At 74.8% G+C, this 114,349-nt stretch carries 105 protein-coding genes and 2 tRNA genes (2 of these 107 cut by a window edge); 80 read left to right on the top strand and 27 right to left on the bottom strand.

Going from position 1 to position 114,349, the window contains the following annotated elements; genetic code table 11:
- From ACFTZA_RS02245 to ptsP, 4 genes are all read right to left on the bottom strand, one after another.
- Positions 1 to 446, bottom strand: partial view of a DNA topoisomerase IB gene (locus ACFTZA_RS02245; RefSeq protein WP_378190308.1) — the 5' portion only. The gene continues 547 nt to the left of window position 1, outside the view; only the first 446 of its 993 coding nucleotides appear in the window; the start codon lies at positions 444 to 446; the stop codon falls past the left edge of the window.
- A 65-nt stretch (positions 447 to 511) separates the two neighbouring features.
- On the bottom strand, positions 512 to 1,360 hold the full coding sequence (locus ACFTZA_RS02250) for an acyl-CoA thioesterase (RefSeq protein ID WP_378190756.1): 849 nt from the start codon (positions 1,358 to 1,360) through the stop codon (positions 512 to 514).
- A 203-nt stretch (positions 1,361 to 1,563) separates the two neighbouring features.
- Positions 1,564 to 2,007, bottom strand: a complete 444-nt coding sequence (locus ACFTZA_RS02255; protein WP_378190758.1) for a globin — start codon at positions 2,005 to 2,007, stop codon at positions 1,564 to 1,566.
- A gap of 106 nt (positions 2,008 to 2,113) precedes the next feature.
- Positions 2,114 to 3,811, bottom strand: a complete 1,698-nt coding sequence (gene ptsP, locus ACFTZA_RS02260) for a phosphoenolpyruvate--protein phosphotransferase (RefSeq protein ID WP_378190309.1) — start codon at positions 3,809 to 3,811, stop codon at positions 2,114 to 2,116.
- A 192-nt stretch (positions 3,812 to 4,003) separates the two neighbouring features.
- Between ptsP and ACFTZA_RS02265 the strand changes: the two genes are divergently transcribed.
- Both ACFTZA_RS02265 and ACFTZA_RS02270 read left to right on the top strand, forming a co-directional pair.
- Positions 4,004 to 4,249: a glucose PTS transporter subunit EIIB gene (locus ACFTZA_RS02265; protein ID WP_378190311.1), complete on the top strand. Its 246-nt coding sequence runs from the start codon at positions 4,004 to 4,006 to the stop codon at positions 4,247 to 4,249.
- 32 nt (positions 4,250 to 4,281) lie between these two features.
- Entirely contained in the window at positions 4,282 to 4,746 is a 465-nt protein-coding gene (locus tag ACFTZA_RS02270; RefSeq protein WP_378190760.1) for a PTS glucose transporter subunit IIA, read from the top strand.
- Here the strand turns inward: ACFTZA_RS02270 and ACFTZA_RS02275 are convergent.
- Complete coding sequence (locus tag ACFTZA_RS02275) at positions 4,713 to 5,798, bottom strand: mechanosensitive ion channel family protein (RefSeq protein WP_378190313.1); 1,086 nt, start codon at positions 5,796 to 5,798, stop codon at positions 4,713 to 4,715. The genes ACFTZA_RS02270 and ACFTZA_RS02275 overlap by 34 nt on opposite strands.
- Positions 5,799 to 5,870: 72 nt before the next feature.
- Here ACFTZA_RS02275 and malQ point away from each other — a divergent pair, with 72 nt between their 5' ends.
- Positions 5,871 to 8,051: a 4-alpha-glucanotransferase gene (gene malQ, locus ACFTZA_RS02280; protein ID WP_378190315.1), complete on the top strand. Its 2,181-nt coding sequence runs from the start codon at positions 5,871 to 5,873 to the stop codon at positions 8,049 to 8,051.
- 114 nt (positions 8,052 to 8,165) lie between these two features.
- Here the strand turns inward: malQ and pepN are convergent, their stop codons facing one another.
- Positions 8,166 to 10,751, bottom strand: a complete 2,586-nt coding sequence (pepN, locus tag ACFTZA_RS02285) for an aminopeptidase N (RefSeq protein ID WP_378190317.1) — start codon at positions 10,749 to 10,751, stop codon at positions 8,166 to 8,168.
- Between the two features lie 138 nt (positions 10,752 to 10,889).
- Here pepN and ACFTZA_RS02290 point away from each other — a divergent pair, with 138 nt between their 5' ends.
- On the top strand, positions 10,890 to 11,549 hold the full coding sequence (locus ACFTZA_RS02290; protein WP_378190320.1) for a DsbA family protein: 660 nt from the start codon (positions 10,890 to 10,892) through the stop codon (positions 11,547 to 11,549).
- A gap of 167 nt (positions 11,550 to 11,716) precedes the next feature.
- A complete protein-coding gene (locus ACFTZA_RS02295; protein ID WP_378190322.1) occupies positions 11,717 to 12,778 on the top strand; it encodes a hypothetical protein in 1,062 nt (353 codons plus the stop codon).
- Between the two features lie 67 nt (positions 12,779 to 12,845).
- Here ACFTZA_RS02295 and ACFTZA_RS02300 read toward each other — a convergent pair whose 3' ends face one another.
- Positions 12,846 to 14,882, bottom strand: a complete 2,037-nt coding sequence (locus tag ACFTZA_RS02300) for a M13 family metallopeptidase (RefSeq protein WP_378190324.1) — start codon at positions 14,880 to 14,882, stop codon at positions 12,846 to 12,848.
- Between the two features lie 60 nt (positions 14,883 to 14,942).
- Here ACFTZA_RS02300 and ACFTZA_RS02305 point away from each other — a divergent pair, with 60 nt between their 5' ends.
- Positions 14,943 to 15,404, top strand: coding sequence for a ribose-5-phosphate isomerase (locus ACFTZA_RS02305; RefSeq protein WP_378190326.1), 462 nt, complete (start codon positions 14,943 to 14,945; stop codon positions 15,402 to 15,404).
- Between the two features lies 1 nt (position 15,405).
- Complete coding sequence (locus ACFTZA_RS02310) at positions 15,406 to 16,452, top strand: Fpg/Nei family DNA glycosylase (RefSeq protein ID WP_378190328.1); 1,047 nt, start codon at positions 15,406 to 15,408, stop codon at positions 16,450 to 16,452.
- Positions 16,453 to 16,480: 28 nt separating this feature from the next.
- On the opposite strand, the gene eis is transcribed toward ACFTZA_RS02310, so the two are convergent.
- A complete protein-coding gene (gene eis / locus ACFTZA_RS02315; RefSeq protein WP_378190330.1) occupies positions 16,481 to 17,830 on the bottom strand; it encodes an enhanced intracellular survival protein Eis in 1,350 nt (449 codons plus the stop codon).
- Between the two features lie 66 nt (positions 17,831 to 17,896).
- On the opposite strand from eis, the gene ACFTZA_RS02320 reads away from it, so the two are divergent.
- Positions 17,897 to 18,292: an MGMT family protein gene (locus ACFTZA_RS02320; protein WP_378190332.1), complete on the top strand. Its 396-nt coding sequence runs from the start codon at positions 17,897 to 17,899 to the stop codon at positions 18,290 to 18,292.
- Positions 18,293 to 18,346: 54 nt separating this feature from the next.
- On the opposite strand, the gene ACFTZA_RS02325 is transcribed toward ACFTZA_RS02320, so the two are convergent.
- The 4 genes from ACFTZA_RS02325 to ACFTZA_RS02340 all read right to left on the bottom strand — a co-directional run bounded on the left by ACFTZA_RS02325 (position 18,347) and on the right by ACFTZA_RS02340 (position 21,637).
- Positions 18,347 to 19,405, bottom strand: coding sequence for an LLM class F420-dependent oxidoreductase (locus ACFTZA_RS02325; protein ID WP_378190335.1), 1,059 nt, complete (start codon positions 19,403 to 19,405; stop codon positions 18,347 to 18,349).
- 159 nt (positions 19,406 to 19,564) lie between these two features.
- Positions 19,565 to 20,161, bottom strand: a complete 597-nt coding sequence (gene epsC, locus ACFTZA_RS02330) for a serine O-acetyltransferase EpsC (protein ID WP_378190762.1) — start codon at positions 20,159 to 20,161, stop codon at positions 19,565 to 19,567.
- A 41-nt stretch (positions 20,162 to 20,202) separates the two neighbouring features.
- The gene (gene cysK, locus ACFTZA_RS02335; RefSeq protein ID WP_378190337.1) at positions 20,203 to 21,138 is read right to left on the bottom strand and encodes a cysteine synthase A; all 936 of its coding nucleotides are present in this window, start codon (positions 21,136 to 21,138) and stop codon (positions 20,203 to 20,205) included.
- A 425-nt stretch (positions 21,139 to 21,563) separates the two neighbouring features.
- Positions 21,564 to 21,637, bottom strand: a tRNA-Gly gene (locus ACFTZA_RS02340).
- 164 nt (positions 21,638 to 21,801) lie between these two features.
- Between ACFTZA_RS02340 and ACFTZA_RS02345 the strand changes: the two genes are divergently transcribed.
- The 5 genes from ACFTZA_RS02345 to clpX all read left to right on the top strand — a co-directional run bounded on the left by ACFTZA_RS02345 (position 21,802) and on the right by clpX (position 26,589).
- Positions 21,802 to 21,875: transfer RNA gene (locus tag ACFTZA_RS02345), tRNA-Pro, on the top strand.
- Between the two features lie 152 nt (positions 21,876 to 22,027).
- On the top strand, positions 22,028 to 23,434 hold the full coding sequence (gene tig, locus ACFTZA_RS02350; protein WP_378190339.1) for a trigger factor: 1,407 nt from the start codon (positions 22,028 to 22,030) through the stop codon (positions 23,432 to 23,434).
- A 238-nt stretch (positions 23,435 to 23,672) separates the two neighbouring features.
- The gene (locus ACFTZA_RS02355) at positions 23,673 to 24,320 is read left to right on the top strand and encodes an ATP-dependent Clp protease proteolytic subunit (RefSeq protein WP_378190341.1); all 648 of its coding nucleotides are present in this window, start codon (positions 23,673 to 23,675) and stop codon (positions 24,318 to 24,320) included.
- A 37-nt stretch (positions 24,321 to 24,357) separates the two neighbouring features.
- On the top strand, positions 24,358 to 25,074 hold the full coding sequence (locus ACFTZA_RS02360; protein ID WP_378190343.1) for an ATP-dependent Clp protease proteolytic subunit: 717 nt from the start codon (positions 24,358 to 24,360) through the stop codon (positions 25,072 to 25,074).
- Positions 25,075 to 25,296: 222 nt separating this feature from the next.
- Positions 25,297 to 26,589 (top strand): ATP-dependent Clp protease ATP-binding subunit ClpX, encoded by a 1,293-nt coding sequence (gene clpX, locus ACFTZA_RS02365; RefSeq protein WP_378190344.1) that lies wholly within the window; start codon positions 25,297 to 25,299, stop codon positions 26,587 to 26,589.
- Positions 26,590 to 26,704: 115 nt separating this feature from the next.
- Here clpX and ACFTZA_RS02370 read toward each other — a convergent pair whose 3' ends face one another.
- Positions 26,705 to 28,522: an AMP-dependent synthetase/ligase gene (locus ACFTZA_RS02370; protein WP_378190346.1), complete on the bottom strand. Its 1,818-nt coding sequence runs from the start codon at positions 28,520 to 28,522 to the stop codon at positions 26,705 to 26,707.
- 144 nt (positions 28,523 to 28,666) lie between these two features.
- On the opposite strand from ACFTZA_RS02370, the gene ACFTZA_RS02375 reads away from it, so the two are divergent.
- Positions 28,667 to 29,038 carry a chorismate mutase gene (locus ACFTZA_RS02375; protein ID WP_378190348.1) on the top strand — a complete coding sequence of 124 codons (372 nt, stop codon included), beginning with the start codon at positions 28,667 to 28,669 and terminating at the stop codon, positions 29,036 to 29,038.
- 147 nt (positions 29,039 to 29,185) lie between these two features.
- Positions 29,186 to 30,385, top strand: coding sequence for a Vms1/Ankzf1 family peptidyl-tRNA hydrolase (locus ACFTZA_RS02380; protein WP_378190351.1), 1,200 nt, complete (start codon positions 29,186 to 29,188; stop codon positions 30,383 to 30,385).
- Positions 30,386 to 30,452: 67 nt separating this feature from the next.
- On the opposite strand, the gene valS is transcribed toward ACFTZA_RS02380, so the two are convergent.
- Positions 30,453 to 33,302, bottom strand: a complete 2,850-nt coding sequence (gene valS, locus ACFTZA_RS02385) for a valine--tRNA ligase (protein WP_378190352.1) — start codon at positions 33,300 to 33,302, stop codon at positions 30,453 to 30,455.
- Positions 33,303 to 33,498: 196 nt separating this feature from the next.
- Between valS and ACFTZA_RS02390 the strand changes: the two genes are divergently transcribed.
- Genes ACFTZA_RS02390 through ACFTZA_RS02400 form a run of 3 tightly spaced genes read left to right on the top strand, consistent with a single transcriptional unit; the run spans position 33,499 to position 35,829 of the window.
- Positions 33,499 to 34,512: a TIGR03557 family F420-dependent LLM class oxidoreductase gene (locus tag ACFTZA_RS02390; RefSeq protein ID WP_378190354.1), complete on the top strand. Its 1,014-nt coding sequence runs from the start codon at positions 33,499 to 33,501 to the stop codon at positions 34,510 to 34,512.
- Positions 34,509 to 35,387, top strand: a complete 879-nt coding sequence (cofE, locus tag ACFTZA_RS02395) for a coenzyme F420-0:L-glutamate ligase (protein WP_378190357.1) — start codon at positions 34,509 to 34,511, stop codon at positions 35,385 to 35,387. Before ACFTZA_RS02390 ends, cofE begins: the two co-directional genes overlap by 4 nt.
- A 55-nt stretch (positions 35,388 to 35,442) precedes the next feature.
- Positions 35,443 to 35,829 carry a hypothetical protein gene (locus tag ACFTZA_RS02400; protein WP_378190359.1) on the top strand — a complete coding sequence of 129 codons (387 nt, stop codon included), beginning with the start codon at positions 35,443 to 35,445 and terminating at the stop codon, positions 35,827 to 35,829.
- A gap of 12 nt (positions 35,830 to 35,841) precedes the next feature.
- Here ACFTZA_RS02400 and ACFTZA_RS02405 read toward each other — a convergent pair whose 3' ends face one another.
- The 5 genes from ACFTZA_RS02405 to ACFTZA_RS02425 all read right to left on the bottom strand — a co-directional run bounded on the left by ACFTZA_RS02405 (position 35,842) and on the right by ACFTZA_RS02425 (position 39,001).
- Entirely contained in the window at positions 35,842 to 36,207 is a 366-nt protein-coding gene (locus ACFTZA_RS02405; RefSeq protein ID WP_378190361.1) for a VOC family protein, read from the bottom strand.
- 98 nt (positions 36,208 to 36,305) lie between these two features.
- A complete protein-coding gene (locus ACFTZA_RS02410) occupies positions 36,306 to 37,391 on the bottom strand; it encodes a glutathione S-transferase family protein (protein WP_378190363.1) in 1,086 nt (361 codons plus the stop codon).
- Positions 37,392 to 37,393: 2 nt separating this feature from the next.
- Positions 37,394 to 37,990 carry an HhH-GPD-type base excision DNA repair protein gene (locus ACFTZA_RS02415; protein WP_378190365.1) on the bottom strand — a complete coding sequence of 199 codons (597 nt, stop codon included), beginning with the start codon at positions 37,988 to 37,990 and terminating at the stop codon, positions 37,394 to 37,396.
- 59 nt (positions 37,991 to 38,049) lie between these two features.
- Entirely contained in the window at positions 38,050 to 38,601 is a 552-nt protein-coding gene (locus tag ACFTZA_RS02420; RefSeq protein ID WP_378190367.1) for a GNAT family N-acetyltransferase, read from the bottom strand.
- A 1-nt stretch (position 38,602) separates the two neighbouring features.
- Positions 38,603 to 39,001, bottom strand: a complete 399-nt coding sequence (locus tag ACFTZA_RS02425; RefSeq protein ID WP_378190369.1) for a nitroreductase family deazaflavin-dependent oxidoreductase — start codon at positions 38,999 to 39,001, stop codon at positions 38,603 to 38,605.
- A 93-nt stretch (positions 39,002 to 39,094) separates the two neighbouring features.
- On the opposite strand from ACFTZA_RS02425, the gene ACFTZA_RS02430 reads away from it, so the two are divergent.
- On the top strand, positions 39,095 to 39,598 hold the full coding sequence (locus tag ACFTZA_RS02430; protein WP_378190371.1) for a metallophosphoesterase family protein: 504 nt from the start codon (positions 39,095 to 39,097) through the stop codon (positions 39,596 to 39,598).
- 39 nt (positions 39,599 to 39,637) lie between these two features.
- On the opposite strand, the gene ACFTZA_RS02435 is transcribed toward ACFTZA_RS02430, so the two are convergent.
- Positions 39,638 to 40,576 (bottom strand): AraC family transcriptional regulator, encoded by a 939-nt coding sequence (locus ACFTZA_RS02435; protein ID WP_378190373.1) that lies wholly within the window; start codon positions 40,574 to 40,576, stop codon positions 39,638 to 39,640.
- A gap of 137 nt (positions 40,577 to 40,713) precedes the next feature.
- On the opposite strand from ACFTZA_RS02435, the gene ACFTZA_RS02440 reads away from it, so the two are divergent.
- From ACFTZA_RS02440 to ACFTZA_RS02455, 4 genes are all read left to right on the top strand, one after another.
- Positions 40,714 to 41,658, top strand: coding sequence for an NAD(P)H-binding protein (locus ACFTZA_RS02440; protein ID WP_378190374.1), 945 nt, complete (start codon positions 40,714 to 40,716; stop codon positions 41,656 to 41,658).
- Positions 41,655 to 42,113 (top strand): anthrone oxygenase family protein, encoded by a 459-nt coding sequence (locus ACFTZA_RS02445; protein ID WP_378190375.1) that lies wholly within the window; start codon positions 41,655 to 41,657, stop codon positions 42,111 to 42,113. The genes ACFTZA_RS02440 and ACFTZA_RS02445 overlap by 4 nt, the downstream gene beginning before the upstream one ends.
- Before the next feature lie 71 nt (positions 42,114 to 42,184).
- The gene (locus tag ACFTZA_RS02450) at positions 42,185 to 42,625 is read left to right on the top strand and encodes a CoA-binding protein (RefSeq protein ID WP_378190377.1); all 441 of its coding nucleotides are present in this window, start codon (positions 42,185 to 42,187) and stop codon (positions 42,623 to 42,625) included.
- On the top strand, positions 42,622 to 43,050 hold the full coding sequence (locus tag ACFTZA_RS02455) for a TIGR03667 family PPOX class F420-dependent oxidoreductase (RefSeq protein WP_378190379.1): 429 nt from the start codon (positions 42,622 to 42,624) through the stop codon (positions 43,048 to 43,050). The genes ACFTZA_RS02450 and ACFTZA_RS02455 overlap by 4 nt, the downstream gene beginning before the upstream one ends.
- A 69-nt stretch (positions 43,051 to 43,119) precedes the next feature.
- Here ACFTZA_RS02455 and ACFTZA_RS02460 read toward each other — a convergent pair whose 3' ends face one another.
- From ACFTZA_RS02460 to ACFTZA_RS02470, 3 genes are all read right to left on the bottom strand, one after another.
- A complete protein-coding gene (locus ACFTZA_RS02460) occupies positions 43,120 to 43,974 on the bottom strand; it encodes a putative F420-0 ABC transporter ATP-binding protein (RefSeq protein WP_378190381.1) in 855 nt (284 codons plus the stop codon).
- Positions 43,971 to 44,966 (bottom strand): putative F420-0 ABC transporter permease subunit, encoded by a 996-nt coding sequence (locus tag ACFTZA_RS02465; RefSeq protein WP_378190764.1) that lies wholly within the window; start codon positions 44,964 to 44,966, stop codon positions 43,971 to 43,973. Before ACFTZA_RS02465 ends, ACFTZA_RS02460 begins: the two co-directional genes overlap by 4 nt.
- Before the next feature lie 77 nt (positions 44,967 to 45,043).
- Entirely contained in the window at positions 45,044 to 46,111 is a 1,068-nt protein-coding gene (locus ACFTZA_RS02470) for a putative F420-0 ABC transporter substrate-binding protein (protein WP_378190383.1), read from the bottom strand.
- Positions 46,112 to 46,350: 239 nt separating this feature from the next.
- On the opposite strand from ACFTZA_RS02470, the gene ACFTZA_RS02475 reads away from it, so the two are divergent.
- On the top strand, positions 46,351 to 47,217 hold the full coding sequence (locus ACFTZA_RS02475) for an SDR family oxidoreductase (protein ID WP_378190386.1): 867 nt from the start codon (positions 46,351 to 46,353) through the stop codon (positions 47,215 to 47,217).
- Positions 47,218 to 47,220: 3 nt separating this feature from the next.
- Here ACFTZA_RS02475 and ACFTZA_RS02480 read toward each other — a convergent pair whose 3' ends face one another.
- Complete coding sequence (locus ACFTZA_RS02480; RefSeq protein WP_378190389.1) at positions 47,221 to 48,036, bottom strand: class I SAM-dependent methyltransferase; 816 nt, start codon at positions 48,034 to 48,036, stop codon at positions 47,221 to 47,223.
- A 182-nt stretch (positions 48,037 to 48,218) separates the two neighbouring features.
- Here ACFTZA_RS02480 and ACFTZA_RS02485 point away from each other — a divergent pair, with 182 nt between their 5' ends.
- From ACFTZA_RS02485 to ACFTZA_RS02655, 35 genes are all read left to right on the top strand, one after another.
- Positions 48,219 to 48,896, top strand: a complete 678-nt coding sequence (locus ACFTZA_RS02485; protein WP_378190391.1) for a winged helix-turn-helix transcriptional regulator — start codon at positions 48,219 to 48,221, stop codon at positions 48,894 to 48,896.
- 17 nt (positions 48,897 to 48,913) lie between these two features.
- Positions 48,914 to 50,545 (top strand): molybdopterin-dependent oxidoreductase, encoded by a 1,632-nt coding sequence (locus tag ACFTZA_RS02490; RefSeq protein WP_378190393.1) that lies wholly within the window; start codon positions 48,914 to 48,916, stop codon positions 50,543 to 50,545.
- A gap of 830 nt (positions 50,546 to 51,375) precedes the next feature.
- Positions 51,376 to 54,864 (top strand): isoleucine--tRNA ligase, encoded by a 3,489-nt coding sequence (gene ileS, locus ACFTZA_RS02495; RefSeq protein ID WP_378190394.1) that lies wholly within the window; start codon positions 51,376 to 51,378, stop codon positions 54,862 to 54,864.
- A complete protein-coding gene (locus ACFTZA_RS02500; RefSeq protein ID WP_378190396.1) occupies positions 54,861 to 56,267 on the top strand; it encodes a bifunctional folylpolyglutamate synthase/dihydrofolate synthase in 1,407 nt (468 codons plus the stop codon). Before ileS ends, ACFTZA_RS02500 begins: the two co-directional genes overlap by 4 nt.
- Before the next feature lie 162 nt (positions 56,268 to 56,429).
- Positions 56,430 to 57,431, top strand: a complete 1,002-nt coding sequence (locus tag ACFTZA_RS02505; protein WP_378190398.1) for a siderophore ABC transporter substrate-binding protein — start codon at positions 56,430 to 56,432, stop codon at positions 57,429 to 57,431.
- 43 nt (positions 57,432 to 57,474) lie between these two features.
- On the top strand, positions 57,475 to 58,527 hold the full coding sequence (locus ACFTZA_RS02510) for an ABC transporter permease (RefSeq protein ID WP_378190400.1): 1,053 nt from the start codon (positions 57,475 to 57,477) through the stop codon (positions 58,525 to 58,527).
- On the top strand, positions 58,517 to 59,518 hold the full coding sequence (locus ACFTZA_RS02515) for an iron chelate uptake ABC transporter family permease subunit (protein ID WP_378190402.1): 1,002 nt from the start codon (positions 58,517 to 58,519) through the stop codon (positions 59,516 to 59,518). Before ACFTZA_RS02510 ends, ACFTZA_RS02515 begins: the two co-directional genes overlap by 11 nt.
- Positions 59,515 to 60,273 (top strand): ABC transporter ATP-binding protein, encoded by a 759-nt coding sequence (locus ACFTZA_RS02520; RefSeq protein ID WP_378190404.1) that lies wholly within the window; start codon positions 59,515 to 59,517, stop codon positions 60,271 to 60,273. The genes ACFTZA_RS02515 and ACFTZA_RS02520 overlap by 4 nt, the downstream gene beginning before the upstream one ends.
- A 144-nt stretch (positions 60,274 to 60,417) precedes the next feature.
- Positions 60,418 to 61,413: a dihydroxyacetone kinase subunit DhaK gene (dhaK, locus tag ACFTZA_RS02525; RefSeq protein ID WP_378190406.1), complete on the top strand. Its 996-nt coding sequence runs from the start codon at positions 60,418 to 60,420 to the stop codon at positions 61,411 to 61,413.
- Between the two features lie 79 nt (positions 61,414 to 61,492).
- A complete protein-coding gene (dhaL, locus tag ACFTZA_RS02530; protein WP_378190409.1) occupies positions 61,493 to 62,134 on the top strand; it encodes a dihydroxyacetone kinase subunit DhaL in 642 nt (213 codons plus the stop codon).
- The gene (dhaM, locus tag ACFTZA_RS02535) at positions 62,131 to 62,880 is read left to right on the top strand and encodes a dihydroxyacetone kinase phosphoryl donor subunit DhaM (RefSeq protein ID WP_378190411.1); all 750 of its coding nucleotides are present in this window, start codon (positions 62,131 to 62,133) and stop codon (positions 62,878 to 62,880) included. Before dhaL ends, dhaM begins: the two co-directional genes overlap by 4 nt.
- 73 nt (positions 62,881 to 62,953) lie before the next feature.
- Positions 62,954 to 63,631 (top strand): TetR/AcrR family transcriptional regulator, encoded by a 678-nt coding sequence (locus ACFTZA_RS02540; protein ID WP_378190413.1) that lies wholly within the window; start codon positions 62,954 to 62,956, stop codon positions 63,629 to 63,631.
- 121 nt (positions 63,632 to 63,752) lie between these two features.
- On the top strand, positions 63,753 to 65,498 hold the full coding sequence (locus ACFTZA_RS02545; RefSeq protein WP_378190415.1) for an MDR family MFS transporter: 1,746 nt from the start codon (positions 63,753 to 63,755) through the stop codon (positions 65,496 to 65,498).
- 4 nt (positions 65,499 to 65,502) lie between these two features.
- Positions 65,503 to 66,003: a DUF4233 domain-containing protein gene (locus ACFTZA_RS02550; RefSeq protein ID WP_378190417.1), complete on the top strand. Its 501-nt coding sequence runs from the start codon at positions 65,503 to 65,505 to the stop codon at positions 66,001 to 66,003.
- Positions 66,004 to 66,057: 54 nt separating this feature from the next.
- Entirely contained in the window at positions 66,058 to 66,510 is a 453-nt protein-coding gene (gene ndk / locus ACFTZA_RS02555) for a nucleoside-diphosphate kinase (RefSeq protein ID WP_378190419.1), read from the top strand.
- Positions 66,511 to 66,578: 68 nt separating this feature from the next.
- Positions 66,579 to 70,235 (top strand): chromosome segregation protein SMC, encoded by a 3,657-nt coding sequence (gene smc, locus ACFTZA_RS02560; protein WP_378190421.1) that lies wholly within the window; start codon positions 66,579 to 66,581, stop codon positions 70,233 to 70,235.
- A gap of 82 nt (positions 70,236 to 70,317) precedes the next feature.
- The gene (locus tag ACFTZA_RS02565) at positions 70,318 to 70,884 is read left to right on the top strand and encodes a hypothetical protein (RefSeq protein WP_378190423.1); all 567 of its coding nucleotides are present in this window, start codon (positions 70,318 to 70,320) and stop codon (positions 70,882 to 70,884) included.
- Between the two features lie 89 nt (positions 70,885 to 70,973).
- Positions 70,974 to 72,149 (top strand): signal recognition particle-docking protein FtsY, encoded by a 1,176-nt coding sequence (gene ftsY, locus ACFTZA_RS02570; RefSeq protein ID WP_378190425.1) that lies wholly within the window; start codon positions 70,974 to 70,976, stop codon positions 72,147 to 72,149.
- Positions 72,150 to 72,275: 126 nt separating this feature from the next.
- Positions 72,276 to 73,550 carry an ammonium transporter gene (locus tag ACFTZA_RS02575; protein WP_378190427.1) on the top strand — a complete coding sequence of 425 codons (1,275 nt, stop codon included), beginning with the start codon at positions 72,276 to 72,278 and terminating at the stop codon, positions 73,548 to 73,550.
- Positions 73,547 to 73,885: a P-II family nitrogen regulator gene (locus ACFTZA_RS02580; RefSeq protein WP_378190429.1), complete on the top strand. Its 339-nt coding sequence runs from the start codon at positions 73,547 to 73,549 to the stop codon at positions 73,883 to 73,885. Before ACFTZA_RS02575 ends, ACFTZA_RS02580 begins: the two co-directional genes overlap by 4 nt.
- 16 nt (positions 73,886 to 73,901) lie before the next feature.
- Complete coding sequence (locus ACFTZA_RS02585) at positions 73,902 to 75,719, top strand: [protein-PII] uridylyltransferase (RefSeq protein ID WP_378190431.1); 1,818 nt, start codon at positions 73,902 to 73,904, stop codon at positions 75,717 to 75,719.
- 113 nt (positions 75,720 to 75,832) lie between these two features.
- Positions 75,833 to 77,440, top strand: coding sequence for a signal recognition particle protein (gene ffh / locus ACFTZA_RS02590; protein WP_378190433.1), 1,608 nt, complete (start codon positions 75,833 to 75,835; stop codon positions 77,438 to 77,440).
- Positions 77,441 to 77,485: 45 nt separating this feature from the next.
- Positions 77,486 to 78,610, top strand: a complete 1,125-nt coding sequence (locus ACFTZA_RS02595; RefSeq protein WP_378190435.1) for an amidohydrolase family protein — start codon at positions 77,486 to 77,488, stop codon at positions 78,608 to 78,610.
- 162 nt (positions 78,611 to 78,772) lie between these two features.
- Entirely contained in the window at positions 78,773 to 79,207 is a 435-nt protein-coding gene (gene rpsP / locus ACFTZA_RS02600; protein WP_378190765.1) for a 30S ribosomal protein S16, read from the top strand.
- Positions 79,207 to 79,446, top strand: coding sequence for an RNA-binding protein (locus ACFTZA_RS02605; RefSeq protein ID WP_378190437.1), 240 nt, complete (start codon positions 79,207 to 79,209; stop codon positions 79,444 to 79,446). Before rpsP ends, ACFTZA_RS02605 begins: the two co-directional genes overlap by 1 nt.
- 149 nt (positions 79,447 to 79,595) lie before the next feature.
- Positions 79,596 to 80,135 carry a ribosome maturation factor RimM gene (gene rimM / locus ACFTZA_RS02610; protein ID WP_378190439.1) on the top strand — a complete coding sequence of 180 codons (540 nt, stop codon included), beginning with the start codon at positions 79,596 to 79,598 and terminating at the stop codon, positions 80,133 to 80,135.
- Between the two features lies 1 nt (position 80,136).
- A complete protein-coding gene (gene trmD / locus ACFTZA_RS02615) occupies positions 80,137 to 80,949 on the top strand; it encodes a tRNA (guanosine(37)-N1)-methyltransferase TrmD (RefSeq protein WP_378190441.1) in 813 nt (270 codons plus the stop codon).
- A gap of 228 nt (positions 80,950 to 81,177) precedes the next feature.
- Positions 81,178 to 81,537 (top strand): 50S ribosomal protein L19, encoded by a 360-nt coding sequence (rplS, locus tag ACFTZA_RS02620; protein ID WP_378190443.1) that lies wholly within the window; start codon positions 81,178 to 81,180, stop codon positions 81,535 to 81,537.
- A 133-nt stretch (positions 81,538 to 81,670) separates the two neighbouring features.
- Positions 81,671 to 82,498, top strand: coding sequence for a signal peptidase I (gene lepB, locus ACFTZA_RS02625; protein WP_378190445.1), 828 nt, complete (start codon positions 81,671 to 81,673; stop codon positions 82,496 to 82,498).
- Positions 82,495 to 83,424, top strand: a complete 930-nt coding sequence (locus ACFTZA_RS02630) for a ribonuclease HII (RefSeq protein ID WP_378190447.1) — start codon at positions 82,495 to 82,497, stop codon at positions 83,422 to 83,424. Before lepB ends, ACFTZA_RS02630 begins: the two co-directional genes overlap by 4 nt.
- Before the next feature lie 37 nt (positions 83,425 to 83,461).
- The gene (locus tag ACFTZA_RS02635) at positions 83,462 to 83,761 is read left to right on the top strand and encodes a DUF2469 domain-containing protein (RefSeq protein WP_024840525.1); all 300 of its coding nucleotides are present in this window, start codon (positions 83,462 to 83,464) and stop codon (positions 83,759 to 83,761) included.
- A 125-nt stretch (positions 83,762 to 83,886) separates the two neighbouring features.
- Complete coding sequence (locus ACFTZA_RS02640; protein WP_378190449.1) at positions 83,887 to 84,246, top strand: YraN family protein; 360 nt, start codon at positions 83,887 to 83,889, stop codon at positions 84,244 to 84,246.
- Positions 84,246 to 85,772 carry a YifB family Mg chelatase-like AAA ATPase gene (locus tag ACFTZA_RS02645; RefSeq protein ID WP_378190451.1) on the top strand — a complete coding sequence of 509 codons (1,527 nt, stop codon included), beginning with the start codon at positions 84,246 to 84,248 and terminating at the stop codon, positions 85,770 to 85,772. The genes ACFTZA_RS02640 and ACFTZA_RS02645 overlap by 1 nt, the downstream gene beginning before the upstream one ends.
- Positions 85,765 to 87,060, top strand: coding sequence for a DNA-processing protein DprA (dprA, locus tag ACFTZA_RS02650; RefSeq protein WP_378190453.1), 1,296 nt, complete (start codon positions 85,765 to 85,767; stop codon positions 87,058 to 87,060). Before ACFTZA_RS02645 ends, dprA begins: the two co-directional genes overlap by 8 nt.
- 131 nt (positions 87,061 to 87,191) lie before the next feature.
- Positions 87,192 to 88,115 carry a tyrosine recombinase XerC gene (locus tag ACFTZA_RS02655; protein ID WP_378190767.1) on the top strand — a complete coding sequence of 308 codons (924 nt, stop codon included), beginning with the start codon at positions 87,192 to 87,194 and terminating at the stop codon, positions 88,113 to 88,115.
- A gap of 97 nt (positions 88,116 to 88,212) precedes the next feature.
- Here ACFTZA_RS02655 and ACFTZA_RS02660 read toward each other — a convergent pair whose 3' ends face one another.
- The gene (locus tag ACFTZA_RS02660) at positions 88,213 to 88,869 is read right to left on the bottom strand and encodes a murein hydrolase activator EnvC family protein (RefSeq protein ID WP_378190455.1); all 657 of its coding nucleotides are present in this window, start codon (positions 88,867 to 88,869) and stop codon (positions 88,213 to 88,215) included.
- A 543-nt stretch (positions 88,870 to 89,412) separates the two neighbouring features.
- Here ACFTZA_RS02660 and rpsB point away from each other — a divergent pair.
- From rpsB to ACFTZA_RS02715, 11 genes are all read left to right on the top strand, one after another.
- The gene (gene rpsB / locus ACFTZA_RS02665; protein ID WP_378190457.1) at positions 89,413 to 90,363 is read left to right on the top strand and encodes a 30S ribosomal protein S2; all 951 of its coding nucleotides are present in this window, start codon (positions 89,413 to 89,415) and stop codon (positions 90,361 to 90,363) included.
- A 118-nt stretch (positions 90,364 to 90,481) separates the two neighbouring features.
- Entirely contained in the window at positions 90,482 to 91,321 is an 840-nt protein-coding gene (gene tsf / locus ACFTZA_RS02670; protein WP_378190459.1) for a translation elongation factor Ts, read from the top strand.
- A 160-nt stretch (positions 91,322 to 91,481) separates the two neighbouring features.
- Complete coding sequence (gene pyrH, locus ACFTZA_RS02675; protein ID WP_378190461.1) at positions 91,482 to 92,234, top strand: UMP kinase; 753 nt, start codon at positions 91,482 to 91,484, stop codon at positions 92,232 to 92,234.
- 40 nt (positions 92,235 to 92,274) lie between these two features.
- On the top strand, positions 92,275 to 92,832 hold the full coding sequence (frr, locus tag ACFTZA_RS02680; protein WP_378190463.1) for a ribosome recycling factor: 558 nt from the start codon (positions 92,275 to 92,277) through the stop codon (positions 92,830 to 92,832).
- Positions 92,833 to 92,860: 28 nt separating this feature from the next.
- Positions 92,861 to 93,757 (top strand): phosphatidate cytidylyltransferase, encoded by an 897-nt coding sequence (locus ACFTZA_RS02685; RefSeq protein WP_378190465.1) that lies wholly within the window; start codon positions 92,861 to 92,863, stop codon positions 93,755 to 93,757.
- Between the two features lie 154 nt (positions 93,758 to 93,911).
- On the top strand, positions 93,912 to 95,003 hold the full coding sequence (gene rlmN / locus ACFTZA_RS02690; RefSeq protein WP_378190770.1) for a 23S rRNA (adenine(2503)-C(2))-methyltransferase RlmN: 1,092 nt from the start codon (positions 93,912 to 93,914) through the stop codon (positions 95,001 to 95,003).
- On the top strand, positions 95,000 to 95,551 hold the full coding sequence (locus ACFTZA_RS02695; protein ID WP_378190467.1) for a DivIVA domain-containing protein: 552 nt from the start codon (positions 95,000 to 95,002) through the stop codon (positions 95,549 to 95,551). The genes rlmN and ACFTZA_RS02695 overlap by 4 nt, the downstream gene beginning before the upstream one ends.
- A gap of 43 nt (positions 95,552 to 95,594) precedes the next feature.
- Positions 95,595 to 96,791: a 1-deoxy-D-xylulose-5-phosphate reductoisomerase gene (gene dxr / locus ACFTZA_RS02700; RefSeq protein ID WP_378190470.1), complete on the top strand. Its 1,197-nt coding sequence runs from the start codon at positions 95,595 to 95,597 to the stop codon at positions 96,789 to 96,791.
- A gap of 118 nt (positions 96,792 to 96,909) precedes the next feature.
- Positions 96,910 to 98,220 (top strand): M50 family metallopeptidase, encoded by a 1,311-nt coding sequence (locus ACFTZA_RS02705; protein ID WP_378190472.1) that lies wholly within the window; start codon positions 96,910 to 96,912, stop codon positions 98,218 to 98,220.
- Between the two features lie 152 nt (positions 98,221 to 98,372).
- Positions 98,373 to 99,512 (top strand): flavodoxin-dependent (E)-4-hydroxy-3-methylbut-2-enyl-diphosphate synthase, encoded by a 1,140-nt coding sequence (gene ispG, locus ACFTZA_RS02710; RefSeq protein ID WP_378190772.1) that lies wholly within the window; start codon positions 98,373 to 98,375, stop codon positions 99,510 to 99,512.
- A gap of 5 nt (positions 99,513 to 99,517) precedes the next feature.
- Entirely contained in the window at positions 99,518 to 100,444 is a 927-nt protein-coding gene (locus ACFTZA_RS02715; RefSeq protein ID WP_378190474.1) for a GNAT family N-acetyltransferase, read from the top strand.
- 8 nt (positions 100,445 to 100,452) lie between these two features.
- Here ACFTZA_RS02715 and ACFTZA_RS02720 read toward each other — a convergent pair whose 3' ends face one another.
- Positions 100,453 to 101,376 (bottom strand): Fpg/Nei family DNA glycosylase, encoded by a 924-nt coding sequence (locus tag ACFTZA_RS02720; RefSeq protein ID WP_378190476.1) that lies wholly within the window; start codon positions 101,374 to 101,376, stop codon positions 100,453 to 100,455.
- Positions 101,377 to 101,409: 33 nt separating this feature from the next.
- On the opposite strand from ACFTZA_RS02720, the gene ACFTZA_RS02725 reads away from it, so the two are divergent.
- Positions 101,410 to 103,287 carry a proline--tRNA ligase gene (locus tag ACFTZA_RS02725; protein ID WP_378190478.1) on the top strand — a complete coding sequence of 626 codons (1,878 nt, stop codon included), beginning with the start codon at positions 101,410 to 101,412 and terminating at the stop codon, positions 103,285 to 103,287.
- A 65-nt stretch (positions 103,288 to 103,352) separates the two neighbouring features.
- Here the strand turns inward: ACFTZA_RS02725 and ACFTZA_RS02730 are convergent, their stop codons facing one another.
- Positions 103,353 to 104,474, bottom strand: a complete 1,122-nt coding sequence (locus ACFTZA_RS02730; protein ID WP_378190480.1) for a DUF4439 domain-containing protein — start codon at positions 104,472 to 104,474, stop codon at positions 103,353 to 103,355.
- A gap of 121 nt (positions 104,475 to 104,595) precedes the next feature.
- On the opposite strand from ACFTZA_RS02730, the gene rimP reads away from it, so the two are divergent.
- The 9 genes from rimP to ACFTZA_RS02775 all read left to right on the top strand — a co-directional run.
- Positions 104,596 to 105,222 carry a ribosome maturation factor RimP gene (gene rimP, locus ACFTZA_RS02735; protein ID WP_378190482.1) on the top strand — a complete coding sequence of 209 codons (627 nt, stop codon included), beginning with the start codon at positions 104,596 to 104,598 and terminating at the stop codon, positions 105,220 to 105,222.
- Between the two features lie 3 nt (positions 105,223 to 105,225).
- Positions 105,226 to 106,305, top strand: coding sequence for a transcription termination factor NusA (nusA, locus tag ACFTZA_RS02740; protein ID WP_378190484.1), 1,080 nt, complete (start codon positions 105,226 to 105,228; stop codon positions 106,303 to 106,305).
- An 86-nt stretch (positions 106,306 to 106,391) separates the two neighbouring features.
- Positions 106,392 to 106,799 (top strand): YlxR family protein, encoded by a 408-nt coding sequence (locus ACFTZA_RS02745; RefSeq protein ID WP_378190485.1) that lies wholly within the window; start codon positions 106,392 to 106,394, stop codon positions 106,797 to 106,799.
- 70 nt (positions 106,800 to 106,869) lie between these two features.
- Positions 106,870 to 109,743: a translation initiation factor IF-2 gene (infB, locus tag ACFTZA_RS02750; RefSeq protein WP_378190487.1), complete on the top strand. Its 2,874-nt coding sequence runs from the start codon at positions 106,870 to 106,872 to the stop codon at positions 109,741 to 109,743.
- Between the two features lie 69 nt (positions 109,744 to 109,812).
- Positions 109,813 to 110,253, top strand: a complete 441-nt coding sequence (gene rbfA / locus ACFTZA_RS02755; RefSeq protein WP_378190489.1) for a 30S ribosome-binding factor RbfA — start codon at positions 109,813 to 109,815, stop codon at positions 110,251 to 110,253.
- Positions 110,237 to 111,214 carry a tRNA pseudouridine(55) synthase TruB gene (truB, locus tag ACFTZA_RS02760; RefSeq protein ID WP_378190491.1) on the top strand — a complete coding sequence of 326 codons (978 nt, stop codon included), beginning with the start codon at positions 110,237 to 110,239 and terminating at the stop codon, positions 111,212 to 111,214. The genes rbfA and truB overlap by 17 nt, the downstream gene beginning before the upstream one ends.
- An 83-nt stretch (positions 111,215 to 111,297) precedes the next feature.
- Positions 111,298 to 112,308 (top strand): bifunctional riboflavin kinase/FAD synthetase, encoded by a 1,011-nt coding sequence (locus ACFTZA_RS02765; protein ID WP_378190493.1) that lies wholly within the window; start codon positions 111,298 to 111,300, stop codon positions 112,306 to 112,308.
- Positions 112,309 to 112,355: 47 nt separating this feature from the next.
- Positions 112,356 to 113,051 (top strand): ATP-binding cassette domain-containing protein, encoded by a 696-nt coding sequence (locus ACFTZA_RS02770; RefSeq protein WP_378190495.1) that lies wholly within the window; start codon positions 112,356 to 112,358, stop codon positions 113,049 to 113,051.
- On the top strand, positions 113,048 to 114,349 hold the 5' portion of the coding sequence (locus ACFTZA_RS02775; protein ID WP_378190497.1) for a DUF6297 family protein. Its footprint extends 279 nt past the window's final position; 1,302 of the gene's 1,581 nt are visible here — the first part of the coding sequence; the start codon lies at positions 113,048 to 113,050; its stop codon lies off the right edge, out of view. Before ACFTZA_RS02770 ends, ACFTZA_RS02775 begins: the two co-directional genes overlap by 4 nt.

A 114,349-nucleotide genomic window follows, 5' to 3' on the forward strand; every position in this document is an offset into this window, starting at 1 on the left:
TAGCTGTTGTTCCGCTTCGCGTAGATCTCGCCGCCCGCGCGGAAGTACGCGAGGTCGAGCAGGCGGAAGGCGAGCGCGAGCACCTTCTCGCGCGGCATGCCGGGCAGCTCGAGGTCCCGGGCGACGCCGCGCCGCGCGGCGGGCAGCCGCCGCCCCACCTCGAGCACGTGGTCGTGCTTGCGCCGCGCCCGCCGGACCTGCCACTGCTCGTGGTAGAGGTACTGGCCACGCCCGGCGGCGTCGCGGCCGAACGCCTGGATGTGCCCGTTGGGGTACCGGCAGATCCACACGTCCTGCCACGCGGGCGGGATCGCGAGGTGCGTGCAGCGCTCGATCTCGTCCTCGTCGGCCAGGGGCAGCCCTTCGACGTCCAGGAAGACCCACCCGTCGCCCTTCGGGCGACGCGAGTAGCCCGGGGTGGTCACGGAGACGCGGCGCAGTCGCACGTGGTCAGTCTGGGGCGCGGCGGCCGACGCCGCAGCCCGGGGCGGTCGGCCCCGGGCCGCCGGCCTCACATCGCGGGGAGGCGGACCATGCCCTCCTGCGCGATCGACGCGACGAGCGTCCCGTCCTGCGCGTACACGCGGGCCGCGCCCAGGCCGCGACCGCCCTGCGCGCTCGAGGCGGACTGCACGTACAGCAGCCACTCGTCGACGCGCGCGTCGCGGTGCCACCACATCGCGTGGTCGAGGCTCGCGATCGAGATGTCGGGCGTGACCCAGCTCGCGCCGGCCTGGCGCAGCACGGGCTCGAGCATGACCTGGTCGCACGCGTACGCCATGAGCGCGCGGTGGAGCAGCTGGTCGTCGCCGACGTCGCCGCGGGCCCGCATCCACACCATCTGGCGGTCCGCCGGCTCGTGGTCCGGGCCGAGGTAGAGCGATCCGCCGACGTGGCGCAGCTCGAAGGCCGAGTGGTGGGACCAGAACCGCGCGATCGGGTGGTCGATCCCGCCGAGCACGTCGAGCGCCGACGGGACGGTCTCCGGGTCCGGCGCGTCGGGCATCGGCGACGCGTGCTCGATGCCGCCCTGGTCCTCCTGGAACGACGCGATCATCGACAGGATCGGCTTGCCGTGCTGGATCGCGTGCGCCCGGCGGGCGCTGAACGAGCGGCCGTCGCGCAGACGCTCGACGGCGAAGTCGATCGGCACGTCGAGGCCGCCGGGGCGCAGGAAGTAGCCGTGCAGGGAGTGGGGGAGACGCCCGTCCGGCACGGTGCGCCCGGCGGCGAGCAGCGCCTGCGCGAGGACCTGGCCGCCGTAGACGCGTCCCGTCGGCTGGTGGACGCTCACGGCGCGGAAGTGCTCGGGGTCGGCGGCCGACCCGTCGCCGTCGCCGACCTGCTCGAGCCGCAGCACGTCCAGCAGGTGCCCGAGGGGGTTGGGGACCTGCGTGGCGGGGGCGGCGTCCGACGTCGGGCCGGGCGACGGCGTGCCGTCGCGGGACGTGTCCGTGGTCGCGTCGGTGCCGGAGGTCACCGGCGGCTCGGAGGGCACGGGCTGCTCGGGGGTCACGGGTGCTCGTCCTTCGCTCGGGGGTGAGGGCGGTCTGCCGGCGGGGCTCAGTCCTCGAAGGTGTTGAGGAGCGAGTGCGCGGCGCGCTCCAGATAGTCCCACAGCGTCGCCTCGTGGATCGGGGCGAGGCCGAGCGTCCCGACGGCGGTGCGCATGTGGGCGAGCCAGCGGTCGCGCGCGTCGGGGTTGACCTTGAACCCGCCGTGCCGCATGCGCAGGCGCGGGTGGCCGCGCTGCTCGCTGTAGGAGGTGGGACCGCCCCAGTACTGCTCGAGGAACGCCGTGAGCCGCCAGCGGGCGGCCGCGAGGTCCTCCTCGGGGTACATGGGGCGCAGCACGGGGTCGGTCGCGACGCCCTCGTAGAACGCGTCGACGAGCCGCACGAACGTCTCGTGCCCGCCGACCTCGTCGTAGAACGAGCGGCTGGGGCGGGTCGGGGCCGGGCTCGCGGCCGGGCTCGGGCTCGCGGCCGGGGGAGCACCGTTCGTCATGCCGGCGACGGGCAGCGTCGGGCGCGGGGCGGGGTCGGTGGTCACGACCCCATCCTCGCACCGCGGGTCCGGCGGCCCGGGCCCGCCGGACGGCGTGCGGCGAGCGTCACAGCCCGAGCGCGGCGAGCTGCGGCAGGTTCTCCCGCACGACTGCCCGTGCGTCGGCGGCGCTCTCGGCGTCGAGCGCGAGCCGGGCGACGCGGCGGCAGTCGTCGAGGTCCACCTCGCGCAGGAGCGCGCCGACGTCGGCGATCGCGCGGGCGGTCATGGACAGCGACGAGGCGCCGAGCCCGACGAGCACGACGGCGAGCGCGGGGTGCGACGCGGCCTCCCCGCACACGCCGACGGGACGGCCCTGCTGCGCGCCGCCCTCGCACGTCGCCGCGACCAGGCGCAGCACGGCGGGCTGCCACGGGTCCGAGAGCTCGGCGAGGGAGCCGAGGAGGCGGTCGGCGGCCATCGTGTACTGCGTGAGGTCGTTCGTGCCGATCGACGCGAAGGCGGCGCGCGCGAGGATCGGCCCCGCGAGCAGCGCGGCGCTCGGCACCTCGACCATGACGCCCGCGACGTCGAGGCCGTGCGCGTGGCAGCGCTCGACGAACCACTCCGTCTCGCCGACGGTCGAGACCATGGGCGCCATGACCCACACCTCGGCCTCCTCCGCGGCGGCGGCCTGCGCGATCGCGGCGAGCTGGTCCTCCAGGAGCCCGGGCCACCGGGCCGCGGTGCGCAGGCCGCGCACCCCCAGCGCGGGGTTCTCCTCCTCGGGGGCCGACAGGAAGTGCAGCGGCTTGTCGGCGCCGGAGTCCAGCGTGCGCACGACGACCTTGCGGCCGGGGAACTCGCGCAGGACGGTGCGGTAGGCGCTCACCTGCTCCTCGACGCTCGGCGGGTCCTGGCGGTCGAGGAAGCAGAACTCGGAGCGGAACAGGCCCACGCCCTCGGCGCCCGCGGCCGCCGCCGGCGCCGCACCGGCGGGGTCGCCGACGTTCGCCAGCAGCTGCACGCGGTGGCCGTCGCGCGTGCGGCCCGTGCCGTCGAACGTCCGCACCTCGAGCGCGCGCTCCCGCGCGGCGCGGACCGCCTCGGGAGAGGGGTCGACGACGACCGTGCCGGCCGACCCGTCGACGAGCACGAGGTCCTCGGCCGCCAGGGCCGCGCTCGCGCCCGCCGCGGCGACGACCGCGGGGATGCCCATGGCGTTCGCCACGATCGCGGTGTGCGACGTCGGCCCGGCGCCGTCGGTGACGATCGCGAGGACCCGCGTCGGGTCGAGCGCCGCGGTGGCCGAGGGCGCGAGGTCGGGCGCCACGAGCACGAACGGCTCGGCGTGCTCCGGCACGCCCGGTGCGGGCCGGCCGGTGAGCGCGGCGACGAGGCGGTCGCGCACGTCGAGCACGTCGCGGGCCCGCTCGGCGAAGTGGCCGCCGAGCTCGGCGAACTGGCGGGCGACGTCGTCGGCCGCCTCCCACACGGCGCGCTCGGGCACCAGGTGCTCCTCGAGGACGCGCCGGCGTGCGTCGGCGGCGAGGGTCGGGTCCGCCGCCATGGCGGCGGTCGCGTCGAGCACGTCCCGGGCGTCCCCCTCGGCGGTGGCGGCGGCGCGCTCGAGGTCGGCCGCGACGTCGCGCGCCGCGTCGTCGACGCGGCGCGCCTCGGCCTCGTGGTCCGCGCGCGGGGGCAGGCGCAGCCCCGGGGCGGGCTCGGCGATCGGCTCCGGCATGAGCACCACGGGCCCGGCGACGGTGCCGGGACACACGCCGATGCCCGTGATCACGCGCCGGGACTCGTCCTGGGATCCCACGTGCCTCAGCTCCTGTCCGCGTCGAGCGACGCGCCCGTGGAGCACGCGCCTGTTGCGTTCCCGTGTCGCCCCGGCGTCGATCCGGTGACAACCGTGCCCAGGAGACTAGGCTGTTCCACGGGTGAACGGCACCCCGACACCCCGGGTCGACCCGCCCGGGGTCTCCCGCACTCGCCTCAGGAGACCAGTTCGATGAGCACCCCCGCAGACACCAAGGCCCAGCAGATCCTCTCCGCGCTCGGTGGGCAGGGCAACGTCGTCGACCTGGAGCCGTGCATCACGCGCCTGCGCGTGGAGGTCACGGACCCCGAGCTCGTCGACGAGGCGCAGCTCAAGGCCACCGGTGCGTTCGGCGTCGTCCGGTCGGGCCGCGTGGTGCAGGTGATCGTCGGTCCCGAGGCCGACAACCTCGCCGCCGAGCTCGACGGCCTGCGCTGACCGGGTCCCGCCGGCTCGTCGTCGGCAGCCCGCTGGCGGGCACCGTGGTCGCGCTCGAGGACGTGCCCGACCCGGTGTTCGCCCAGGCCATGGTCGGCCCGGGCGTCGCGGTCGAACCGTCCACCGACGAGCCGGGCGGCGACGACCCCGCCGGCGACGGGGCCGCCCGCGTCGTCGCCCCCGCGGACGGCCGGGTCGCCACGGCCTTCCCGCACGCGTTCGCCCTCGAGACGGCCACGGGCCGCACCGTGCTCGTGCACCTCGGGATCGACACCGTCCGGCTCGCCGGCGAGGGGTTCGCCGTGCACGTCGGCGCGGGCGAGGACGTGCGGGCCGGCGACGCGGTCGTCACGTGGGCGCCGCGCGACGTCGCCGCGGCCGGTCTCGCGACCGTATGCCCCGTCGTCGCCGTGCAGGCCGACCCCGGCACGGTCGAGGTGCTCGTCCGCCCGGGGGACGTGGTTCAGGCGGGGGAGCCCTTGCTCGCCTGGTCCTGAGCGACCGCCGCGCCCGCGGCCGCGCCGCGTGCGGCGTCCCTCATCGCGGCGCCCGCACCGTCGCCGGCCTGGCGGTGCCCGGCCTCCGCCGGCGAGTGGTCGAGGACGACCACCTGCTGCGCACCGGCGAGCGGGATCCGCGCGTCGGACAGCGCCTCGCGGACCGCGGCGCGCAGCGCGCGGCCCACCTCCCACTGCATCGCGGCGTGCGTCTTGACCTGGACCTTGAGCTGCAGCGCCTCGGCCGTGAGCTCCTCGATCCCGAGGACCTCGGGCGCCTCGAGGACGTGCTGGCCGAGGACCGGGTCGGCACGCACCGCCTCGCCCGCCTGGAGCAGCACGGAACGGACCTGCTCGACGTTCGCGTGGTACGCGACGCGCACCTCGACCGCCGCGCGGCTCCACTCCTGCGTGAGGTTGCCCGTGCGCAGGATCTCGCCGTTGCGCACGTACCAGAGCGTGCCGTCGATGGCGCGCACCTTCGTCACGCGCAGCGCGACCTCCTCGACGGTCCCGACGACCTCGCCGAAGTCGACGACGTCGCCGACCCCGTACTGGTCCTCGAGCAGCATGAAGGTCCCGGACAGGAAGTCCTTCACGAGGCTCTGCGCGCCGAAGCCCAGCGCGACGCCCGCGATGCCCGCGGACGCGAGGAACGGACCGATGTTCAGGCCCAGCTCGGCGAGCACCATGAGCACGACCGTGGTGCCGATGAGGATGTTCGCGGCGGAGCGCAGCACCGAGCCGATGGTCCGGGCGCGCGCGGCGCGCCGCGCGTTCGCGAGGGGGTTCGCCCGCAGGATCGCGCTGCCGACCTCGGATCGGCCCAGGCCCTTGAGCCGGCTGGTGCGCAGCGTGGGCGTGCCCTCCGCGATGTGCTCGGTGACCTTGCGGATCAGCCGCCGCACCAGGGCGAGCGCGACCGCGCCGACGACGACGACGAGGATCACGCGCAGCGGCACGCCGACGAACCACTCCAGCCACGCGTCGGGGTCGCTCGGGTCGAACGGTTCCGGGCCGGTCGGGGTCGTGTCGAAGGGAGTGGGGGTCATGCGGGCAGGCTACCCGCCGGGTCTGGGCGCGCCGTGTGCGCGGTCCTGCCCGGACGTGGACGTTCTGGCAGGATGCGGTGCGTGAGCGAACCTCCGCAGTCGGACCTGCCCGAGCCCTTGGTCCAGCTCGCGGACGCCCACGGCGTGGCGTCCGACTTCTCCGACTTCGACGGCACCAGGCGCCAGGTGCGGGCGTCCACGCTGGTCGCCGTCCTCGAGGCGCTCGGCGTGCCGGCCTCGTCCCCCGAGCGGGTGGGCGTGAGCCTGGAGCACGCGCGCGACGACGCGTGGCGCCAGATGCTCCCGCCGACGGTCGTCGTGCGCCAGGGCGAGGCGGTGCAGGTCCCGGTGCACGTCACCGACGGTGCCGACGTCGAGGTCTGGGTCGAGCTCGAGGCCGAGCCGTCCGTGCGCTCCGGCCGGCACGCACGCCGCGCCGCACGGCCCACGCGCTCGCTGGCGCAGCTCGACGTGCTCGTCGAGCCGCGCACGGTCGACGGCCGGCTGGTCGGCCGGGCGACGTTCGAGGTCCCGGCCGACCTCCCGCTCGGCTGGCACGACCTGCACGCGGCGAGCGAGGGCAGCCAGGCGCGCGCCGCCCTCGTGGTGACGCCCGGTCGGCTCGAGCTCCCCGAGGCCGTCGCCCAGCGGCCCGGCTGGGGCTTCATGGCCCAGCTGTACTCGGTGCGCTCGCGCGCGTCGTGGGGCGTGGGCGACCTCGCGGACCTCGCCGACCTCGCGTGGCTGGCCGCGCACGAGGCCGGCGCCGACTTCGTCCTCGTCAACCCGCTGCACGCGGCCGAGCCGCGCACGCCGATGACGCCGTCGCCGTACCTGCCGACGAGCCGGCGCTTCGTCAACCCGCTGTACGTGCGCGTGGAGGACATCCGCGAGACCGCCTACCTGTCGGCGGCCGACCGCTCCCTGGTCGAGTGGGCGTTCGACCCGGTCCGCTCGCTGAGCACCGACCCCGGGCCCGTGGACCGCGACGCCTCCTGGGAGGCGAAGAAGGCCGCGCTCGAGGTGGTGTTCACCGCGCCGCGCTCCACGGCGCGCCAGGCGTCCTTCGAGGCGTTCCGTGCGGAGCAGGGCCAGGGGCTCGAGGACTTCGCGACGTGGTGCGCGCTCGTCGACCACTACGGCGACCGGGACTGGCCGCCGGGCGCGCTGGACCCGTCGAGCCCCACGGTCACGGCGCTGCGCGAGGAGCTCTCGGACCGCGTCGACTTCTACTGCTGGCTCCAGTGGGTCGCCGACGAGCAGCTGCGCGTCGCCCAGCGCACCGCGCGCGAGGCGGGCATGTCGGTGGGGATCATGCACGACCTCGCCGTCGGCGTGCACCCCGAGGGGGCCGACGTCTGGGCGAACCGCGGGGTGCTCGCGACGGGCGTCTCCGTCGGCGCGCCCCCGGACATGTACAACCAGCAGGGCCAGAACTGGTCCCAGCCGCCGTGGCACCCGAAGGAGCTCGCGCGCGCGGGCTACGCGCCGTACCGCGACATGCTGCGCACCGTGCTGCGGCACGCCGGGGCGATCCGCATCGACCACATCATCGGCCTGTTCCGCCTGTGGTGGATCCCGGGCGGGGCCCGCGCGGACGCGGGGGCGTACGTCCGCTACGACCACGAGGCCCTCGTCGGCATCCTGTGCCTCGAGGCGCACCGTGCCGGCGCGGTCGTCATCGGCGAGGACCTCGGCGTCTTCGAGCCGTGGGTGCGGGACTACCTCGCCGAGCGGGGCGTGCTGGGCACGTCGGTGCTGTGGTTCGAGCGCACCGAGGACGGGGCCCCGCTGCCGCCCGAGGACTACCGCCCGCTCACGCTCGCGACGGTCACGACGCACGACCTGCCGCCCACCGCGGGCTACCTCGCGGGGGAGCACGTCGAGCTGCGCGACCGCCTCGGCGTCCTCAACGAGCCGGTCTCCGAGGTGCGGCGCAAGGCCCGCGAGGAGCGGGACGCGATGGTCGCGTTCCTCGCCGAGCGCGGACTGGTGGGCGACGACCCGTCCGAGCGCGAGCTCGTGGAGGCGCTGCACCGCGTGATCCGCCGGACGCCGGCGGCGCTGCTCGGCGTCTCGCTCGCGGACGCCGTGGGGGAGCGTCGCTCGCAGAACCAGCCCGGCACGGACACGGAGTACCCGAACTGGAAGGTGCCGCTGGGTGACGCGTCCGGCTCCGTCGTGCTGCTCGAGGACCTGTTCGACAGCGCGCGCCTGCGCTCGCTGGCGGCGGCGATGAACGAACCGCTCTGACGTCGCGCGCCGGGTTCCCCGAGGTCGGGGCCCGGTGCCCCGCGCGGGAGAGCCCCGGTCGCCGGGAGGGGGAGCCCTGGTCCTGCGGACCAGGGCTCCCGCTCGTGCGGGCGGTCAGGCCCGCGCGTCCGCCGCCTGGGCGACGAGCGCCCGCTCGACGCCCGCGAGGTTCTCGACGACGAGCCGGCGCAGCGCCGGTGCCGCGTCGGCGTTCGCGTCGAGCCAGTCGCGCGTCGCGTCGCGCAGCGCGCCGCTCGCCAGCGGCGCCGGGTACAGGCCCGTCACGAGCGCCTCGGCGATGTGGTACGACCGCTCGTCCCACAGCGGCAGCAGCGCGTCGAAGTAGGCCCCGACGACCGGCGCGAGCGTCGCCGGGTCGTTGACGTGCTGGAAGCCCTGCGTCGTGGCGCGCACGATCGCGTTCGGGGCCTCGTCGGACCCGACGAGACGGTCGAACGCCGCCCGCTTCGCCTCGGCCGACGGCACGGTCGCGCGGGCGCGCGCGGCGGACTGCTGGCCGGTCGCGGTCGAGTCGCCCGCGAGGGTCTCCTCGATCTCCGCGTCGTCCGCGAGGTCGAGCAGCACGAGGCCCTCGAGGATCTCCCAGCGCAGGTCCGTGTCGATCTCCAGCCCGTCGAACCCGGCCGAGCCGTCGACGAGCGAGCGCAGCGCGTCGCCGTGCGCCGGCGTGGACGCCAGGTGCGCGAAGAACTTGACGAGCTGGAACTGCAGGTCCGAGCCCGCCTCCGCCTCGCCTGCGAGCCGCCACAGGGCGTCGCCCACCTCGACCAGGGTCTCGGCGCGGCGCTCCGGCGCGACGTAGGTCTTCACGGCGAGCGCGAGCTGGTTGAGCGTGGTGCGGACCGTCGTCGACTCGGTCTCGCGCGCCACGTTCCCCAGCACCAGACGCACGTAGTCGCTGGCGGGGGTCTCGCCGTCGCGCGTGGCGTCCCACGCCGCTCCCCACACGAGCGAGCGTGCCAGCGGGTCGGCGATGTCGGCGAGGTGCGCGGTCGCGACCTCGAGCGACGCCGGGTCGAGCCGGATCTTCGCGTACGCGAGGTCGTCGTCGTTGAGCAGCACGAGCTGCGGGCGGTCGAGGCCGCGGAGCTCGGCCACGTCGGTGCGCTCGCCGTCGACGTCGACCTCGACCCGGTGCGTGCGCACGAGGGCGCCGTCGCGCAGGTCGTAGAACCCGATGCCGAGGCGGTGGGGGCGCAGCGTGGGGTGGTCGGCGGGTGCGGACTGCACGACCGTGAACGACACGACGCGGTCGTGCGCGTCGAGCTCGATCTCGGGGCGCAGCGTGTTGACGCCCGCCGTCTCCAGCCACTTCGCCGACCACTCGGTGAGGTCGCGACCGCTCGTGGCCTCGAGCTCCACGAGCAGGTCGCGCAGCTCCGTGTTGCCCCACGCGTGCTTGCGGAAGTACGCGGCGACGCCGGCGAGGAACTGCTCCTTGCCGACCCACGCGACGAGCTGCTTGAGCACCGACGCGCCCTTGGCGTACGTGATGCCGTCGAAGTTGACGAAGACGTCCTCGAGGTCGTTGATCGACGCGACGATGGGGTGCGTCGAGGGCAGCTGGTCCTGGCGGTACGCCCAGGACTTCTCCATCGCGGCGAACGTGGTCCAGGCCTGCGTCCACTCCGTCGCCTCCGCCGTCGCGAGCGTCGAGGCGTACTCGGCGAACGACTCGTTGAGCCACAGGTCGTTCCACCACTTCATGGTCACGAGGTCGCCGAACCACATGTGCGCGAGCTCGTGCAGGATCGTCACGACGCGGCGCTCCCGCACGGCGTCGGTGACCTTGGAGCGGAACACGTACGTCTCGGTGAACGTCACGCAGCCCGCGTTCTCCATCGCGCCCATGTTGTACTCGGGCACGAAGAGCTGGTCGTACTTGTCGAACGGGTACGGGTGCTCGAACGCCTTCTCGAAGAACGCGAAGCCCTCCCGGGTCTTGTCGAACACGTAGCCGGCGTCGAGGTGCTCGGCGAGCGACGCACGGGCGAACACGCCGAGTGGGATCGTGCGGCCGTCGGAGGACGTCAGCTCGCTGCGCTCCACGACGTACGGCCCGGCGACGAGCGCCGTGATGTACGACGACATGCGCGGGGTGGGCTCGAACGCCCAGCGGGCGACCTCGACGTCGCCCGCGCCGGTGCCGGTCGGGTCCGCGACGGTGCCGACGGCCTGCGGCTGCGGCGTCGGCTGGTTGCTGACGACCTGCCACGCGGCCGGCGCGGTGACCGTGAACGCGAACGTCGCCTTGAGGTCGGGCTGCTCGAACACCGCGAACACGCGGCGTGCGTCCGGGACCTCGAACTGCGTGTAGAGGTAGACCTCGCCGTCGACCGGGTCGACGAAGCGGTGGAGGCCCTCGCCGGTGTTCGTGTACGCGCAGTCCGCGACGACGCGCAGCTCGTTCTCGGCGGCCAGCCCCTCGAGCGCGACGCGCGAGTCGGCGAACACCTCGGCCGGGTCGAGGGAGCGCCCGTTGAGCACGACCTCGTGCACGGTCGGGGCGACGAGGTCGACGAACGTCGACGCGCCCTCGGTGGCGGTGAACCGCACCACGGTCGTCGAGGCGAACGTCGCCGCCCCCGTGGTCAGGTCGAGCGCGACGTCGTAGGACTGGACGTCGACGGTCCCCGCGCGCTCGATCGCCTCGGCGCGGGTGAGGTTCTCTCCGGGCACTGCATCTCCTCGGTCTCGGTGGGAGCCTGGTGGGCCTCGCCGATCATCCCACGCAGGGCCGGGGCCCCGGCGGGAATAACGGCCGGTGCGCGAGCGTCGGACCAGGGGACCGTCCACGACGACAAGGAGAACCGACCCGTGACTCTCGCCGCGACGCCGGACACCGCCACCGCCCCCGCCACCACCGCGACCGACGTCCCCGGCGTCGCCGACTTCTGGTTCGACCCGATGTGCCCGTGGGCGTGGATGACGAGCCGCTGGATGGGCGAGGTGGAGCAGGTCCGCGACGTCACGGTCCGCTGGCACGTGATGAGCCTCGCCGTGCTCAACGAGGACCGCGACCTGCCCGCCGACTACCGCGCGCTCATGGACCGGGCGTGGGGCCCGGTGCGCGTCGTGACCGCCGCGCGCGCCGAGCACGGCGACGACGTCGTCAAGCCGCTCTACGACGCGATCGGCACCCGGCTGCACCCCGGTGGCCGCGACGACGACGACGCCGTCCTCGCCGAGGCCCTGGCCGAGGTGGGGCTGCCCGCCGAGCTCGCCCGGTACGCGCACGAGGACACGTACGACGAGCAGCTGCGCGCGTCGCACGCCGAGGGCGTCGCGCGGGTCGGGGAGGACGTCGGGACGCCCGTCGTCGCGTTCGCCGGCACGGCGTTCTTCGGACCGGTCGTCACGCCGGCGCCGAGGGGCGAGGCCGCGGGGCGGCTGTGGGACGGCTGCGTCCTCGTCGCGTCCACGCCCGGCTTCTTCGAGCTCAAGCGCACGCGCACGCAGGGCCCCGTCTTCGACTGAGCGGCGCGCCCGCGACCGGCACGACAGCCCCCTCCCAGGCTTCGTCGAGGTTCGACCGGTGCGGGTGAGGCGTGCCATGCTTCATCGCTTGTGGGCCGCCTCGTCGACGGCCCGTGCCGCCCGGCGACGGCCGGACGCGCCCGACGAGTACGCCCCGAGGAGCGAGCATGTCCCCGAACGCACCCGTGCCACCTCCGCCGCCGCCCGGTGGCGGGCCGGTGCCCGCGGGCGCCCCGGACGGCGGCGCACCGGGCTCGGCGCCGGGGTGGGCGCCGCCCGCGCCGCCCGCGTTCGCGCCCTCGGGACGGCCGGCGGCCCAGCAGCGGCCCTCGGCCGCCAGCACGCCGGCCGACGGGCAGCCGACCGTCGTCCAGCCGGCGGTGCCGGACGGCGCGACGGTCGTGCAGCGCGTCACCCCGACGGCCGGCCTGCCGACCGCCGCGCAGCCCGTCGTGCAGCCCGCCGCGCAGCCGGCGGTGCCCGCGCCGACGCCGCCCCAGCGGGTGCGCTACGCGACCGAGCAGCCGCGACAGGCTGCGCCCTACACGGCCGCGCCCGCCCCGGCGCGGCCCGCGTACCACCCTCCCGCCGGGATGTCCGCCGGGATGCCCGCCGCGGGCGGTGCCGCCGGCGGCCCGACGGGTGCCGCGCCGCGCGCCGCCGGTCCGGCGGGTTCCGGGGGGGATCGCCGTTCGTCCGGACGGCGCCTCGGACCCGGCTGGATCGCGTTCATCGCCCTGGACGTGGTCCTCGTCGTCGCCGCGGTCGTCGTCGGGTTCTCCCTCCTCGGCGGGGGCGAGCCGCAGGGGTCCCCGGGTGCCACCGCGTCCCCGTCGGCCGGGGCGACGCAGGACGCCCCGGCCGAGGAGCCCGTACCCACCGTGACCGAGACGTTCGCGTCCGAGACCCGGAACATCACGTGCGAGATGACCGACCTCGGCGTGACGTGCTCCATCGCCGAGCTCGCGACGCAGCCCGCACCGGTCGCCGGGTGCGACGGCGCCGTCGGCTACCAGGTCGTGCTCGACGCCGACGGCGTGCGCCAGCCCTGCGTCGCGGCGGGCGACCTGCCCGGGCCGGCCCCGGACGACGTCGCCGTGCTGCCGTACGGGGAGTCGAGGACGGTCGGCGGGTTCACGTGCGACAGCGCGAACACCGGCATGACGTGCCGCGACGACGCCACCGGCAAGGGTTTCGCCGTGGCGAAGGCGGGCATCCGCTCGCTCTGACGCGGCCGGGTGGTGCGGGCGCGGCCGGGTGGTGCGGGCGCGGACGCCCGCACCACCCGTCGGTGCGTCACCAGATGCGCACGCGCTCCGCGGGCGCGAGGTACAGCGCGTCGCCCGGCTGCACGTCGTAGGCCTCGTAGAACTCGTCGACGTTGCGCACGACGCCGTTGCACCGGAACTCGTTCGGGGCGTGCGGGTCGGTCGCGATGCGCCGCACGACCTCCTCGTCGCGGCCCTTCGCCTGCCAGACCTGCGCCCAGCCGAGGAAGACGCGCTCGATGCCCGTCAGGCCGTCCACGACGGGCGCCTCGGCCAGCGGGCGGCCGAGCGCGATCCGGTAGGCCTTGAGCGCGATCGACAGACCGCCGAGGTCGCCGATGTTCTCGCCGATCGTCAGCGCGCCGTTGACGTGCGGGGCGTCCTCGGCCAGCTGCGCCGGGCGGTACGCGTCGTACTGCGCGACGAGCACCTTCGTGCGCTTCTCGAACTCCTGCCGGTCGGTGGCCGTCCACCAGTCCTCGAGCCGCCCGGAGCCGTCGTACTTCGAGCCCTGGTCGTCGAAGCCGTGACCGATCTCGTGACCGATGACGGCGCCGATGCCGCCGTAGTTCACGGCGTCGTCCGCGTCCGGGTCGAAGAAGGGCGGCTGGAGGATCGCCGCGGGGAAGACGATCTCGTTCATCCCCGGGTTGTAGTACGCGTTGACCGTCTGCGGCGTCATGAACCACTCGTCGCGGTCGAGCGGCCTGCCGATCTTCGCGAGCTCGCGGTCCTGCTCGAACGCGTGCGCGCGGCGCACGTTGCCCACGAGGTCGTCGGGCTCGACGACGAGGGCCGAGTAGTCGCGCCACCGCACGGGGTAGCCGATCTTCGGCGTGAACGCCTCGAGCTTGGCGAGCGCGCGCTGCTTCGTCTCCTCCGTCATCCAGTCGAGCGACCGGATCGACTCGTCGTACGCCGCGACGAGGTTGGCGACGAGCTGCTCCATGCGCTCCTTGTGCGCCGGCGGGAAGTGGCGCTCGACGTACACGCGCCCGACGGCCTCGCCGAGCGCACCCTCGACCACGGACACGGCGCGCTTCCACCGCTCGCGCACCTCCTGCGCCCCCGAGAGGGTGCGGCCGTAGAAGTCGAAGTTCGCCTCGACGAGCTCGTCCGTGAGGTAGGGCGCGCGGGCGGTCACCAGGTGGTAGACCATCCACAGCCTCCAGTCCTCGAGCGGCTCCGACTGCCAGAGCGCGGCGAAGCCGGTGGCGAAGCCCGGCTCGCGCACGACGACGTCGTCGAGCGAGCCCTCGGGCGCACCCAGCGCCACGGCCCACGCGCGCCAGTCGAAGCCCGGTGCCTTCTCCGCGAGACCGGCGAGCGACATCGGGTTGTACGTGAGGTCGGCGTCGCGGTCGCGCACGACGTCCCAGTGCTCGGCGGCGAGCTTCGTCTCGAGGGCGACGACGCGCTCGGCCGCCTCCTCGGGCGTGACGCCCCACGTCTCGGGCATCACGCCCGCGAGTCCCAGCATCCGGGCCACGTGCGGCGTGTACCGCTCGCGCACCGGCGCGTACTGGTCCTCGCGGTAGTACGCCTCGTCGGGCAGCCCGAGCCCGCCCTGGTGCAGGTAGGCGACGTAGCGCTCCGGGTCCTTGGCGTCGTTGTCCACCCAGAACCCGACGGCGCCCGCGCCGCCGGTGCGCTGCAGCGCACCGAGCGCACCGGTCAGCTCGGCCTGCGACGTGGCGTCGCGCACGAGGGCCAGGTCCTGCTGCAGGGGGGTCGTGCCGAGCGCCTCCACGCGGGCCGTGTCCATGAAGCTCGCGTACAGCGCGCCGACCTTGGCGGCGTCCGCACCGACGTCCGCGGCGCCGGACGCGACCGCGCGGCCGAGGTCCGTGATGATCTCGCGCACGTCGAGCTCGGCCTGGTCGTGCAGCGCGCGGAACGCCCCGTCCATCGCGCGGTCCGCGGGGATCTCGTGCGCCGCGAGCCAGCGGCCGTTCACGTGCCGGTAGAGGTCGTCCTGCGGACGCGTGGCCGGGTCGAGCGTGGACAGGTCGATGCCGGAGCGGCGGGCGCCCTCGGCCGTGGACGTCGGGGAGGTCTGAGTCATGCGTCTCAGGCTACGACCTCGCCCCCACCCCCGGCCGTCCGCCTGCGGCATGATGAGCCCATGCGCGTTCACATCGCCTCCGACCACGCCGGCTACGAGCTCAAGACCCACCTCGCCGAGCACCTGAGGGCCGCCGGCCACGACGTGGTGGACCACGGTGCCCACGAGTACGACGCGCAGGACGACTACCCCGCGTTCTGCTTCGCCGCGGGCGAAGCGGTCGTGGCCGAGCCCGGCTCGCTCGGGGTCGTCATCGGCGGTTCGGGCAACGGCGAGCAGATCGCCGCCAACAAGGTCGTCGGCGTCCGCTCCGCGCTCGCCTGGAACCTCGAGACGGCACGGCTGGGTCGTCAGCACAACGACGCGAACGTCGTCGCCGTCGGTGCGCGCCAGCACTCCGTGGACGAGGCGGTCGAGCTCGTGGACGCGTTCCTCGCCGAGCCGTTCAGCGGCGACGCGCGCCACCAGCGCCGCATCGACCAGCTCGCCGCGTACGAGCGCTCGCGCGGCACGTCCGACTGACGTGCCGGAGGGGCACACCGTCCACCGGCTCGCGCGCGCCCTCGGGGAGCTCTTCACCGGGGAGGCGCTCGCGGTGAGCAGCCCGCAGGGTCGGTTCGCCGCCGGCGCCGCGCTGCTCGACGGCCGTGTCGTCGTCGCGAGCGAGGCGTGGGGCAAGCAGCTGTTCCTCGGGTTCGCGGGGCACGGCGGGCACGGCGGGCAGCACGGGGACGGCACGGCGGGGGACGACGACGTGCGCTGGCTGCGCGTGCACCTCGGCCTCTACGGCGCCTGGACGTTCGCGGGCGACGGGAGCACCGCCGTCGTGCACGCGATCGGCGCGCCGCGCCGCCGCATCGGCGAGCGCGAGACCGTGCCTGCCGGGCCGGGGGAGCCACCGGTCGCCGCGCTGTCCGACGACGCGTGGACCCCGCCCGCCCCGCGCGGCGCCGTGCGCGTGCGGCTCCTCGGCGAGCACGCCGTCGCCGACCTCACGGGACCGACCGCGTGCGAGGTGGTCACCGGCGAGGAGAAGGCTGCGGTCGAGGCCCGGCTCGGGCCCGACCCGATCCGGGATCCCGCACCGGGCGACCCGGACCCGCGCGAGGTGTTCGTCGAGCGCGTGCGCCGGTCCCGCAGCCCGGTGGGGCTGCTGCTCATGAACCAGGACGTCGTCGCCGGCGTCGGCAACATCTACCGCGCCGAGTCGCTGTTCCGCGCGCGCCTCGACCCGCTGCGCCCGGGCCGCGACGTGCCGGCGGAGGTCCTGCGCGACCTGTGGGACGACCTGGTGGCCCTCATGCGCGACGGCACGCGCACGGGCGCGATCGTCACGACACGGCCCCAGGACCGCGGCGCGGGCGGCGCTCTCGACGTCCCGGCGGACCCGGGGCGCCGCCGGGCGCGCGTGCGGCAGAACGCCGACGGCGCGCCGGGCGGGGTCCCGGCCGACGAGGCGTTCTACGTCTACCACCGCGACGGGCTGCCGTGCCGCGTGTGCGGCACCCCCGTGCTCCACCAGGAGCTCGCGGGACGCAACCTCTACCGGTGCGGGGTGTGCCAGGTCTGACGGTGCCCCGCCGGGCCCGGCACGCGCGTCAGAAGACCCAGCTGCACACCGGCGCGACCGGCCACGCGAACGCCGCGCTCGCGGCCGCGAGCGTGCCCGGGGCGTGCTCGGCGACGAACCCGGCCGCGGCGAGCGACGCGAGCGTGACGCCGCCGAGGTACGCCGCGCCGAGCTCGCGCACGTCGAGCGTCAGGTCGGCCGGGTCGTCGGTGCGGCCGGCCCACGCCTCGCCGAACGCGGCGGCGCGCACGCGCCAGCGCCCCTCGTTGGCGGGCACGCGCGCGTCGTGCACGTGGAGGACGACGTCGACGTCCGCCGCGTACCGCCGGGCGGCGAGGGCCGCGGGGACGTCGACGACGCGCACCCACAGGTTGTCCGCGAGCCGCGGTGACGCGGAGCGCGGGTCCACGAGCAGATGGGTGAGCGCGTCGTCGGCGGGGATCATGAACGGCGTGACCTCGTGGGACAGGTCGAGGTCCGTGAGAACTCCCCAGAGCGCGCGCGCCGCGGCCGGGTCGAGCGCGACGACCTCGCCCGTCGACACCGTGCCGCGCGGACCCTGCGTCTCCCACGCGAGGCTGCGCCGGAAGCGTGCGTACCCGCGCGGCTCGCCGTCGAGCTCGACGATCGCGATGCGCAGCGCCTCGCGCCCCTTGCGGAACGCGGGGGCGTCCGCCCAGAAGGACGCGTCGAGCGCGTCCGTCTCGCGCGTGGCCCAGCCCGGCCGGTTGACGACCGTCCCGGGCCCGCGCCCGGTGGGGTCGGCGCCGGCACGCTCGTGGAGCGCCGCGACGAGGTCGCCGTGGCGCTCGCGGGACGCGCGCTCGACGCGGACGGTGTGCCGTTCGGCGCCCGGGACGTCGCGCAGCGCGGCGCCGCGGGGCACGGTCACGCGCAGGTCGTCCGCCGCGTGGCCGTACCCGAAGCGACCGTAGATCCCCGCCTCGGCGGCGAAGAGCGCCGAGACCGCCTCCCCGCGCTCGCGGCAGTCCGCGAGGTGGCGGTCGATCATCGCGCTGAGCAGCCTGCGGCGTCGGTGCGCCGGGTGCACGCCCACCCAGGTCAGTCCCGCCACGGGCGTCGTGGCGCCGGGGACGGGGAAGCGCGCGAACGGGTAGGACGCGTGCATCCCGACGAGCTCGCGCCGCACGGGGAGCGCGCCGTCGAGGGGCTCCGCGCTCTCGTCCGTGACCTCGCGCACGACGCCCCCGGTGCGCGACCAGGTCAGCGGCGACGGCAGCTCGACGAGGTCGTCGACGTCCGCGGGCATCGGGAACGCCCACGTGTCCAGCTCGAGGACGTCGCGCAGGTCGTCGGGACCGAGGTCGGTGAAGGCGTACCCCCGGGGGAGGGTCGCGGTCGTCCGGTCGTGGCTCATGCGCCGATCCTCACGGGCGGCGCCCGCCCGCGCCAGGGATTTCGCCACCTCCGTAGAGTGCTCGGCGTGGACCTGTCGCAGCCCGACGAAACCCCGGGGACGCGCGTGCAGCACCCCGGAGCGCTCTCGCCCGCCGCGGAGTACGCGGCTGCGGTGCTCGCGCTCGTGCGCCGCATCCCGGCCGCCCGCGCCATGACGTACGGCCTCGTCGCGGAGGTCGTGGCGGAGTCGCTGCACCGTGGCGGGCCGCGCCAGGTGGGCGCGGTGCTGGCCGGCTCGTCCGGGGTCGACGACGACGGCGCGCCCGTCCCGTGGTGGCGCGTCGTCAACGCGGCCGGCTCGCCGCCCGCGCACCACCTGGACGCCGCGCTCACCGAGCTGCGTGCGGAGGGCTGCCCGCTCACGCGCGACGGGCGCCGCGTCGACCTGCGCCGGGCGGTGTGGTTCCCGGAGGCCGACTGACCGCCTGCCGGGACCGCTCGGTCGCGACGGCCCGGGGGAACCGGTCGCGCGGGGTCAGGCCGGAGCGGTCGCGTCGCCGACGGGCAGGAGTGCCGCGAGCGTGCGGACGGCCGTGGCGTCGCCCTGCACGAGGATCGTCGTCACCGCGGTCGAGCGCCACGCCTCGAGGTCGCGCGCGATCTTCTCCGCCGGGCCGACGAGGGCGACGTCCTCGACCATCGCGGTCGGCACGGCCGCTGCGGCCAGGTCCTTGCGGCCGGCGAGGTAGTGCGCCTGGATCTCGTCGCACGCGTCGGCGTAGCCGAGCCGGTCCAGCGCGTCGCGGTGGAAGTTGGCGCCCTTGGCGCCCATGCCGCCGACGTAGAGCGCGAGGAACGGGCGCACGCGGTCCGCGGCGCGCTCGACGTGCTCGTCGACGACGACGGGGACGGTCGCGCTCACCTCGAACGCGGTCTCCGGGGACCGCTCGGGGGAGCGCCGCGCGAAGCCGTCCGCGAGGAGCTCGCGGAACGTGCCGTCCATGCGGGGGGAGTAGAAGAGGGGGAGCCAGCCGTCGGCGATCTCCGCGGCGAGCGCGATGTTCTTCGGCCCCTCCGCGGCGAGGTGGACGGGCAGGTCGGCGCGCAGGGGATGGACCGTCGAGCGGAGCGCCTTGCCGAGACCGGTGCCCTCGCCGTCCGGCAGGGGGAGGGGGTAGTGCGGTCCGCGGCTCGTGACCGGGGCCTCGCGCGCGAGGACCTGCCGCACGACGTCGACGTACTCGCGCGTGCGGGCCAGCGGGCGCGCGTACGGCTGGCCGTACCAGCCCTCGACGACCTGCGGACCGGACACGCCGAGGCCCAGCACGAAGCGACCCCCGGACAGGTGGTCCATCGTCAGCGCCGCCATCGCGGTGGCCGTGGGCGTGCGCGCGGACAGCTGGGCCACCGCGGTGCCGAGCCGGACGCGCGAGGTGCGCGACCCCCACCACGCGAGCGGGCTGAACGCGTCGGACCCGTAGGCCTCCGCCGTCCACACCGAGTCGACGCCCAACCGGTCGGCGGCGACCACCGCCTCCTGCACGCCCTCGGGCGGGCCCGCGGACCAGTAGCCGGTGTGGATGCCGAGACGCACGGTGACTCCTCGTCGTCGAGGGACGGGTGGACGCGGGGCACCGGGCGGACGCCGGCCCCGGAGATGTCCGAGACGCCGCGTCCTGGGTACCGCGCGGACCCACCCTAGCGGAAGCCCCTGCGCCTCGGACCACGTGCTCGACTCGGACCAGTACTCGACTCAGATCACGTACTCGATGAGGAGCGACGGGTCCTCCACCGTCGTGCGCCCCGCGGGTGCCGCGTCCGGGACCCGGACGCGTGCCGGGACGCCCACCGCGACGGCGCCCGCGGGGACGTCCTTGACGACCACCGCGTTGGCCCCGACCTGGACGTCGTCGCCGACCCACACCGGGCCGAGGATCTTCGCGCCGGCCCCGACCACCACGCGGTCGCCGAGGGTGGGGTGCCGCTTGCCCCGGCGCATCGAGCGTCCGCCGAGCGTCGAGGTGTGGAAGAGGACGACGTCGTCACCCACCTCCGCGGTCTCTCCGACGACGACGCCCATCCCGTGGTCGATGAACAGGCGCCGGCCGATGCGGGCACCCGGGTGGATCTCCACGCCCGTCAGCGCGCGCGCGAGCTGCGACACGAGCCGTGCGGGCAGGCGCAGCACCGGCTCGCGCCACATGCGGTGCGCGAGGCGGTAGGCCCAGACCGCGTGCACGCCCGGGTACGCGAGCGCGACCTCGAGGCGGCTGCGGGCGGCCGGGTCCCGCCGTCGGGCCGCCTCCAGGTCCTCCTCCAGCACGCGCAGGAAGCGGCGGACCCGGGACAGCTTCCCGGGCCCGCCGCCACGCGTCGACGGTGCGGACAACGTCAGTCCAGCAGGTCGGCGTAGAGCACCGACGACAGGTAGCGCTCGCCGAACGACGGGATGATCGTCACGATGAGCTTGCCCGCGTTCTCCGGCCGCTTCGCGAGCTCGAGCGCCGCCGCGATCGCCGCACCGGAGGAGATGCCGACGAGCAGGCCCTCCTCCTTCGCCGCGCGCCGCGCGTACTCGACCGCCGTCTCCGCGTTCACGTCGATGACCTCGTCGTAGACCGACGTGTCGAGGATCTCCGGGACGAAGTTCGCGCCGATGCCCTGGATCTTGTGCGGTCCCGGCGCGCCCCCGTTGAGGATGGCCGACTCCTCGGGCTCGACCGCGACGATCTGCACGCCGGGCTTGCGCTCCTTGAGGACCTGGCCCACGCCGGTGATGGTGCCGCCCGTGCCGATCCCGGCGACGACGATGTCGACCCCGCCGTCGGTGTCCGCCCAGATCTCCTCGGCCGTCGTGCGGCGGTGGATCTCCGGGTTGGCCTCGTTGGCGAACTGCCGGGCCAGGATCGCGCCCTCGCGCTCGGCGACGACCTCGTCGGCCTTGTTCACCGCGCCCTTCATGCCCTCCGACCCGGGGGTCAGGATCAGCTCGGCGCCGAAGGCGCGCAGCAGCGCGCGGCGCTCCTTCGACATGGTCTCCGGCATCGTCAGCACGACGTCGTAGCCGCGCGCCGCGCCGACCATCGCGAGGGCGATCCCCGTGTTGCCCGACGTCGCCTCGACGATCGTGCCGCCCGGCTTCAGCTCGCCGGACGCCTCGGCGGCGTCGACGATCGCGACGCCGATGCGGTCCTTGACCGAGTTGGCGGGGTTGTAGAACTCGAGCTTGCCGACGACGGTCGCGCCCGCGCCCTCGGTGAGCTTGTTCAGGCGGACGAGCGGGGTGCTGCCGACGAGCTTCGTGACGTCGTCGTAGATGCGTGCCATGGCTTCCTCTTCTGTCGAGGGCTCGGACGAGCCGGGAACAACGGGGTTCGGTGCGGGGGAGCGGGGGGCCGGACGAGGTCCGGGGCCAGCGTCCCGCAGCCCGGGTGCGCCCGCGCGCCCGGCGTGCCGGACGAGGGGGCGTGCGCCGGTGCGGGCGCGGCAGGGGCGGTCGTCAGCGACAGCCGGGACAGCGACGACAGGAGGTCCGCGCGAGGGCGCGGCCGAGCGGTGCGGGACGCGCGGCGCTCGCGGTCATTCCTCGCTCCTCCTGGTCGGCGGCGCCCGGTCGGCGGTCCGGTGAGGGCCGCGGCGGAGGGCGTCGTGCTGCCGAGCGTATCCGTCCCGGTCACGGGCCTGCAACGGCGTCCGTGCCGCGGACGGCGAGGGGCGCCGCGCCGACATCGGCGAGGCGCCCCTCGTGGAGGTGGAGCGGGCGACGGGAATCGAACCCGCGTAGCCAGTTTGGAAGACTGGGGCTCTACCATTGAGCTACGCCCGCGAGGGCCCGCGCCGACGCCCTCGCCCGTTCTGCCACGAGGTGTCGGCCACGTGAGGGCGATCGAGGCGCGCGCCGCGACCTGCGGCGCAACCTTAGCAAACGGCGCCGACCGCTCCCGCGCGCACCAGTACACTGACCGGTGCCCGCCCGACGTGACGGGTGGACGGGGTGTGGCGCAGGTTGGTAGCGCGTCCGCTTTGGGAGCGGAAGGTCGCAGGTTCAAATCCTGTCACCCCGACATCTCCGCCGTGAGCCGACCGGCGTTGTCCCGGTGGCGTAGGCTTGACGGGTTGCCCGTACGTCCCGCGGTGGTCCGTACCCTCGCGCGGCGCACGCAGCTCGTCCCCGTTGCCGCACCCGGCCCGCCCCGATCAGTTGGAGATCATCGAAGTGAAGAGCGCCGTCGAGACCCTGGACCCCACCAAGGTCAAGCTGACCGTCGAAGTGGGGTACGACGAGCTCCAGCCGAGCATCGACCACGCCTACAAGCACATCGCGGAGCAGGTGAACATCCCCGGCTTCCGCAAGGGCAAGGTCCCGCCCCGCATCATCGACCAGCGCGTCGGCTGGGGCGCCGTCGTCGAGCACGCCGTCAACGACGCGCTGTCCGGCTTCTACCGCCAGGCCGCCTCGGAGGAGAGCCTGCGCCCGCTCGGCCAGCCCGAGGTCGAGGTCACGGAGATCCCCGCGAAGGCCGGCGAGGGCCAGCTGGTGTTCACCGCCGAGGTCGAGGTCCGCCCGGAGATCGAGCTCCCCGAGATCGGGTCGCTGGACATCACCGTCGACGCCGCCGAGGTCAGCGACGAGGACGTCTCCGAGCGCCTCGACGCGCTCCGCGAGCGGTTCGGCACGCTGGTCGGCGTCGACCGCCCCGCCGCCGAGGGCGACTTCGTCGTCATCGACCTCAAGGCCGTCATCGACGGCGAGGAGGTCGACTCGGTCTCCGGCGTCAGCTACCAGATCGGCTCGGGCAACATGCTCGAGGGCCTCGACGAGGCGCTCACGGGCCTGTCCGCCGACGAGACGACGACGTTCTCCGCGCCGCTCGCGGGCGGCGAGCACGAGGGCAGGGCGGCGGAGGTCACCGTCACCGCGACGACCGTCAAGCAGCGCGACCTGCCCGAGGCGGACGACGAGTTCGCGCAGCTCGCGTCCGAGTTCGACACGCTGGACGAGCTGAAGGCGGACCTGCGCGAGCAGGTCGCGAGCACGAAGACGTCGAACCAGGCCGTCGCCGCGCGCGACGCCCTGCTGGAGGCGCTCTCGAGCGCCGTCGAGGTCCCGGTCCCCAGCGGTGTCGTCGAGGCCGAGGTGCACCGCCACCTGGAGTCGGAGGGGCGTCTCGAGGACGACGAGCACCGTGCCGAGGTGACCGAGGAGGCGACGACCGCCATCCGCAACCAGATCCTGCTCGACACGCTCGCGGAGCGCCTCGAGGTCAAGGTCGCGCAGGAGGAGCTGCTCGAGTACCTCGTGCAGGCCTCGCGCCAGTACGGGATGGACCCGAACCAGTTCATCCAGTCGCTCGACCAGGGCGGCCAGATCCCGGCGATGGTCGGCGAGGTCGCGCGCTCGAAGTCGCTCGCCGTCGCGCTGCGCCAGGTCGAGGTCAAGGACTCCGCCGGCAACGTCGTCGACCTCACCGAGTTCATCGGCTCGGACGAGGAGGACGCGGCCGGCGAGGAGCCCGCGGACGCACCGGCCGAGCCCGTCGAGGAGGCGCTCGTCGACGACTCCGGCGACGCCGCCGCCGACACCCCCGTCGAGGACCCGGCGGACGAGAGCACCAAGGCCTGACCGGCCCGTCACGACGGCCCGCACCCTCCGCGCGAGGGTGCGGGCCGTCGTCGTCCGCGAGGCCCGCGCGGACGTGCGTCGGCGCCGTATGCGCCGACAGCGAAAACGCGCCGCATCAGGACGAACGGCCGGGGTGGCCCGCGTTAGGGTCACTGCAGCACGGCTGGAACGCAGGTCCCCGGACCGGACCCGGCCAGAGCAGCGCAGGCGGGTGCGACCCGCGGGAGCGACGAAGGAGATGGAAGTGAACGAGCTGTACCTGCCGTCCGACGCGACCGGCCCGGTGGCACGCACCGAGGGCCCGGGCTTCGGCCTCAACGACTCCATCTACAACCGGCTCCTCAAGGAGCGCATCATCTGGCTCGGGTCGGAGGTGCGCGACGAGAACGCGAACGCCATCTGCGCGCAGATGATGCTGCTCGCCGCGGAGGACCCGGAGAAGGACATCTGGCTGTACATCAACTCGCCCGGCGGGTCGATCACGGCCGGCATGGCGATCTACGACACCATGCAGTACATCCAGCCGGACGTCGCGACCATCGCGATGGGCATGGCTGCCTCGATGGGGCAGTTCCTGCTCTCCTCGGGCACCAAGGGCAAGCGGTACGCCACGCCCCACGCCCGCGTGATGATGCACCAGCCGTCCGGCGGCATCGGCGGCACGGCGACGGACGTGCGGATCAACGCGCAGCTCATCATGCACATGAAGCGGGTGCTCTCGGAGCTGACCGCCGAGCAGACCGGCCAGTCGCTGGAGCAGATCATCAAGGACAACGACCGGGACAACTGGTTCACGGCCGAGGAGGCGAAGGAGTACGGCTTCGTCGACCACGTCGTCACGAACGCGTCGTCGGTGACCGGCGGCGGCGGCACCACGGCCTCCTGACCCGCACCCGGACCCAGACTTCACCCGAGGAGAACCCGTGAGCTTCAGCGCCGAGTCCCAGTACCTGTCCACCGCGCAGCGCCTCGCCGGCCCGGCGGCGCGCCCCGGCGGCGTCGCCCTGCCCGGCGGCGCGCCGTCGGCCCGCTACGTGCTCCCGCAGTTCGAGGAGCGCACGGCGTACGGCTTCAAGCGCCAGGACCCGTACACCAAGCTGTTCGAGGACCGCATCATCTTCCTGGGTGTCCAGGTCGACGACGCGTCCGCGGACGACGTCATGGCCCAGCTGCTCGTGCTCGAGAGCCAGGACCCGGACCGCGACGTCATCCTCTACATCAACTCGCCGGGCGGGTCGTTCACCGCGATGACCGCGCTCTACGACACGATGCAGTACATCAAGCCGCAGATCCAGACGGTCTGCCTCGGGCAGGCGGCGTCGGCGGCGGCGGTGCTGCTCGCCGCGGGGCAGCCGGGCAAGCGTCTCGCCCTGCCCAACGCGCGCGTGCTCATCCACCAGCCCGCGATGGAGGGCGGCGGCTACGCGCAGGCGTCCGACATCGAGATCCACGCGAACGAGCTGATCCGGATGCGCGAGTGGCTCGAGGACACGCTCGCGCTGCACTCGGGCAACCCGATCGAGCAGGTCCGTCAGGACATCGAGCGCGACAAGATCCTCACCGCCGAGCAGGCGAAGGAGTACGGCCTCGTCGACCAGGTCCTCGAGAGCCGCAAGGCCGTGGCGGTCAACACGCCCTGATCGCGCGTCCTCGTCGCGCCGCCGCATCCCTCGGGACGCGGCGGCGCGTCGTCCTCGGACACGGAACGGCATCGATCGCGGCGGATGTGCACCGACACCGGGGAGCCCACCTGACAACGGGGTCCCCGTGGTGTGGAATGGGACGAAGGACCTGCTGCGACGTGGACGGCGGGCCTGTGCCGGGCGGAGGGACGCCCGGTCACCCGGACAAGGAGACGCTACGTGGCTCGTATCTCGGACGGCGCTGACCTGCTGAAGTGCTCGTTCTGCGGGAAGTCGCAGAAGCAGGTCAAGAAGCTCATCGCGGGCCCCGGCGTGTACATCTGCGACGAGTGCATCGACCTCTGCAACGAGATCATCGAGGAGGAGCTCGCCGAGGCCACCGAGCTGGGGCTCGTCGAGCTGCCGAAGCCGCGGGAGATCTTCGAGTTCCTCGGGCAGTACGTCATCGGTCAGGACCCGGCGAAGCGCGCGCTCGCCGTCGCGGTCTACAACCACTACAAGCGCGTCCAGGCGGGCGAGTCGACGAAGCCGTCGAGCTCCGAGGACGGCGACCACGTCGAGCTGGCGAAGTCGAACATCTTGCTGATCGGTCCGACGGGGACGGGTAAGACGTATCTGGCGCAGACGTTGGCGCGGATGTTGAACGTGCCGTTCGCGATCGCGGACGCGACGGCGTTGACGGAGGCGGGGTACGTCGGTGAGGACGTGGAGAACATCCTGCTGAAGCTGGTGCAGGCGGCGGACTTCGACGTGAAGAAGGCCGAGCAGGGCATCATCTACATCGACGAGATCGACAAGGTGGCGCGCAAGGCGGAGAACCCCTCGATCACGCGGGACGTCTCGGGTGAGGGTGTGCAGCAGGCGTTGCTGAAGATCATCGAGGGCACCAGTGCGTCGGTGCCGCCGCAGGGTGGGCGCAAGCACCCGCACCAGGAGTTCATCCAGGTCGACACCTCGAACGTGCTGTTCATCGTGGCGGGGGCGTTCGCGGGGTTGGACGACATCGTGGCGGCGCGGGCGCGCAAGCGGGGTGTGGGGTTCGGGGCGCCGATCGACACGGGGGCGGGGGAGGACCTGTTCGCGCAGGTGCTGCCCGAGGACCTGCACCGGTACGGGTTGATCCCGGAGTTCATCGGGCGTCTGCCGGTGATCGCGTCGGTGGGGGCGTTGGACCGTGACGCGTTGGTGCGGATCCTGACGCAGCCGAAGAACGCGCTGGTGCGTCAGTACCAGCGGATGTTCGCGATCGACGGGGTGGAGCTGGAGTTCACCGAGACCGCGGTGGAGGCGGTGGCCGAGCAGGCGCTGCTGCGCGGGACCGGGGCCCGGGGGCTGCGCGCGATCATGGAGGAGGTGCTGCAGCAGGTCATGTTCGACGTGCCGTCCCGTGATGACGTGGAGAAGGTCGTGATCACCCGCGAGGTCGTGCTCGACAACGTCAACCCGACCCTGGTGCCGCGCACCACCACCACCGCCGCCCGCTCCCGCACGCCGCGCGAGAAGTCCGCCTGACCCGTCCGCGCCCAGCACGACGTCGGTGTCGTTCTGCTTGCGATCACGGCACCGAGGTCGTGGTTGACCCGAGGTCGTGGTCGACGGCGAGCAGGTGCATGGTCACCGGCGGCGGTCAGGCGTCGGTCGTGACCGGGCTGCCGTAGAGGTCGTCGATCGTGGAGGCGAAGTCCGCGACGACGGCTGCTCGCTTCACCTTGAGGGACGGCGTGAGGTAGCCGTTGTCCTCGGTGAGGTCGGTCGTCAGGACCGTGATCTTGCGGATCGACTCCGCGCGGGAGACCGCCTCGTTGGCGCGCTCGACGGCGCGGTCGAGCGCGGCGAGGACGTCGGGGTGGTCCGCGGCGGTCTCGACGTCCATCGCGGGCAGGCCGTGCGAGGACAGCCAGCCCGGGAGCATCTCGGCGTCGAGCGTGACGAGCGCGCCGATGAAGGGCCGGTGGTCGCCCACCACGACGACCTGGCTCACGAGCGGGTGCGCGCGCAGCCGGTCCTCGAGGACGGCCGGTGCGACGTTCTTGCCGCCGGCGGTCACGATGATCTCCTTTTTGCGCCCCGTGATCCGCAGGTACCCGTCCTCGTCGAACGAGCCCAGGTCGCCGGTGCGGAACCAGCCGTCCTCGAGCGCTTCGGCCGTGAGGTCGGGGCGGTTGCGGTAGCCGCGGAACACGTGGTCGCCCCGGACGAGGAGCTCGCCGTCGGCGTCGGTCCGCAGGGCGGTGCCCGGGAACGCCGGCCCTACCGTCCCGATCTTCGTCAGCCCGGGCAGGTTGACCGCGGTGGGCGCGGTCGTCTCCGTGAGCCCGTAGCCCTCGAGGATGCGCAGCCCCACGCCGCGGAAGAAGTGCCCCAGCCGCTCGCCGAGCGGGGCGCCGCCGGAGATCGAGTGCGTGAGGCGGCCGCCCATCGCGCCGCGCAGCGTGCGGTAGACGAGGCGGTCGGCGAGCGCGTGCTGGACGCGCAGGGCGAGCGACGGTCCGCGGGGCGTGTCGAGGGCACGGGAGTACGCGATGGCGACCTTCGCCGCCCAGTGGAACGGCTTGGCCTTGCCGCTCGCGCGCGCCTTCTGCTCCGCGCCGTTGTAGACCTTCTCGAACACGCGCGGCACGGCGAGCAGGAAGGTGGGCCGGAAGGAGCCGAGGTCGGCGACCAGGTTCTTCGTGTCGGCGCTGTGCGCGAGGACGGAGTCCGCCGCGACCACGACGACCTGGATGAGCCGGGCGAACACGTGCGCGAGCGGGAGGAACAGGAGGGTCCGCGCCCCGGGGGAGTCCAGGATCTCGGCGAGGCCGGCGCGCCCGTTGAGCGCGAGGTGGACGAAGTTGCGGTGCGTGAGCTCGACGCCCTTGGGGCGCCCTGTCGAGCCGGAGGTGTAGATGATCGTCGCGAGGTCGTCCGCCCGCTGCGCCGCCCGTCGCCGGTCGATCTCCTCGGCGGGGACGGCGGTGGCCGCGGCGCGCAGCGCGTCGACCGCGCCGTCGTCGATCACCAGCACGTCGGCGAGCGCGGGGAGGCGGTCCCGCACCTCGGCCAGCGTCGCGGCGTGGTCCGCGGTCTCGACGAGGGCGAGGCGCACGTCGGCGTCCGAGCAGATCCAGTGCACCTGGTCCGGCGAGGACGTCTCGTACACCGGGACGGGCACCGCGCCGACCGCCCAGAGGGCGAAGTCGAGCAGGGTCCACTCGTAGCGCGTGCGGGCCATGATCGCGACGTGGTCGCCGGCCGCGACGCCGCGGGCGACGAGCCCGCGTGCGACGGCCAGGACGTCGTCGGAGAAGTCCTGCGCCGTCATCGGGGTCCACCCGGTGCCGGAGGCGTCCCGGCGCTCGATCATCGTCGCGGAGGCGCCCCGCTCGACGCGGTCGGTGAGGAGGGTGCTGATCGTCGCCCGGGGAGAGACCTCGACGAGGCTCGGCGACGCGTGGTCCGTCATGAAGGGCTCTCCGGTGAGTGGACGGTCGGGACGGCGTGCACTTTACCCCGGACGAGCGGTACCGCGTTCCGCGCGCACCCCGGACGAGCGGTACCGCGTTCCGCGCGCACCCCGGCGGACGGTCGCGGCGCCTACGATCGGACGGTGACGACCACACCCCAGGGACCCGCGGCGACGGGCGTGCCCGGCGACCTGCCGCCCGAGATCCTCACCCTGCGCGAGAGCATCGACAACATCGACGCCGCTCTCGTGCACCTGCTCGCCGAGCGGTTCAAGTTCACGCGCCGCGTCGGGGAGCTCAAGGCGGCGGGCGGGCTGCCTCCCGCCGACCCGGCACGGGACCGGCAGCAGATCGAGCGGCTCACGGGCATCGCGTCGAGCGCCGGGCTCGACCCGGACTTCGCCGAGGCGTTCCGCGAGTTCATCGTCGGAGAGGTCATCCGGCACCATCGCTCCATCGCGGACGAGCTCCGCGCCCGCGGCGGCTCCGCGCCGGTGCTCGACACGTACGGCTGAGCGCCCGTCGTCGCCGGGACTCCCGCCGACGACCGGGCACGGTCCGCGGTGGCGAGACCGCGGGATCGGACACAGGCTAGGGGGACGTCGCGGTCGTCCGATCGACGCCGTGGCGGCACCCGCTCCCGATCCGACTGAGGTGTTCGCATGAAGATCGACTGGCTCAAGCCCCTGCTCGGCCACCCGGGCCCGTTCGCCACCGTCTACATCGACGCGACGAGGGCCAACGAGGTGGGGTACCGCGAGGTGGAGAACCGGTGGAAGGGCGTGCGCCGCGAGCTGCACCAGCAGGGCGCTCCCGACTCGGTGCTCGACGCGCTCGAGGAGGTGGCGCTGCGGCCGACGCGGGTGGCCGGACCCCACGGGCGGGTGCTGATCGCGGACGAGGACGGGGTCCTCGTCGACAGGGTCCTGCAGGAACCGCCGGCGATGACCCAGGGCCGCTGGGACCAGGTGCCCGCGCTGCTGCAGGCGGCTCGCGCGGGCGACGAGGCGGTGCGTCACGTGCGCGTCGCGGTCGACCGGACGGGCGCCGACATGGTGTGGTCCGACGCTGCCGGCTACGTGACCTCGGCGGAGACGGAGACGGTCCAGGGCGACCACGACGTCATCAACAAGGTGAGCGCCGGCGGCTGGGGGCAGCGCCGTGTCGAGACCCGCGCCGAGGACTCCTGGGAGCGCAACGCGGAGACCGTCGCGGCGGAGCTCGAGCGCCAGGTCGGCGAGCACCGTCCCGAGGTCGTGCTGCTCACGGGCGACGTGCGCTCCGTGCCGCTCGTGCGTCGCGCGCTGGGCCGGGCAGTCGAGGAGATCGTCGTCGAGGTGCCGGGTGGCGGCCGTGCCGCCGGCATCCAGGAGGCCGCGTTCGAGGAGCACGTCTCCGACGCGCTCGACAGCTTCCGGGAGCGGCGCCGTGAGAAGGTGCTCGCCGAGTTCCGGCAGGAGCAGGGACGCGAGTCCGGCGCCGTGACGTCGGTCGACGACGTCGTGACGGTCCTGTCGCGAGGCCAGGTGGAAGAGCTCATCCTCGCCGACGCGTACGCCCAGGACACGAGCCCCGACGGCCGCACGCTGTGGATCGGGCCGAGCCCCATGCACATCGCCGCCTCGCGGTCAGAGCTCGAGGCGCTCGGCGTGAGCGAGGGGCTCGAGGAGCTGCCGGCGCCCATCGCGCTCGTGCGCGCCGCGATCGGCCAGGACGCGGGCGTGACGTTCGCCCCCGACGGCAGCGTCGAGCTGATCGGAGGCGTCGGCGCGACCCTGCGCTGGTCGGACGAGGGCACGCCCAAGGAGGTGGCGGCGACCATGTCCGGCGACGACTCGCGCCTGCGCGGCGAGGTCATCTGACCCGGCACCCCCAGGTACGACGACGCCCTCCCCGCATCGCGGGGAGGGCGTCGTGCTGCACGAGGTCTCAGCCCTTGCGGCGCTGCTCCGGCTCGCCGAGCTCGGAGGAGACGACGACGATCCCGCCCTGGACCGCTGCGTCGCCCTGACCCTCGGTCGCCTCGACGAGGTCGAGCGACCCGGTGACGCGCCCGCCGTTGCGGACGTCGACGACGGCGGCCTCGACGCCGGCGAGCGACGCGGCGGGGACCGCGACGGTCGCCGCGAGGATCGGCGTGCGCATCGACACCTTCGCCTCCGACTTGATCTTGCGCAGTGCGGCGAGCGCGTGGCCGGCGGCGGCGAGCACGGCCGGGTCGGCCCCCTGGGCCGCCGAGCGCGCGACGTCGGGCGTCGGCCACGAGGCGCGGTGGATCGAGCCCTCGGACGCGCGCCACCAGGACCACACCTCCTCCGTCGCGAACGGCACGAAGGGCGCGAACAGGCGCAGGAGCGTGTCGAGCGCGATCGCGAGCGCGACGCGCGCCGAGGCTGTCTCCGCGGACACCTCGGCGGCCGCGGCGCCCGCACCGTAGGCACGGTCCTTGACGAGCTCGAGGTAGTCGTCGCAGAACGTCCAGAAGAACGTCTCGGTGAGCTCGAGCGCGCGCGTGTGGTCGTACGCCTCGAACGCGTCCGTCGCGCGGGCGACCACGTCGGCGAGGCCCGCGAGCATCGCGCGGTCCAGCGTCTCGGTGACGAGGGCCGGGTCGAGCACGATCGTGTGGCTCGCGCCCTCGCCCGCCTCGGGGTCGGCGCCGAACGACAGCGCGAACTTCGAGGCGTTGAGGATCTTGATCGCGAGACGGCGGCCGATCTTCATCTGGCCGACCTCGAACGCCGCGTCCGTGCCGAGGCGGGCGGACGCCGCCCAGTACCGCACCGCGTCCGAGCCGTGCTCCTCGAGCAGGCCCATGGGCGTGACGACGTTGCCCTTGGACTTCGACATCTTCTTGCGGTCGGGGTCGAGGATCCAGCCCGAGATCGCGGCGTTCTTCCACGGCAGCGAGCCGAACTCGAGGTGCGAGCGCACGACGGTCGAGAACAGCCACGTGCGGATGATGTCCTGGCCCTGGGGGCGCAGGTCCATGGGGAACACGCGCTCGAACAGGTCGGGGTCGACCTCCCAGCCGCCCGCGATCTGCGGCGTGAGCGACGACGTCGCCCACGTGTCCATGATGTCGGTCTCGCCGACGAACCCGCCGGGCTCGCCCCGCTGGTCCTCGGTGTAGCCGACCGGCACGTCGGAGGACGGGTCGACCGGGAGCACGTCCTCGGTCGGCACGATCGGGTGGTCGTGGTCCACCTCGCCGGTGGGCAGCACCGGGTACCAGAGCGGGATCGCCACGCCGAAGAAGCGCTGGCGCGAGACGAGCCAGTCGCCGTTGAGGCCCCCGACCCAGTTCTCGTAGCGCACGCGCATGAAGTCGGGGTGGAAGTCGAGCTCCTTGCCCCGCTCGAGCAGCTCACCGCGCAGGTCGCGGGCACCGCCGTCGGCCGTCGTCCAGTCGCGCCCGCCGTTGCGGATGTACCACTGCCGCGACGTGACGATCTCGAGCGGCTTGTCGCCCTTCTCGAAGAAGTTCGCCTTGCGCTGCGTCGCCACGGGCTCGCCCTCGAGGTCGCCGGACGCGCGCAGCGCGTCCACGACGGCGGTCCGCGCCGAGAACGTCGTCTTGCCGGCGAGCTCCTCGAACGCGGCACGACCGTGCGCGGAGACGATCCACTCCGGCGTCTCGCGGACGATGCGCCCGTCGCGCTGGATGATCGAGCGCGTCGGCAGCTGCAGCTCGCGCCACCACTGGACGTCCGTCAGGTCGCCGAACGTGCAGCACATCGCGATGCCCGCGCCCTTGTCGCGCTCGGCGGCCGGGTGGGCGAGGACGGGCAGCTCGACGTCGAACAGCGGCGAGCGCACGGTGGTGCCGAAGAGGTGCTGGTACCGCTCGTCGTCCGGGTGCGCGACGAGCGCGACGCACGCGGGGAGCAGCTCGGGCCGGGTGGTCTCGATGTGCACGACCTCGCCCGTGGCCTCCTGGCCGTCGGCGCCGACGCGGTGGAACGCGACCTTGTGGAAGTGGCCCGGGTAGTCGCGCGCCTCGAGCTCGGCCTGGGCCACCGCCGTCTGGAACGTCACGTCCCACAGTCCGGGAGCCTCGGCCTGGTAGGCCTCGCCGCGCCCGAGGTTGCGCAGGAACGCGCGCTGGGCGGCCGTGCGCGAGCGCGCGTCGATCGTCTGGTAGTGCTGCGCCCAGTCGACCGAGAGGCCGAGCCGGCGCCACAGCGCCTCGAACTGCTTCTCGTCCTCGGCCGTCAGGCGCTCGCACAGCTCGATGAAGTTGCGCCGGCTCACCGGCACCTGGTCCGAGAGCTTCGGCGCCTTGCCCGCTCCGTCCTCGATCCCCTCGTGCGGGGGCTCGAAGCCCTCCACGTAGGGCAGCGTCGGGTCGCACCGCACGCCGTAGTAGTTCTGCACGCGGCGCTCGGTGGGCAGGCCGTTGTCGTCCCAGCCCATGGGGTAGAACACCTCGAGCCCGCGCATGCGCTGGTAGCGCGCGACGACGTCGGTGTGCGTGTACGAGAAGACGTGGCCGACGTGCAGCGAGCCCGACACGGTGGGCGGCGGGGTGTCGATGGAGAACACCTGCTCGCGCGTCCGCGTGCGGTCGAACGCGTACGTGCCCTGCTCGGTCCAGCGCGCGTCGTACGTCGCCTCGAGCCCGTCCAGGCTCACGCGGTCGGGTACTCCCGCGACCACCGCGCGGACGACGTCGGCGGCCGGGGAGGGCGCGGTGGCGTTGTCGGGGGCAGCGGTCGGGGCGGCGAGGTCCGGGGTCCGGGTCGGCTCCGCGGGCCCGCCGTGCGGGAAGTCGCTCATGGTCCACCATCTTCCCAGATCGCCGGGCCGCCCGGCGACGCGGTCCCGCGGTCCGGGACGGCTCAGGCGCCGCCCCGGTGCACGGCCGGCAGAGCCGGCGTCGCGCGGCTCCTCGACGTGGACCCGGACCTGGCCGCGACGGCCGACGGCGTCGGGCACGCTGGCGCGGTGCGCGCGGAGAACTAGGCTCGACGGCATGACCTCACCCGCCTCGGACCTCACCGTCGGCTACGCCGCCATGCTCGAGCAGTTCCACCCCACGGAGGCGGTCGCGCTCTCCGCCTACGCCGAGGAGCACGGCTTCTCCGGCACCATGGCCGCGGACCACTTCCAGCCGTGGGTCCCGGCGCAGGGGCAGTCGGCGTTCGTCTGGAACGTCCTGGCCGCGCTCGGCGAGCGCACGCGCGGCGACCTCGGCCCGGGGGTCACGGCCCCGACCTTCCGCTGGCACCCGGCGATGGTCGCGCAGGCGTCGGCGACGCTCGCCGCCATGTACCCCGGCCGGCACTGGCTGGGGCTCGGCTCGGGGGAGGCGCTCAACGAGCACGTCGTGGCCGGGTACTGGCCCGAGGCCCCGGAGCGCATCAACCGCATGTTCGAGGCGATCGACGTCATCAAGAAGCTCTTCGCCGCGTCGCTGGCGGGCAAGGACGTCAAGCACTCCGGGACGTTCTACAAGATGGAGTCCACGCGGCTGTGGACCATGCCCGAGGTCCCGCCGGAGATCCTCGTGGCCACGGCGGGGCCCGTGACCGCGAAGCGCGCGGGCAAGCACGCCGACGGCCTCATCACGGTGGGCGCGCCCCTGGAGAAGATCTCCATGCTGTTCGGCAAGTTCGACGACGGCGTGCGCGAGTCCGGGCGCGACCCGCAGACGATGCCGAAGGTGCTCCAGCTGCACCTCTCCTGGGCCGGTACCGACGAGGAGGCGCTCGCGAACGCGATGACCGAGTGGCCCAACGGCGGGATGAAGTTCCCCAAGGCCGACATCCGCTCGCCGCACGACTTCGAGCAGATGGCCAAGCTCGTGCGTCCCGAGGACTTCGAGGGCCGCATGGTGATCTCGGCCGACCCCGACGAGCACCGCGCGTACATCCAGAAGTTCGTCGACCTCGGCTTCGACCGCATCTACCTCCACAACGTGGGGCGCAACCAGCGCGAGTGGATCGAGGTCTTCGGCCGCGACGTGCTGCCGAAGCTCAGCCGGTGAGCGTGCCCGGGCCCGGCTCCGCGCCGCGCACCGGAGCGGCGGCGCCCCGCCTGGCGGTGTGGGCGCCGTCGGGCCTGGGGGAGGTGCGGCCCGGCGACGACCTCGCCGCGCTCGTCGGCGACCTGCTCGCCCAGGACGCCAGCGCCTCCGGCGACCCGCTCGCCGAGGGAGACGTGGTCGTCGTGACGAGCAAGGTCGTGTCGAAGGCGGAGGGCCGCGTCGTCGCGGCGGACGACCGCGAGCAGGCGATCACCGACGAGACGGTGCGGGTCGTGGCGTCGCGACCCCGACCCGGCCTCCCGCCCCTGCGGATCGTCGAGAACCGGCTCGGGCTCGTCATGGCGGCGGCCGGCGTCGACGCGTCCAACACGCCCGAGGGCACCGTGCTGCTCCTGCCGGTCGACCCGGACGCCTCCGCGCGTGCGCTGCGCGCCGCCCTGCGCGACCGCTTCGGCCTCGACCGGCTCGGGGTCGTCGTGACCGACACGACGGGGCGGGCGTGGCGCGACGGCCTGGTGGACGTCGCGATCGGTGCCGCGGGGATCGCGACGGCCGACGACCTGCGGGGCGGCGTCGACGCGCACGGGCGGCCGTTGTCCGTCACCGTCACCGCGGTCGCGGACGAGGTCGCGTCGGCGAGCGAGCTCGTGCGGGGCAAGGCCGACGGTCGGCCCGTCGCGGTCGTGCGCGGGCTGGCCCGGCACGTGCGGTCCGACGACGGCCCCGGGGCGCGCGTCCTCGTGCGCCCGTCCGCGGACGACCTGTTCCGCGAGGGCAGCGCCGAGGCGTACGCCCGCGGCGTCGCCGACGGGTACCGGGAGGGCTTCGAGGAGGGCTTCCGCGAGGGCTCGGGCAACGAGCCCGTCACGCACTGAGGGGCGCCGGCAGAAAGGGGTCGCCCGTGCAGGCTCCGGCGGCTAGCGTGCCGGCATGCTGCCCGCCGACTGGATCGCCCACCGCCGCCCCGCCGACCGCGAGCCCGTGGGCTGGATCCGCCCCGAGGGCGAGAGCTGGGTGGCGGTGTCGCTCCTCGGCCGAGAGGTCACCGGACCGGTCGACTGGCTCGCCGCCGAGGAGGCGCTCGAGGACACGGGCCTGGCGTGGCTGGCCGACGTGTGGATGCTCGAGCGTCCCGGCGACGAGCCCGTCCGGGTGCGGATCGTCGAGGTCACGCCCGACGGCGTCGTCGTCCAGACCGACGACTTCGGGGCGGTCGACGCGCCCGTCGAGCGGTACGCGCTGCCGTGGCCGGCGCCGGACGCGCTGCGCCCGCGCCGCGCCGACGACCCCGACGGCCGGGTGTGGCACGGGCGGTGAACGCAGGGAGCGTCAGCCCCCGTCGGTCGTGCCCTCGTAGAGCCCGACGTGGTTGCCGTCCGGGTCCGTGAAGATGGCCCACCACGACGTGGGGCTGATCTCGGAGCGCTCCATGACGACGGTGCCGCCGGCCTCGCGCACCTTGTCGAGCGTCTCGTCGATGGAGTCGACCTCGACGTAGCTGCGGGGCTGCGTGAAGTCCTCGGAGCGCGGAGCCAGCCCTCCGCCGCTGATCTTGTTCGGGGCCTGCCACATCGGGTAGCCCTCGTAGCCGGGCACCTCGGCGATCTGCCAGCCGAAGAGCCCTTCGTAGAACGTCGCGGCCCGGCCGGTGTCGCTGACCGGGATGTCGATGTGCGTGATGTCGCCGTGCGCCACGGTTCCTCCAGGGACGAGCCGGTGGCGGGCGGGTCCGCCCGCCACTGGTCAGCGTAGAGCCGGCGCCCAGGGCGCACCAGGGCCCGGGGCGCGGGCGCTCAGGGCGCGAGCGGCGAGTGCCCGGCCTGTACGCGCTCCGCGTCGGGCACCGGGCCGGGCGGCGTGCCGTCACCGAAGGGGCGCCCACCGAGGGCCTCGCGTCCGTGGGGGCTCAGCCAGCCCTCGAGATCCGGCCCTGCGGGCACGATCCCGGACGGGTTGATGTCCGTGTGCACCCGGTAGTAGTGCTGCTTGATCTGCACGAAGTCGACGGTGTCGCCGAAGCCGGGCGTCTGGAACACGTCGCGCGCGTACGCCCACAGCGCCGGCATCTCGGTAAGCTTCTCCCGGTTGCACTTGAAGTGCCCGTGGTACACCGCGTCGAACCGCACGAGGGTCGTGAAGAGCCGCACGTCCGCCTCGGTGATCGTGTCGCCGACGAGGTACCGCCGGTCCGTGAGCCGCTCCTCGAGCCGGTCGAGCGCGCGCCACAGGCGGTCGTAGGCGCGCTCGTAGGCCTGCTGCGACCCGGCGAAGCCGCACCGGTAGACGCCGTTGTTCACCTCGGTGTAGACGTCCTGCATCACCGCGTCCAGCTCGTCACGGTGGGCGTCCGGCAGCAGGTCCGGGGCGCCGTCGCGGTGGAACGCGCCCCACTCGGTCGACAGGTCGAGCGTGATCTGCGCGAAGTCGTTCGTCACGACGGCGCCCGTCGTCACGTCGACGAGGGCCGGGACGGTGATGCCGCGCGGGTACTGCGGGTCGCGCGCGAAGTACGCCTCCTGCAGCCGCTCGATCCCCAGCACGGGGTCCCGGCCGTCAGGGTCGAGGTCGAAGGTCCACGAGCGCTCGTCGTGCACGGGCCCCGCGAGGCCCATCGACAGCACGTCCTCCAGGCCGAGCAGGCGGCGCACGATGATCGCCCGGTTCGCCCACGGGCACGCGCGCGCCGCGACGAGCCGGTACCGGTCCGGCTCGACGGGGAACCCGTCCCGCCCGTCGGCGGTGACCCGCGTCTCGATGTAGCGGGTGTCGCGCGTGTACTCCTTGCCCGGGACGGAGTACGTCCCTGCGCGGGAGTGCTCCTCGTGCTCGGCCGTCTGGTCGGTGGTCCGGTCGGTCGTGCCGGTCGTCGAGTCCTGCATCCTCAGCCCTTCGCCGCGCGTGCCGCGGCCTTCGCCGCCTTCTTCGTCGCCCGCACCTCGTCGAGCGAGCCCTGGTCGGTCACGTCCGCGATCGAGCGTCGCGACCCCTCCTCGCCGTACGCGCCGGCCGCCTCGCGCCAGCCGGTGGGCTGCATGCCGTACTGCTTGCCGAGCAGCGCGAGGAAGATGCGGGCCTTCTGCTCCCCGAAGCCGGGCAGCGCCTTGAGCCGGCGCAGCACGAGTGCGCCGTCGGGCGCGTCGCCCGACGGCGCGGGGTCGGTCCACAGGCGCGTCACGTCGCCGTCGTAGTCGTCGACGACGGCGCGCGCCACCGCCTGCACGCGGCCCGCCATCGAGCCGGGGTAGCGGTGGATCGACGGCGGCGTGGAGGCCATGGCCGAGAACTCCTCGGGGTCGGCCTCGGCGATCCGGCGCACGTCCAGCCCGCCCATGCGGCCGGCGATCTTCGCGGGACCCGCGAACGCCGTCTCCATCTGCACCTGCTGGTCGAGCAGCATCCCGACGAGCAGGGCGAACGGGTCGCTGGACAGCAGCTGGTCGGCCTCCGGGTCGCCGGTGAGCCACAGGTCGCGTGCCATGCCGCCATCATCGCAGGCACGTCCCCGGCGAGCCTCACGGAGGCCCGGGCGCGCCGGGCTCAGCGCACCATACGGATCTCGGCGAGGCCGCCGAACCGCGGGTCCGACGCCTCGCGCGTGCCGTCGGCCGCGAACCCGTGCCGGTGGTAGAAGGCCACGGCGCGGGCGTTGCGCTCCGCGACCCAGAGCTCCGCGGACGTCCCGGGCGGGACGGCGGCCTCGAGCAGCGCGGCTCCCGCGCCGGTCCCGTGCCAGGCCGCGAGCACGTAGAGCGAGTAGAGCTCGAGGTCGCGCACGGGCGGGTGCGCGACGTGCGCGCCGACGTGCGGGCGTCCCGACATCGCGAAGCCGACGACCGCGCCGTGCGCCTCGGCGACCACGATGCTCCCGCCCCGGGGCGGGCGGGTCAGCCGTCGGTGCCACCAGGCGGCGCCGGCCTCGGGCTCGGCGGCCTCCCACGACGCCGGTGGCAGGAGGTCGGTGTAGGTCTCGGTCCAGCAGCGGTGCTCCACCGCGCCCAGCGCCGTGGCGTCGTCGGGCCGTGCCGGGCGCAGCCGCAGCGGCGACGTCGTGCGCGCAGCCTCCGGCGCGCCCCCCTCGTGCAGCGTCACGTCAGCTCCTGCGCAGCCGGCCGGTGCGGAACTCGTCCACGCCGAGGAGCCGCAGCGCGACGCGCACGGGCGCGGGGACGAGGCGTGCGCCGTCCTCGCCCGTGACCCGCCGTACGTCGTCGACGACGTACTCCTCGCCGCGCCGCTCCAGGACGAACGAGCCCGCGGCGTCGACGTTGCGGACCCAGTCGACGTCCGGCCCGTACGTCAGGGCCAGGACGACGCGCACGCGGCCCCCGTCGCGGTACGCGAACGCGAAGACGGGCGTGCGGCGGTCCAGTCCGCTGCGCCGTCCGACGTGCCGCACGACGGCCATCGGTCCGACGCCGGTGGCGACGCGCAGCATGAGCGGGTTGAGCACGTGCTTGTTGGACCGGGCGACCCAGCGGGGGAGCGGCATCCGTCCATCGTCGCCCATGAACCCGTCGGCGCAAGGCGTCCGACCGCGCGTCGGCCAGGAGCATGTCCCGGGGCGGCGACCTAGGGTGGGCGCGTGGCCACCCGCCTGCTCCTGCTCGCCGACACCCACGTGCCCGCCCGGGCCCGTGCGCTGCCGGACCAGGTGTGGCGCGCGGTCGACGCCGCGGACGTCGTCGTCCACGCGGGCGACTGGGTGACCGTGGACCTGCTCGACGCGCTCGAGGCCCGCGCGGCGCGGCTCGTCGGCGTGGCGGGCAACAACGACGGGCCGGACCTGCACGCCCGGCTGCCGGAGGTGTCGCGCGCGACGATCGAGGGACTGCGCGTCGCCGTCGTGCACGAGACCGGGGGCAAGGACGGCCGTGAGCGGCGCGCGGACGCGGCCTACCCGGACACGGACCTGCTCGTCTTCGGGCACAGCCACATCCCGTGGGACACGCTCACCCCCGGCGGGCTGCGGCTGCTCAACCCCGGCTCGCCGACGGACCGCCGCCGCCAGCCGGTGTGCACGTACCTGACCGCGACGGTCGACGACGGCACGCTGCGGGACGTGGAGCTCGTGCCCGTCGACCGCTGATCCCGGGGGTCGCCCGCCGGCGGTGGCGGGAGGACGGCGTCAGGCGGCGCGGGCGCGCTCCCGGTGCTCCGCCGGGCTCATGCCCCGCACCCGCTTGAACGCGGCGCTCAGCGCGAACGGCGTGCCGTACCCGACGGCGCGTGCGACCGACGCGAGGGTCGCGCCGTCCTGGAGCAGCAGGTCCGCCGCGAGGTCGAGGCGCCACCCGGTGAGGTAGGTCATGGGAGGCTCTCCGACGAGCTCGGTGAACCGTCGCGAGAACGCCGCGCGCGAGAGACCGACCTCCCGGGCGAGCGCGTCGACCGTCCACGCGCGGGCCGGGTCGTGGTGGACGAGGCGCAGGGCCGCCCCCACGACGGGGTCGGCGTCGGCGCGGTACCAGCCCGGGGCGCCCGGCCGGGACAGCCACGTGCGCAGGCACGCGATGAGCAGCAGGTCGAGCAGCCGGTCGAGCACCGCCTCCTGCCCCGGGAGGTCGTGCACCACCTCGCGCGCGAGCATCGCGACGAGCGCGCCGTCGACGTCGCCGCGACGCAGCACGACGCGCTGGGGGAGCACCCGCAGGATGCGGCGCCCGACCTCGCCGTCGAGCGGGTACGTCCCGGTGACGATCACCGTCTCGCCGTCGGGGTCGTTGCCCCACGAGCGCACGCCGAGCACGGTCATGGGCGACGGTCCGCCGTCGACGGCCCGGCACATGTCCGACGCGGGGCCGACGACGACCTGCGGCGCGGTCGCCGGCGAGTCGGCGACCACGTAGTGCTCGGGACCGCGGAACAGCACGACGTCGCCCTCGCCGACGTGCACCCCCTGCTCGCCGCCGCCGGGGCCGACCCACGCCGACCCGCGCAGCACCGGCACGATCGTCAGCGGCGCCTCGTCCTCGATCCGCATGGCCCACGGCGCCCGAAGGTGGCTGCGCAGGAGGAACGCGCCCCGCGCGCGCGGGCCGTCGAGCAGTCCGGCGACGACGTCCATGACGCGAGCGTAGACCGCGCGTCGGCGACTCGGAAGACGATCGCGCATGCGCGCGAGCCGTTCGACGATGGAGCGTCTCGACGCGGGTCGCTTGACTGGAACCCGTCCGGATCCACCCCGCAGCCCAGGAGACGACCATGACGACGACACCGGCCCCCACCACGACGCCCGCGCAGGCCACCATCCCGAACCCCGCCACGACGTCCCGCTCGGTGCCCGCCGACGGCCCGGGCGCGTACGTGGTCCTCGGCGCCACGGGGAAGTCCGGCCGCCGCGTGGCCGACCGCCTCGACGCGCTCGGCCTGCCCGTGCGCCGCACCTCGCGCGGCGCCGGCCCAGGGACCACCCGGTTCGACTGGGAGGACCAGGCGACGTGGGCCCCCGCGCTCGCCGGCGCCGAGGCGGTCTACGTCGCGTACGCGCCCGACCTCGCCGTCCCCGGAGCGCCGGAGACCGTCACGCGTCTCGCCGAGGTCGCCCGCGCCGCCGGCGTCCGCCGCCTCGTCCTGCTCTCCGGCCGGGGAGAGACGGAGGCGCAGCGCGCCGAGGCGATGGTCGCGCGGGCGTTCCCCGCCCGCACCGTCGTACGGTGCGCGTTCTTCGCCCAGAACTTCAGCGAGAGCTTCCTGCTCAACGCCGTCCACGACGGCGTGGTCGCCCTCCCCGTGGACCAGGTCGCCGAGCCGTTCGTCGACCTGGAGGACGTCGCCGACGTCGCCGTCGCCGCCCTGACCGACGACGCGCACGCAGGCCAGGTGCACGAGCTCACCGGACCGCGCCTCATGACCTTCGCCGACGCCGTCGCGGAGATCGCCGCAGCGAGCGGGCGCCCGGTCGCGTACGTGCCGATCAGCAACGGCGAGTTCACCGCCGCCCTCCGGGCCGAGGGCGTGCCCGACGACGCCGTCGCGCTCCTCGACTACCTGTTCACCGAGGTGCTCGACGGGCGTGGTGCGCACGTCACGGACGACGTGCGACGCGTGCTCGGGCGGGCGCCGCGCGACGTCGGGGAGTTCGCGCGGCGCGAGGCCGCCGCCTGGTCGGTCACGACCGTCGCTCCCGGTACGGCAGGTCGGTCGTGAGCGGGTACGACGTCCTCGTCGTCGCGGCCGCGGTCGCGACCGGCCTCGCGGGCGGCGTGCTGTACGCGTTCTCGGCGTTCGTCATGGCCGGGCTGCGCCGGCTCGAGCCCGCCGCCGGCGCGACGGCGATGCGGTCGATCAACGTGACCGCCGTCCGGCCGCCGCTCATGCTGCTCCTCGCGGCGTCCGTGCTCCTGCCCGCGGGCGCGGCGGTCGTCGGCCTCGTCGGCGATGAGCCCGGTGCCGCGTGGGCCGTCGCGGGCGCGGTCGTCGCGCTCGTCGGGATCCTCGGGATCACCGGCGTGGGGAACGTGCCCCTGAACGACCGGCTCGAGGCCGCCGCCGACCCGGGGACCGAGTGGGCCACCTTCGTCCCGCGGTGGCTCGCGTGGAACCACGTGCGCACCGCCGCCGGTGCGCTCGCCGCGACGCTGCTCGTCGTCGCCGTGGCGTGACGCCGGGCCGGTCGTGCCGCGGTCCGGGCCGGGCGCGGAATGGGCGCGGCGGGCCGACCGTTGTGACGGGCATGACCAGTGACGAGCACGCGACGAGCCAGCCGACCGACGACGGCACGATCCGCCGGGTCCTCCAGGACACCGGGACGTGGGCCGTCGTGGGCCTGTCGAACAACACCGCGCGGGCCGCCTACGGCGTCGCACGCGTGCTGCAGCAGCACGGCAAGCGCGTCGTGCCCGTCCACCCGTCGGCCGAGACGGTGCACGGCGAGCAGGGCTACGCCTCGCTCGCGGACATCCCGTTCCCGGTCGACGTCGTCGACGTCTTCGTCCGCTCCGAGCTCGCGGGGGACGTCGCGGACCAGGCGGTCGCGATCGGCGCGAGGGCGGTGTGGTTCCAGCTCGACGTGATCGACGAGGACGCGGCGCGGCGCGTGCGCGACGCGGGGCTCGACATGGTCATGGACCGCTGCCCGGCGATCGAGCTGCCGCGGCTCGGGAGCGCGGCATGAGCGCCGTCCTCGACCCCGGTACCGAGCTCGGCCGCCGCGCCGCCGCCCGGCTCGCCGACGAGAAGGTCCTGTGGCTCGTCACCGTCGACCCGGAGGGCACGCCGCAGCCGACGCCGGTCTGGTTCCTGTGGGGCGCCGGCGGCGACGTCGTGCTCCAGAGCCAGCCGCGCACCGCCAAGCTGCGCAACGTGCGGGCCAACCCGCGCGCTGCGCTGCACCTCAACAGCACCCCCTCCGGCGGGGACGTCGTCGTGCTCACCGGCACGGCGGCCGTCGACGACGCCGGCCTCACGCCGGCCGAGCGCGCCGCGTACGACGAGAAGTACGCCGACGACATCCGCGACCTCGGGACGACGCCGGACGCGTTCCACGCCGACTACTCGGTGACCGTGCGGGTGCAGCTCGAGCGGCTGCGCGGCTTCTGAGCGGGACCGGTCCTGAGTGGTACCGACCAGGACAGGCCCGGACCGACCGGACTGCCGCGCGACGGCCGCTCAGCCGCGCGGCGTGAACGTGAGGACGGGGCGCCCGGTGCGCGGGTGCGCGAGCACGTCGGTGCGCACGCCGTAGACCGGGTCGAGCACGTCGGGGACGAGCACGTCGTGCACGTCGCCCGCGGCGACGACGCGCCCGCCGGACAGCAGCACCACGTGGTCGCACGTCTGTGCCGCGAGGGTGAGGTCGTGCAGGGCCGCGAGCACCGTCACGCCGGCGCCGGCGAGGCGGCGCAGCACCTGCATCGCGTCGAGCTGGGCGGCGATGTCGAGGTGGTTCGTGGGTTCGTCGAGCATCAGCAGCTCGGGCTCCTGGGCGAGCGCGCGGGCCATGTGCACGCGCTGGCGCTCGCCGCCCGACAGCGTCGCGACCTCGCGGTCAGCGAACGCCTCCATCCCGACGGTGCACAGCGCGTCGTGCGCGATCGCGCGGTCCGCGGCCGAGTCGCCCGCGAGCAGCGAGCGGTGCGGGATGCGGCCGAGGAGGACGGCGTCGAGCACCGTGAGCGGCAGGTCGGTCGTGACGTCCTGCTCGACGAGCGCGAGGACGCGTGCGCGGCGGCGGCGCGGCAGCCCGAGCAGGTCCTCTCCCGCGAACCGGACCCGAGCGGGCACCGGGCCCCCGTCCGGTGCCTGGACGCCGGCGAGGACGCGCAGGAGGGTCGACTTGCCGGACCCGTTCGGTCCGAGCAGCCCGCTCACCGCGCCACGAGGCGCCGTGACGTCGACGCCGTCGAGGACGAGCCGCCCCTCGACGGACCACGAGACGCGCGCGGCGTCGAGCCCGTCTCCGGGGCGCGTGTCGGGCGCGACCCCGACGCGCGCCGGGTCCCGGTCGGTGCGCAGGTCCGTCATGCCGTCCTCCTCCCGCGCCACAGCAGCAGCGCGAACACCGGGGCGCCCACGGCGGCGGTGACGATGCCGACGGGCAGCTCGCGTGGCGCGAACACCGTGCGGGCGAGCGTGTCGGCCCAGACCAGGAACGTCGCCCCGAACAGCGCCGAGAGAGGCAGCAGCAGCCGGTGCCGCGCGCCCGTGAGCAGCCGGACCGCGTGCGGGAGGATCAGGCCGACGAACCCGATCGACCCGGACTGGGACACGAGCGCACCGGTGAGCAGCGCGACGCCGACGAGCAGCAGCCAGCGCACGCGCGCGACCGGGATGCCGAGAGCGGCCGCGGCGGTGTCGCCGAACGTGAACGCGTCGAGGACGGACCCCGTCGAGGCGAGCAGGCTGCCCAGCACGAGGGTCGCGAGGCCCGCGACGGCGACGGACGTCCACGTCGCGCCGGCGACCGAGCCCATGAGCCACGAGAGGATCTCGCGGTAGGAGTCGCCGGTCGCGGACCAGAAGATGACGAAGCTCGTCGCGGCGGCGGCGAGCTGGCTCACCGCGAGGCCGGCGAGGACGGTGCGCGTGGGCGTGATGGTCCCGACCGCGCCCGCGAGGGCGAGGGCCGCCACGAGCGCCGCGACCGCGCCGCCGAACGCGGCGACGGGCAGCAGCACCGTCCACCCGACGACGAGCACGAGCACCGCGCCGAGCGACGCGCCCGACGACAGCCCGAGCAGGTACGGGTCGGCGAGCGGGTTGCGCGTGAGCGACTGCATGACGACGCCGCACACCGCGAGCCCCGCACCGACGGCCGCGGCGGTGAGCACGCGCGGCAGCCGCAGCTGCCACACCATGCCGTCCTGGAGCGCCCCGAGGGGCTCGAGCCCGAGCAGCCCGCCGAGCCCGAGGTGCGTCGCGACCGACCGCCCCACGTCGCCGACGGACAGGTCCGCGGGCCCGAGCGTCACGGCCACGAGGACCGTGACGAGCAGCGCGACGAGGCCCACCGGCAGCCACCAGGCCGCGCCGCGCCGCGGGCGCGCACTTGCCGCCGCGGTCGCGGTGGCGTCGTCACGCGTGGTCGGGGCGGTCACCGGTCGAGCGCCTCCAGCTGCGCCGCGAGGTCCACGACGGCGTCGACGGTGCGCACGCCCGCCTCGGTCGCCGGGAACGGGACGGTCAGGTACCGGCCCTCGCGCACCGCGGTCATCTCGGCCGTCGCCGGGTTCGACTCCAGGCGCTCGATCTTCGACGCGGCGGTGTTCCACGCGGCGTCGACGAGCACGAGGACGTCGGGGTCGGCCGCGATCGCCTCCTCCCACGCGTACGACGTCCACGTGTCCTCGACGTCGCCCGCGACGTTCTCCAGCCCGACGGCGTCCATGATCATCTGCGGCGCGCCGGCCCCGGCGCCGACGTACGGGATGTCGTCGCCCGAGGAGTACCACAGCGCCGTCAGGTCGCGGTCGTCGGGCGTGACGCCCTCGAGCGTCGCGCGCTGCTCGGCCACGAGGTCGGCGGCGGCCTGCTGCGCGTCGAAGATCTCGCCGACCTCGGTGATCTCGGCGAACAGGTCGTCGAACGTCAGCGGGTCCGGCATGTAGCCGGGTGCCTTGCACGCGGCGGGGGAGACGTACGTCGCGACGCCGAGCTGCGCCAGCGTCCCGCGGTCGCCCGCGCCCTCGGCGGTGAGGTTGGACTCCCAGCCCGCGTAGACGAGGTCGGGCTCGAGCGCGAGCACGGCCTCGGCGCCCGGCACCTGGTCCGAGATCGGGTCGGCCACCGCGGGGACCTGCGCCGCGGCGTCGGCGAGGGACTCGGGCACCGGCCCGTCGGGGAACGCGGTCGCGACGATCCGGTCGCCGAGCCCGAGGGCGAGCAGCATCTCCGTGGTGCTCGACTTGATCGTCACGACGCGCTCGGGCGCGGCGTCGAACGTCACCTCGAACCCGCAGTCGTCGAGCGTGAGCGGGTAGTCGGTCGACGTCACCGTGGTGGCACCGTCGGCCGGGGCCGACGGCGTCGGGTCGGCCGGGGTCCCCGGGCCGCCCACCACGTCGCCCGAGGAGCACGCGGCGAGCGCGAGGACGAGCACGGTCGCGGCGGCGCCGGCACGGGCGGCCGGCGACGGGCGGGCGGGACGGCGGTTCTGGGGCACGGGGTCTCTCTCCGGCGGGTCGGGGCGCGCGACGGCCGTGCCGTCCGGGGGAGCGTGCCCCGGGGCGGGCGTCGGCAACGGTGCTGTGCTGGACGCGTCATCTCGCGTCGGGCGGACCCGCGGCCCAGATCCGGGGCCGCCCCGCCGGGCCAATGCACGCGGCCCGCGGTCCGTCGTCCAGCCTAGTACGCCCACCTGCCGGGGTGCTCGGTGCCACGGGACCGTGGCACAGTGGCGCCGTGACCGACCACGCCGCGACGCCCCACGACCCGACCCGACCGGGAGCGGCGGGACCCGACCTCCCGGCCACGCTGCGCGCGGTGGTGACGGGGGCGTCGTCGGGCATCGGGGAGGCGTGCGTGCGCCGGCTGCGGGCGCTCGGGTGGGACGTCGTCGCGTTCGCTCGACGTGCGGACCGCCTCGCCGAGGTCGCCGAGCGCACGGGGGCGCACCCGGTCGTCGGCGACGTCACGTCGGACGACGACGTTGCACGCCTCGTCGCGGAGGCCGGTGCGCGCGGCCCCGTGCACGCGCTGCTCGACGTCGCCGGGCTCGCCCTCGGCGTCGACCACGTCGACGCGGCCGACCTCGACGCGTGGCGCACGATGTACGAGACGAACGTGCTCGGCACGGTGCGCGTGACGAAGGCGTTCCTTCCGCTGCTGCGCGCGTCGCGCCGCGGCGACGTCGTGCTCCTCACGTCGACCGCCGGGCACGACGGCTACCCGGGCGGCTCCGGCTACGTCGCGTCCAAGCACGCGATGGTCGGCGTGGCGCGCACGCTGCGGCTCGAGCTCGCCGGGGAGCCGGTCCGGGTCGTCGAGATCGCGCCCGGCATGGTGCGCACGCCCGAGTTCTCGCTCACGCGCTACGGCGGCGACCAGGCGAGCGCCGACGCCGTGTACGCGGGCGTGGAGCAGCCGCTCACGGCCGACGACGTGGCCGACGTCGTGACGTTCGCCGTCACGCGCCCGCACCACGTGAACATCGACTCGCTCGTCCTGCGACCGCTCGCCCAGTCGTCGACGACGTCGGTCTGGCGCGGCCCGCTCGTGCCGAAGGGCGAGGCCGTCCCGGCGCGCGACGAGCCGCGCCGGGACGGCTGACCCTCAGGCGCGCGTCGCGACGAGCAGCAGGTACTCCCACGCCATCGCCCCGTCGGCGTCGAGGGAGCGGTCGGCGAGGTCGCGCAGCGCGGCGTCGAGCGCGGCGAGGCGCTCCGGGTCGTCGGCCAGCGACCGACGGACGACGATCGTCGGCCCGTACCTGCTCGCGAAGTACGCCCGGAACGACTCGCCGTCGGCGAACCCCATGACGGGCAGCGTGCGCACCTGCGTGCGCACGTCGCGGACCCGGTCGCCGAGCAGGGCCCGCACATGCTCCTCGTCCCCCCAGAGCGGGGGCGGCTGCGCGCCGGGCGGCGGTGCCGGGGCGTAGGGCCTCATGGTGGCGAACATCTGCCCGATGAAGCCGCGGGGCGTCCAGCTCGCGAGGCCGATCGTCCCGCCCGGCCGCGTGACCCGGACCAGCTCGTCGGCGCAGTCCTGGTGGTGGGGCGCGAACATCGCGCCGATGCTCGACAGCACGACGTCGAACGACGCGTCGCCGTACGGCAGCGCCTCGGCGTCGGCCTGCTCCCACGCGAGGTCCGCGCCGCGGCCGGCGGCGACGCGCCGGCCGACGTCGAGGAGCTCGGGCGTGAGGTCGGACGCGACGACGTCCGCCCCGGCGAGCGCTGCCGCGATCGCCGCGTTGCCCGTGCCGGCGCCGACGTCGAGCACGCGCTGGCCCGCGCTGACGCCGCACGCCGCGACGAGGTCCTCGCCGAGCGGTCGCACCACCTCCGCCACGGCCGGGTAGTCGCCGGCCGCCCACATCGCGCGGTGCCTGGCCTTGAGGTCCGAGAGGGCCACGGTGTCCGTCATGGTGCTGCTCCTGGTCTCGTGCCCGCGGACGCGGGCCGTGGTGGGTCACGTGCGTCCAGGCTCGTCCGCGACGCGGACGGCATCCAGTTCCGGATCTGTACCGCGGCAGCACGCCGATCGGGCGGGCACTGGCCGCGGAGCCCCCGACGGCGGTTCACTGGAACCGAGGTGAGGAGGCCGCGATGTCGACCTACGGCCAGTTCTGCCCGGTCGCCAAGGCGATGGAGCTGCTCGACGAGCGGTGGACGCTCCTCGTGGTCCGCGAGCTCCTCTCCGGCAGCACGCACTTCAACGAGCTGCGGCGCGGCAACCCGCGCATGTCGCCCGCGCTGCTCGCCAAGCGGCTGCGCACGCTCGAGCGCGCAGGTGTCGTCCGACGCGGGGACGACGGGGGCCGACCCGCCTACCGGCTCACCGCGGCCGGCGAGGAGCTCGCGCCGGTCGTCGAGGCGCTCGGGGCGTGGGGCGTGCGCTGGGTCGGCGAGCTGGGGGAAGCGGACCTCGACCCGCACCTGCTGTTCTGGGACGTGCGCCGCACCGTCCCCGTCGACGCGTGGCCCCGTGGCCGCACGGTCGTGGAGTTCCGCCTCGACGACGTGGAACCCGCTGTCGCCCGGTGGTGGCTCGTCGTCCGTGACCGCGAGGTCGACCTGTGCGACGTCGACCCGGGCCTCGAGCCCGCCGTCGTGGTGCGATCGGGACTGCGCGACCTCACGCGGATCTGGCGCGGGGACGCGTCCTGGGCGCAGGCCCTGCGCAGCGGGGCCGTCCGGATCGACGGGCCGCCCACGGCCCGGCGCAGCGTGCCGCGCTGGATCGGTCAGGGCAGCTTCGCGACCGTGCCCCGCCCGGTCGGCTGACGTGCGAGGCTGAGATCGTGCCTGACCCCACCGACCGTCCCGCTCCCGACGGTGCCGCTCCCGACGACCCCGCTCCCGACCCCGCGCCCGCGCCGCGCCGCGCGAGGACGCTCGCGGCGCTCGCGGGCGTCGTCGCTGCCGCCGTCGGCTTCGCGGTCGCCGAGCTCGCCGCGGCCGTCGTGGCGCCCGGCGCGAGCCCGCTGTTCGCCGCGGGAGCCGGCGTCGTCGACGTCGTCCCGGCGCCGCTCAAGGACTGGGCGATCGACACCTTCGGCACGGCCGACAAGGCGGTGCTGCTCGCCTCGATGGGCGTCGTGCTCGCGGCCGGCGCCGCGCTGAGCGGCTGGCTCGAGCTGCGTCGTCCCCCGGCGGGCACCGTCCTGCTCGCCGCCGTCGGCGCGGTCGGTGCCGTCGTGGCCGCGGCACGCCCCGGGGCCGACGTCGCGTGGGCGCTGCCGAGCCTCGTGGGTGTCGCCGTGGCGGTGCTGCTGCTGCGGGCGCAGATCCGCACGCTGCGACCGACGGGCGGGCCCGGGCGCGTCGACGACCGGCCCGCGCCGGCCCGTGGGACGGGAGGCGTGGACCGTCGGCGCTTCCTGCTCGTCAGCGGTCTCGCGGTCGGCGGCGGCGTGGTGGCGCTCGCGGCCTCGCGCGCCGTGGTGGCGGGCACGCGCGTCGTCACCGCCGCGCGGGACGCGCTGCGGCTGCCGGCGCCGGCGGTCCCCGCGCCGCCCGTGCCGCCCGGTGCCGACCTCGAGATCCCGGGTCTCGTCCCGTACGTCACCCCGAACGACGACTTCTACCGCATCGACACGGCGCTGCGCGTGCCGCAGGTGGACCCGGACTCGTGGACGCTGCGCGTGACGGGGCTCGTCGAGGAGCCGTTCGAGATCACGTTCGACGAGCTGCTCGCCCTGCCGCTCGTGGAGCACCACGTGACGCTCACGTGCGTGTCGAACGAGGTGGGCGGGGACCTCGTCGGGAACGCGCGCTGGCTCGGGTACCCGGTGCGCGAGCTGCTCACCCGCGCGGGGGTGCGCGAGGGCGCGGACATGGTGCTGTCCACGAGCGCGGACGGCTGGACCGCCAGCACGCCGCTCGACGTCCTCACCGACCCCGACCGCGCGTGCCTGCTGGCCGTGGGGATGAACGGCGAGCCGCTCCCGCCCGCGCACGGGTTCCCGGCGCGCCTCGTCGTCCCCGGCCTCTACGGGTACGTGTCGGCGACCAAGTGGGTCACCGAGCTGAAGGTCACCACGTTCGCCGACGACGTCGCGTACTGGTCGACGCGCGGCTGGTCCGAGCGCGGGCCGATCAAGCTCGCGTCCCGCATCGACACGCCGCGCGCCGGCGCCGCGCTGGACGCCGGCCGCGTCACGGTCGCGGGCGTCGCGTGGGCGCAGCACACGGGCATCGCGGCGGTCGAGGTGCGCGTGGACGACGGACCGTGGGAGGCCGCGACGCTCGCCGAGACGGTGGGGCCGGACACGTGGCGGCAGTGGTCGTTCGCGTGGGACGCGACGGCAGGGGACCACCGGCTCACGGTCCGGGCGACCGACGCCGACGGCACGGTGCAGACCGCGGACGTCGCCCCGCCCGTCCCCGACGGCGCGAGCGGCCGGCACGACGTCGAGGTGTCCGTCCGCTGACCCGCCGTCCCGGTGCGCCCGCTGGGCCGACGTGCTGGCGGATCGGCGCGGAGCCTGGCACCATGTCGGCGTGACCTCGACCGCGCCCACGAGCAGCCCGCTCGTCCTCGCGCGCCCGCAGGTCCCCTCCTCGTCGTCCTGTTGTTGACGGCTCGCGGCGCCACGCGCAGCCGACCAGGCGTCCGCGAGCAGGACTCCGCCCCTCCCTCCTGAGGTACCGACCCATCGAGGGCACCGGGGCGTGACGGTCGCCGACCTCCCGCACCCCCCACCGGTCCGCCGACGGACCGATGACTCGGGCGCGCGACGCCGGTCTGCACCCCCGACGCCCGTCACCGGCAGGACGCGAGACAGCACCATGTACCTCCCCGGCACCACCGCCCAGCACCTCCGCACCACCCGGGCCCGCGCCGCCGCGGCGGCGCGCCCTCAGCCGGCGCCCGCACCGGCGAGCGCGACGCCGCCGCTCACCGTCGAGTGGCTCGTCGCCCGCGACATCGACGCGTTCAGCGCGCGGCGCCGGACGCGCCCGCGCACCCCGGCTACCATGGACGCACAGGCATCGACCCGGCCATCACCGGTGAGCCTCCGGAAGAACGGGACCAGCGCCGTCGCGCAGTCGTAGACGTCGGCACGGTCCTCAGTAGAACCGGACGGGGCAGGCCCGTCACAGCCTTCGACGAGCGGTCGGCGCGCACGCGCCGGCAAGCGAGGTGGTACCGCGGCGACCGCACCCGCACGGGTGGGGGAGTCGTCCTCGCAGGAGCACGACCGACCCGTACCACCGCGGCGGACCCCCGCCGTCCCGCACCCATCGGAGCCGTCGAACCATGGCCTACCCGCTGCACCGCGCCCCGAGCACCGACCCGACCGGCCACCAGCCGGGCGCGTCGTTCGGCATCCCCGCGTCGCCGGACCTGCCCGCGATCGAGCGGGACGTCCTCGCGTACTGGGACGCGGACGACACGTTCCGCGCGTCCGTCGAGCGCAACCCCGCCGGCGAGAACGGCAGCAACGAGTTCGTCTTCTACGACGGCCCGCCGTTCGCCAACGGCCTGCCGCACTACGGGCACCTGCTCACCGGGTACGCGAAGGACGTCGTCCCGCGCTACCAGACGATGCGCGGGCGCCACGTCGAGCGTCGCTTCGGCTGGGACACGCACGGCCTGCCGGCGGAGCTCGAGGCGATGGACCAGCTCGGGATCAAGACCAAGGAGGAGATCCTCGAGCTCGGCATCGAGCGGTTCAACGACGCGTGCCGCGCCTCGGTGCTCAGGTACACGAGCGAGTGGCGCGACTACGTGACGCGTCAGGCGCGCTGGGTCGACTTCGACGACGACTACAAGACCTTCGACCCCACGTTCATGGAGTCGGTGCTGTGGGCGTTCCGGTCGCTGCACGACAAGGGCCTCGTCTACGAGGGCTTCCGCGTGCTGCCGTACTGCTGGAACGACCAGACACCGCTGTCCAACCACGAGCTGCGCATGGACGACGACGTCTACCAGGTGCGCCAGGACCCGGCCGTCACCGTCGGCCTGCGCCTGGAGACGGGCGAGCTCGCGCTCGTGTGGACGACGACGCCGTGGACCCTGCCCTCGAACCTCGTCGTCATGGTCGGCCCGGACGTCGACTACGTCGTCGTCGAGTCGTCCGCGACCGGCGTCAAGGAGCGGTACGTCATCGCCGAGGCGCGCCTCGAGGCGTACGCGCGCGAGCTCACCGACGCCGTCGGCGACGACGACCCCGACGGCGCCGGCGCAGGACTGGCGGCCCAGGTGGTCGAGCGCCTCAAGGGCTCCGACCTCGTCGGCCGCTCCTACACCCCGCCGTTCTCCTACTACGCGGGGCACCCCAACGCGCACCGCGTCGTCGAGGCGGACTTCGTCACGACGACGGACGGCACCGGGCTCGTGCACGGCGCCGGCGCGTTCGGCGAGGACGACAAGGTGGTGTCCGACCGCGAGGGCATCGAGCCCGTCATGCCCGTCGGCCCCGACGGGAAGTTCACGTTCCCCGTCGTCGACTACGAGTCGCTGCAGGTGTTCGACGCGAACGCGCTGATCATCGACCATCTCAAGGGCCGCACGCGCCGCGACGCGGCGACCGCGAGCGGACAGGAGGTCCCGGACCTCGCCGTCGGTGCCGTGACCGAGGGCACGGTGATGCTGCGCCGCGAGTCGTACGCGCACTCCTACCCGCACTGCTGGCGGTGCCGGCAGCCGCTCATCTACATGGGCGTGTCCTCGTGGTTCGTCGCGGTGTCGCGCTTCAAGGACCGCATGGTCGAGCTCAACGGGCAGATCTCGTGGACGCCCGAGCACATCCAGCACGGCCAGTTCGGCAAGTGGCTGGAGAACGCGCGCGACTGGTCGATCACGCGCAACCGCTTCTGGGGCAGCCCCGTGCCCGTGTGGAAGTCGGACGACCCGCAGCACCCGCGCGTCGACGTCTACGGCTCGTTCGAGGAGATCGAGCGCGACTTCGGCACGCTGCCGCGCAACGAGAAGGGCGAGCCCGACCTGCACCGCCCGTACGTCGACCGCCTCACGCGCCCGAACCCGGACGACCCGACCGGCCGCTCGACGATGCGCCGCGTCGAGGACGTCCTCGACGTGTGGTTCGACTCCGGGTCGATGCCGTACGCGCAGGTGCACCACCCGTTCGAGAACGCCGACTGGTTCGCGCACCACAACCCGGGCGACTTCATCGTCGAGTACATCGGCCAGACGCGCGGCTGGTTCTACACGCTGCACGTCCTCGCCACGGCCCTGTTCGACCGCCCCGCGTTCCGCACGGCGGTCTCGCACGGCATCGTCCTCGGCTCGGACGGGCGCAAGATGAGCAAGTCGCTGCGCAACTACCCCGACGTCAACGAGGTGTTCGACCGCGACGGCTCGGACGCGATGCGCTGGTTCCTCATGAGCTCGCCCATCCTGCGCGGCGGCAACCTCGTCGTCACCGAGGACGGGATCCGCGACGCGGTGCGCCAGGTGCTGCTGCCGCTGTGGAGCACGTACTACTTCTTCACCCTGTACGCGAACAGCTCCAAGGCGCAGGCCCGCGGCGAGGGCGCGTCCGGCCAGGAGGGGGCGGGGTCCGACGGCGGCGGGTACGTGGCCCAGCGCGTCGCGCCCGAGCGCGTCCCGGGCCTGCCGGCGCTCGACCGCTACCTGCTCGCGCGCACGCACGACCTCGTCGTGCGCGTCACGGCGCAGCTCGACGCGTACGACATCGCCGGCGCGTGCGAGACCGTCCGGGAGCACCTCGACGTGCTCACCAACTGGTACGTGCGCACGCAGCGCGACCGCTTCTGGGCCGAGGACGCCGACGCGTTCGACACCCTGTACACCGCGCTCGAGACGCTCACGCGCGTCATGGCCCCGCTCGCGCCGCTGCTCGCGGAGGAGGTCTGGCGCGGCCTGACCGGTGGTCGCTCGGTGCACCTCGCCGACTGGCCGACGACGACGCAGGACGTCGGCGAGCGCTACGAGGGGACCGAGGGGCGCTACGCGGTCGCGGTACGGCACGTCCCCGAGGCCGGTCTGGTCGCGGACGACGCGCTCGTGGCCGCGATGGACGAGGTGCGCGCCGTCGCGTCGTCGGCGCTCGGCCTGCGCAAGGCCCACCAGCTGCGCGTGCGTCAGCCGCTCGCGCGCCTGACGGTCGTCGTCGACGACCCGCAGGCGCTCGCCCCGTACACCGACCTCCTCGCGCGCGAGCTCAACGTCAAGGCCGTCGAGCTCGAGTCGACCGCGTCCGACGCGGCCGAGCGGTTCGGCGTCACGCAGCGCCTCGCGGTCAACGCGCGCGCCGCCGGCCCGCGCCTGGGCCGCGGCGTCCAGGCGGTCATCAAGGCGTCGAAGACGGGCGCGTGGCGCGTCGACGAGGCGGGCGAGGTCGTCGTGACGACCGACGACGGCGACGTCGCGCTGCTTCCCGCCGAGTACGAGCTGACGACCGTCGTCGCGGCGCGCGAGGCCGGCGACGGCACCGACGGCCCGACGGTCGCGGCCGCGGTCCTCGCGGGTGGCGGGTTCGTCGTGGTCGATCTCTCGCTCGACGACGCCCTGCTCGCCGAGGGCTACGCGCGCGACGTCGTCCGCGACGTCCAGGACGCGCGCAAGGCCGCCGGGCTCGACGTCGCCGATCGCATCCGCCTCTCGCTCGACGTGCCCGAGCGGTGGCTCGCGGCGGTCGAGGAGCACCGCGATCTCGTCGCGCGCGAGACCCTCGCCGTCGACGTGCGGGTCAGCGGGGTGGACGGCGACGAGCGCGAGGTCCGCGTCGAGCGGGCGGGCGCGGGGGAGGTCGAGGCGTGAGCGCGAAGAACCGGAAGAAGCCTGCCGGCGCGGCGGCGCGCGAGGCCGCGCAGGACGCGGCGGCGACCGAGGAGCTGCGCGAGGTCTACGCGCACATCATGGCGCGCGCGCCCGAGCACGACATCGACCCGACGCTCGCGCGCGTGCAGCGCGTCCTCGAGCTGCTCGGCGACCCGCACCGCGCGTACCGGGTCGTGCACGTCACCGGGACGAACGGCAAGAGCTCCACGGCGCGCGTCGCCGAGCGGCTCGTGCGCGAGCACGGCCTGCGCACCGGGCTCTTCACGAGCCCGCACCTGACCAGCGTCACGGAGCGCATCCAGGTCGACGGCGAGCCCCTGAGCGCGCGGCGCTTCGTCGAGGTCTGGGAGGACGTCGCGCCCTACGTCGGCGTCGTGGACCGCGAGTCCCAGGAGGAGGGCGGGCCGCGCCTGAGCTTCTTCGAGGTGCTGACCGTCATGGCGTTCGCGGCGTTCGCCGACGCACCCGTCGACGTCGCCGTGGTCGAGGTCGGCCTCGGCGGCACGTGGGACTCGACCAACGTCGTGGACGGCGACGTCGCGGTCGTCACCCCCGTCGCGCACGACCACGAGCGCTGGCTCGGGAGCACGCTCGAGGAGATCGCGGAGAACAAGGCCGGCATCGTCAAGGAGGGCGCGACGGCGGTCCTCGCCGAGCAGGAGCCCGAGGTCCTCGAGGTCCTTATCGACCGGGCTCGCCAGGTCGGCGCGCGGGTGCTGCGCGAGGGCGTCGACCTCGACGTCGCGTCGCGCCAGGTCGCCGTGGGCGGGCAGATGCTGGACCTGCGGACCCCGGCCGCGCTGTACACCGAGGTGTTCCTGCCGCTGCACGGCGCGCACCAGGCGCACAACGCGCTGCTCGGCCTCGCGGCCGTCGAGACGCTGCTCGGCGGGCGCGCGCTCGACGGCGCGGTCGTCGAGGCGGCGTTCGCCGACGTGACCTCGCCGGGGCGCCTCGAGGTCGTGCGGTCGAGCCCGACCGTGCTCGTCGACGCCGCGCACAACGCGGCGGGCGCCGAGGCGCTCGTCGCCGCGCTCGACGAGGCGTTCGACGTCCGCCACCTGGTCGGGGTCGTCGCCATCATGGGCGACAAGGACGCCGAGGCGCTGCTCGCGGCGCTGGAGCCCGTCCTCGCGGAGGTCGTCGTCACGCGCAACAGCTCGGACCGCTCGGCCGACGTCACCGAGCTCGCCGAGCTCGCGGCCGAGGTGTTCGGCCAGGACCGCGTGCGCAGCGCCGAGTCGCTCGACGAGGCGCTGCAGGTGGCGGTGGACCTCGCCGAGGTGGCGGACCCCGTGGGCGTCGGCAGCGGCACGGGCGTGCTCGTCACGGGCTCGGTCGTGACCGTGGCGGACGTGCGCATCCTGCTCGGCCGCGGCTGAACGTCGCCCCCGGGCCGGACCCCGGGCCCCGGTCGGTGCGGGTGTGACGCATCGCACGACCGGATACCGGGACGGTGGTACCGGAGGCAGGTGAGGCTCACCTATGTTGGTTGCTGCTCGCTCAGGTGAGCCTCACCTTGCTTCCCGACCTCGGAGACCACCGTGAACCTTCCGCGCGCCCTCGGGGCGTCCCGAACCGTCCGTGCCACCGCCGCGCTCGCGGGTGTCCTCCTCGTCGCCTCCGCGTGCGCCTCCAGCGGTACGGCAGACGCCGCGGACGAGGCCACCTCGGAGGCGGCCGGCGACGACGCGCCCGCCACGGTCGTCGTCGAGCACGCGCAGGGCGAGACGGAGGTCGACGTCGACCCGCAGAAGATCTACACCTTCGACTTCGCCGCGCTGTCGGTGCTCGACGCGCTGGGCGTCGAGGTCGCGGGCGTGCCGAAGCAGAACGTGCCCGAGGCCTACGCGCAGTACGCGAGCGACGAGGACGTGCAGGACATCGGGACGCTCTTCGAGCCCGACTACGAGCTCGTCGCCGCCGAGCAGCCGGACCTCATCATCGTCGCGGGGCGTTCGTCCGAGGCGTACCCCCAGCTGAGCGAGATCGCGCCCACCATCGACCTGTCGAACGACTGGGAGACCTTCCACGACTCGGTCGTCGCCAACGCGCAGGCCCTCGCGCCGGTGTTCGACGCGCAGGACGAGGTCGACGCGCTCGTCGCCGACCTGGACGCCGCGGTGGCGGGCGTCCAGGAGCAGGCGGAGAGCGCCGGGACGGCCCTCGTCGTCCTGACCTCCGGCGGCGAGGTCACGGCCTACGGACCCGGGTCCCGCTTCGGCTTCCTGCACGACTCGCTGGGCCTCACGCCGGCCGTCGAGGACGTCGAGGCCGCGACCCACGGCGAGGCCGTCTCCTTCGAGTTCCTCCTGGAGACGGACCCCGACTGGCTGTTCGTGGTCGACCGCGACGCCGCGACGGGCGAGGGCACGCAGAACGCCGAGCAGGTCCTCGACAACGAGGTGGTGCACCGCACGAGCGCGTGGCAGGAGGACCAGGTCGTCTACCTCGACCCGACCACCTGGTACATCATCAACGGCGGCGTGCCCACGCTGACCGCGATGGCCGAGGAGGTCGGCGCGGCGCTCGAGGGCACCGCGTGACGACCGGGCGCCGCTCGTGACCGTCGAGCCCACGGTGCGCCCCGTGCGCACCCCCGACCCGGTCGCCGCCCCGACCGCCGGCACGGCCTCCGCCGCGTCGGCGGTCGGAGCCGGCGACCGGGCCGGTCGCGTGCGGCGCACGGCGGTCCTCGGTGCGTCCGTCGTCGCGCTGCTCGTCGCGGCGGTCGCGTCCTCCTTCGTCGGCGTCAGCGACGTGACGCCCGCGTCCCTGTGGGCGGACGACGGCCACGCGCGCGACCTGCTCCTGCTCTCGCGCCTGCCCCGCACGGCGTCCGTCCTCCTCGCGGGCGCCGCGATGGCGGTGACCGGCGTCGTCATGCAGATGCTCGTGCGCAACCGGTTCGTCGAGCCGTCCACCGTGGGCACGACCGAGTCCGCGGGGCTCGGCCTGCTCCTCGTGACCGTCGCGGCCCCCGGGCTGCCCGTCCCCGGCAAGCTCCTCGTCGCGACCGTCTGCGCGCTCGCCGGCACCGCGCTCTTCCTCCTCGTGCTGCGCGCCGTGCCCGTCCGCTCGATCGTCACGGTGCCGCTCGTGGGGATCATGCTCTCGGGCGTGATCGCCGCCGTGTCCACGTTCCTCGCGTACCGCTACGACCTGCTCCAGACGCTCTCGGCGTGGATGACCGGGGACTTCTCCGGCGTCGTCGCCGGGCGCTACGAGCTCCTGTGGGCCGTCGCCGCGCTCGTCGTCGTGGTGTACGTCGCCGCGGACCGGTTCACGGTCGCCGGCATGGGCCGCGACGTCGCTACGTCGCTGGGCCTGCGCTACGGCGTCGTCCTGTCCGTCGGTCTCGCCGTGGTCGCCACGTCGAGCGCCGTCGTCGTGGTCGTCGTCGGGGCGCTGCCTTTCCTCGGGCTCGTCGCGCCGAACGTCGTGAGCCTGCTCACCGGCGACAACCTGCGCCGCTCGCTGCCGTGGGTCGCGCTCCTCGGGGCGGGCCTCGTGCTGGTGTGCGACGTCCTGGGGCGCGTGCTGCGCTACCCGTACGAGATCCCCATCGGCGTCGTCATGGGCGTGCTGGGCGCGGCAGCGTTCCTGTGGCTCCTCCTGCGGAGGTCCGCACGTGTCGGCTGACCTGCTCGCCCTCGTGCGCACGCCCCGGCCCGCCGTCGGGCGCCGCGAGGCGGCCGTCCTCGTGACGCTCGCGGTCCTCGCGCTCGTCGCCGCCGGCACCTACCTCGTCGTCGGCGTGCAGGGCGGCTGGGAGTTCGTGCTGCCGTTCCGCGGCCGACGCCTCGCGGGCCTCGTCGTGGTCGGCGTGGCGATCGCCGCGTCCACCGTCGTGTTCCAGACGCTCACCGACAACCGCATCCTCACGCCGTCCATCATGGGGTTCGACTCGCTGTACCAGCTCGTGCAGACGGTCGCGGTGTTCGCACTGGGCAGCCTCGCGCTCGCTGCGGTCCCGCCGACGGCGCAGTTCGGCGTGGTGCTGGTCGTCATGGTCGTGCTCTCGACGGCGCTCTTCCGCTGGCTGTTCGGGGGAGCGCGGCACAGCCTGCACCTGCTCGTGCTCGTCGGCGTCGTCATCGGCACGATGTTCCGCAGCGTGTCGGCGCTGCTGCAGCGCATGCTCGACCCGAACGAGTTCACCGTCCTGCAGTCCCGCCTGTTCGCGAGCTTCAGCACGCTCGACGAACGCCTGCTCGCCGTCACGGCGGTGCTCGTCGCGGCGGGCGTCGCCGTGCTGCTGCGCGGCCACCGCGAGCTCGACGTGCTGGCGCTCGGGCGGCCGACCGCCGTCGCGCTCGGCGTCGACCACCGGCGGGTCGTGCTGCGCACGCTCGTCGTCGTGGCGGTGCTCGTGTCCGCGGCGACGGCGCTCGTCGGCCCGGTGACGTTCTTCGGTCTCCTCGTGGCGAACCTCGCCTACGTGCTGACCGGGTCGCACCGCCACGCCGTCAACCTGCCCGCGGCGGGCCTGCTCGCCGTGGTCGTCCTCGTCGGTGGGCAGACGGTGCTCGAGCACGTCCTCGGGCAGGCCGCCGTGCTCAGCGTCGTCGTCGAGTTCCTGGGAGGGATCGTGTTCATCGCCATGCTCGTCACCGCAGGGAGGCGCCGGTGATCCGGCTCGAAGTGCTCACCAAGCGGTACGGGACGGCCGTCGTCGTCGACGGCGTCGACCTGGAGCTGCCCGCCGGCGGCGTCGTGTCGGTCATCGGCCCCAACGGCGCGGGCAAGTCGACGCTCCTGTCGGTCGTCGCGCGGCTGCTCCCGGCGGAGCAGGGGCGCGTCACGGTCGACGGCGACGACGTGCGCACGACGCCCGGGCCGGTGCTCGCCCGGCGTCTGGGCATCCTCCGCCAGGACAACCACCTCACCGTCCGGCTCACCGTGCGCGACCTCGTGACGTTCGGCCGCTACCCGCACTCGCAGGGGCGCACCACGTCCGAGGACGAGCGGCACGTCGCCGCCGCCCTCGCGTACCTCGACCTCGACGGCCTCGCCGAGCGGTACCTCGACGAGCTCTCGGGCGGCCAGCGGCAGCGCGCCTTCGTCGCGATGGTGCTGGCCCAGGACACGCGGTACGTGCTCCTCGACGAACCGTTGAACAACCTCGACCTGCGCCACGCGCGCGGCATGATGCGCCTCGTGCGCGACGCCGCCGACGACCTCGGCAAGACCGTGGTCGCCGTGCTGCACGACGTGAACTTCGCGTCCTGCTGGTCCGACCGCATCGTCGCGATGCGGGACGGGCGCGTCGTCGCGCAGGGGACGCCCGAGGAGGTCGTGCGGCCCGAGGTGCTGCGCGACGTCTACGGCACGGACGTCGACGTGCGCGTCGTCGACGGCAACCGCGTGGTCCTCTACTACGTGTGAGCGCCGGGTACCAGGTGCGAGCGCCGGGCGCCGCCGTGCACCCGCGGCCCCGGCGGTGTTTCATGGTGCCTGCGGACCGCGTCTCCCGCCGTCTCGACCGTCCAGGAGAGGCGGGAGCCGCCGGACTCGACGGAGGGAACGACGGTGAAGAAGCTGCTCAACGACCCCCAGGACGCGGTGGCGGAGTCCCTCGAGGGCTTCGGACAGGCGCACGCGGACCTCGTCGAGGTCCATCTCGACCCGCCCTACGTCACGCGCGCCGGGGGCGCGGTGGAGGGCAAGGTCGGGCTCGTCTCCGGCGGAGGATCGGGGCACGAGCCCCTCCACGGCGGGTTCGTCGGCCTCGGCATGCTCGACGCGGCCGTGCCGGGCGCGGTGTTCACCTCGCCGACGCCCGACCAGATCGCCCCCGCGCTGCAGGCCGCCGACTCGGGCGCGGGCGTGCTCGCGATCGTCAAGAACTACACGGGCGACGTGCTGAACTTCGAGACCGCCGTCGAGCTGGTCGAGGCGGAGGGTGTGCGCGCCGCCAGCGTCCTGGTCAACGACGACGTCGCGGTCGAGGACTCGCTGTACACCGCAGGGCGGCGCGGCGTCGCCGGGACCGTCTGCGTCGAGAAGATCGCGGGCGCCGCCGCGGAGCGCGGGGACGACCTCGACGCCGTCGCGGAGGCCGCCCGGGGCGTCGTCGCGAACGTCCGCTCGATGGGCGTCGCGCTGAGCGCGTGCACGGTGCCGCACGTCGGCAGGCCGAGCTTCGACCTGGGCGACGACGAGCTCGAGATCGGCATCGGCATCCACGGCGAGCCGGGGCGCCACCGGGTCCCGGTCGCCCCGGCCGACGCCGTGACCCGGATGCTCCTCGACCCGGTGGCGGACGACCTCGGCCTCGACTCCGGCGAGGACGTGTTGCTGTTCGTTAACGGTATGGGGGGCACGCCGTTGTCGGAGCTGTACGTCGTCTATCGTCGAGCGCGGAGGCTGCTCGAGGAGCGGGGCGTGCGGGTCACGCGGTCGCTCGTCGGCAACTACGTCACGTCGCTCGAGATGCAGGGCGCGTCCGTCACGGTGCTGCGCCTGGACGACGAGCGGACCACGCTGTGGGACGCCCCGGTCCGTACGCCTGCGCTGCACTGGTGACGGTCGACGGGTCGTCCCGTGCACGGGCGGCCTCCGGGGCCGGCCGTTCCGCCGACCCGCGGGCAAGGAGAGGTGGGGCATGACGCTGGACGTGGCGTGGGCGGACCGCTGGGCGCGGCTGACCGCCGAGCGGATCGCCGAGGCGAAGGACGAGCTGACGGAGCTGGACCGGCAGATCGGGGACGGCGACCACGGCGCGAACCTCGACCGGGGGTTCCGGGCGGTGGTCGCGAAGCTCGACGCGACCGAGCCGCCGCCGCAGATCGGCGACGTCCTCAAGCTCGTGGCCACGACGCTCATGTCGTCGGTCGGGGGCGCGTCCGGGCCGCTCTACGGCACGGCCTACCTGCGGGCCGCGAAGGTCACCGGTCTCGCGGAGCTCGACGCGCAGGGCGTGGTCGCCCTCCTCGAGGGCGCCCTGGAGGGCATCACCGCGCGCGGCAAGGCCGCCGTGGGGGAGAAGACGATGGTGGACGCCTGGCAGCCCGCCGTCGAGGCGGCCGAGGCCGCGGCGCACGACGGCGCGTCCACCGAGCAGGTGCTGGCCGAGGCCGCCCGGGCGGCCCGCGCGGGCGCGGCGTCGACGGTCCCGCTCGTGGCGAGCAAGGGCCGCGCGAGCTATCTCGGCGAGCGCAGCGCCGGCCACCAGGACCCGGGGGCGACGTCCACCGCCATCCTCCTCGAGGCGGCGCGCGACGCGGCGGCGGGGGCCGCGGCGTGACGGGCGCGCCCCTCGCCGACGCGGAGACCGTGCCGGCGCGCACCCGCATCGCGCTCGTGCTCGTCTCGCACTCGCAGCGGCTCGCGCAGGGCACGGTGGAGCTCGCGGCGCAGATGGCCCCGGGGGTGCTGCTGCTGGCCGCGGGCGGCACGGACGACGGCGGCCTCGGGACGAGCTACGACCGGGTCTCCGGGGCGGTCTCCGAGGCGCTGCGCGCGGCCGGCGGCGTCGTCGTGCTCGCGGACCTGGGCTCGGCCCTGATGACGGTGGAGTCGGTCCTGGACGTCGAGGACGACCTCGACGGCCGGGTCGCGCTCGCCGACGCCCCGTTCGTCGAGGGCGCGGTCGCGGCCGCGGTCACGGCGCACGGCGGCGGCGACCTGGACGCGGTCCTCGCGTCGGCCGAGCACGCAGGCCGCACGTTCGCCTCGTCCTCCGCCGCCGCGGACGCGACGGCAGGGACGTCCCCGGCGGACGGCGCCCAGGAGGGCAGCGGCGGCGCGACCGTGGCGCTGCGCAACCCGCTGGGGCTGCACGCCCGGCCCGCAGCGGTGCTCGCGCGCATGATCGCCGGCTTCGACGCGAGCGTGCGGATCGACGGCGTCAACGGCGCGAGCGTCCTCGAGCTGATGAAGCTCGGTGCGACGCAGGGCCAGGAGCTCACCGTCACCGCGGAGGGACCGCAGGCGCGCGAGGCGCTCGACGCCGTCGTCGCGGCGGTCGAGGGTGGCTTCGGAGAGGTCTGACGCAGCGCGCGTGTGAGGCACGCCACGAGTATTTGCAGTTGATGCAAGTTTGCGGTGGGTGCAGAATTGAGCCATGAGTTCCCCGACCCCTGCCGCCCTGTCCCCGGAGCACGCGCCCGCCGGTGACCCTGCGGCCGCCGGGGCGGCCCGCCCCGAAGGGCTGCGCGAGCGCAAGAAGCGCCGGCGACGGGACGACATGGTGGACGCCGCCCAGCGGCTCGTCCTCGAGCGCGGGCTCGACGCGGTCACCGTCGAGGACGTGTGCGACGCGGTCGGCGTCTCGCCGCGCACGTTCTTCAACTACTTCCCGTCCAAGGACGACGCCGTGCTCGGCCTCGAGCCGTTCGCCGTCGGTCCGGAGGTGGCCGCCGAGTTCGTGCGCGGCGGTCCCACCGGCGTCCTGCTCGACGACCTCGCCCGGCTCGTGGGCGACCTGCTCGAGCGCCAGGCCGTCTCGCCCGAGCGCATGCACAGCGCGCTCGACCTCGTCCAGCGCGAGCCCCGGCTGCTCGTGCGCCACGCCGCGTGGATCGAGGAGCACCGTGCCGGCATGGTCGAGCTCTTCACCGCCCGCCGTGACGCCCGGTGGTTCGCGGCCGACCCGGACCTGCTCGCCCTCGTCGTCATGAGCCTCGTGCGGGCGAGCGCCCTCGCGTGGCAGCGCGACGACGGTCGGGGGAGCCCCGCCGACCACCTGCAGGGCGCGGTCGAGCAGCTGCGCTCGATCCTCGACCCTGCGCCCGGCGGCTGAGCCGGCCGCCCACCACCCCCGTACCTCACCCCACCTCACCTCACCTGACCTCACCCCCCGCCACGGCGCCGGGGCGCCCCGGCGCGCCCCCGGCCGCCCTCGACCGAAGTGGAACCCTCCCATGGCCAGTCCGCAGACCGCCCCGCCCGGGGCGCCGACCGACGGCGGCGCACCGCTCGTCGTGCTCACGCCCCGCACCGTGTGGGTCATCTTCGGCGCCCTCATGGCGTCGATGTTCCTGTCCTCGCTCGACCAGTCGATCGTCGGGACCGCGATGCCGACGATCGTCGGCGAGCTCCACGGCGTCGAGCACCAGGGCTGGGTGATCACCGCCTACATCCTGGCGATCGCGATCGTCATGCCTCTCTACGGCAAGTTCGGCGACCTGTGGGGGCGGCGCTGGCCGTTCCTCGTCGCGATCGGGCTGTTCACCGTCGCGTCCGCGGGTGCCGGGTTCGCCCAGTCGTTCGGCGAGCTCGTCGCGTGGCGCGGCGTCCAGGGCCTCGGTGGCGGTGGGCTCATCATCCTGTCCCAGGCGATCATCGCGGACATCGTGCCCGCGAAGGAGCGTGGCAGGTACATGGGTCCGATGGGCGCGCTGTTCGGCATCGCGGCGGTCGTCGGTCCGCTGCTGGGCGGCTGGTTCACCGAGGGTCCCGGCTGGCGCTGGGCCTTCTGGGTCAACGTCCCGATCGGCGTCGCGGCGTTCGTCGTCGCGTGGGTCGCGCTCAAGCTCCCGACGCGCCGCTCGGGCCGCAGGATCGACGTCGCGGGCATCTTCTTCATGGTCGTGGCGACGTCGGGCATCGTCCTCGTCACGAGCTGGGAGTCGCTCACGTCGTCGAACGGCTATGACTGGTCCGACCCGTGGCTCCTCGGTCTCGTGACCGCCGTCGTCGTCTCCGTGGCCGCTTTCGTCGTCGTCGAGAACCGCGCGGAGGAGCCCCTGCTCCCGCTGCACCTGTTCAAGAACCCGACGTTCACCATCGCGACGCTCATCGGGCTCGTCCTGGGCATGGGCATGTTCTCCGCCCTCGCGTTCCTCCCGACGTTCCTGCAGATGTCCACCGGCTCGGGCGTGACCGAGTCCGGGTTCCTCATGCTGCCGATGATGGTCGGCGTCATGCTCACGGCGATCGGCTCCGGCATCGCGATCACGAGGACCGGCCGCTACCGGGTGTTCCCGATCGCCGGTCTCGCGATCACCGCGCTCGGCATGATGTGGCTCACGCGGATCACGGGCGACATGTCGATGTGGCTGTTCGGCGCGATGATCCTCGTCATGGGGGCCGGCATGGGCCTCGTCATGCAGACGATCGTGCTCGCGGTCCAGAACTCCGTCGACCCGCACGAGATCGGCACCGCGACGAGCGCCAACAACTTCTTCCGCGAGATCGGCGCCGCCGTCGGCACGGCCCTCTTCTCGACGATCTTCACCTCGCGCCTCGCGGACAACCTCGAGGGCGTGCTCGCCGGGGTGCCGACGGGTGCCGCGCCGGAGGGAGCGGAGGGCTCGTCCCTCACGCCCGAGCTGGTCCGGTCGCTCCCCGAGCCGGTGCACACGGGTGTGGTGGACGCCTTCACCGACGCCCTCGCCCCCGCGTTCTGGTACCTCGTCCCGCTCGTGCTCGTCGGCTTCGTCCTCGCGCTGTTCCTCAAGGAGGTCCGCCTGTCCGACGTCGCGGGGATGGTCGCGCGCGGCGAGGCCGTGGCCGACCCGGGCCGGGCCGCTGCGGCCGCGGCGAGCGAGGAGGAGCCGGTCGTGGCGCTCGTCGGCAGCGAGCCCGCGGCCGGGGACGCCGGGCCGTCCGGGGGACCGGGACGGCCCTCGGCCGACCGTCCGGGCGACGGCACGCCGGTATCCTGACCGGGTGAGCTCCACCCCGTCGTCGCCGGCCCCCGCCCCGCAGCCGTCACGCCACGGCCGCGCGGCGGGGCCGGTGCGTCCGTCCCCGGGCGACCGCATCAGGCCCAAGAAGTCCGCGCGGGAGCAGTTCGCGTCGACGACGCTCCTGCTCGAGGCCTTCCTCGTCGTCTTCGCGACCCTGGTGGCCTACGGCCTGCGCGACGTCCCCTACTCTCGCGGCCCCCTCGAGCTCCCCACGCCCACGACCATCTGGGTCGTCGGCGGAGCGCTCTTCCTCGTGCTCGTCGTCCTGTCGCGCACGGTCGGCACGCCGGGCGGGTACGTCGGCGGGTCGGTCGTGCAGGTCCCCGTCCTCGGCTTCGGCCTCGTGGTGCCGATGATGTTCGTCGTCGGCGGCATCTTCGTGGCCCTGTGGGTCGTGTCGCTGCGGCTCGGCGGACGCATCGACCGCGAGCGTGCGGCGTACGACGCCGAGCACCCCGAGACCGCGCCCAACGCAGGCTGACGTGCGCCGACGCGCGTTCGGAGCACGGACGCGCCGCCCGGTAGGCTCGCGGCCATGACCGACGTCGCACCCGCAGTCACCGAAACGATCGAGCGCACCCTCGTCCTCGTCAAGCCCGACGGCGTCCGCCGCGGGCTGTCGGGAGAGATCCTGCGCCGCATCGAGACCAAGGGCTACACGCTCGCCGCCGTGCGCCTCGTGGACGCCACGCCGGAGCTCCTCGCCGCGCACTACGCGGAGCACGAGGGCAAGCCGTTCTACCAGCCGCTCGTCGACTTCATGCTCTCGGGCAAGATCCTCGCCGTCGTCGCGGAGGGCCAGGGCGTGATCCCCGGGTTCCGCTCGCTCGCGGGCGCGACGAACCCGACCGAGGCGGCTCCCGGGACCATCCGTGGGGACCTGGGGCGCGACTGGGGCCTGAAGGTCCAGCAGAACCTGGTGCACGGGTCGGACTCTCCCGAGTCCGCGGCGCGCGAGATCGCGCTCTGGTTCCCCGAGCTCGGCTGAGCGTCCCGCTCCCGGCTCCCGGCCCGCAGATGCGCGGCTCCGGGGGAGGGCAGCACTAGGCTCGGGGCGTGCACCTCAAGACGCTGACGCTCCGGGGCTTCAAGTCGTTCGCCTCGGCGACGACGCTGAGCTTCGAGCCCGGCGTCACGTGCGTCGTCGGGCCGAACGGCTCGGGCAAGTCCAACGTCGTCGACGCGCTCGCCTGGGTCATGGGGGAGCAGGGTGCCAAGACGCTGCGCGGCGGCAAGATGGAGGACGTCATCTTCGCCGGCACGTCCGGGCGCCCGCCGCTCGGCCGCGCCGAGGTGTCGCTGACGATCGACAACGCCGACGGCGCGCTGCCGATCGACTACTCCGAGGTGACGATCTCGCGCACGTTGTTCCGCAGCGGCGGGTCGGAGTACGCGATCAACGGGTCGCCGTGCCGCCTGCTCGACATCCAGGACCTGCTGTCCGACTCGGGGCTCGGCCGCGAGATGCACGTCATCGTCGGCCAGGGGCAGCTCGACGCGGTCCTGCGCGCGACGCCGGAGGACCGGCGCGGGTTCGTCGAGGAGGCCGCCGGCGTCCTCAAGCACCGCAAGCGCAAGGAGAAGGCGCTCCGCAAGCTCGACGCGATGCAGGCGAACCTCACGCGCCTGGCCGACCTCACCACGGAGGTGCGCCGCCAGCTCGGCCCCCTCGGTCGCCAGGCCGAGATCGCGCGCAAGGCGGCGACCATCCAGGCGGACCTGCGCGACGCGCGGGCGCGCCTGCTCGCCGACGACCTCGCCCAGCTCACCGCCGCCCTCGAGCAGGAGATCGCCGACGAGGCCGCGCTGCGCGCGCAGCAGGCGCAGGTCGAGCGGGACCTCGCCGTCGCGCGCGAGCGGCTGGGCGGGCACGAGCGCGAGGCCGCCTCGGCCGCTCCCGCCGTCGGGGCCGCGGCGGACGTCTGGTACCGGTTGTCGTCGCTGCGCGAACGGCTGCGCGGCGCGCAGACCCTCGCCGAGGAACGGCTGCGGCTGCTCGGTCGCCCGGAGCCCGCGCAGCGGGGCCAGGACCCCGACGAGCTCGAGCGGCAGGCGGAGCGCGTGCGCACGACCGAGGCCGAGCTCGAGGCCGAGGTGGCGCGTGCACGCGACGCCCTGGCGACGGCCGTCTCGGACCGCGAGGACGCCGAGACCGCCGCCGGCGAGGCGGAGCGCGCCGTCGCCACCCTGCTGCGCGGGGTCGCGGACCGCCGCGAAGGGCTCGCGCGCCTCGCGGGCCAGGTCGCCGCCCAGCGCACCCGGGTGGAGTCGGCCGAGGCCGAGATCGGGCGGCTGCGTGCGTCTCTCGCCGAGGCCGAGCGGCGCGGCACCGAGGCCACCACGGAGTTCGCGGTGCTCGAGACGCAGGTGGTCGGCGTCGAGGAGGGCGAGGAGGGCCTCGACGCCGAGCACGAGGAGGCCGCCGACGCCGTCGAGCGCACGTCGGCCGAGGTCGCCGCGCTCCAGGAGCAGGCGAGCACGGCCGACCAGGACCGCGCGTCGTGGGGCGCGCGCATCGAGGCGCTCGAGCTGAGCCTCGACCGCAAGGACGGTGCGGGCGCGCTCCTCGCGGCGGACCAGGTCGGCGTGGTGGGCTCCCTCGCGGCGCTGCTCGGCATCGAGCCCGGGTACGAGGACGCGATCGCCGCGGCGCTCGGGCCGGCGGCGGACGCGGTCGCCGTCGAGTCGGTCGACGCCGCGGTCGACGCGCTGCGCTACCTGCGCACCGAGGACGCGGGTCGGGCGGGCATGGTCGTCGCCGAGCGGCGTGCCGTTCCTCCGGGCGCGGGAGCGGCGAGGGTCGGGGTCGCGACGACGGACGCGGGCACGCCGGGCGGCGACCCCGACGAGCCGTCGGCCCGGACGCTGCCGCAGGACGCCCGGTGGGCCGTCGACGTCGTGACCGCCGGCGGAGGGCTCGGACGCTCCGTGCGCGCCCTGCTCGACGGCGTCGTCGTGGTCGACGACCTGGTCCAGGCGCGGTCGGTGCTCGCGTCCGCCCCCGACCTCGTCACGGTGACGCGCGGCGGCGACGTGCTCGGGGCCACGCGCGCGTGGGGCGGCTCGGCCTCGGCGCCGAGCGTCCTGCACCTGCAGTCCGCGCTCGAGGAGGCCCGGGAGGCGCACGCCGACGCGGTGGCGCGCGCCGAGCGCGCACGGTTCGGCCTCGCCGCGGCGCGCAGCGCCCGCGACGCCGCGCGCGAGCGCTACGACGAGACGCTCGAGCGGCTCAACGAGTCCGACGCGCGGCTCGCCGCGGTCGCCGAGCAGCTCGGGCACCTCGGCGCCACGGCCCGCTCGGCCGCGGCCGAGGCCGAGCGGGTGCGCACCTCGCTCACGACCGCCGCCGCGGGTCGTGACGACGCGCGGGCGGCGCTCGACGAGCTCGTGGCCCGGCTCGAGGCCGCCGAGCAGGCTCCCGAGCAGTCCGAGGAGACGGTCTCCGAGGCGAGCGCGGAGCGCGACCGGCTCGCCGCCGCGGCTGCTGCCGCGCGCGCCGCGGAGACGGAGGCACGACTCGCCCTGCGCACGAGCGAGGAGCGCTCGCGCGCGGTCGCGGGACGCGCGCAGGCACTGGCCCGCGCGGCGGCGAGCGAGCGCGAGGCCCGCGAGCGCGCCGCGCGCCGGGAGGCCGCACGCGCGCGCCAGGCGACCCGGGCGTCGGCGGTGCGCGACGGCGCCGCGCGCGCCCTGACGGCCGTCGAGCGCTCGCTCGCGCAGGCGGGTGCCGAACGGGACGCCGCCGAGGCCGCGCGCGCGGAGCGCGACGCCGCGGTCACGGCGGCTCGCGCGGAGGTCGACCGGCTCGCCGCGCGGCTGCGGGAGCTGACCGACGTCGCGCACCGGGACGAGGTCGCGCGTGCGCAGCAGCAGCTGCGGATCGAGCAGCTCCAGGCGCGCAGCGTCGACGAGCTGGGGATGGACCCCGGCGTCCTCGTCGAGGAGTTCGGCCCGCACCGGCCCGTCCCCGCGCCGGCCGGTCCCGCGCGCGGGGGCGCCGTCGAGGACGGACCCGGCGACGAGGCGCGGGCCGTCCCGTACGACCGTGCCGCGCAGGAGAAGCGGCTCCGCTCCGCCGAGCGCGACCTGTCCCGCCTCGGCAAGGTGAACCCGCTCGCCCTCGAGGAGTTCGCGGCTCTCGAGGAACGGCACAAGTTCCTCGCGGACCAGCTCGCCGACCTCAAGAAGTCGCGCGCGGACCTCCTCGAGATCGTCCGGGAGATCGACGAGCGGGTCGAGCGCGTGTTCGCGGACGCCTACCGCGACACGGCCGAGCAGTTCGAGCGCGTCTTCGCGCGCATGTTCCCGGGCGGGGAGGGTCGCCTCGTGCTGACGGACCCCGACGACCTGCTCACGACGGGCATCGAGGTCGAGGCGCGGCCCGCCGGCAAGAAGGTGAAGCGGCTCTCGCTGCTCTCGGGCGGTGAGCGCTCCCTGACCGCCGTCGCGCTGCTCGTGGCGATCTTCAAGGCGCGCCCGTCGCCGTTCTACGTGATGGACGAGGTCGAGGCCGCGCTCGACGACGTCAACCTCGGACGCCTCCTCGAGATCTTCCGCGAGCTCCAGGAGGACTCCCAGCTCATCGTCATCACGCACCAGAAGCGGACGATGGAGATCGCGGACGCGCTGTACGGGGTGACGATGCGCGGGGACGGCGTCACGACGGTCATCAGCCAGCGGCTGCGGGAGCCCTCGGAACCCGTGCCGGCCTGACGGCGCAGCGTGCGACGGGCCCGGCGGGCGGGCGGCGCAGAGGCGCCGGGATCCGCACCGTTCCGGGCCGTGTGAAGATGTCGTGGCGATCCCCGACCACGCCGACCGGCGGCTCGACGCCTCCTCACGGCTGCGGATACTGGTCCTCATGGTGTGGATGTTCGTGTGGCTCGGGATCACGCTCGGCGCGGCCGCTGTCGTGTTCCTGTTCGCGAGCGTCGTCGCGCGGTCCGAGTCACCGCCCACCGACGAGCAGGGTCTGCGCGCGTTCTGGCGCGACTTCCGCTCCGGTCTGCGTCGCGGTCGGCGCCGCGGCGAGGAAGGCGCGAGGCCCGTGGGTTCGGTCCGCCTGCCCCGGCCGGTCGAGACCAGCATGGACGAGTTCTTCGCGGCGACGGAGGTGAGCACGCCCGCGTACGTCGACGCCGAGGAGCTCAGCGAGGTCTGGCACCGTGCGCGCGAGCGCGCCGTCCGGCCGCTGCACCACCACGGCCAGCGTCCGCGTGTCCGCGTGCACGCCGCACCTGCCGTGCCGGTGCCGCCGCCCGTCCCGGCCCCGCCGCCGGTCCCCGCACCGCCGCCGGTCCCGCCGCCACCCGCCGCGACGGCCGCCCCGCGCGATGCGCACGGGCGGTTCCCCGGCACCTGACCGGCACCTGACCGGCACCTGACCGGCACCGCGGTCCCCGTGCTCGCGCACCGCGCGAGTCCCGCTCCACCGTCTGAGAGACTGCCCGCGTGAACGACCTCGCTCTCGTGTGGATCATCGTCGGCGTCCTGCTCCTCGTCGGCCTCGTCACGGCCGGCACGACCACGGTGCGACGACGGCGTCGCGGCGCGCCGGGACCGTCCGTGCCGCGCGGCACGACGGCCGGCGAGGTGGGCGGGGCGTCCCCGGACGTGCTCGTGGACGAAGGGGCTCCGCCGACGGCGGCGGAACCCGAGGCGGCGCCTGCGCCGACGCTCGAGCGGCCGGAACCCGTCGGCGGACGCCTCGTGCGCCTGCGCGACCGCCTCGCGCGCTCGGGCTCGCCGCTCGGCGCACGGCTGCTGTCCGTGCTCTCGCGCGACCACCTGTCCGAGGACGACTGGGACGAGCTCGAGGAGACGCTGCTGCTCGCGGACGTCGGTGCGGGACCGGCGGGCGAGCTCATCGAGAACCTGCGCACGCGCGTCCGCGTGCTGGGCGTGCGCGACGCCGCCAGCGTGCGTGCGCTCCTGCGCGAGGAGCTCGTCGCGCTCGTCGACCCGACCCTCGACCGGAGCCTGTCGACCACCCCGAGCGTCGGGGCGGACGGCCCCGTCCCGGCGGTCGTGCTCGTCGTCGGCGTCAACGGCACCGGCAAGACGACGACCGTCGGCAAGCTCGCGCGCGTGCTCGTCGCCGAGGACCGCAGCGTCGTGCTCGGCGCGGCGGACACGTTCCGTGCGGCGGCTGCGGACCAGCTCCAGACGTGGGGCTCGCGCGTCGGCGTGCCGACGGTCCGCGCGGACCGCGACGGCGCCGACCCGGCCGCGGTGGCGTTCGACGCGGTGCGGCGCGGCCGCGACGAGAACGTCGACGTCGTGCTCGTGGACACCGCCGGGCGGCTGCAGAACAAGGCCGGCCTCATGGACGAGCTCGGCAAGATCCGGCGCGTCATCACGAAGGAGGCGCCCCTGTCGGAGGTGCTCCTCGTCCTCGACGCCACGACCGGGCAGAACGGGCTGAACCAGGCGCGCGTCTTCGGCGAGGTGGCGGGCGTCACCGGCATCGTGCTCACGAAGCTCGACGGCACGGCGCGCGGGGGGATCGTCGTCGCCGTCCAGCGCGAGCTCGGCGTCCCCGTCAAGCTCGTCGGGCTGGGCGAGGGCCCGGACGACCTCGCCCCGTTCGACCCCGAGCAGTTCGTCGACGGCCTGCTGGGGGAGTGACGAAACCGAACGTTTACCCCGGACGGGCGCTTGTCACACGCCCGTAACACCACGACAGCCCCGGTGAAACCCGCTCCCACCAACGTTGTCCCCGACCGGCCGCCCGGCTGGCGAGGGGAGAGACTCATGGAGCTGGACACCGGAGCTACCGCGTGGATGCTGATGTCGGCATCGCTCGTGCTCCTGATGACACCAGGGCTTGCGCTGTTCTACGGGGGCATGGTTCGCGGCAAGTCCGTACTGAACATGATGATGATGTCGTTCGGCGCCATGGCCGTCGTCGGCGTCGTCTACGTGCTGTGGGGCTGGTCGATGTCCTACGGGTCGGACGTCGGGGGGATCATCGGCAACCCGTTCGAGCAGTTCGGCCTGTCGGGGGCGATCTACGACGACGCGGGTGAGTTCCTCGTCGACGACTACGGCGTGCCCGGGATCGTCGGCGTCGCGTTCCAGTCCACGTTCGCCATCATCACCACGGCGCTCATCTCCGGTGCGATCGCGGACCGCGTGAAGTTCGGCACCTGGATGGTGTACTCGGGCATCTGGGTCACGCTCTGCTACTTCCCGATGGCCCACATGGTGTGGGGCGGCGGCCTGCTGTCCGGTGACGGCCCGTTCGCGTCCATCGCCGCGCCGATCGACTTCGCGGGCGGCACGGTCGTCCACATCAACGCCGGTGCGGCGGCGCTCGTGCTCGCCCTCGTCGTCGGCAAGCGCAAGGGCTTCGGCACGGAGCCGATGCGCCCGCACAACCTCCCGTTCGTGATGCTCGGGGCGGCCCTGCTGTGGTTCGGCTGGTTCGGCTTCAACGCCGGCTCCGCCTTCACGGCCGACGGTTTCGCAGGCCTGGCGTGGGTGAACACGACCTCGGCGACCGCGGCCGCCGTCATCGGCTGGCTCGTCACCGAGAAGATCCGCGACGGCCACGCGACGTCGCTCGGCGCAGCCTCGGGCGTCGTCGCCGGCCTCGTCGCGATCACGCCGGCGGCGGGCGCGCTCGACCCGGTCGGCTCCCTGGCCCTCGGCGTCGTCGCGGGCGTGCTGTCCGCGCTCGCGGTCGGCCTGAAGTACCGGCTCGGCTTCGACGACTCGCTCGACGTCGTCGGCGTGCACCTCGTCGCCGGGCTCTGGGGCACCGTCGGCATCGGCTTCCTCGCCACGGAGACCGGCCTCTTCTACGGTGGGGGCGTCAACCAGCTCCTCGTCCAGGTCATCATCGCCGTCGTCGCCGTCGCCTTCTCCCTCGTCGTCACCGCGGTCATCGCCCTCGCCCTCAAGGCCACCATGGGCTGGCGGGTCAGCGAGGACGCCGAGGTCGGCGGCATCGACCTCGCGGTGCACGGCGAGACCGGGTACGAGACCATCCAGCAGGGCTCCGTCATCAAGGAGGTGCGGGCATGAAGCTCGTCACGGGAATCATCCAGCCGCACCGTCTCGACGACGTGAAGTCGGCGCTCGAGGCCGTGGGCGTGCGAGGCATGACGGTCAGCGAGGCCAGCGGGTACGGCCGCCAGAAGGGCCACACCGAGGTCTACCGCGGCGCCGAGTACACGGTCGACCTGGTGCCGAAGGTGCGCATCGAGGTGCTCGTGGACGACGCCGACTCGGTGGCGGTCACCGACGCGGTCGTCAAGGCGGCGCAGACCGGCAAGATCGGCGACGGCAAGGTCTGGACCGTCCCGGTCGAGGACGTCGCCCGGGTGCGCACGGGCGAGCACGGCCCCGGCGCCCTCTGAGGAGGCTGACGCACGCATGACGGACCACGCCTCGTCCCCGGTGGGCAGCGGGGGCGGGCCGGCGGACCGGACGGAGGTCCCGCACCCCGAGGGGGTGCGGGACCTCCGTGCTCGGACGCTGGAGCTCGCCCGATCCATGAGCGGCCGCGGCCGCAGCGGCGTCGCGCGACGCTCGGCGGTCGTCGACCTCGTGAGCACGAGCCTCGAAGGGCTCTGGAAGGAGGCGACCGCCGACGTCGCCCCGGACGGCATCGCGCTCGCCGCGGTGGGCAGCCTCGGCCGCGGCGACATGGGCCCGGTGAGCGACCTCGACCTCGTGCTCGTGCACGACGGGCGCAGCCACGCGGCCGACGAGGTCTCCCGTGTCGCCGAGCGCCTCTGGTACCCCCTGTGGGACGCGGGCGTCGACCTCGACCACGCCGTGCGCTCGCTCGCGCAGTGCCGCCAGGTCGCGTCCCGGGACGTGCCCGCGGCGGTCGGCTGGCTCGACGTCCGGGCCGTGGCGGGGGACGCGGTGGTCGTGCACCGCGCGTCGTCGGCGGTGCTCACCGACTGGAGGTCGGCGTCGCGCCGCCGGCTGCCCGAGCTGCTCGCCTCGACCCGCGAGCGCGCCGAGCGCTCCGGGGAGCTCGCCTACCTCGTCGAGCCCGACCTCAAGGAGGCGCGCGGCGGGATCCGCGACGCCGTCGTCCTGTCGGCGCTCGCCGCGACGTGGCTGACCGACCGGCCTCACGGTTCGGTCGACCGCGCGTACGCCCACCTGCTCGACGTGCGCGACACCCTCCAGGTCGTGACGGGCCGGCACAGCAGCAGGCTGCTGCTGGCGGACCTCGACGAGGTGGCCGAGCTCTCCGGGTTCGACGACCCGGACGAGCTCCTCGCGAGCCTGGCGGAGGCGGGGCGCGAGGTCTCCTACGCCCTCGACACGACCGTGCGGCGTGCGCGCCAGGCCCTGCAGCGGCCGTCGGTGTCGCGCCGCCCCGTGCTCGTGCGCGGCCGGCGTGCCGCACCGCGGCTGCGCTCGGTGGGGGACGGGCTGGTCGAGCACGACGGCGAGCTGGTGCTCGCGGTGGACGCGCACCCGGAGTCGGACCCGCTCCTGTCGTTGCGCGCGGCCGCCACCGCGGCACGCACCGGCCTCACCCTCTCGCCCGTCTCGGTGACGAGCCTCGCGCAGTGCCCGCCGCTGCCGGAGCCGTGGCCGAGGCCGGCGCGCGCGGCGTTCCTGTCCCTGCTCGCATCGGGCCAGGCGCAGGTCGCGGTCTGGGAGGCGCTCGACCTCGCGGGCGTCGTCACGACGTGGATCCCGGAGTGGGCCGGGGTGCGCAACCGGCCGCAGCGCGCGGCCGTCCACCGGCACACCGTCGACCGGCACCTCGTGGAGGTCGTGGCCCGGGCGGCGCGCGACCGCAAGGACGTCGCCCGCGGCGACGTCCTCCTCCTCGCCGCCGTGCTGCACGACATCGGCAAGAGGGCCGGTGCGCCGGACCACTCGGTCGAGGGTGCGCGCCTGGTGCCGCCGATCCTGCGGCGCATGGGGTTCGACGACGACGTGGTGGCCGACGTCGCGCGGCTCGTGCGGCACCACCTGACGCTGTCGCGGCTCGCCGTCGGCGAGGATCCCGACGACCCGTCGACCGTGGCGGAGCTGGCCGACGCCGTCGACCACCGCCTCGACCTGCTCGAGGCGCTGCGCGTGCTCACCGAGGCCGACGCGTCGTCGCTGCGCCCCGGCGCGTGGACGGCGTGGCGCGCGCGGCTCGTGGACGACCTGGTCGGGGCGACGGCGAGCGCGCTGCGAGCCGGGCGCGGGGAGGCCGGATCCGCCGGGTAGGCTAGACGCTCGCGGACGCGCGGACGTGCGGCCCCTCCCGGCATCGAGGGGGACGCTGCGCCGATGGTGCGCTGCTCCCCACGAGACGACCGGCGACTGATGAGGATGACGCGGTGTTCAACACGCTGTCGGACCGACTGACCTCGACCTTCAAGAACCTGCGGGCGAAGGGTCGGCTGTCGGAGGCGGACATCGACGCGACGATCCGCGAGATCCGTCGCGCGCTGCTCGACGCCGACGTCGCGGTGCCGGTCGTGCGCGAGTTCACCGGGACGGTGCGCGAACGCGCCCTGTCGGCCGAGGTCTCGGGTGCGCTCAACCCGGCGCAGCAGGTCGTGAAGATCGTCAACGAGGAGCTCGTCGGCATCCTCGGCGGCGAGAGCCGCGGGCTGCGGTTCGCGAAGAACCCGCCGACCGTCATCATGCTCGCCGGCCTCCAGGGTGCGGGCAAGACGACCCTCGCCGGCAAGCTGGCGCTCCACCTGCGCGAGCAGGGCCACACGCCCCTCCTCGTCGCGGCGGACCTGCAGCGCCCGAACGCCGTCACCCAGCTGTCGGTGGTCGGCGAGCGCGCGGCCGTCCCGGTGTTCGCCCCGCACCCGGGCAACCAGAGCGGCGTCGAGGTCGACGACGTCATCGGCGACCCGGTCGCGGTCGCACGCGACGGACTCGAGGCGGCGCGCCAGCGTCAGCACGACGTCGTGATCGTCGACACCGCGGGACGCCTGGGGCTCGACTCGGTGCTCATGCAGCAGGCGGCGGACATCCGCGACGCGGTGAGCCCGGACGAGATCCTGTTCGTCATCGACGCGATGATCGGTCAGGACGCCGTCGCGACGGCCAAGGCCTTCGAGGAGGGCGTCGACTTCACCGGCGTCGTGCTCACGAAGCTCGACGGCGACGCCCGCGGTGGTGCGGCGCTGTCCGTCACCGGCGTCACGGGGCGCCCGATCCTCTTCGCGTCGACGGGCGAGAAGCTCACCGACTTCGAGGCGTTCCACCCCGACCGCATGGCGTCGCGCATCCTCGACATGGGCGACGTGCTCACCCTCATCGAGCAGGCCGAGAAGGCGTTCGACGCCGAGCAGGCCGCGAAGATGGCCGAGAAGCTCGAGTCGGGTCAGGACTTCACGCTCGCGGACTTCCTGGTGCAGATGCAGCAGATGAAGAACATGGGCTCGATGAAGAAGATGCTCGGGATGCTGCCGGGCATGGGCCAGATGCGCGAGGCGCTCGAGAACTTCGACGAGCGTGAGGTCGACCGCATCGAGGCCATCATCCGGTCGATGACCCCGGCCGAGCGCGAGAACCCGAAGATCATCAACGGATCCCGGCGGGCGCGCATCGCGCGCGGCTCCGGGCGCACGACGGCCGACGTCAACCAGCTCCTCGAGCGGTTCGCGGGCGCGCAGAAGATGATGCGCCAGATGGGCCAGGGCGGTGGCATGCCGGGCATGCCCGGCATGGGCAACCTTCCCGGGATGGGCGGGAAGAAGTCGCGCGGGCGCCAGGCCCCGCAGCGCAAGGTCAAGGGCAAGTCCGGCAACCCGGCGAAGCGGGCCGCGCAGGAGCGCGCCGCCGCCGCGCGCGCCGCCGGGGAGCTGCCCCCGTCGGCACCGAACGGCTCGTCGTTCGGCGTCGGCCGGGGCGCGGACCAGGCGCCGCAGACCCCGGACGACCTGCAGCTCCCGCCCGGGTTCGAGAAGCTCCTCGGCCGCTGACCGGCCCGCCGCACCCGCCGCACCACGAATCCGTCCCGGAGCAGCATGTCCGCGCTCGAAGGTCCCACGCTGCACGTCCGCGGCCGCGTGCTCGTCGGCGACGACCGGGAGGTCGGCGACCTGTGGGTCAAGGACGGCCGGGTCACGCTGACGCGGCCGTCCGCGCAGGGCACGAGGATGGCGGAGCTCGAGGGCTGGGTGCTGCCCGGCCTCGTGGACGTGCACTGCCACATCGGGCTCGGCGCCGACGGGGCGGTCGACGCGGCGACGGCCCAGCAGCAGGCGGTGGCCGACCGGGACAGCGGCGTGCTGCTCGTGCGCGACGCCGGGTCCCCGGCCGACACGCGCTGGGTCCAGGCCCGCACCGACCTGCCGCGGCTGGTTCGCGCCGGCCGGCACCTCGCGCGGCCCAAGCGCTACCTGCGGCACTACGGTCTCGAGCTCGACGACGTCGCGCGGCTGCCCGAGGCCGTACGGCACGAGGCGCGAGCGGGGGACGGGTGGGTCAAGCTCGTCGGCGACTGGATCGACCGCGACCTCGGGGCGGACGGCGACCTGCGTCCCCTGTGGCCGGACGACGTGCTCGCCCAGGCGGTCGCGGCCGCGCACGCCGAGGCCGCGCGCGTCACCGTGCACGCCTTCTCCGAGGAGGTCGTGCCGTCGCTGCTCGCCGCCGGGGTCGACGGCATCGAGCACGGGACCGGCATCTCTCCCGAGCTCATGGCCGAGGTCGCCGAGCGCGGCGTCGCGGTCACGCCCACGCTCCTGCAGGTCGGCCGCTTCGAGCAGATCGCGCAGCAGGCCGACGGGCGCTACCCGCGCTTCGCCGCGCGGATGCGCCACCTCCACGCGCGCCGGTACGAGCAGGCCCGCGCCCTCCACGAGGCGGGCGTGCGCATCCTCGTCGGGACGGACGCGGGCGGCACGATCGGGCACGGGCGTCTCGCGGACGAGTGCGCGGAGCTGGTCGCCGCGGGGATCCCGCCGGCGGACGTCGTCGCGGCCGCGAGCTGGCGCGGCCGCGAGCACCTCGGCTTCACCTCGCTCGTCGAGGGCGCGTCCGCCGACTTCGTCGTCTACCCGGCGGACCCGCGGCTCGACGTCGGCGTGCTGCGGGCACCGACCGCCGTCGTGCTGCGGGGTCAGGTCGTGGCGCCCCGTCCGGTCTGAGGCGGCTTGGTGGGCCCGCCGCGGGTCTGGCACAATGTCCCGGTACTCGGCATGCCCGGCCCCTCTCACCGTGCCTGTCGCGTCCTGAGCCCCCACAGCGGTCCTGGCCCCACCAGGGCGCGAGCGGGCTCGCCCACACCAGAACCAGGAGTGACCACCACAGTGGCCGTCAAGATTCGTCTGAAGCGTCTCGGCAAGATCCGTGCGCCGTACTACCGTGTCGTCGTCGCCGACTCGCGCACCAAGCGCGACGGTCGTGTGATCGAGGAGATCGGCAAGTACCACCCCACCGAGGAGCCCTCGTTCATCGAGATCACCTCGGACCGCGCGCAGTACTGGCTCGGCGTCGGCGCGCAGCCGTCCGAGCAGGTCCTCGCGCTCCTCAAGATCACCGGTGACTGGCAGAAGTTCAAGGGCCTCCCCGGTGCCGAGGGCACGCTCAAGGTCAAGGGCGAGAAGGCCGACGCCGCCGCCGCGGTCGAGGCCGCTGCTGCGGACGCCGAGAAGATCAAGGCCAAGGCCGCGGAGAAGAAGGCGGAGGCGCCCGCGGAGGCCGCCGAGTCCGACGACACCGCGTCGAGCGACGAGCAGGCCTGATGCTCGCGGACGCCCTCGAGCACCTCGTGCGCGGCATCGTCGACAACCCGGACGACGTCCGGGTCAGCTCCAGGACGATGCGCCGAGGTGACCTGCTCGAGGTGCGGGTGCACCCCGACGACCTCGGCCGAGTGATCGGCCGCGGCGGACGCACGGCGCGCGCGCTGCGCACCGTCGTCGGGGCGCTCGCGACCGACGGGCCGGTGCGGGTCGACGTCGTCGACGTCGACCGCCGCTGAGCGCGTCCACGCAGGATCCGTCCCACGGGACACGAGACCCGGCCCGCCGCCCGGCGGGCCGGGTCTTCTCGCACCCAGGGGCCTGACCGGGTGCACCAGGGCCGCGACCGCCGCGGCACCCACGACCGAACGACCGGAGGACACCGACGATGCAGCTGACCGTCGCCCGCATCGGGAAGGCGCACGGGCTGCGCGGCGAGGTCGCGCTCGACCTGCGCACCGACGACCCGGAGTCCCGCATCGCCGTCGGGTCGGCGCTGCCCACGGAGCCGGCCGACGCCGGGCCCCTCACCGTCGCGTCCGTCCGTGTGCACCAGGGCCGCTGGCTCGTCCGCTTCGAGGGCGTGGCCGACCGCACCGCCGCCGAGGCGCTGCGCGGCATCGAGATCGTCGTCGAGGTCGAGGAGTCCGACGAGGAGGACGCCTGGTACGCGCACGAGCTGGCGGGCCTGCGCGCCGAGTCCGTCGACGGCGCGGAGCTCGGCCGGGTCGAAGGGCTGCAGGAGGCACCGGCGCACGACCTGCTCGTGCTGCGCGAGCCGGACGGCACGCGCACCCTCGTCCCGTTCGTCCGCGCCATCGTGCCCGTCGTGGACGTGCCCGGCGGCCGCGTCGTCCTCGACCCGCCCGGCGGCCTCCTGGCCTCGGACACGGCGCGTCTCGACGTCGCGTCGCCCGAGGAGGAGTGACGTGCGCGTCGACGTCATCTCGATCTTCCCCGACTACCTCGCCGCGCTGGACCTGTCCCTCGTCGGCAAGGCGCGCGCCGCGGGCATCATCGACCTGCGCGTGCACGACCTGCGCACGTGGACGAGCGACCGGCACCGCACCGTGGACGACACGCCGTTCGGCGGGGGAGCGGGCATGGTCATGCGCCCCGACGTGTGGGGCCGGGCGATCGACGCCGTCACGGGCCGCGACACCGGCACGGGCCACGACGCGGAGGTCCCCGTCCACCTGGTCGTCCCGACACCGTCGGGCGCCACGTTCACCCAGCGCACGGCCGAGGCGCTGGCCGGCGAGGAGCACCTCGTCGTCGCGTGCGGCCGGTACGAGGGGATCGACGCGCGCGTCGCGGAGCACTACCGGGCCGCGGGCGTCCGGGTCAGCGAGCTGTCGATCGGCGACTACGTGCTCAACGGGGGAGAGGTGGCCGCGCTCGTGGTCGTGGAGGCGGTGGCACGCCTGCTGCCGGGTGTCGTCGGCAACCCCGAGTCCCTCGTCGAGGAGTCGCACGGGGCCGCCGGCCTGCTCGAGTACCCCGTCTACACCAAGCCGCCCGCCTGGGAGGGGCTGGAGGTGCCCGACGTGCTGCTGTCCGGCCACCACGCGCGGATCCACCGGTGGCGGCGCGACGAGGCGCTGCGTCGTACGGTGGCGCGCCGGCCGGACATGGTGGGCGCGCTCGACCCGGCGACGCTCGACGCCCACGACCTCGCCGTGCTGGCCGAGGAGGGCTGGCACCCGCACGGCGGGCGCCTCGAGCGTTCCGACGGCTGCTGACCGACCGCGCCGGCGCAGGTCGGGGGACCGCGTGCGGACGGTGTGGCAGAATGGTCCCTCGGTGTGCGCCGATTCCCGGTCTCTGCCACAGGGGACGTCCGGGAGCGTGAGGCACAGCGACGGACCGGCCAGCACGTGCCGGACGCCGCGCACCGTCCTGACGAGAACCGCCCCGGTACGAGCCGGGCACGAGCACGCGTCCGACCTGTGGCGGGCGAGGAGAGCACCATGCACACGCTGGACAGCGTCGACGCGGCATCGCTGCGCACCGACGTCCCGGACTTCCGCCCCGGTGACACGCTGAAGGTCAACGTCAAGGTCGTCGAGGGCAACCGCTCCCGCGTCCAGGCCTTCCAGGGCGTCGTCATCGCCCGCCAGGGCCACGGCGTCCGCGAGACCTTCACGGTCCGCAAGATCAGCTTCGGCGTCGGCGTCGAGCGCACGTTCCCGGTGCACTCGCCCACCATCGAGACCGTCGAGGTCGTCACCCGCGGTGACGTCCGCCGCGCGAAGCTCTACTACCTGCGCGCCCTGCGCGGCAAGAAGGCGAAGATCAAGGAGAAGCGCGAGACCGCGCCCGCTCGCTGATCGACTCGTGCGCACGGGCGGTCGTCCCCACCGGGACGGCCGCCCGTCGTCGTCCGCCGGCCGCCCGGTCCGGCAGCACCCTCCCCGCAGGCGCCGTTTCCCGGATGCGCCCCGAAGATGGCATGGTGAACGCGTGACCGACAGCGCCCCCCTCCGCGGCTCGCGCCCCGACGCCCCCTCCCCGCGCGCGTCCGCGGCAGCCGTCGACTCCGGCGCGGGGGACGACGTCCCCGGCGAGGGCGGGCCGTCGGTGCCGCCCGAGGGCACCGACGAGCCGCAGGCGCGACCGCGCAAGCCGTCCCTGCTGCGGGAGACGGCCATCATCGTCGTGAGCGCACTCGTCCTGTCGCTGCTCATCAAGACCTTCCTGGTCCAGGCGTTCTTCATCCCGAGCGCCTCGATGGAGGACACGCTCGTCGAGGGCGACCGCGTCATGGTGTCGCGGCTCGTGCCGGGCGCGTTCGACGTCCACCGGGGCGACGTCGTCGTCTTCAAGGACCCGGGCGGCTGGCTCCCGCCCGCGGCACCCCAGGACCAGAGCCCGTTCTCCGAGGCCGCGCGCACGGCGCTGACGTTCGTCGGGCTGCTCCCGCAGGACACGGGCGAGCACCTCATCAAGCGCGTGATCGGCGTCCCCGGCGACCACGTCGTGTGCTGCGACGCCGAGGGTCGGGTGAGCGTCAACGGCGAGCCGGTCGACGAGACGTACATCAAGGCCGGCTCGGTGCCGAGCCAGGACCCGTTCGACCGGACGGTGCCCGAGGACATGCTGTTCGTCATGGGCGACAACCGGCAGAACTCCCAGGACTCGCGCTACAACACCGGCAAGCCGGGTGGTGGGTACGTGCCGATGGGCAACGTCGTCGGCACGGCCTTCGTCAAGGTCTGGCCGCTGTCGCACGCCGAGCTGCTGCGCAACCCCGGCGACGTGTTCGCCGACGTGCCCGCGGACGAGCCGTGACGCTCGGTACCGTCGACGCGCCCGCGCTCGTGCCCGCCGAGGAGCCCGAGCCGGCGCCGGACGTCGGGACCTCCGCGGGGACGCGGGCCACGTCGTCGCCCACCCGCCGTGGTGCGCGCACCGCCTCCGGGCGCGCGCCCGGCCGACGACGGAAGCCCGACCTGCGTCAGGAGCGCGCGATGCTGCGCGACGGCGCGCGGCTGGTCGCGGGGATGGACGAGGTCGGCCGGGGAGCGCTCGCCGGTCCCGTCTCCGTGGGCGTCGTCGTGGTGGACCTCGCCACGAGACCGTGCCCGCCGGGTCTGACCGACTCCAAGCTGCTGACGCCTGCGGCTCGCGAGGCGCTCGTCCCGCTCGCCCGGACGTGGTCGCGGGCGTGGGCCGTGGGGCACGCGGGCCCCGCCGAGATCGACGCCCACGGCATCGTCGGCGCGCTGCGCCTCGCCGGGCGGCGGGCTCTCGCGCAGGTGCGCCGGGTCGTGGGCGACGTCGACGCGGTCCTCCTCGACGGCAAGCACGACTGGCTGAGCCGGCCGGCCGCGGTCGACCTGTTCGAGGCCTTCGACCTCGACCCCCACGGCGACGACCACCTCGTGGAGCCCCGGGTGCGCACCCTGGTCAAGGCCGACCTGCAGTGCGCGTCCGTCGCCGCGGCCAGCGTCCTGGCCAAGACCGAGCGCGACGGTCTGATGACGAGCCTCGCCCGGCAGTACCCGGCGTTCGGCTGGGACCAGAACAAGGGCTACGGCGCCGCGACGCACGTCGCCGCCCTGCGCGAGCACGGGGCCACGCCCCAGCACCGGCGCAGCTGGCGCCTTCCGGTCCGCGGCGACGACGACGCGGAGCTCGTCCTCGACGAGGCGACCCTGGCCGACGCCGGGCTCGACGACCTGGCGCTCGACGCGACGGGGGCACGCGGCGCCTGAGCGACGGTCCTCGGCCCCGATGGTCCATGATGGGAGCGTGAGCGCCGAAGACCTCGAGAACTACGAGACCGAGATGGAGCTCGCGCTCTACCGCGAGTACCGCGACGTGGTGGGTCTGTTCTCCTACGTGGTGGAGACCGAACGCCGCTTCTACCTGGCGAACCAGGTGGACCTGCAGGTGCGGTCGGCCGCCGGCGAGGTGTACTTCGAGCTGCGTCTGGCCGACGCGTGGGTGTGGGACGTCTACCGCTCTGCGCGCTTCGTGAAGTCGGTGCGGGTCGTGACGTTCAAGGACGTCAACGTCGAGGAGCTCGCCAAGGCCGAGCTCCAGCTCTGAGGGCCGCGCACCGGGCGACCTGACCGTGCACAGGCGCTGATCCCGAGCGGCCCGTCCCCAGCCGCGCGTCGCCGCGTGGCCCGGCCTCGTCGCGGAGGCGCACCGTGGGCCGCGGAGGTGAGCTCATGGGAGCGAAGGACGCCGTCGGGCGGTACGGGGAGAAGGTGGCCGCGGCCCACCTGGTCGAGGCCGGGTGGACCGTGCTCGACCGCAACTGGCGCGGGCACGGCGGCGAGCTCGACGTCGTCGCGCTCGACGGGGACGTGCTCGTCGCCGTCGAGGTCAAGACACGGCGCGGGACCGCCTACGGGCACCCGGCGCAGGCCGTCACGCCGGCGAAGCTCGCACGGCTGCGCCGGCTCACCGGCCAGTGGCTCGCGGCGCACGACGTGCGGGCACGGTCGGTGCGCATCGACGTGGTGGCGGTCGTGGTCCCGCGCGCCGGCGCCGCGCAGGTGGAGCACCTCGCCGGGGTGAGCGCCTGATGGGGCTCGGGACGACGCGCGCCGTCGCGCTGGTCGGGCTCACGGGCCACGTCGTGGAGGTCCAGGCGCACATCGCGGCGTCGGTGCCGGGCTTCGTGCTCGTCGGCCTGCCGGACACGGCGCTGAGCGAGTCGCGCGACCGCGTGCGCGCCGCCGTGGCGTCGTCCGGCCTGACGTGGCCGCAGCGCAAGATCACCGTGAACCTCTCGCCCGCGGCGCTGCCGAAGTCCGGCACGACGTTCGACCTCGCCATCGCCGTCGCGACGCTCGCCGGCGTCCTCCGCACCGCGGAGGTGGAGCGGGTCGTGCACCTCGGCGAGCTCGGTCTCGACGGCCGGCTCCAGCCGGTGCGCGGGATCCTGCCCGCGGTGGCGGCGGCGGTCGACGCCGGCTTCCCGGACGTCGTGGTGCCGGCAGCCGACGTCGCGGAGGCGCGGCTCGTGCCCGGTGCGCGGGTCGTCGGGGCCGTCGGGCTCGCGGACGTCGCGCGGCTGCACGGCGCGGAGGTCGACACGGCCGCCCTGGCGCCCGTCCCGGCGGCGCGGCCCTCGGGCGTCGCACGCCGCGACGGCGACCTCGTCGACGTGCTCGGCCAGGACGAGGCGCGCCACGCCCTCGAGGTGGCCGCGGCCGGCGGGCACCACCTCCTGCTCGTCGGGGCTCCCGGGGCGGGCAAGACCATGCTCGCGTCCCGGCTGCCCGGGATCCTGCCCGACCTCACGGAGAGCGAGGCCGTGGAGGTCACGGCCGTGCACTCCGTCGCGGGCGTCTTCGACCCGGGCGCGGGTCTCGTGCGGCGTCCCCCGTACGAGGACCCGCACCACACGGCCACCCCGGCGGCGATCGTCGGCGGCGGCAGCGGGCTGCCGCGGCCCGGTGCCGCCTCGCGCGCGCACCGGGGCGTGCTGTTCCTCGACGAGGCGCCCGAGTTCGGGGCCCGCGTCCTGCAGACGCTGCGCCAGCCGCTCGAGCACGGCGAGCTCGTCATCCACCGCGCAGGCGGCACCGCCCGCTACCCGGCGCGGTTCCAGCTCGTCCTGGCCGCGAACCCGTGCCCGTGCGGCAAGGCCGTGGGCAAGGGCCTGGACTGCACGTGCAGCCCCGTCGCGCAGCGCCGCTACTTCGGGCGCCTCTCCGGCCCGCTGCTCGACCGCGTCGACGTCCAGGTCGAGGTGCGGCCCGTGTCACGGGTCGAGCGCGCGAGCGGCGCGCGGCCCGAGTCGAGCGCGACCGTGGCCGCGCGGGTCCGCGCCGCGCGCGAGGCGGCCGCGGACCGGCTCGCCGGGACCGGGTGGCGCACCAACGCCGAGGTGCCCGGCACGTGGCTGCGCGACCGCCTCGGGCCGGACCCGGCGCTGCTGCGGGACGTCGACACCGCGCTCGACCGCGGCAGCCTCAGCCTGCGCGGTGCCGACCGGGTGCTGCGGCTCGCCTGGACGGTCGCCGACCTCGCCGGACGTCCGGCGCCCTCCCGGTCCGACATCGGGCTGGGGCTCGCGCTGCGCACGCGGGGCTACCGTGGCTGACCGCACCCCGACCCCGGGGCTCGTCTCCGCACCGGTCTTCGACGTCGCCGACGAGCGGCTCGCCCGCGCGGCCTGGAGCCGGATCGCCGAACCGGGGGACGAGGTCGCCGGCGCGCTCGTCCACGCCCTGGGCGCCGCGGGGGCGCTCGCATGGGTGTACGACGCCGCCCGGGACCCGGAGCAGGCCCGGCGCACCCTCTCCGGGCTCGTGCACCACTCCGCGCTCGCCGGCGTCGTCGCGCCGGGGGAGCCGACCGGGGGACGCGGGACAGCGTCCGTGCCCCGGCTCCTGCGGGCGGTGGGCCGGTGGACGCCGCGCCTGGACGGGCTCGACCCCCGGCGCGAGCTGTACGTGCTCGAGCGGCTCGGCGGCACGTTCCTCGTGCCGGGCGACCCGAGGTGGCCGACCCGGGTGGACGACCTGGGCGCGGCGGCACCGCTGGGCCTGTGGGTGCGCGGCGAGCCCGATCTCGCGGACGTCGGCCGTCGCTCGGTGGCGGTCGTGGGTGCCCGCGCGTGCACCGACTACGGGCGGCACGTCACGGGGGAGCTCGCGACCGGGCTCGCGGCGCGCGGCTTCACGGTCGTGTCGGGTGGTGCCTACGGGATCGACGCGATGGCCCACCGCGGCGCGCTCGTCTCCGACGGCGTCACCGTGGCCTTCCTCGCCGGCGGCGTCGACCGGCTCTACCCCGCGGGCAACGTCGACCTGCTGCGGTCCGTGGCCTCGTCGGGCGGCGCGGTGGTGTCGGAGGTCCCGCCCGGCTCGGTACCCAGCCGCGTGCGGTTCCTGCTGCGCAACCGGCTCATCGCGGCGTTCGCCGGCGCGACGGTCGTCGTCGAGGCGGCGTGGCGGTCCGGCTCGCTCAGCACGGCGACGCGGGCGGCGGAGCTGTCGCGGCCCGTCGGGGCCGTGCCCGGTCCGGTGACGTCCATGGCGTCGTCCGGCTGTCACCGCCTCCTGCGCGAGGGCGCGGCCGTGTGCGTGACGGACGCCGCCGAGGTCGCCGAGCTCGCGGGCGAGCTGGGGCACGACGCCGTGGACGCGGGACCGCCGCCCGGTCACCGGCGGGACGCACCGCAGGACGGGCTGGACGACGTCGAGACCAGGGCGTGGGACGCGCTGCCCCTGCGCGCCGGGCGTCCGGTCGAGTCGGTCGCGCGCGCGGCGGGCCTCGCCCTGCCCGAGACGCTGGCCGCGCTCGGGCGCCTCGAGCTGGCGGGCCTCGCGGACCGTGCGCCGGGAGGCTGGCGTCGACGCGTCCCTGTGCGCCCCGACGGTGCCTGACGGCCGCCCGCCCGCCGCGCCTGCGCGTCGGGACGTGCGGAGACCGGCACACTGGCCTCGTGGACGACCTGGAGCAGTCCCCGCAGGGCCGGCCGGAGAGCGGTGCACCCGCCGACGACGGCCGCGCACCCCTGCCTGTGGCGCTCGCCGCCGCGCTGGACGACTTCGCCGTCTACCTCGAGGTCGACCGGGGGACGTCGGACCACACCGTCCGTGCGTACGTGGGCGACGTCGCGGACCTGCTCCGGCACGCCGCGACCCAGGGTGCCGTGACGCTCGACGCCGTCGAGCTGTCGACGCTCCGGTCGTGGCTCACCGTCCTCTCCGAGCGCGGCCTCGCGCGCTCGACGCTCGCCCGGCGGGGCGCGTCCGCCCGCGCGTTCTTCGACTGGGCGCGCACGACCGGGCGCGTCGTGGTCGACCCGTCCGCGCGGCTCGCGAGCCCGCGCGTCCCGCGGACCCTGCCGACCGTCCTGGCCGTGGACGCGGCCGCCCGGCTCCTCGACGTCGCGCGCGACGCCGCGGACGCCGGGTCCGCTGACGGCGAGGCGCCCGCGCGCCTGCGCGAGTGGGCGGCCGCCGAGCTGCTCTACGGCGCGGGCGTGCGCGTGGGGGAGCTGTCCGGCGTCGACGTGGACGACGTCGACCTCGGCGACCGGACCGTCCGCGTGCTCGGCAAGGGCGACAAGGAGCGGGTCGTGCCGTTCGGCGTGCCCGCCGCTCGGGCGGTGCGCAGGTGGCTCGACGCCGGCCGTCCGGCGCTCGTCACGGCGCGGTCCGGCCCGGCGCTGTTCCTCGGTGACCGCGGCGGCCGCTGGGGGCCGCGCCAGGTGCGCGAGGCGGTGCACCGGCTCGCCGCAGCGGCCGGCGTGGACGACGTCGCGCCGCACGACCTGCGCCACAGCGCCGCGACCCACCTGCTCGCCGGCGGGTCCGACCTGCGCAGCGTCCAGGAGATCCTCGGCCACTCGTCCCTCGCGACGACACAGCGCTACACGCACGTCACGGCGGAGCGGCTGCGCAGCTCCTTCGAGCAGGCGTTCCCGCGCGCCTGAGCCGGTGCGGCCCGGACCCCGGTGCGGCCCGGACCCCGGTGCGGCCCGGACCCCGGTGCGGAACGCTCGCTCTCGCGCCGGGCGCTGCGTCGCCGGTTCAGCCCAGGGGCAGCAGCACGACGGGTGGACGGTCGCCGAGCAGCCCGAGCGGGTCGACGTACCGGTCGCCGCGCCGGACGCCCCAGTGCACGCACGCGTCCGCGCAGTGCCCGCCGTGGTGGGACGACGTCGTGCCTTCCGGCGCCGGCTCGACCGTCCCGACGGGCGCACCCGCCGCGACGCGCGTGCCGGGGGCCACGGTGGCCGTGACGGGCTCGAGCGAGGTGCGCAGGCCGTCGTCGTGGAGGACGACGACGACGTCCCGCCCGGCGACCGGGCCGGCGAACGTGACGACTCCGGCGGCCGGCGAGCGCACCACCTCTCCCGAGGACGCGGCGAGATCGACCCCGCGGTGCCCCGGCAGCCAGTCCTGGGCCGGTGGGTCGAACGGGGCGAGGACGCCGAGGTCGTCCGGCGCCCGGTCCAGCGGAGGGACCCACCCGGTGGCCGTGCCGCCCGGGGGCTGCGGTCGTGCGACCACAGGTCCCGCGACGACAGGTCCTGCGACCACCGGTCCCGCGACCACGGCTCCCGCGAGGCCGACGGCCGGGCCGGGCGCGCCGACGGCGACGGTGACCGCGACCGCGGCCGCCAGAGCGGTCGTCCGGACGTCTCGGACCTGCCGGTCGCCGGCGGTTGTGGGGAGCGCGGTCATGGGGCCAGCGTGCCGTGGGTCGTGGCACGTGCGGAGGTCTGCACGCCGGGCTGTGGACGTCCGTGCGGCGCGCCCGGCCCGTCGGCGACGCTGTGGTCGACCGTCCCGCGCACCGGCGAGCGCGTGCCTGCGCGCAGGCCGCGCCGTACCGCACGAGGGTCCCGCGCCCCCGCGTCCGCGGGCCGTCCGTCGCGCCCCGCCCGTCGGGTAGACTGGTCGACGCGATCGGCACGGCCACCAGCCGCCTCGGTCGTCCCTCCGGCGCTCCGGCGTCGTGGGGCGACAAGACGACGGGCCGGTCCGGTCGACTTCGCGCGCCACGCTCCCGCACCACGTCCCGGTCCTGCCGGGTCCTCGCGGGCCGCGTCCGGCGTCGGTCCCGCCCGCACCCAGTGCGAGCGGGCGTCGGCACGGGTGGCGCCAGGGGTGCGATCCACCGTGGACCGCACCGACAACCGCAGCCGCGGCCCGCCTCGCGAGGGGGGTCGCCGAGAGCGCGCGTGCACCGGGAGGATCCCGGGCCGCGCGGCGAAAGGACGTGTCATGGCCGTCGTGACCATGCGCCAGCTCCTCGAGAGCGGTGTCCACTTCGGGCACCAGACCCGCCGTTGGAACCCGAAGATGAAGCGCTTCATCTTCACGGAGCGCAACGGCATCTACATCGTCGACCTCCAGCAGTCCCTGTCGTACATCGACCGCGCCTACGACTTCGTCAAGGAGACGGTCGCCCACGGCGGCACGATCCTGTTCGTCGGCACGAAGAAGCAGGCGCAGGAGCCCGTCGCCGAGCAGGCCTCGCGCGTCGGCATGCCGTACGTGAACCACCGTTGGCTCGGTGGCATGCTCACCAACTTCACGACGGTCCACAAGCGCCTGCAGCGCCTCAAGGAGCTCGAGGAGATCGACTTCGACGACGTCGCCGGCTCGGGGCTCACCAAGAAGGAGCTCCTCGTCCTGCGTCGCGAGAAGGACAAGCTCGCCCGCACGCTCGGCGGCATCCGCGACATGGCGAAGGTCCCCTCCGCCGTGTGGATCGTCGACACGAACAAGGAGCACCTCGCGGTCGACGAGGCGCGCAAGCTCAACATCCCGATCGTCGCGATCCTCGACACCAACTGCGACCCCGACGTCGTGGACTACAAGATCCCCGGCAACGACGACGCGATCCGCTCCGTCACGCTGCTCACGCGCGTGATCGCCGACGCCGCGGCCGAGGGCCTCATGCAGCGCCACTCGGGTCGCTCGGGTGCCGAGGCCGGCACGGAGGCCGACGCCGAGCCGCTGGCCGAGTGGGAGCGCGAGCTCCTCGAGGGCGCCGAGCAGCAGCTCGAGACGCAGGAGCAGCCCGCGGAGGCCGCGCCGACGCAGGGCGCCTCCGGTGCCGAGGAGGCCGTGGCCCCCGGTGCGAACGCCGCTCCGGCGGTCGACGCCGCGGCCGAGGCGGCCGGCGAGCCGACGACCGAGCAGGCCGAGAAGGCTCAGCCGACCGAGTGACGCCGCGGGGTGCGCGGCGGGGACGACCCGCCGCGCACCCTGTGCCGCGCCCGGGCCCGGCCCGGGACTCACCACCCAGCACGTACCCGTGACGAACCACGAGTGAGGATCCTCCACCATGGCGAACTACACCGCCGCTGACATCAAGGCGCTGCGCGAGCGCACCGGCGCGGGCATGCTCGACGTCAAGAAGGCGCTCGACGAGGCCGGCGGCGACGCCGACAAGGCGCTCGAGATCATCCGCGTCAAGGGACTGAAGGGCGTCGCCAAGCGCGAGGGCCGCTCCACCTCCGAGGGCCTCGTGGCCGTCGACATCCGCGACACCGAGGGCGGGCAGGTCGCGACCCTGGTCGAGCTCAACTCCGAGACCGACTTCGTGGCGAAGAACGACACGTTCATCAACCTCGCCGACCGCGTGCTCAAGGCCGCGGCCGCCGCGGGCGCCCGTGACGCGGACGCCGCGCTCGCCGCGGACGCCGACGGCGAGACGGTCCAGGAGGTCATCGACAACACCGCCGCGACGCTCGGCGAGAAGATCGTCCTGCGCCGCGTGACCCGCGTCGCCGGCGAGCGCGTCACGGCCTACCTGCACCGCACGGCCCGCGACCTGCCGCCGTCGATCGGCGTGGTCGTCGCGACGGACGCCGCCGGCGAGCCCGTCGCGAAGGACGTCGCCCAGCACGTGGCCGCGATGTCCCCGCAGTACCTCTCGCGCGAGGACGTCCCCGCCGAGACGGTCGAGAACGAGCGCCGCATCGCCGAGGAGACCTCGCGCAACGAGGGCAAGCCCGAGGCCGCGCTGCCGAAGATCATCGAGGGCCGCCTCAACGGCTTCTTCAAGGACGTCGTCCTCGTCGACCAGCCGCTCGCGAAGGACCCGAAGAAGACGGTCGGCCAGGTCGTGTCCGAGGCCGGTGGCTCGATCATCGAGTTCGTGCGCTACCGCGTCGGCGCCTGACGCTCGTCGGCCCGGCCCTCCCGCTCCCGGCGGGACGGCCGGGCCGATCCGCACCCGGGGCGCTCCGGCGTCCCGGGTGCGGACCAGCACTCCGAGGAGCAGCCCGCGCACCCGCGCCGGGCACCGGCCGCAGCCGGGTGGACGAAGGACAGGTGGCCAGATGACGACAGCCGAGCCGACCAGCACGGGACCCGGCAGGAGCGTGTCCGCCCGGCGCGTGCTCCTCAAGCTCTCGGGGGAGACCTTCGGCGGCGGCCAGATCGGGCTCGCGCCCGACGTCGTGCAGCGTGTGGCGCAGGAGATCGCCGCGGCCGTCGCGCAGGGCGTCCAGGTGGCGATCGTCGTCGGCGGCGGGAACTTCTTCCGCGGCGCCGAGCTCTCCCAGCGTGGCCTGGACCGGGCTCGCGCGGACTACATGGGCATGCTCGGCACGGTCATGAACTGCCTCGCGCTCCAGGACTTCCTCGAGCAGGCGGGCGTGACGACGCGCGTGCAGACCGCCATCACCATGGGCCAGGTCGCCGAGCCGTACATCCCGCTGCGCGCCATCCGCCACCTCGAGAAGGGCCGTGTCGTGATCTTCGGCGCGGGCGCGGGGATGCCCTACTTCTCCACGGACACCGTCTCCGTGCAGCGCGCCCTCGAGACGCACTGCCAGGAGGTGCTCATGGGCAAGAACGGCGTGGACGGCGTCTACACGGCCGACCCGCGCAAGGACCCGGCGGCCGTGCGGCTCGACCACCTCACCTACACCGACGCCCTGGTCAACGACCTCGGTGTCATGGACGCCACCGCCATGAGCCTGTGCCGCGACAACGACGTGCGCATGCGCGTGTTCGGCATGGGCGAGCCGGGGAACGTCACCCGCGCCCTCGTCGGCGAGAATATTGGCACACTGGTCACCGCGGACTGACGAGCAGCTCGCAGGACCGACGAGACGTTAGGAGCACTGGGTGATCGACGAGACCCTCCTCGAGGCCGAGGAGAAGATGGACAAGGCGGTCGAGGTGGCCAAGGAGGACTTCGCCGCCATCCGCACCGGCCGGGCCAACCCCGCGATGTTCAACAAGATCACCGTCGACTACTACGGCGCCCCGACCCCGCTGCAGCAGCTGGCGTCCTTCCAGACGCCCGAGGCCCGCACGGTCATCGTCGCGCCGTTCGACAAGAGCGCGATGTCGGCGATCGAGAAGTCGCTGCGCGACTCCGACCTGGGCGTCAACCCGTCGAACGACGGCAACATCATCCGCGTCGTGCTCCCCGCCCTCACCGAGGAGCGCCGCCGCGACTTCGTCAAGCTCGCGAAGCAGAAGGCGGAGGACTCCCGCGTCTCGATCCGCAACGTGCGCCGTCGGGCCAAGGAGGAGCTCGACCGCATCGTGCGCGACGGCGAGGCCGGCGAGGACGAGGTCGCGCGTGCGGAGAAGGAGCTCGAGGGCCTGACGAAGCAGCACGTGGACCAGGTCGACGCCCTCCTGGCCGGCAAGGAGAGCGAGCTGCTCGAGGTCTGAGGACTCCTCGGACCCGGGCGCACCAGCGATGTCAGAACTCCACCCGTCCGCCGCCGGCGACCCCTCGGACGGCCGCACGGTCGGCCCGGAGCCCGACGGGACGCCGGCCCCGGTCCGGACCGCGCGGGCCGGGCGCAACCTGCCCGTCGCGATCGCCGTCGGTCTCGGCCTGCTCGTCGCCGTGGCCGCGAGCCTCGCCTTCCGCCCGGAGCCGTTCGTCGCGCTCGCCGTGCTCGCGGTCGGCGCGGCGGTGTGGGAGCTGGGCAAGGCGCTCCAGCGCCGCGACCTGCACGTCCCCGTGCTGCCGCTGCTCGTCGGCACGGCGGGGATCCTCGTGTCGTCGTACTACTCGGGGCCCGAGGCGTTGCTCGTCTCGTTCATGCTCACGGTCGCGGGCGTCGTCGTGTGGCGCGTCATCGACGGGTCCGGCACCCCTGCGGTGCGCGACGCGGCGGCCGGCACGTTCGCCGCGGCGTACCTGCCGTTCATGGCGGGCTTCGTCATGCTGCTCCTCGCCCAGGACGACGGGCGCGTGCGCGTCCTGCTGTTCATCCTCCTCGCGGTCGCGAACGACGTCGGGGGCTACGTCGCCGGGGTGCTCTTCGGCCGCCACCCGCTGGCACCGTCGGTCAGCCCGAAGAAGTCGTGGGAGGGCCTCGCGGGCTCGTTCGTGCTCGCGACCGCCGTCGGCGTCGTCGGCGTGGTGGTGGGGCTCGGTGCGAGCCCGCTGCTCGGGGTCGCGCTGGGGATCCTCACGCCGCTGACGGCCACCGTCGGCGACCTCGCCGAGTCCATGATCAAGCGGGACCTAGAATTGAAGGACATGGGGTCCCTGCTGCCGGGCCACGGGGGCATCCTCGACCGGCTGGACTCCATGCTCCTCACCGCGCCGTTCGTGTACGTGCTGCTCACCGTGGCAGCCTGACGGCGCGCCGCCGCCCCCCACGCTTGGACCCCTCCCCATGACCGTCCGACAGACCTCCCGACAGACCGCCCCCGGCGCCGACCGACCGGCCGAGCGCCCGGAGGCGGTGCGCTCCGTCCGCCCGTCGGCGGAGTCGAAGCCGCTGCCGCTCGTCATGTCGGCACCGCGCCGCGGCAAGCCGCCGCGGCACTTCGCCGACCTCGCGCCCGAGGAGGTGCGCGACGCCGTCGTCGGGCTCGGGGAGAAGCCCTTCCGGGCGAAGCAGCTCGCGACGCACTACTACGCGCACCTGACCCGCGACCCCGAGGCGATGACCGACCTGCCGAAGGCGTCGCGGGACGCGCTCGCGCAGGCGCTCTTCCCGCCGCTGCTGACCGAGGCGCGGCGCATGGAGGCCGACGGCGGGACCACCGTCAAGACGCTCTGGCACCTGTTCGACGGCGCCAAGGTGGAGTCGGTCCTCATGCGCTACCCGCAGCGCTCGACGCTGTGCGTGTCGAGCCAGGCGGGCTGCGGCATGGCGTGCCCGTTCTGCGCGACCGGCCAGCTGGGCCTGACCCGCAACCTGTCGGTCGCCGAGATCGTCGAGCAGGTGCGCGCGGCGGGCCGCTCGCTCGCCGACGGCGAGATTCCCGGCGGCCCGACGCGCCTGAACAACCTCGTGTTCATGGGCATGGGCGAGCCGCTGGCGAACTACAAGGCCGTCATGGGCACCGTGCGCCGCCTCGTCGCTCCCGCGCCCGACGGCCTCGGGATGTCGGCCCGCAACATCACGGTCTCGACGGTCGGTCTCGTCCCCGCGATGCGCAAGCTCGCGGACGAAGGCGTCCCGGTGACGCTCGCGCTCTCGCTGCACGCGCCGGACGACGACCTGCGCAGCGAGCTGGTGCCGATCAACACCCGCTGGAGCGTCGACGAGACCCTCGACGCCGCGAGGCACTACTTCGAGGTGACCGGACGCCGCGTGAGCATCGAGTACGCGCTCATCAAGGACATGAACGACCACGCCTGGCGCGCGGACCTGCTGGGCGAGAAGCTCAACGCGCGCGGGCACGGCTGGGTGCACGTCAACCCCATCCCGCTGAACCCGACGCCCGGGTCGATCTGGACCGCCAGCGACCCTGCCGTCGAGGCGGAGTTCGTGGCACGATTGCGCGGGCACGGGATCCCGACCACGATCCGTGACACCCGCGGCAGCGACATCGACGGCGCCTGCGGGCAGCTCGCTGCAGAGGAGGACGAGTGAGTTCGCTGTTCACGACGGTGTCGAGGACGCGCAACGGGTACGACCCGGAAGAGGTCGACGACTTCTTCGAGCACGCGCGCGACGTCTACGAGGGGCGGGCGTCGGACCGCCTGACGAGCACCGAGATCCAGTCGTCGGTGTTCGACCTCGTGCGTGGCGGGTACGACACGCACGAGGTGGACGCGGCGCTCGACCGGCTCGAGGGCGCGTTCATCGCCCGTCAGCGCGCCGAGTACGTCGCGGCGCACGGCCAGCAGGCGTGGATGAACGCGCTCGCCGAGCGCGCACGGACCCTGTACGGGCGGCTCGGCCGTCCCGACGGCGAGAAGTTCGCGCCGGCGGAGCGCGGCAAGCCCGCGTACGACACGGACGACGTGGACGACCTGTGCGACCGGCTCGTCGCGTACTTCGACCGTCAGGTGCCGATCACGGCCGCCGAGGTGCGGTCCGCGACGTTCAAGCGCGTGCGCGGACGCGACGGTTACGCGGAGGGCCCCGTCGACGCGTTCTTCTCCCGGGCGATCGAGGTGCTGCTCGGCGTCGAGTGACGTCGGTGCCGGGTACGCCCGGCGACCTGGGAGGATGGGGCACATGCACGCCCCGTCCCCGGCTCCCCGCACCCTGACGATCCTCGGCTCCACCGGCTCGATCGGCACGCAGGCGATCGACGTCGTCCGGGCTCACCCGGGGCGGTTCCGCGTCGAGGCGCTGTCCGCGGGCGGCGGCGACGTCACGCTGCTCGCCCGCCAGGCGGCGGAGCTGGACGTGCGGGCGGTCGCGGTCGCGGACGCCGCCAGGGCGGGCGACCTCCAGGCGGCGCTCGACGACGCCTGCGCCGGTCGCGGCACCGTGCCCGACGTGCTCGCCGGTCCCGACGCGGCGACGGAGCTCGCCGGGCGGGGGAGCGACGTCGTGCTCAACGGGATCACCGGCTCCGTCGGCCTCGGGCCGACCCTCGCGACGCTGCGGGCGGGTTCGACGCTCGCGCTCGCGAACAAGGAGTCCCTCGTGGCGGGCGGTGCCCTCGTCCGTGCCGCCCAGCGCCGGCCCGACCAGATCGTGCCCGTCGACTCCGAGCACTCGGCGATCGCGCAGTGCCTGCGCTCGGGTGCGCACGCCGAGGTGCGGCGGCTGGTCCTCACCGCGTCGGGCGGGCCGTTCCGCGGCTGGGCGGCCGACGAGGTGAAGGCCGCGACCGTTGACCAGGCGCTCGCGCACCCGACGTGGGCCATGGGCCCGGTCGTCACGGTGAACTCGGCGAGCCTCATGAACAAGGGCCTCGAGCTGATCGAGGCGCACCTGCTGTTCGACGTGCCGGTCGAGGACGTCACGGTCGTCGTGCACCCGCAGTCCGTCGTCCACTCGATGGTCGAGTTCGTCGACGGCTCGACGATCGCGCAGGCGTCGCCCCCGGACATGCGCCTGCCCATCGCCCTCGGCCTGAGCTGGCCCGAGCGCCTCGACGTCGTCACGCCGCCGTGCGACTGGACGCAGGCCGCGTCGTGGACCTTCGAGCCGCTCGACGACACCGCGTTCCCCGCCGTGCGCCTCGCGCGCTCCGCCGTCGCCGCGAGCGCGACGCACCCTGCGGTCTACAACGCCGCGAACGAGCAGGCCGTCGCGGCGTTCCTCAGCGGACGCGCAGGTTTCGGTGACATCGTGAGCACGGTCGAGCGCGTGCTCGCCGCGCACGAGGGAACGCACCGCGACGCCGTCACGTTGGACGACGTGTCGGCCGCCGAGGACTGGGCCCGCGCGCGGGCCGACGAGCTGCTCGCGCGGTCCTGACGCGCACCGACCGGGGCGCCTTCGCCCACCACCACCGCGACACCGACCACCGCGACACCGACCACCGCGACACCGACCACCGCGACACTGACCACCGCGACACTGTGAGGACGGAACCATGGCGACGCTGATCGGGATCCTCGTGGTCGTCCTCGGCATCATCGTCTCGATCGCGCTGCACGAGGTGGGGCACATGGTCCCCGCGAAGCGGTTCGGCGTGCGGGTGAGCCAGTACATGGTCGGCTTCGGCCCGACGCTGTGGTCGCGCCGGAAGGGCGAGACCGAGTACGGGCTCAAGGCGATCCCGCTCGGCGGCTACGTGCGGCTCGTGGGGATGTTCCCCCCGGCGCCCGCGGGCGCGCGCCCGCGCGGGAACGGCTTCTTCGCCCAGGTCGTGGCCGACGCGCGCGACGCGAGCACCGAGGAGGTGCGGCCCGGCGAGGAGCACCGCGCGTTCTACAACCTCTCGGCGCCGAAGAAGGCCGTCGTCATGCTCGGCGGCCCGTTCATGAACCTCCTCATCGCGGCCGTCCTCATGCTCGTCGTCTTCGTCGGCATCGGCCTGCCCGCGGCCACGACGACCGTCGCGAGCGTCACGCCGTGCGCGCAGGGATCCGTCACGGCGCAGGCGTCGCAGTGCTCGGCCGGCGACCCCGAGTCCCCGGCCGCGGCCGCCGGTCTCGAGCCCGGCGACACGGTCGTGTCGTTCGACGGCGCCCCGGTGACGTCCTGGGACCAGCTGTCCGGCATGATCCGCGGCGCTGCGGGCGACGAGGTCCCGGTCGTCGTCGAGCGCGACGGCCAGGACGTGACCCTGTCGGTCGCACCGGTCGAGGTGGACCGGCAGGTGGTCACCGACGACGGCACGCCGGTGGTCGACGACGCGGGGGAGCCGGTCACGGAGCCGGTCGGCTTCGTCGGCTTCACGCCGACGGTCGAGCGCCGCTCGGCGGGCCTCGGCGCGGCGGCCGAGGCGACGTGGCAGCAGGTGAGCGGCACGGCGGGCATCATCGTCACGCTGCCCGTCAAGGTCGCCGAGGTGGCCCAGGCGGCCTTCACCGACGCACCGCGCGAGCAGGACTCGGTCATGAGCGTCGTCGGCGTCGGGCGCGTGGCCGCGGAGGTCGCCGGGGCCGACAGCCCCGTGCTCGACATCGTCGTGTCGATGCTGCTGCTGCTCGCCGCGCTCAACGTCGCGCTGTTCGTGTTCAACCTCATCCCGCTCCTGCCGCTCGACGGCGGGCACGTCGTCAACGCGCTCTACGAGGGGGTCAAGCGCACGGTCGCGCGCGTGCGCGGGCGGCCGCGGCCCGGCCCGGCCGACGTCGCGCGGATGATGCCGGTCGCGTACGTGATGTTCGTCGTGCTCGTCGGCGTCGGCGCGCTGCTCATCCTCGCCGACGTCGTCGACCCGGTCCGGCTCACGTAGCGCGGCGCCCGGGCCGGTCGGCCGCGCTCGTGGAGGCGCCGCGAAGATGTCCCGGACCCGGAGGGAAGGTGACGGCCCGGACAGCCCCGACGTGCGGTGAACCCGGTCGGGCAGGGGATACTGGGGGCGTGAGCGTACCCATCAGCCTCGGAATGCCCGCCGCCCCGCCGCCGGTCCTCGCGCCGCGTCGCACGACCCGCAAGATCAAGGTCGGCAAGGTCGAGGTCGGGGGCGACGCGCCCATCAGCGTCCAGTCCATGACGACGACGCCGACGACCGACATCAACGCCACGCTCCAGCAGATCGCCGAGCTCACGGCGTCCGGCTGCGACATCGTGCGCGTCGCGGTGCCGAGCGCGGACGACGCGGAGGCGCTGCCCGCGATCGCGAAGAAGTCGCAGATCCCCGTCGTCGCCGACATCCACTTCCAGCCGAAGTACGTCTACGCCGCGATCGACGCCGGCTGCGCGGCGGTGCGCGTCAACCCTGGCAACATCCGCAAGTTCGACGACCAGGTCAAGCAGATCGCGCGCGCCGCGTCGGACGCCGGCGTCTCCCTGCGCATCGGCGTGAACGCCGGCTCGCTCGACCCGCGCCTGCTCGCCAAGTACGGCAAGGCGACGCCCGAGGCGCTCGTCGAGTCGGCCGTGTGGGAGGCGTCGCTGTTCGAGGAGCACGACTTCCACGACTTCAAGATCTCCGTCAAGCACAACGACCCCGTCGTCATGGTGCGCGCCTACGAGCTGCTCTCCCAGGCGGGCGACTGGCCGCTGCACCTCGGCGTGACCGAGGCCGGCCCCGCGTTCCAGGGGACCATCAAGTCGGCGACGGCCTTCGGCGCCCTGCTGAGCCAGGGCATCGGCGACACGATCCGCGTGTCCCTCTCGGCACCGCCCGTCGAGGAGGTCAAGGTCGGCAACCAGATCCTCCAGGCGCTCAACCTGCGCCCGCGCAAGCTCGAGATCGTCTCGTGCCCGTCGTGCGGCCGCGCGCAGGTCGACGTGTACACGCTCGCCGAGAAGGTGACCGCCGGCCTCGAGGGCATGGAGGTCCCGCTGCGCGTCGCCGTCATGGGCTGCGTCGTCAACGGCCCCGGAGAGGCGCGCGAGGCCGACCTCGGCGTGGCGTCCGGCAACGGCAAGGGCCAGATCTTCGTCAAGGGCGAGGTCGTCAAGACCGTGCCCGAGGCCCTCATCGTGGAGACGCTCATCGAGGAGGCCATGCGCATCGCCGAGACGATGACGCCGGAGAACGACGCGCAGGCCGGGTCCCCGGTCGTCACCGTCGGCTGACACCCGTGTCCCGCTGGCGTCCGTCGGTCCCGGCCCTGCGGACGCGGGCCGGCACCGACGCGCGCGAGCTGGACGACGCCGACGTGGTCGAGGCGCTCGCGGTGTGCGCGCAGGACCCGGTCGCGTCGGCGCTCGCGGCGGCACGGTTCGAGGTCGCGCTGCGGCTCGGGCTGCGCGCGGCCGGCGGGCAGGCGTGGGGCTTCCCCGCCCACGGGCCGCTCGAGGCGGTGTGCTGGGCCGGGGCGAACCTCGTGCCGGTCGTGCCGACGACCCTCGACGACGTCACCCGTCGTGCCGCGGTGGCCGGCTTCGCCGCGCTCGGGCGGCGTGCGGGGCGCCGGTCGTCGTCGGTCGTGGGGGACCGGGACGCGGTGCTCGCGCTCTGGGGGGCTCTCGCGGAGACGTGGCCCGCGCCGCGCGAGGTCCGGGCCGACCAGCCGTCGCTCGCGATCGACCGCGCGCCGGACGTCGCACCGGACCTGTCGGTGCGCCGGTCCGTCCCGGCGGAGGTCCCTGTCGTCCTGCCCGCGTGCGTGCGGATGTTCACCGAGGAGGTCGGCTACTCGCCCGTCGAGGGCGGGGGGCACGCGTACGAGGAGCGCGTGCGGTCGCTCGTGTCCGCGGGGCGCTCCTTCGTGCGCCTCGAGGGCTCGGGGACGGGAGCGCACGTGGTGTTCAAGGCCGAGCTCGGCGCGGTGACCGGGCGCGTGGCCCAGGTCCAGGGCGTGTGGGTCGATCCGCGCTACCGGGGTCGCGGGCTCTCCGCGCCGGGGATGGCCGCCGTCGTCGAGCTCGCGCGCTCCGGTGGTGCCGGCGGCGCGGGCGTGCCCGTGGTGTCGCTGTACGTCAACGACTACAACGCGCGCGCGCTCGCCACCTACCGCAGGGTCGGCTTCGAGCAGGTCGGCACCTACGCGACCGTCCTGTTCTGACGCCGTGGTCACCTGAGCAGCCGCGACAGCCGCCGGTCGGCGAGCACCTGCCCGCCGGTCTGGCACGTGGCGCAGTACTGCAGGCTGCGGTCCGCGAAGCTCACCTCGCGCACGACGTCACCGCACACCGGGCACGGCTGCCCCGTGCGCCCGTGCACGCGCATCCCGGACCGCTTGGCGTCCTTGAGCTCGGCCGCCGGCCGGCCCGACGCCGCGGCGACCGCCCCGGCCAGGACCTCGCCCACGGCGGCGTGCACCCGAGCGACCTCGTCGGGCGTGAAGGAGCGCGTGAGCTTGAACGGGCTCGTCCGCGCGGCGTGCAGGATGTCGTCGGAGTAGGCGTTGCCGATCCCGGCGATGGACGACTGGTCGCGAAGGAGCCCCTTGACCTGCTGGTTGCGCGCCGCCATGAGACCCGCGAGGACGTCGGTCGTGAAGGTGACGTCGAGCGGTTCGACGCCGAGCGTCGCCACCGCCGGCACCTCGGCGGGGTCCCGCACGACGTGCACGGCGAGCCGCTTGCGCGTGCCGGCCTCCGTGAGGTCGAACCCCGAGCCGTCGTCGAGGCGCACGCGCAGCGCGAGCGCGGCGACCTTGCCGCCGCCCCCTCCGAGACGTGGGCGCACGGGCGTCGTCGGCGACTTCTCCGACCAGCGCAGCCACCCGCCTCGCGCCAGGTGGAAGACCAGGTGCAGCTCGGCGTCGGCCGGGGCCGGTCCTGCCGCCGGCTGGCCGGGCGCACCCAGCACCAGGTCGAGCCACTTGCCGTGGCGCCGTGCGCCGGTGACCGTGCGGCCCACGAGGGCCGTCACCGGCGGGTCGAAGGTCTTGAGCGCGGCGATCTGCGCGACGTCGGCCGCGACGACGGTGCGTCCTGTGGCGCGGTCGTCGAGGAACCGGACCAGGGCCTCCACCTCGGGCAGCTCGGGCATGGGGTCATCCTCCCCGCCGGTAGGGTTGGGCGCATGTCATCCCTCTCGTCCGGGGAGTCGCGCGCGCCCCTCGCGGCCGCCCGCTCCGCCGACCTCCTGCGCCTGTCCACCCTGTTCGTCCGGACGCTGCGCGAGGACCCGGCCGACGCCGAGGTCGCCAGCCACAAGCTGCTCGTGCGCGCGGGCTACATCCGCCGCGCCGCCCCGGGCATCTACACGTGGCTCCCGCTCGGGCTGCGCGTGCTGCGCAAGATCGAGACCGTCGTCCGCGAGGAGATGGCCGCGGCGGGCGCCCAGGAGGTGCACTTCCCGGCGCTGCTGCCCAAGGAGCCCTACGAGGCGACGGGCCGCTGGACGGAGTACGGGCCGAACATCTTCCGGCTCAAGGACCGCAAGGACGGCGACTACCTCCTCGCGCCCACCCACGAGGAGATGTTCACCCTCCTCGTCAAGGACCTGTACTCCTCGTACAAGGACCTGCCGCTGACGATCTACCAGATCCAGACGAAGTACCGCGACGAGGCGCGCCCCCGCGCAGGGCTGATCCGCGGGCGCGAGTTCGTCATGAAGGACGCGTACTCGTTCGACGTCACGGACGAGGGTCTCGAGCGCTCCTACGAGGCGCAGCGCGCCGCGTACCGGCGCATCTTCGAGCGGCTCGGCCTCGAGTACGTCGTCGTCGCCGCGACGTCCGGGGCGATGGGCGGCTCGCGCTCGGAGGAGTTCCTCACCCCGACGGCGATCGGCGAGGACACGTTCGTCCGCTCGCCGGGCGGGTACGCGGCCAACGTCGAGGCCGTCGTCACGCCCGTGCCCGCGGACGTCGACTACGCCGACGCGCCCGCGGCCCACGTCGAGGACACGCCCGGGACGCCGACCATCGACTCGCTCGTCGCGTTCGCCAACGCGCACCACCCGCGCGAGGACCGCGCGTGGACCGCGGCGGACACGCTGAAGAACGTCGTGCTCGCGCTCACGCACCCGGACGGGCGGCGCGAGGTCGTCGTCGTGGGCCTGCCGGGGGACCGCGAGGTCGACCTCAAGCGCGTCGGCGCGGCGTTCGAGCCGGCCGAGGTGGAGCCGGCGACCGAGGCGGACTTCGCCGCTCGACCCGAGCTCGTCAAGGGCTACATCGGCCCGCAGGCGCTGGGCCCGAACGTCCCGCGCGAGGCGCCCCTGCCGGGCGACGAGCCGGCGGCCGGGGGAGAGCCGGTGCGGCACTCGGTGCGCTACCTGCTCGACCCGCGCGTCGTGGCCGGCACGCGCTGGATCACCGGTGCGAACGAGGACGGCCGGCACGTGTTCGACCTCGTCGCCGAGCGCGACTTCGCGGCCGACGGCACCGTGGAGGCCGCCGAGGTCCGCGCCGGGGACGAGGCGCCGGACGGGTCGGGGCCGCTCGAGCTCGCGCGCGGCATCGAGATCGGCCACATCTTCGCGCTCGGCCGCAAGTACGCGCAGGCGCTCGGGCTCACCGTGCTCGACGAGAACGGCAAGCAGGTCGTGGTGACCATGGGCTCGTACGGCATCGGCGTGACGCGCGTGCTCGCGGCGCTCGCCGAGGCCAACCACGACGACGCCGGGCTGGCCTGGCCCGCGCACGTCGCTCCCGCGCACGTGCACGTCGTCGCGACGGGCAAGGACGCCGCGGTGTTCGAGGAGGCCGAGCGGCTGGCGTCCGACCTCGTCGAGCGGGGCGTCGAGGTAGTGTACGACGACCGCCCGAAGGTGTCGCCCGGCGTGAAGTTCAAGGACGCGGAGCTGCTCGGCGTCCCGCTGCTGCTCGTCGTGGGCCGGGGTCTGGCGGACGGCGTCGTGGAGGTCCGTCCGCGTGCCGGTGAGGCCGAGCAGGTCGCGGTGGCGGACGCCGTCGACGAGGTCGTGCGCCGCGTGGAGGCGCTCCTGGGCTGAGCCTCGCCGGGGCGTGCGGTCCGCGTCCGCGGGCCGCACCCCCCGGCAGCTCTCGACGGCCCGGTTCAGGCCGCTGGCTGCTCGGGCAGTCCCGGGAAGGCCACGGGCAGGGCGCCCCAGGCGAGCGCTGCCTGCCAGGAGTCGCTGAGCAGCGCCAGGACGTCGCCGCGCGACGTCGGCGCAGCGGTCGCGACGAGCGACGCGTACGACTGCGCGAGCTCCGACTCGAGCCGCCGGGCGAGCGCCGAGGTGTCCTCGTCGGCCGGGAGCTCGTAGGCGACACGGCGCGGGTCCTGGTCCGTGCCGTCCGTCCCCGCGACGACCGCCCACGCCTCGGCGCGCGCCCGGTGCTGCACGGCCCGGGCGACGGCTGCGGCGCGGACGTCCCCGTCGGCCTGGGCGCCACGGACCTCGTAGGCGTACGCCGCGGCGTCCTCGGCCGTCACGACCGTCGCGAGGTCGGCGGCGCCGACGCCCGACGGCGCGGTCTCGACGATCGTCGTGCCGGTGGTCAGCTCGGCCGCCGCGTCCGAGCCGGTGGCGGCGGCGAGGCGTTGCGCCGAGACGTGCTCCGACGTCGCGACCGAGGCGAGCAGGCGGGCGAGCTCCGGGTCGCGGGTCGCGTCCGCCGACGCGCGCGTGCGCTGCGCGGCCCCGACCAGGGCGACGACGACGTCGTCCGTCGTCGCGTCCTCGGGCGCCACGTCCTGGGCGCCGTCGCCGTCCGCGTCGGCGCCCGGCGGCTCGTCCACCGGTGCCGTCGTGGTGACCGTCGCGGGCGGGGCGGAGGTGGCGTCCGGCGCCTCGCCCGGGCCGGGCAGGCCGGAGTCGTAGACGCCGCCCAGCGCGTCGACGTGCCGGCGCGCGAAGCCGGCGATCTCCTCGAGCAGCGTCGTGACCGCCGGGTCGGCGGTCACGGTCGCGGCCTCCTCGGCGAGGTCGGTCACCGTCCGGGCGTCCTCGACCGCGGTGCGGCGTACGACCTCGCGCGCGTCCGGGCTCGGCTCCGTCGGCGCGGGCGTCTCCAGCCGGACGCCGCAGCCGGCGAGGAGCACGGCTGCCACGACGAGCAGCGCCGTGAGCGCCGAGGCGCGGCGCGGGCGCGTCCCGGGACGCGAGGGCCCGCCCGGTGCCGGGCGCACACGGGCTGGGGGTGCGGCGTCGGCCGCGGTCGCGTGGGGTCTCATCGGGGGCGATGATGTCATGCCCGGGGCACGCGAGTCGTTACGCTGGTCCCTGGTCAGCAGTCAGCACAACAACACACCGGTCGTATCCGTGCCCGGCGTGGGAGCGGACGGGAGTCGAGTGATGTCAGGGCAGGCGGGCGGACGGCCCGGGAAGGGTTCCGGCGGCGGGGCCGCGGAGGCGCTCCGCGAGGACGTCCGGCGGGGGATCGAGCCGGTGGTGCGCGACGCGGGGCTGTACCTGGAAGACGTCTCGGTGTCGCGCGCGGGCGCGCGGTCGGTGGTCCGAGTCGTGCTGGACCTGCCCGAGGACGCGGAGGGCAGCCTCGACCTCGACACGGTCGCCGAGGTGTCCCGCCCCATCTCCACCGTGCTCGACGACGCGGACGTCCTGCCTGGGGCGTACACGCTCGAGGTCTCCACGCCGGGCACCGACCGGCCGCTGACCGAGCCCCGGCACTTCCGGCGGGCCCGTGGCAGGATCGTGCGCCTCGTCCTCACTGACGGCGGCACGGTCGAGGGACGGCTCCTCGCCGTCGACGACGCGCTGCGCCTGGAGGTCGCGGGCGCCCGCGGGCGCACCGAGGAGCGCGCCGTGCCCCTCGACGGCGTCGTGCGCGGTCACGTGCAGGTCGAGCTCCGCCGCGCCCTGGCGGCCGACCTGCCCGAGCTGGACGACGCGCCGTCGGCCGAGGGTGCGACCGGTGCGAACGACCGGACCGCGAGCGGTCCCGACGACGAGGAGGCCTGATCGATGGACATCGACATGACTGCGCTGCGGCTGCTCGAGCGCGAGAGGGACATCAGCCTCGACGTGCTCGTCGCCGCGATCGAGCAGGCGCTGCTGTCGGCGTACCACCGCACCCCGGACGCCTACTCCCGTGCCCGGGTCGAGCTGGACCGCCGCTCCGGTCACGTGACCGTGTGGGCGCGCGAGGAGCTTCCCGCGACCACCGGTGACGAGGAGGACGCACCGCGCGGTCCGGTGGAGTACGGGCCGGAGTTCGACCACACCCCGGCGGACTTCGGCCGGATCGCCACGTCGACGGCGCGCCAGGTGATCGTCCAGCGCCTGCGCGACGCGGAGGACGACCAGATCCTCGGCACCTTCCGCGGCAAGGAGGGCGAGGTGCTCGCGGGCGTCATCCAGCAGGGCCGCGACCCGCGCGTCGTCCTCGTCGACGTCGGCGGCACGGAGGCCGTGCTGCCCCCGCACGAGCAGGTGCCGACGGAGGAGTACGCGCACGGCGAGCGGCTGCGCGCGTACGTCCTCGACGTGGCCCGCGGGATGAAGGGCGCGCAGATCACGTTGAGCCGGACGCACCCGAACCTCGTGCGCAAGCTCTTCGAGCTCGAGGTGCCGGAGGTCGCCGACGGGTCCGTGGAGATCACGGCGATCGCGCGCGAGGCCGGGCATCGCACGAAGGTGGCGGTGCGCTCCACCGTGCCCGGGCTCGGCGCCAAGGGCGCGTGCATCGGGCCGATGGGCTCGCGCGTGCGCGCCGTCATGGCCGAGCTCCACGGGGAGAAGATCGACATCGTCGACCACAGCGACGACCCGGCGCGGTTCGTCGCCAACGCGCTGTCGCCCGCCCGCGTGTCCTCGGTCACGGTGGTCGACGCCGAGGCCCGCGCCGCGCGCGTCGTGGTGCCGGACTTCCAGCTCTCGCTCGCGATCGGCAAGGAGGGGCAGAACGCCCGTCTCGCCGCCAAGCTGACCGGCTGGCGCATCGACATCCGCTCCGACGAGGGCGGCCCTCAGGTGGCGACGTCCGGCGAACCGGGCACCGTCGGGGGCGCTGCTCCCGCCGGCCACGGGCCCGCCGACGGGTAGCGCGCGGGGTGGTACGGTCACGCACGGCGGGGCAGCGCGCTAGACTGTCCTCGACCGGGCCGCGAGCCCGCACGCCGATCACACCCGTGGACACCCTCCCGGACCTCTCGGGGACGGGCCCCGTCCGCACGTGCGTCGGCTGCCGGGAGCGCGACCTGAGGTCCGTCCTCCTCCGTCTGGTCGTCGACCGGTCCGGCACGAGCACCGACGAGCCCCGGCTCGTGGTCGACGCCGGGCGGTCGCTCCCAGGCCGCGGCGCCTGGCTCCACGCCACTCCGCGGTGCCTCGAGGCGGCGGAACGCCGGCGGGCCGTCCCGCGGGCCCTGCGCGTCGCAGGGCCGCTCGACCTCGCCGAAGTCCGCGCCGCGATCGAGTCCGGCCAGGAGGGACGCACCAACCGTCACGACCACGACCCCGGAACCCCGGTGGTCGCCGGCCGCACTGCACGACACGTCGACAAGGAAGCGGGTCAGAAGCCGATGGGCACCCGATGAGTCCCCTGCGATGAGCACCCAGCACTAACGACGGTCCTCCCTGTCCGGGGCGGGCCGAGACAGGAGAGTTGTGGCAAAGGTCCGCGTCTACGAGCTCGCGAAGGAGCTCGGGGTGGAAAGCAAGACCATCATGACCAAGCTGACGGAGCTCGGTGAGTTCGTCCGCTCGGCGTCCTCGACCATCGAGCCACCGGTGGTCCGCAAGCTGCGCGACGCCTTCCCCGCCGGGGGCGGCGCGTCCGCACCGGCGCCGAGGTCGGCGCCGAAGAGCGGGGGCTCGAAGCCCTCGGCCCCGAAGCCCGCACCCAAGGCGGAGCCGCGTCCGGCCGCGCCCGCGGCCGAGACCCCGGCCGCCGAGACCCCCGCGGCCGCGGCACCCGCGCCGGCACCGGAGCCCGAGGCTCCCGCCGCCGAGACTCCCGCGCCGTCGGCCCCGGCACCTGAGCCGACCGCGGAGCGTCCCGCGGCGCAGGCGCCGACCCCCGGCCCCGCGCAGAAGCCGACCGCCTCGCCGAAGCCCGGCGGCGGCACGAACGCGCCCGCGCCGCGGCCGGGCGCACGTCCCGGCGCCCCGCGTCCGGGCAACAACCCGTTCGCGTCCAGCCAGGGCATGCCCCGCCAGGGCGGCTCCCGCTCCGGCGGCCCCCGTCCCGGCGCCCCGCGTCCGGGCAACAACCCGTTCGCGTCCAGCCAGGGCATGCCCCGGCCCGGGTCGCGTCCTGAGCGTTCCGACGCGCCCGCCTCCGGCGAGCGCTCCGGCGGGCCCCGTCCCGGCGGCCCCCGCCCCGCGCCGCGCCCCGGCGGCGGCGCACGCCCGAACCCGGGCATGATGCCCGGCCGCACCTCGGTCGGTCGCCCCGGCGAGCGTCCCGCCCCGGGCGGTCGCCCCGGCGGTGGCGGTGGCGGTGGCCGCGGCGGCTTCGGCGGTCGTCCCGGTGGCGGTGCCCCCGGCGGCGGCTTCGCCGGTCGTCCCGGTGGCGGCGGTCGTGGTGGCGCCGGTCGTGGCTCCACGCAGGGTGCCTTCGGCCGCGCCGGAGGACGTCCCGTCCGTGGCCGCAAGTCGAAGCGGGCGAAGCGCCAGGAGTTCGAGCAGATGCAGGCTCCGTCGCTCGGCGGCGTGCAGGTCCCTCGCGGGAACGGCTCGACCGTCGTGCGGCTGCGTCACGGCTCCTCGCTCAACGACTTCGCCGACAAGATCGACGCGAACCCGGCGAGCCTCGTCACGGTGCTGTTCCACCTCGGTGAGATGGCGACGGCGACGCAGTCGCTCGACGAGGACACGTTCGGCACGCTCGCCTCCGAGCTCGGCTACGTCATCGAGATGGTCTCGGCCGAGGAGGAGGACCGCGAGCTGCTCGGGTCCTTCGACATCGACCTGGACGCCGAGCTCGAGGCCGAGGGCGACGAGGAGCTCATGGCCCGTCCGCCGGTCGTGACCGTCATGGGTCACGTCGACCACGGAAAGACGAAGCTGCTCGACGCGATCCGCTCCACCGACGTGGTCGCCGGCGAGGCCGGTGGGATCACGCAGCACATCGGTGCCTACCAGGTGCGTCACGAGCACGAGGGCAACGACCGCGCCATCACCTTCATCGACACCCCGGGCCACGAGGCGTTCACCGCCATGCGTGCCCGTGGTGCGCAGGTGACGGACATCGCGATCCTCGTCGTGGCCGCCGACGACGGCGTCATGCCGCAGACCATCGAGGCGCTCAACCACGCCCAGGCCGCGGACGTGCCGATCGTCGTCGCCGTCAACAAGGTGGACAAGGAGGGGGCCAACCCCGACAAGATCCGCCAGCAGCTCACCGAGTACAACCTCGTGGCGGAGGAGTACGGCGGCGACACGATGTTCGTCGAGGTCTCCGCCAAGCAGCGCATGGGCATCGACGACCTCCTCGAGGCCGTCCTGCTCACGGCCGACGCCTCGCTCGACCTGCGCGCCAACCCCGACAAGGACGCGCGCGGCGTGGCGATCGAGGCCAACCTGGACAAGGGCCGCGGCGCGGTCGCGACCGTCCTGGTCCAGTCCGGCACGCTCCGCGTCGGCGACGCGATCGTCGCCGGCACGGCCCACGGCCGCGTCCGCGCGATGTTCGACGAGCACGGCACCGCCGTGACCGAGGCGGGTCCCGCCCGACCGGTCCTGGTGCTCGGTCTCGCGTCCGTCCCGAGCGCGGGCGACACGTTCCTCGTGGCGCCCGACGAGCGCACGGCACGACAGATCGCCGAGAAGCGCGAGGCCGCCGAGCGTGCCGCCCTCCTGGCCAAGCGTCGCAAGCGCATCAGCCTCGAGGACTTCACGCAGGCGCTGCAGCAGGGCAAGGTCGAGACCCTCAACCTCGTCCTCAAGGGCGACGTGTCCGGTGCCGTCGAGGCGCTCGAGGACGCGCTGCTCAAGATCGACGTCGGCGAGGAGGTCCAGCTGCGCGTCATCCACCGTGGTGTGGGTGCCATCACGCAGAACGACGTCAACCTCGCCACCGTGGACAACGCGGTGATCATCGGCTTCAACGTGAAGTTCGGCGAGCGCGTCGAGGAGCTGGCGGACCGCGAGGGCGTCGAGGTCAAGTTCTACTCGGTCATCTACCAGGCGATCGACGACGTCGAGGCAGCGCTCAAGGGCATGCTCAAGCCGGAGTACGAGGAGGCCCAGCTGGGCGCCGCGGAGATCCGCGAGATCTTCCGCTCCTCGAAGTTCGGCAACATCGCCGGGTCGATCGTCCGGTCGGGCGAGATTCGCCGCAACGCCAAGGCGCGCGTCCTGCGCGACGGCAAGATCGTGGGGGACAACCTCACGGTCGAGTCGCTCAAGCGGTTCAAGGACGACGCCACCGAGGTCCGCGAGGGCTACGAGTGCGGTATCGGGCTCGGGTCCTTCAACGACCTGCAGATCGGCGACACGATCGAGACGTTCGAGATGCGCGAGAAGCCGCGTTCCTGACGTTCGTCGTCGCCCGGGGGCGGTCACGTCACGTGGCCGCCCCCGGGCGTACCCGGAAAGGAAGAAGTCATGGTCGACCACCCTCGGGCGAGGAAGCTCGCCGACCGCATCAAGGAGATCGTCGCGCGGCTGCTCGACTCGCGGATCAAGGACCCGCGGCTCGGTTTCGTCACCGTGACGGACGTGCGCGTGACCGGTGACCTGCAGAACGCGTCGGTGTTCTACACGGTGTACGGCTCCGACGAGGAGCGGGCCGGGACCGCCGCGGCGCTCGAGAGCGCGAAGGGGCTCATCCGCTCCGAGGTGGGCAAGCAGACCGGCATCCGGCTGACCCCGACCATCGAGTTCCACCTCGACGCGGTGCCGGAGACGGCCGCGCACCTCGACGCCGCGCTCGTCGAGGCGCGCCGTCGCGACGCCGAGCTCGCGGCGCTGCGCGAGGGCAAGGCGTACGCCGGCGAGGCGGACCCGTACCGCGCGCCCGAGCAGGGCGATGAGCCCGAGGACTGATCGTCCCGCCCCGACGCGCCGCCCGACCGCCCCGGACGGGCTGCTCGTCGTCGACAAGCCGGGTGGCTGGACGAGCCACGACGTGGTCGGGCGCACCCGGCGCCTCGCCGGCACGCGCAAGGTCGGGCACGCCGGGACGCTCGACCCCATGGCGACCGGCGTGCTCGTGCTCGGCGTGGGCCGGGCCACCCGGCTGCTGACGTACCTCGTCGGGGCGGACAAGGAGTACACCGCGACCGTCCGGCTCGGCGTCGCCACGACGACCGACGACGCCGAGGGCGACGTGGTCGCGCGCGCCGACGCGTCCGGCGTCGCGCGCGCGGCGCTGGACGCGCAGGTGGCGCGGTTGACGGGCGACATCGAGCAGGTGCCCAGCACGGTCAGCGCGATCAAGGTCGACGGCCGCCGCGCGTACGCCCGCGCCCGCGCCGGCGAGGAGGTCGAGCTCGCCGCGCGGCCCGTGACGGTCGCGCGCTTCGACGTGCACGACGTCCGGCGCGTGGCGCCGGGCGGCGACGGACTGCCCGACGACGGCCCGGCCGCGCTCGACGTGGACGTGACCGTCGTGTGCTCCTCCGGGACGTACGTCCGGGCGCTCGCCCGCGACCTCGGCGCCGCCCTCGACACCGGGGGGCACCTCACGGCGCTGCGGCGCACGCGCGTCGGCGGGTACGGGCTCGACCTCGCGGTCACGCTCGCCGACGCCGAGGCGCAGGCGGACCGCGACGGCGTGCTCGCGACCGTCCCGCTCGCCACCGCCGCCCGCGCGACGTTCGCCGTGCGCGAGCTCTCGGCCGCGGAGGCCGCCGCGCTGTCGTACGGCCAGTGGGTCGGTCCGTCCGGCCGGCCGGGCGCGGTCGCGGCGATCGGCCCCGACGGCGACCTCGTCGCGCTCGTCGAGGACACGCGGCGACGCGGCGAGGAGCTGGCGCGCCCCGTGCTCGTCCTCGCCCCGGCGTGACACGCCGTGGCAGTCTTGTCCCGCCCCCGGCCGCCCGGTGCGATCCGGCGGCCCACCACCACGACCACCTCGAGGAGCTGCGCGTGCACCTGTGGACGGACCTGAGCCAGGTTCCCCCGGGATTCGGCCCGACGGTCGTGACCATCGGGAACTTCGACGGCGTCCACCGCGGGCACGCGCAGGTCCTCGGCCGCATCGTCGAGCTCGCCCGCGCGCGCGACGCCCGGGCGGTCGCGGTGACCTTCCACCCGCATCCGTCCGCGGTGCACCGCCCCGCCGAGGCGCCCGAGCTCATCACCGGCATCGCCGACCGGATGGAGCTCCTCGCGGGCACCGGTCTCGACGCCGTCCTGCTCGTGGAGTACACGCTCGGGTTCGCGCGCCAGACGCCCGAGGAGTTCGTGCGCACCTACCTCGTCGACGGGCTGCGCGTCGGCACCGTCGTCGTCGGGCACGACGTGCGCTTCGGCCGCGACAACGCCGGGACGCTCGCGACGATGCTCGAGCTGGGGGAGCGGTACGGGTTCGAGGTGGTCGCGATCGACGACGTCGGCCAGCACCTGGGCGTGCCCGTCACCGAGGGCGACGCGGCCGACGCCCACCACGACGCCCGCTGGTCGTCGACGGGCGTGCGGGCCCTGCTCGCCGCGGGCGACGTGCGCGAGGCGGCGCGGATCCTCGGCCGCCACCACCGCGTCCGCGGGGCGGTCGTCCACGGGGACGCCCGCGGCCGCGCGCTGGGGTACCCCACCGCGAACCTCGGCGACATCACCGGCATGGTCCCCGCCGACGGCGTCTACGCGGGATGGCTCTCGCGGCCCCAGCTCGCCGCCGCGGACCCGACGCACGCCGACGTGCGGCTGCCCGCCGCGATCTCCATCGGTACCAACCCCACGTTCGACGGCCACGAGCGCCGTGTCGAGGCGTACGTCCTCGACCGGACCGATCTCGACCTGTACGACGAGGAGGTCGTCCTCGAGCTCGTCGACCGGCTGCGGCCCACGCTGCGCTTCGACGGTGTCGAGCCGCTCGTCGCGCAGATGCGCGACGACGTCGCGCGCGCCCGCGAGGTCCTGTCCGCGGCGCCCGCCTGACGCGCGGGACGGGCGGACCGGCACCGGACGGGCACGGAGGAGCGGCGTTGGGACAGCAGCAGGGGGCGGCGGTCGTCGCCCGTGGACTCCGGGTCGGCTACGGGCGGACGCCGGTGTGCGCACCGGTCGACGTCGCGGTCGCACCGGGCGAGGTGCTCGCCGTGGTCGGGGCGAACGGCAGCGGCAAGTCGACGGTGCTGCGGACCGTCCTCGGCCGCCTCGAGCCGCTCGGCGGCACCGTCGAGGTGCTGGGGCGTCCCGTCGACGAGCGCGAGCGCGGCTTCCGGGCGCGCGTCGCGGGCGTCGGGGACGACGACGCGTACTTCCCGGGCCTGAGCGTGCGCGAGCACCTGGTGCTGCTCGCCCGGGGCCACGGCGTGGCCGGGGCCGGCCGCGTCGTCGACGAGACGATCGCGATGCTCGGCATGGGGCCGCGTGCCGACGCCGCCCCGACGGAGCTGTCCTCGGGCCAGCGCCGGCGCCTGCTGCTCGCGACGGCGTTCGTGCGCCCGCGCGACGTGCTCGTGCTCGACGAGCCGGAGCAGCGGCTCGACCCGGGCACGCGGCGGCTCGTCGCCGACCTGCTCGCGGCGGAGGCGGCGCACGGCGTCGCCGTGGTCCTCGCCACGCACGACCCCGAGGTCGCGACCCGCGCCGGCGCGCGCGGACTGCTCGTGGGCGACGACGCCTGCACCGACGTCGCGCGCGACGCGCTCGGTGACGTGCTCGCCGCGGTGCGATGAGCGCCCCCGCCGGCGCGCGGCCGCGCACCGACCCGGACGAGCAGCTCACGGGCCGCGAGCTGCGCCGCCTCACCGCGCGCGTCGCGGCGTCGCACGCCGGCCGCGGCGCCGTCCAGGTCGTCACGGACGTCGCCTACGTCGTGGTCTCCGTCCTGCTGGCCGCCGGCCTCGTCCTCGGGGTCGTCTCGGCCGTGGGCGACGCGGTCGCACTGGACCAGGGGTGGACGGTCGGAGGGTCGGAGGGTGCCTGGCGGGGCGACGGGACGCCGCCGTCGGCGGGGCTCCTGCACGCCCTCCTCGCGCTCGTCGTCGTGGCGCTCGTCGGCTCCGCGGCGGCCCGGCTCGGACCGGCCGGGGTCGGGACGGCGGGCGTCCACTGGTGGGTCCCCACGCCGGCGGACCGCCGGGGACTGCTCCTGCCGTCCGTCGCGGCCGGAGCCGGTGCGGGAGCGCTCGCCGGAGGCGTCGGCACCGCGCTCGCGGGCCTCGCCGCCGGGGCGGACGCGAGCTCCGTGCTGCTCGGCGCGCTGCTCGGCACCGCCGCGGGGGCCGTCGTCGTCGCCGTCGCCGGGCTGCTCCAGCCCCGCCCGCTCGGGGCGCGCACCGTGGGGGCCGTGAGCGACGTGCTGGTCGCCGCCGTCCCCGTGCTGGGCGTCGTGCTCGTCGGGTCCGGCGCCGTCCTCCCTCCGCTCGGCACCTGGCCGGCCGCCGCGACCGCCGCCGCGGCGGGGCTCGGGACGGCAGCGGTCGGCCTGGTGGCGCTGTGGGCCGCGCGCGTCGACAGGCTCCCCCTGCCCGCCCTGCTGGGCCGCAGCGGCGCGGTCGACCGGCTGTCGGCCGCGCTGCTCTCCGTGGACTCGCGCGACCTGGGCCGTGCGCTCGGCGCGAGCGCGCGGCCGGTCCGCCCGCGCCGCGCGCACGCCTTCCGGCTCGTGCGCGGCCCGCGGAGCGCTCTCGTCGCGGCGGACGCGGTGCTGCTCGCACGCACGCCGTCGTCGTGGGCCCAGCTCGTGGGGCTGGCCGCGCTCCTCGTGCTCGCGCACGACGTGCCGGCGCTCGCGGCAGGGCCGGGGCTGGCGCTGACCGTCCTCGCGGTCGGCGCGCGCGCGGCACGGCTCGGAGCGGCCGGCGCGGGCGCGGCGGAGATGGTCCCCGCGCTCGACGCGTCCTTGCCGCTCTCCGCGCGAGCCGTCCGGGCGGCGCGGACGGTCCTGCCGGCGCTCACCGGGGCAGGGTGCGTCGCCGTCGGTCTCGTCCCGCTCGCGCTCGCCACCGGCTCGGCCCGGTGGGTGGCGCTC

The organism is Cellulosimicrobium sp. NPDC057127 (assembly GCF_042670945.1).
In the GTDB taxonomy this organism is placed as follows: domain Bacteria; phylum Actinomycetota; class Actinomycetes; order Actinomycetales; family Cellulomonadaceae; genus Cellulosimicrobium.

Coding starts and splice junctions, on each gene's coding strand:
- ACFTZA_RS02255 (WP_378190758.1), bottom strand. CDS start 2,007: ATGACGAACGGTGCTCCCCCGGCCGCGAGCCCGAGCCCGGCCGCGAGC.
- ACFTZA_RS02265 (WP_378190311.1), top strand. CDS start 4,004: ATGAGCACCCCCGCAGACACCAAGGCCCAGCAGATCCTCTCCGCGCTC.
- ACFTZA_RS02275 (WP_378190313.1), bottom strand. CDS start 5,798: ATGACCCCCACTCCCTTCGACACGACCCCGACCGGCCCGGAACCGTTC.
- malQ (WP_378190315.1), top strand. CDS start 5,871: ATGCGGTGCGTGAGCGAACCTCCGCAGTCGGACCTGCCCGAGCCCTTG.
- ACFTZA_RS02295 (WP_378190322.1), top strand. CDS start 11,717: ATGTCCCCGAACGCACCCGTGCCACCTCCGCCGCCGCCCGGTGGCGGG.
- ACFTZA_RS02300 (WP_378190324.1), bottom strand. CDS start 14,882: ATGACTCAGACCTCCCCGACGTCCACGGCCGAGGGCGCCCGCCGCTCC.
- ACFTZA_RS02305 (WP_378190326.1), top strand. CDS start 14,943: ATGCGCGTTCACATCGCCTCCGACCACGCCGGCTACGAGCTCAAGACC.
- eis (WP_378190330.1), bottom strand. CDS start 17,830: ATGAGCCACGACCGGACGACCGCGACCCTCCCCCGGGGGTACGCCTTC.
- cysK (WP_378190337.1), bottom strand. CDS start 21,138: ATGGCACGCATCTACGACGACGTCACGAAGCTCGTCGGCAGCACCCCG.
- ACFTZA_RS02355 (WP_378190341.1), top strand. CDS start 23,673: ATGGAAGTGAACGAGCTGTACCTGCCGTCCGACGCGACCGGCCCGGTG.
- ACFTZA_RS02370 (WP_378190346.1), bottom strand. CDS start 28,522: ATGACGGACCACGCGTCGCCGAGCCTCGTCGAGGTCTCTCCCCGGGCG.
- ACFTZA_RS02380 (WP_378190351.1), top strand. CDS start 29,186: ATGAAGATCGACTGGCTCAAGCCCCTGCTCGGCCACCCGGGCCCGTTC.
- valS (WP_378190352.1), bottom strand. CDS start 33,302: ATGAGCGACTTCCCGCACGGCGGGCCCGCGGAGCCGACCCGGACCCCG.
- ACFTZA_RS02390 (WP_378190354.1), top strand. CDS start 33,499: ATGACCTCACCCGCCTCGGACCTCACCGTCGGCTACGCCGCCATGCTC.
- ACFTZA_RS02400 (WP_378190359.1), top strand. CDS start 35,443: ATGCTGCCCGCCGACTGGATCGCCCACCGCCGCCCCGCCGACCGCGAG.
- ACFTZA_RS02410 (WP_378190363.1), bottom strand. CDS start 37,391: ATGCAGGACTCGACGACCGGCACGACCGACCGGACCACCGACCAGACG.
- ACFTZA_RS02415 (WP_378190365.1), bottom strand. CDS start 37,990: ATGGCACGCGACCTGTGGCTCACCGGCGACCCGGAGGCCGACCAGCTG.
- ACFTZA_RS02425 (WP_378190369.1), bottom strand. CDS start 39,001: ATGCCGCTCCCCCGCTGGGTCGCCCGGTCCAACAAGCACGTGCTCAAC.
- ACFTZA_RS02435 (WP_378190373.1), bottom strand. CDS start 40,576: ATGGACGTCGTCGCCGGACTGCTCGACGGCCCGCGCGCGCGGGGCGCG.
- ACFTZA_RS02440 (WP_378190374.1), top strand. CDS start 40,714: ATGACGACGACACCGGCCCCCACCACGACGCCCGCGCAGGCCACCATC.
- ACFTZA_RS02450 (WP_378190377.1), top strand. CDS start 42,185: ATGACCAGTGACGAGCACGCGACGAGCCAGCCGACCGACGACGGCACG.
- ACFTZA_RS02455 (WP_378190379.1), top strand. CDS start 42,622: ATGAGCGCCGTCCTCGACCCCGGTACCGAGCTCGGCCGCCGCGCCGCC.
- ACFTZA_RS02460 (WP_378190381.1), bottom strand. CDS start 43,974: ATGACGGACCTGCGCACCGACCGGGACCCGGCGCGCGTCGGGGTCGCG.
- ACFTZA_RS02480 (WP_378190389.1), bottom strand. CDS start 48,036: ATGACGGACACCGTGGCCCTCTCGGACCTCAAGGCCAGGCACCGCGCG.
- ACFTZA_RS02485 (WP_378190391.1), top strand. CDS start 48,219: ATGTCGACCTACGGCCAGTTCTGCCCGGTCGCCAAGGCGATGGAGCTG.
- ileS (WP_378190394.1), top strand. CDS start 51,376: ATGGCCTACCCGCTGCACCGCGCCCCGAGCACCGACCCGACCGGCCAC.
- dhaL (WP_378190409.1), top strand. CDS start 61,493: ATGACGCTGGACGTGGCGTGGGCGGACCGCTGGGCGCGGCTGACCGCC.
- ACFTZA_RS02540 (WP_378190413.1), top strand. CDS start 62,954: ATGAGTTCCCCGACCCCTGCCGCCCTGTCCCCGGAGCACGCGCCCGCC.
- ACFTZA_RS02545 (WP_378190415.1), top strand. CDS start 63,753: ATGGCCAGTCCGCAGACCGCCCCGCCCGGGGCGCCGACCGACGGCGGC.
- ndk (WP_378190419.1), top strand. CDS start 66,058: ATGACCGACGTCGCACCCGCAGTCACCGAAACGATCGAGCGCACCCTC.
- ACFTZA_RS02575 (WP_378190427.1), top strand. CDS start 72,276: ATGGAGCTGGACACCGGAGCTACCGCGTGGATGCTGATGTCGGCATCG.
- ACFTZA_RS02580 (WP_378190429.1), top strand. CDS start 73,547: ATGAAGCTCGTCACGGGAATCATCCAGCCGCACCGTCTCGACGACGTG.
- ACFTZA_RS02585 (WP_378190431.1), top strand. CDS start 73,902: ATGACGGACCACGCCTCGTCCCCGGTGGGCAGCGGGGGCGGGCCGGCG.
- ACFTZA_RS02595 (WP_378190435.1), top strand. CDS start 77,486: ATGTCCGCGCTCGAAGGTCCCACGCTGCACGTCCGCGGCCGCGTGCTC.
- ACFTZA_RS02605 (WP_378190437.1), top strand. CDS start 79,207: ATGCTCGCGGACGCCCTCGAGCACCTCGTGCGCGGCATCGTCGACAAC.
- rimM (WP_378190439.1), top strand. CDS start 79,596: ATGCAGCTGACCGTCGCCCGCATCGGGAAGGCGCACGGGCTGCGCGGC.
- rplS (WP_378190443.1), top strand. CDS start 81,178: ATGCACACGCTGGACAGCGTCGACGCGGCATCGCTGCGCACCGACGTC.
- ACFTZA_RS02640 (WP_378190449.1), top strand. CDS start 83,887: ATGGGAGCGAAGGACGCCGTCGGGCGGTACGGGGAGAAGGTGGCCGCG.
- ACFTZA_RS02645 (WP_378190451.1), top strand. CDS start 84,246: ATGGGGCTCGGGACGACGCGCGCCGTCGCGCTGGTCGGGCTCACGGGC.
- ACFTZA_RS02660 (WP_378190455.1), bottom strand. CDS start 88,869: ATGACCGCGCTCCCCACAACCGCCGGCGACCGGCAGGTCCGAGACGTC.
- rpsB (WP_378190457.1), top strand. CDS start 89,413: ATGGCCGTCGTGACCATGCGCCAGCTCCTCGAGAGCGGTGTCCACTTC.
- tsf (WP_378190459.1), top strand. CDS start 90,482: ATGGCGAACTACACCGCCGCTGACATCAAGGCGCTGCGCGAGCGCACC.
- pyrH (WP_378190461.1), top strand. CDS start 91,482: ATGACGACAGCCGAGCCGACCAGCACGGGACCCGGCAGGAGCGTGTCC.
- ACFTZA_RS02685 (WP_378190465.1), top strand. CDS start 92,861: ATGTCAGAACTCCACCCGTCCGCCGCCGGCGACCCCTCGGACGGCCGC.
- rlmN (WP_378190770.1), top strand. CDS start 93,912: ATGTCGGCACCGCGCCGCGGCAAGCCGCCGCGGCACTTCGCCGACCTC.
- dxr (WP_378190470.1), top strand. CDS start 95,595: ATGCACGCCCCGTCCCCGGCTCCCCGCACCCTGACGATCCTCGGCTCC.
- ACFTZA_RS02705 (WP_378190472.1), top strand. CDS start 96,910: ATGGCGACGCTGATCGGGATCCTCGTGGTCGTCCTCGGCATCATCGTC.
- ispG (WP_378190772.1), top strand. CDS start 98,373: ATGCCCGCCGCCCCGCCGCCGGTCCTCGCGCCGCGTCGCACGACCCGC.
- ACFTZA_RS02720 (WP_378190476.1), bottom strand. CDS start 101,376: ATGCCCGAGCTGCCCGAGGTGGAGGCCCTGGTCCGGTTCCTCGACGAC.
- ACFTZA_RS02725 (WP_378190478.1), top strand. CDS start 101,410: ATGTCATCCCTCTCGTCCGGGGAGTCGCGCGCGCCCCTCGCGGCCGCC.
- ACFTZA_RS02730 (WP_378190480.1), bottom strand. CDS start 104,474: ATGAGACCCCACGCGACCGCGGCCGACGCCGCACCCCCAGCCCGTGTG.
- rimP (WP_378190482.1), top strand. CDS start 104,596: ATGTCAGGGCAGGCGGGCGGACGGCCCGGGAAGGGTTCCGGCGGCGGG.
- nusA (WP_378190484.1), top strand. CDS start 105,226: ATGGACATCGACATGACTGCGCTGCGGCTGCTCGAGCGCGAGAGGGAC.
- rbfA (WP_378190489.1), top strand. CDS start 109,813: ATGGTCGACCACCCTCGGGCGAGGAAGCTCGCCGACCGCATCAAGGAG.
- truB (WP_378190491.1), top strand. CDS start 110,237: ATGAGCCCGAGGACTGATCGTCCCGCCCCGACGCGCCGCCCGACCGCC.